Raw genomic sequence first — 115,343 nt, forward strand, 5'->3', positions numbered from 1 at the left:
TCACTGGGTGACGGATGAAAAGCCGCAGGATACCGTGCGCTATATCCTGGACTTCCTCGCCCGCTGAGGAGGAGCCCATCAGCCATAAGCGCAGTAAAATCTCACCCCTGATGGTGAATGAGCCCTGAACGACAATGCCCGGTCCTATGACCGGGCATTGTCGTATCTGGCGGAAATCGCGCACGGGAAATCGCCTAATGATGCGCGATGTTCCGCGCGGCCGGAGGGGACTGTCGCTTGCGCTTGGCGGTGATCGTCAAGGCCTCTTCCTCGGTAAGGTCATCGATGATCGTGTCGAGAGAGGCATTGCCTACCGGGGGCAGGGGCGCGTGATCACTCCGCGGGGCAAGCGTCGGCGCTGTCTGGAAGGCGAGGGGTCTTTCCAGTGCCATGATGCTGCCACTGCGCGTCGGGGTGCACTGCTCATTGACCAGGGTGAAGCCGTGGCGCTGGTAGAGCGCCAATGCCGGGCTGTCGGAGAAGACTCTCAGGCGCAGCGCGCGCGGGCAGGGCTGAGCGCCCGGGGAGAGCTCGGAGGCGCGGTCTTTCATCAGCGACTGGCCGTACTCCTGTTGCGTTGCCAGCTGGATCAACCAGTTCAGGCAGGCGGAGCCGACGCCACGGCCTTGCCAATGTGGCACCAGTTGCAGGTCGCGCAGATACAGGATGTCCGGCAGGGCCTTGAGGCTGATGAAGCCGACCCATTCGCCATTGATACGTATCGCGTAGTTCTCGTTGTCCTGCCAGCGCTCGCTGAACAACTCCTCGTCCCAGCTCATGCCATGCCGTTTGTAGGTCGCGAGCATGTTGCCGCAGCACAGTCGCCGAGCCGCGGCGCTCAGATAGCTGCTGCAAGCCGAATCGCTGATAGGGGTAATGCTGAGATCATCCATGATCCTGTCGCTTATTGTTGAGGGTAGGGGCACAGATGCGCGGACTGATGACCATTCGTCCAGAATAGCGGACCAGTCGGTTAGCGCATACTAATGTAGTTTGCCATCTATCATCGGATGTTGGGTTGCCGCTGACAAGTGAATGCCTGTCCAGTGCTTGTCCTGCACCTTTCAAGCGCCCCTCAAGTGCCCCTCAAGTGCCCGTCCAGCTTTGCCCAGTCGTAGAAGGTGAGTCGAGAGTTGCCAAAACGTAATAGTTACACTATAACATTGCGTTTTTGTTCGTCGGCGGCGGTTGCGCGTCGGCATCCATGCTCTTGCTCGGGACTCGCGATATCGATGGTCAAATTGCTCTCAAGGCTTCGGTGGCAATACCGAACCTTCCTTCACGATCGCAGGCAGCTGGCCGTCGCCAGCGTCGCGCTGAGCCTGGCCGTGGTGCAGCCCAGCCATGCGCAAGATGCCTCAGCGGCGCAAGCGTCGGCGGCTGACACACGACGTCTGGAGATTGTCGCGCCCTTCGACATTAAGGGGGCGGACCCGCTGCTCAGCGGCATTCTTTTCCAGCGCATGCAGATCGTCGAGACACTGGTCGAGGTGGATGCCACGGGAGAGCTGCAGCCGGGATTGGCGACCGATTGGGAGGTCTCGGATGACGGCCTGGAGTGGCGCTTCACGCTCCGCTCCGGCGTACAGTTCCATGATGGCAGCCAGCTGGATGCCGAGGTGGCGCGTCAGGTGCTCGAGATCGCAAGTGCCAAGCCGGGTCTGTTGAAGTCGGTGCCGGTCGAGCGGATCGTCGCCGAAGATGCCCAGACGCTGGTGATTGCCCTCAGCGAGCCCTTCGCCGCATTGCCCGCCTATCTGGCCGATTATCGCCAGCAGATACTCGCGCCGGCAGCCTTCGATGAGACGGGCACCGCCCAGCAGGTCATCGGCACCGGCCCCTATCGCATGCTGCGCATGACGCCGCCCTTGAGCCTGGAAGTCACCGCCTTCGAGGACTACTGGGGCCCGCAGCCCGAGGTGCGCCAGGCGCGCTATCAGGCGGTGAGCCGCGCCGAGGGCAGGGCATTGATCGCCGAGAGCGGAGATGCCGACTTCACCTATGGGCTGGACCCCGCCAGTCGCCAGCGTCTCTCCCAGTCGCCGCGTGTGACTCTGGCAGCGGCCGCGACGCCGCGCACGATGCTGTTGAAGGTCAACGCCAATCATCCGGCCTTTCAGGACCCCGCTGTACGGCGTGCATTGAGTCTGGCGATCGATCGCACCGCCATCGCTCAGGTCGTGCTGCGCTATCCGCGTGGCGCCAGCCAGCTGTTCCCGCCGATGGTGGAAGGCTGGCATGACCCCGCACTGCCCGAGCTGCATCAGGACGTCGCCGAGGCGCGTGCACTGCTGGACGCCGCAGGTTGGACCGTCGGCGAGGAGGGTATCCGCCACAAGGATGGCCAGCGCCTCGCGATCAGCCTGATCACCTTCTCGGACCGTCCGGAGCTGCCGCTGGTCGCCACGGTGCTGGAGCGCCAGTTCCACGCCATCGGCATCCAGACACGTCTGGATATCACCAACTTCTCGGCGATTCCGGCCGGCCATCATGACGGCAGCCTCGACATGGCGCTGTTCGCGCGCAATCTGGCCATGGTGCCGGACCCCATCGGCAACGTGCTGAGCGATTACGCGGGAACCCCCGAGGCCCCTGGTGGCGACTGGGGCGCGATGGGCTGGTTCGATGCGGACTTCACCGCCGAGCTTGAGCGCATGGCACGCGAGGGCTATGGGCCCACACCGGCAGGGCAGGACCCGCGCGCCCAGGCCAGCGGCGTGATCCAGCGGGCGCTGCCCGTGATCCCCATCGCCTGGTACTACCAGAACCTGGCGATCTCCAATCGACTGCAAAGCGCTCAGGTAGATCCCTGGGAGCGTAGTTTCGGCCTTTCAGAATTGCGGTGGGCACAATGAATCTCCCTTCACGTCTGTTGCAGCTATTGATGGTGGTGCTGATGGTCGGCGGCGCCAGCTATCTGATGATGCAGAGTCTGCCCGGCGATGCCGCCTGGCGTATCGCGGCCGGCCGCTATGGCTATGATGCGCTGGATGCGGCCGCTGCGGCCTCGGTACGCGCCGAACTGGGCCTCGAGGCACAGGGCGGCTTGCACTTCCTTTACTGGCTGGGCGATATCCTGCGCCTGGAGCTTGGCACCTCGCTGATTTCCGGTGAATCGGTGTGGGTGGAGATTCGTCATCAGCTGGGCAACTCCCTGTCGCTCGCCGGCGCGGCGCTGGGCATCTCGCTGCTGATCGGCCCGCCGCTGGGGCTGCTGGCCGGTCTGCGTGCCGGTGGCTGGCTGGACCGTAGCCTGCTGGCCGTCTGCAGTCTGCTGCGTGCCACGCCGCAGTTCCTGCTGGCGCTGGTGCTGATCCTGCTGATCTCGGTGGAGATGGGCCTGCTGCCGGCCGCCGGTCACGGTGAGCCGCAGCACTTCATTCTGCCGGCGATGACGCTGGCGCTCGGGCTGGCAGCGGTATCGGCACGCCTGGCACGTGATGCCATGGCCGCCGTCACCCAGACGGCCTTTCATGATTTCGCGCGCTGGAAGGGCCTCAGCAACGCCCAGACCTTCTGGCGTCACGGCCTGCGCCATGTGGCCTTGCCGCTGGTGACCTATCTGGGACTGCAGTTCGTGACCCTGGTGGAGGGTGTGGTGGTGATCGAGAGCATCTTCGGCTGGCCGGGCATCGGCCATGCGCTGGTGCACGCCATCTTCTCGCGCGATGTGCCGATGGTGCAGGGCACCGCCCTGGTGCTGGGCGTCGGCTTTGTCTTGATCAATCTGCTGGTCGATCTGCTGGGTCGCCAACTGGACCCACGGGGTGTGAAATGAATCAGGTGGTGGAAGGGCTTGCGCCGCAGCGCGTGGAAGCCGTGCGTCGTCCACGTCTTGACTGGCCGTTGCGCCGGGTGATCGGGGCCGCGATGGTCGCCAGTCTGGTGCTGCTGGCCTTGCTGGGCAATCTGGTGATACCGGGAGACCCGCTGGAGCAGCATCTCTATCGTGCACTGCAGGGCGCGGATGCCGTCGGTGTCTCTGACGCCGGCGAGGTGATCACCAGCGCCCCGCTGGGCTATGACCACCTTGGGCGCTCCCTTTATCACCGCCTGGTGGCGGCGCTCGGGCTGTCGCTTTCCATTGCCGCGGGGGCGGTGATTCTGGCGGCTTTTTCGGGCATTTCGCTGGGCCTGCTGGCCGCGGGACGCGGTGGTTGGGCCGAGCGCCTGTTGAGCCTGGTGGCAGACAGCCTGCTGGCATTGCCGGGGCTGCTGCTGGTGCTGATGGTCAGCGTCATCCTGCCGTCGACGCCGCTGGCATTGTGGTTGGGTCTGTCGCTGGTGCTGTGGGTGGAATTCTTCCGCCTGGCTCGCGCCACCGGTCGCAGCGTGCTGGCGAGTCCCGGTGTGGAGGCCAGCCGTCTGCTGGGCTTCGGGGCCTGGTACCGGTTTCGTCATCACCTGTGGCCGGAAATGGCACCCGTGATGATGACGGCGATGGCCTTCGGCATGGCCAACGCCCTGATGGCGATTGCCGCGCTGGGCTTCGTGCATGTCGGCATTCCGGAGCCCACGCCGGAGCTGGGCACCATGATGGTCGAGCTGTTGCCGTACTGGCGTGAAGCGCCATTCGCGCTGCTGACGCCGGTGCTGGTTACCTTCCTGCTGTTGCTGGGGCTGTTGCTGATGTCCGGCAGCAAGGCCAGAACGTCAACCGCCGCGGACACCCTCGAAGGAGCGCGCCCATGAATGTCGCGACAATGACCACGCCAGCCTCTCACACGCGGGATGGGGCAACGGCGGATGATGTGGTGCTAAGTGCCGAGGATGTGAGCGTGCGGGTCCAGGGCGCGCAGACGGCGCTGCTGGAGCCTGTCTCGCTTGCGCTCAAGGCGGGAGAGCCGCTGGTGGTGATCGGTGAGACGGGGTCCGGCAAGAGTCTGCTGGCTCAGGCACTGCTGGGCACGCTGCCCCCGGAGCTTGTGGCCTCCGGCAGCCTGTGGCTCGACGGCGAGCCATATCCTCTGCATACGCCAGAGAATCGTCGCCCGCTCTGGGGTCGCCGCCTGGCGGTATTGCCCCAGGAGCCCTGGCTGGCGCTGGACCCGTTGATGAAGGTGATTCGTCAGGTCGGTGAGGCATATCGACTGGTCGCGGGGCGTTCGGCACAGGCCTCCCACGCGGCCGCGCGCAGTGATCTGGAGCAGTTGGGTGTCGCCGCGGCCAGCGAGCAGCTGCCGGGCAAGCTGTCCGGTGGCATGGCGCAACGTGTGGCCTTTGCGGCCGCCCGCGCCGGCGGCGCACCGCTGTTGATCGCCGACGAGCCGACCAAGGGGCTGGACGCCGCCCGCGTCAGCGAGATCGGCGAGCTGCTGCTCAAGTCATTGGCCGAGACACCGCGTGCTGGTTTGATGGTCATCACCCATGACATGGCGCTGGCGCACCAGATCGGTGGCCGGCTGATGGTGGTACGCAGGGGGCAGGTGATCGAGCAGGGCGCTACGCGTGACGTGCTGGCCGCGCCGACACATGCCTATACCCGACGCCTGGTGAATGCCGCGCCGCAGGCCTGGCCGGAGGCCGCCTTCAAGCCGGCAGCCGACAGTGCAAGCCGTGATGGCAAGGCGGCAGGCGAGACCATCATCCGCGCCGAGAATCTGACCATCGCGCGCGGGGACACCACATTGCTGCGTGACGTGGAACTCAGCGTGAAGGGCGGTGAGATCATCGGCGTCCAGGGCGCTTCAGGCTGTGGCAAGTCATCGCTGGGCGATGCACTGCTCGGCCTGTTGCCACCGCATTCAGGACGCGTGGTCCAGCATGCCGAACGCCTGGAATATCAGAAGCTCTACCAGGACCCCGTGGCGACCTTCCCGCCACGCCGGACACTGGGGCGGCTGTTGAAGGATCTCAGCGCACGCCATGGTCTCGACGACAGCCAGCTGCCGCAGCTGATGGAGCAACTGAGCCTGGCGCCGGAATTGCTCTCGCGTCTGCCGGGACAGGTCTCGGGTGGCGAGCTGCAGCGTTTCGCGCTGTTGCGTCTGATGCTGATCAAGCCGCGCTTCGTGTTCGCCGATGAGCCGACCTCACGCCTCGACCCGCTGGTCCAGCAGGAGGTGATCGCCTGCATGGTGAAGATGGTGCGCGAGCAGGGCACGGCGCTGGTGCTGGTCAGTCATGATGCGGCACTGCTGCGCAAGGTCGCGGATCGCGTGCTGGTAGTAGAGGAAGGTCGCTTGAAGGCGCGTCAGGAGATCTGATCGCTCACCTGCCCGCACGGCGGCACCAGAGGACCGCAAGGCATCATCGCAACAGCAAGAATTGCACTAGAAAGACGACGCTTGATACGCCAACGCCCGGCCGAGACTCTGCAGGAGTCTCGGCCGGGCGTTGGCGTTTGGTATCTGCGGGGGATGTTCTGGCGTCTGCTGGCCGCTCATCTGCCGTCAGGACGGTCGCTTAGGGTTCAGCCGCCCAGCAGGGCCGGATTGGCTTGCCAGACGGACCAGGTCAGCGCACTGGCCAGCGTCACCCACGCCAGATAGGGCAGCATCAACAGCCCGGCCAGGCGACTGATACGCCAGAAGGCGATCAGGGTGACGGCGATCAGCGTCCACAGCACCAGCACGTCGATGAACGCCGCCTGACCGAGATGCCAGGCGAAGAACAGCCAGCTCCACAGGCCGTTGACGACCAGCTGCACCACGAACAGCCCGAGCGCCAGACGATGGCGCCAACGGAAGCCATTGCTGGCATGCAAGCCATCGCGCGCGACACGCCAGGCGGCGAGCGCCATCATCACGAACAGCGCCGTCCACACCGGCCCGAAGGCCCCCGCCGGCGGGGCCCAGGCCGGTTGGGTAAGGCTTGCATAGAAGGTCTTCGCGTCAACCGAGGCCAGCGCGCCGATGGCGGCAGTGAGGAAGCTCAACCCGAACCACACCACCATCTGGGCGGTGGAGCGTGCAGCGGAGGGTGAGGAAGACGCGGAACGTGGCGATGTCATCTGGCGGTCTCCTGTCTCGAAAAGCGTGATAGAGAAAGACACGATATCCCACGCTGCGTCTTGGTTCACCGTCCCGTTCTTCCTGAAAGGTGTACATGAACGGTTTAGCTGAGAGGTACGTCTGCACGGTTCAGCTGAACGGAACATCTGAACGGCTCAGCTGCGGGCGGCAGCGCCATCCTCAATCCGGCACCGGTCCATCGAAGACTTCCTTGCTGCGACCGGTCAGCGTCGTGCCCACCGAGGCGGCGATGACCAGACCGATGGCGAGCCACTGGAAGATGCCCAGCGTCTGACCGAGGAACAGCAGGCCGGAGAGCGCCCCGATGGCGGGTTCCAGACTCATCAGGGTGCCGAAGGTGTGGGTCGGCAGGCGCGGCAAGGCCACCATCTCGAGGGTGTAGGGCAGCGCGGTCGAGAGCACCGCGACGGCCAGTGCCAACGGCAGGATATCGACCGAAAACATGGCGCTGCCGGCCTCCATCAGGCCGACGGGCGCGACGACCACCGCCGCGATCGTGATGCCCAGCGCCGCGCTCTGGGTGCCATTGCCTGCGCCGGCCTTCTGGCCGAACAGGATATACAGCGCCCAGCAGAGGCCAGCGCCGAGGGCGAAGGCGGCACCGACGGGGTCGATCGGCGCGGCGGTGTCCTCACCCAGCAACAGCAGCAGTACCAGCCCGGTGATCGCCAGTGCCACCCAGCCAAGGTCGATCCAGCGGCGCGAGCTCAGCAGCGCCACGGCCAGCGGGCCGGTGAATTCCAGTGCCACGGCGATGCCCAGCGGTACCGTCTTGAGGGCCTGGTAGAACAGCAGGTTCATCACGCCCAGCGCCACGCCGTAGATGGTGATGGACTTCCAGGCCTTGCGCGTCACCGGCTTGCGCCACGGGCGCAGAATGGCCAGCAGCAGAATCGAGGCGATGATCAGACGAATCGCCGTCGCGCCCGCCGCGCCGATCATCGGGAACAGGGAAGTGGCCAGCGAAGCACCGCTCTGGATCGAGCACATGGCAACCAGCAGCATGGCGACGGGCCACAGACGAGAAGAGGAGGCGGCGACGGCAATGGACATTGAAGTCTCCTTGAGCGATCCAGTGGATGACGGGCATGGTCAGTCAAGAACACATGCGGCATGATTCAGGGACATTGAGGTAGCAAGGGAAGGGAGCTTGAGGCCAGTGGGATGCCGGCTTCCCTCATCGTCAGCGGGATTGTACGGATGCGCACTATATTGCACAACAGTAAAGATCGACCCGATGTTCTGGTCCATGTCGCGGCCAATGTTCGCCGTCTGCGTCTGGCCGCCGAGCTGAGCCAGCAGGCACTCGCGGATCAGGCCGAGATCAGCCGCCGCATGCTGGTGAACATCGAGAAGGGCGACGTCAATGTCAGCCTCGGCACGCTCGACAAGCTCGCCGAGGCACTTGGGGTGCTCTTCTACGCGCTGGTGCAGCCCCCGGAAAGCGAAGACTCGGCACGCATCAATGAGGTGGCGTGGGTCGGGCAGGCGCCCGAAAGTCGCGCGGTGCTGCTGGCCAGCAAGCCGGCGACCCAGGAAGTCGAGTTATGGGACTGGACCCTCGCCCCCGGCGAGCACTATGACTCCGCGCCCGATGATGCCGGTTGGCATGAGATGCTGGTGGTCACGCAAGGCGAGCTGACCCTTACGCTGGAACGTGAGGAAATCGTCATTCACGCCGGGGATTTCCATGTCTATCCCAGTGATCAGGCCTACCGCTACCAAAACACGGGCACCGGGATGCTGCGCTTCATCCGCAACGTGCTGCACTGATCACCCGGCATGAAGTGAACTGCCATGTGTCCGGGCTCCTGCGCTGACTCTTCGATTCATGAAGATGGTGCAGGGGGTCGGTGTAGAGGATCGGTGCAAAAGATCAATGCGTGCCCCTTTATCGCGCATCTGCCGATCACAAGCTGCGCTCCCGCGCGGCGCTGGCGTCAGTCCTGCCTTCACCCACGATCATCATTCCGGCGTTTCACTTGTCCGCATGCGCCCCTGCAAGCCTTTGCAGGGGCGAGTGTTGAACCGCGTTCTGCCTCAAGGCCCCAGCTCAGCGAGCTTTCGCAGCTGATACCTCTCGCCAGGATGGTCTCTCTCCAAGACTTTCTCCCGCCAATATTGTCTCTCACCAATACTGCCTTGCGGCAACGCTGATTGATGCGGCAGCACCCTGACAGATCACTGGCTTGTTAGCGCTTTAGTATGTGAAATTCCTGATTTTCTAATGTTTGGCAGAGAGATTGCTTGGTCATGTGAAAAAGTAATCGCTTGCCACTGATTTTGGCATTGGTCGTCACGCAAGTGGCTCGCATAGCCTGTGGCTGTCTGGCTGGGGCCTGGGCCGTCATGTGCAGGCCCGCCAGGCAAGGATGACTCCAATAACAAGACTCGCGTGTGAGGGACAGGAATATGCAGCAACAGGACACGAAGGAACTGGTGTTTCGGGGTGGTGTGGTGGGCGCCCTGGTGCCGCTGATGGTGCTGGTGGCGGGGCTGATCTACCTCTCGGTATTCGAGCGTGCAGGCACCCAGCCTTTCTGGGCCTGCGCCTGGCTGGCGATGGGGGTCGGGCTCTTTCTGTGTCGTGACCGCTCGGCCTACTGCGAGAGCCTGCTGCGTGGCATGGGCAACCACACCGCGACCGCCATCATTGCCCTATGGCTGCTCGCCGGGGTCTTCGGCAAGCTGATGATGGCTGGTGGGCTCATCGATGGCCTGCAATGGATTGGTGCCTCGATGGGCGCCACCGGAGGTGTCTTCGTGGTGCTCGCCTTCGCCATCTGCATGGTGTTCTCGCTGGGTACGGGTACCAGCGTGGGCACTGTCATCGGCCTTGGCCCCGTGCTGTATCCGGCTGGGGTGATGCTGGGCGCGGACCCGACGATGTTGGCGGTGGCGCTGCTCTCGGGCGCTGCCTTCGGTGACAATCTGTCGCCAGTCTCGGATACCACCATCGTGTCGTCCTTCACCCAGGGGGCGCAGGTCGCGGATGTCATTCGCACGCGTCTGCCGCTGGCACTGTCCGCGGCGGCCATCTGCGTGGTGATCTTCCTGGTGGCCGGTGGTAGCGAGACGGCGCTGACCGAGGTGCCTGCGCTGGCATCAGGCAATGCGCTCGGCCTGGTCATGCTGTTGCCTCTGGCCGTGGTGGTCGGCTTGGCCCTCAAGCGTCGCCATATCATCGAAGCGATGTTCTTCGGCAATCTGGTCGCCATGCTCTGCGCTCTCGTGATCGGCGCCATCAGTCTGGACGATATCTTTGCGCTGCCGGCACAGCGCGGTGAAAGCACCGGCTTGATCGAGAATGGCATCGCCTCGGTGACCGGCGCCGTGCTGTTCGCCCTGATGGTGCTGGCGCTGACACAGGTGATTCTGGATGCCGGCCTGATGCGTCGTCTGCTCGACAAGGCCAATGACAGCTTGATCACGTCGCGTACGGGGGCCGAGACAGGCATCGTGGCGGTGACGGTCGCGGCGTCCATCCCGCTGTCCGCCAATGCGCCGGCACTGTTGCTGGTCGGCCCCGGGCTGGTGCGCAAGCTGGCCGAGAAGTTCGGGATCGCGCCGGAGCGCAGTGCCAACCTGATGGACTGCGCCGTCTGCACGGTCTTCTTCCTGCTGCCCTGGCATATCGCGGTGGCCGTCTGGCAGCAGGTGATCGCTGCCAGTGCCGCCGAGGCGGGCGTCGCGGCGCCGAGTGCCATGGCGTCCTTCTTCACGCCTTACCCCTGGGCGATGCTGGTGGTGCTGGCCATCTCCATCACCTGGCGTGCGCGCAGCTCTCGCAAGCAGAGCACTCACACACAGCAGGCCGCAGCCGCTGGAGGTGGCAATCACGAGACGGTGCTGGCGGCGCCGGCCAGGGAAGTGTGAGCCGCACACCGCTAGCCTGTACGCAAGCCAGTGCCCTGACGTTTGAGGCTTGATGCACACAGCGCCCTGCGACACTCCTGACTGATGGAGTCTCGCGGGGCGTTGTGGTGTCTGGCAGACGCTTTTCTGCTTCTGTCTCAGTTTCTGGGTATGTCCCTGTCACTGGCCCAGCTATCGCAAGGCGGCGTGCATTGCCTCGAACTCAATCCCGCATGGCCTGTCCCAATATCATGACGTTTCATTTCAAGGAGCCATGCATGGCGAAGGTACGTATCACGCAACAGGGCACGATCCATTGTTTTCCGGCCGGCTTGAAGGATGAGGAGGGCAAGCTGGTGAACGCCGAGATTTCCGCCGTGGCCTATGACGGCGAGCGTCTGTTGATGGCGAGTGACAAGCCGATTCCGGGCGAGGGACGCTCGGCGGTCTTCTCCTTGCCTCTGGATTCGCAAGGGCCCGATGACAGTCAGCTCGAGTATCTGACCACGCCGTTGATCCGTCAGGCGGTCAAGTATGAAGACTTCGCGCTGACCACCGATGGCCGTCACATGTTGGCAACCACCGGGTTTGATCGTATCGACAGCGAGAGCCATGCCCTGAATGCCTACAACCACCTGTTGATCTGGCCGCTGGGTGAGCCGGGCAAGGTGCAGGTGGTCGACCCGGACCCGCGTGACGGGGTCGAGGGCTCACTGGAATTTCGTCAGAAGTTGGAGGCGGCCATTGGCCAGCCGTACTACAAGATCGAAGGTCTGGCGGTCGTTCCGAGTGACAAGGGTGATGGGCTGATCCTGTTCGGGGTGCGCGAACAAGGCAACTCGCATGATGACTTCGCGTACGTGCGACGCGTCATCGGGGCGCGCTATGCCATGACCGACAGCGACAATATCGAGTTCATCGAGGACCTTCACGACGTCTATGCGTTTGATCCCGCCGAGTATGAGGGCGTGAATCACGAGTGTGGTCTTTCGAGCCTGGAATATGACCCCTATCACGCACGCCTCTATCTGGTAACCAGCTTCGAGACCGAGCAGGGCAGTGAAGAGGTGATCGGGGGCTATCTGTGGGTGCTGTCGCTGGCCGACTTCCATGCAGGCAAATCCCCGACGCTGGTGACGCATGAGGATGGTCGCGTGCTGGAGTTCGAGCACAAGGCGGAGGGGCTTGCGGTACTGGATCGCGAACGGCTGTTCGTGGTCTATGACAATGATCGCAACCATGAGCTGGGTAGCGTGGATGAACGCGATGAGCGCCACTCCTGTGAAGCGCCCTATACAATGCTGGCGCTGGTCTGACGGCAGCTCGCTGGATTAGAGATCGGTTCACAGGCCGGGGAAACAAACTCACGGCTTTTGCACCGAAATGGGGGGCTGACTGTCTTCGTGATGGCCTCCCTGATCTTCTCTGTTAGCACTTCTGTTATCGCCTGCGCGTTGCTGGTTGAGCTCCACGCTGAATCATTATTTCCCCGCCGGGATTGATGACGACAAAGCCCCGACATGCCTGTGCATGCCGGGGCTTTTCATGATCTCACCTTCCCTGTGTCAATGCGCTTTGTTACACGACATCGAGTGGTGAATCCATTCTATTCAAGGCTTGAGATTACATGGCCTTGTAGAACAGATAATCGGCCTGGTACATCACGATTTCGACCTTGTCCTTGTGAGCTTCATCGCAGGCCATGTCAGGTGCGGCACCGCCCTGGGTATTGAGGCGCTGAACATAGGTGACGCCTTGCATATGCCCTTCACCTTCGGCCGGATTGGCCTCGACCAGCTGCAGCGGAATATTGCCCTTGCCGTTGGGCTCAACCGCCAGCTGTGTGCCGGTGATCTTGGAGCCATCCATGGACTCCCAGGTGGCGGGCGGACCATAGTATTTGCCGACCTGCTTGCCATCGGCATCATTCAGAGCGGCATCCGGACCCTTGAAGACCCAGCCCATGGTGCCATCGTCCTTGGCTTCGCAGGCCCATTTGATCTTGCCGACACCGACGGTTTCCATGGCGACTTCATTGCCTTTTGGCACCGTGACGCTCTCGGGAACCTCCATGGCTTGAGCCAGCGGGCTCAATGCGAGGGCAGCGAAAATACCAGAGATACAGGCGATTGTTTTCATCTTGACGACTCCGTAGACAGATAAGGTTCAGCTAGCGGTTGCAGGTGTGTCGTTGTCTCCCTTGCACTGTTCATAACGCTGGCCTTTCTCGTCTGGATGTCACGGGATCAGATTTTTTTCGTGGTTTTTTCGTGGCCTGTTTTCAGCGCCTATCAGCGGCGTCATGAAAAGAGGCCAGAAGCGCAAAGCGGGCAAGGTGAAAGCCAGGTGGCAAGCAACAGGCCCAGACACACAGACGCCCCGCAGCACGAGGCTGCGGGGCGTCTGTGTGACGGCGTGAACCCTGAAGGATTCAGTCGTAATCGCGGGTGCCGCGAATCGGGTAGTCGTTATCCGGCTTGCGGATGAACTCGATGCCACCTATGAGGGTATCCAGATCAGGGCGCACGAAGGGCGCGTTGGCGATCTCCTGAATCTGGATCTTGCCTTCGCCATTGACGATGAAGAAGGCAGGCTCCGGGAAGTCGTGATCGGTTTCCTTTTCGCTGCGCGGCGTCGAGATGAACAGTCCCAGCGATTGCATCTGTTCGAGGGTCAGCCCATACGCGAGCGGGAAGTTGACCTCCAGCGACTCGCGATGCTGCGTGAGCTGCTGCTCATCATCGGCAGACACGGCGACCAGATCGATGCCCTGGGCGCTGAAGCGCTCGCGATCGCTCTCCAGCTTGTTGAGAAACTTGGTGCAGATCGGGCAATGCTTGCCGCGATAGACCACGACCAGCTGCCAGTCATGTTCGCCCTGGGGCTTGCCGAGGGTCAGTGCCTCACCGTCGCTGCGTTTGACCTGGATGGCCGGGAATTCACTGCCTGGATGAAGCTTGCGTGTATACATGCAATCTGGCTCCCTTTGGAAGATCACGGCGTTGACTTTCATGTCACAGCTGATCAGGCGGCGGATATCACGTGTCTGGATATCAAGCGCCTTGAATGACCAGCGACAGGATACGCCATGCGTCCCCATTGAATGACGCCATTGTCAGGGTTTTCAAGGGCCCCTTGGCGCAACACGAGGGTGCGTTCATCGCCAGGGGCCGCCACGGGGCCGTTCGGGGCGCTTTTCAGCAGAGGATCAACCCAGGTAGCCGGTGTGATCCAGCAGGATGGTCGTGCCGATGCCGATCAGCACCAGGCCACCGATGATTTCCGCGCGCTTGCCGACCATCTTGCCCAGCACACCGCCCAGCATCACGCCGGTGGTGGCCATCACGAAGGTGGCGGTGCCGATCGCCAGCGCAGTGGTGACGATGTTCACGCCCGCAAAGGCAAGCCCGGCACCCACGGCCATGGCATCGATACTGGTGGAAAGGCCGGTCAACATCAGGCGGGGCAACGACTGCGGCGTGGTGCAGTCCTCGTCTTCCTCGTCCTTGGAAAGCCCCTCATGAATCATGTGCAGACCGAGCAGCAGCAGCAGGGCGAAGGCGATCCAGTGGTCCCACTGTTCGACGTAGACGGCCAGTGAGCGACCGATCAGCCAGCCGATCATGGGCGTGATGGCTTCGATGACCCCGAAGATGAGGCCGATACGCAGGGCGTCTTTCAGAGAGGGACGACGTATGGCGGCTCCCTTGCACAAGGCGGCAGCAAAGGCGTCGCAGGACATGGAGAAGGCGAGCAGAAATGTCGGTAGCAGAGGCATGAGTCAGGATGTTCCAGGCCGGTTGCGAGTCAATAACAGAAAGACACCACCGGCCGGAAGCGTCTGACTGTCATTGGTCTCGCCGAACCTCGTCCTGACTGATCACGGGCATGATCGGATAGGCGGGTCCTCGGTGCCACGGCAATGCCTGCCGACTATGTTGACATCCGAGACTCTCGTTGGGTGACGAGAGCGGGCTACTCCCCAAAAACTGGTGGCATACTAGCAACAAAATCTTGTCATTTCATCCCCTTGTGTCACGAGCGCTTGACCTTCATAACTTGTCTACCGAGTCAGAGCGGCACCAAGCCGACGTGTCTGACGTCACCGAAGTCTTGAAACTTCAGTCTTGAAGCTTCAACAGGATGCCAAGGAGTCAAGGGTATGAGCGACAGTTATCAGCCACCCAAGGTCTGGACATGGGAAAGCGAGAGTGGCGGCAAGTTCGCCAGTACCAATCGGCCGATCGCGGGCCCGACGCATGACAAGGAGCTGCCGGTCGGTGAGCATCCCTTCCAGCTTTACTCCATGGCGACACCCAACGGCGTGAAGGCCACCATCATGTTCGAGGAGCTGCTGGCGCTCGGGCATAGCGGCGCCGAATACGATGCCTGGCCGATCCGTATCGGCGAGGGCGATCAGTTCGGCAGTGATTTCGTCGCGATCAATCCCAATTCCAAGATTCCCGCGCTGATGGACAGAAGCGGCGAGACGCCGATTCGCGTGTTCGAATCCGGCTCCATCCTGCTGCATCTGGCCGAGAAGTTCGGCGCCTTGATCCCCAAAGACCCCGCCAAGCGTGTCGAAGTCATGAACTGGCTGTTCTGGCAGATGGGCTCTGCGCCGTACCTGGGCGGTGGTTTTGGCCACTTCTATGCTTACGCCCCGGAAAAGCTCGAGTACCCGATCAACCGCTTCGCGATGGAGACCAAGCGTCAACTGGACGTGCTGGATCGTCAGCTGGCCGACAATGCCTACATCGCCGGTGACGAATACAGCATCGCGGATATCGCCATCTACGCCTGGTATGGCGCACTTGTCGAAGGCAAGCTCTATGACGCTGCCGAGTTCCTCTCCGTGCAGGACTACACGCACGTGCAGCGCTGGGCCAAGTCGATTGCCGAACGCCCGGCGGTCAAGCGGGGTCGCATGGTCAATCGTTTCTGGGGAGAGCCGCAGGAGCAGTTGATCGAGCGCCACTCGGCGAGTGACTTCGAAACCAACACCGAAGACAAGCGTAGCGACTGATTATCGCGACGTGATCGTTAGACAGAGATCGTCTGGCAGTGACCGTCGAGTAATGACCTTCAAGCAATGCCCGTCGAGTAATGACTGCCGAGCAATGAGCGTTCAGTCACAGGAAGGGCTACCCATCGGGTAGCCCTTTTGCGTTCTGGCCAGTCGTCCGAGCAGGGCGCTTTCAGTCCTGACGGACCTTGAGCACGACCTTGCCCACGTGACCTTTCTGCTGGAAGACCTCCTGGGCGGTGGCTATCTCGGCCAGCGCGAAGGTGTCAGCGACCAGCGGCTTGATGTTGCCTTGCTCGATATGGCGCACGAGATTGGGGAAGACCTCCGGTTCCAGCACCGTGCAGCCGAAGAAGCTCAAGTCCTTCAGGTACAGCGTGCGCAGGTCGAGTTCCACCATCTCGCCACCGATGGCACCCGCGACGGCGTAGCGCCCCTTGTAGCCCAGGATATCCAGCAGTTGCGGCCATTGCGGGCCGCCCACCAGATCGATGACCACCTCGACACTGTGGCCCTTGAGCGCCTCGTCGAGAGGCTGATCGCGCAGCACGATGTCATCGGCTCCGAGATCGCGCAGGGCATCGGCCTTGGCCGCGCTGGTGACGGCAATCACATGGGCACCACGGGCCTTGGCGAGCTGGACGGCCGCGGAGCCGACCCCACCGGAGGCGCCGGTGATCAACACGCGCTCGCCCTTGGCAAGCTGTGCGCGAGTCAGCATGTTCTCGGCGGTGGAGTAGGAGCAGGGGAAGGAGGCGAGTTCCACATCGCTGAGTGAGCTCTCGACGCGCAGGGCATGGCGCGCCGCTACCCGGGTGTATTCGGCAAAGCCGCCATCGCATTCGGCGCCGATATACCAGGCGGACTCCAGCGTCTGGCCGTCGTGCTCCCTCAGGCAGGGCTCGATCAGTACACGCTCGCCGAGGCGCGCCTGGCTGACGTCTGAGCCGACCGCGACGATCTCGCCGCAGATATCGGCCCCCTGGATGTGCGGGAAGTGGATCGGCTGCCCGGACCAGCTGGCATCCTCTGCCTCGCCATCGCCCTTGGAGTACCAGGCCAGCCGCGTGTTGAGGTCGGTATTGTTGACGCCAGCCGCGCCGACCCGCACCAGCACGTCACGCGGGCCGGGAGTCGGGCGAGGAATGTCGTCACGCACTTCCAGCACTTCCGGGCCGCCATGCCCGGTCAGGTAGACGCCGTGCATGCTGTCTTTGCTTGTGGCAAGTGAGCTCATCGGTGGGGTGCTCCCAACAGGGTCAGTGTGGTGGAAAGTGCGGCCTCGATGGCCTTCTCGCCCAGCACCAGCCAGGCGGAGGAGGCGCCTTCATGGATCAGGAACAGCTCGGTGGCGAGGTCTGGGCGGCGGCTGCGTTGGCCGAGCCACTCGAGAATCTCGTGCTTGTGGCGGTCGACGGCCTCGCGCACCTGCGGGTTGTCGGGAAAGGCCGCCAGGGCATTGACCGACATGCAGCCGTTGGGTGCCTCGAACGCCATCCAGTGGCCCAGCCGCTGGTAAAGGTGGCTGAGCGCAGCAGCGCCATCCTCGGGCACTCCCTCGTCGAGGAAGGCCATGTAGCGCTCATGGCGATGCTGAAGCGCACCGATCACCATGCTCTCCTTGGAGGGAAAGTGGCGATAGAGGGTGCGCAGACTGACGTCTGACGCTGCCTTGAGCTCGGCAACACTCGGTTCTGCGAAGCCGCGCTGGCTGAAGAGCGTCTCCAGGCGGGCGGCGATATCGTGCTGAATCATGTCGGTGCCATGGTCGAATCAACGAGGGAGAATGTTTACTCTACATGTGCATGGTGGAGCGATCATTCTCCCTGTGTCAATGCAGCCTTTCCGTGTCTTATGTCATTGCTCCCATGGCCTGACGTCGCGCATTGCGTGTGTGACACTTCGATGTCAGTAGAATTACGCAAATAGAGGTTTTCTGATCGTTGAATAAGGCAAAGCTCAGGTCAATTCGCGGAAAAATCACGCACTTTTCGTTGCGATAGCATTTGATAAAGATTATCATTCGCGACTCATTTGCTGGCGCGGGGGGCGTCAGTCATGGCCACTTTCTGCTCACTGGGCAGAGGAAAGGTGTGGTTCAGCAGGACGCTGTCGCATCGCGTACAAAGGGTTTTCAGGTGCCAAATCATTCTCGGGATAGCGCTGCAAGCACGCACAAGGGGCATTTCTCCTGCCTGATCTTCAGTCTGATGGCATTGCCGGGCACTTCGTTGGCGGCAGAGGGCGCCATCTCAGGCGAGTCGCCAGTCGCGAATTCGGTGATCGTGGTGACCGGAGAGCGTGAAGGTGAAGTGGCGCCGGGCAGCTACCGCGCCGAGGCCTCGAGCCTGGCCAACAAGCAGTCGGTGGACTTCCTCGAGCAGGCGCGCACCATCAATGTCGTGACCCAGCAGGTCATGCAGGATTTCAATCTGGACGATCTGGAAGAGGCATTGCAGCCGGTCGCGGGTATCCAACTGGGCAACACCCTGGGGGGCACCGAAGACGGCTTCGTCAAGCGAGGTTTCGGTAGCAACAGCGATGGCTCGATGCTGATCGACGGCATCCGTCAACCGCGCCGTACCTACACCACGGCGACCGTGGACCGCGTCGAGGTGCTCAAGGGACCGTCATCGCTCTTCCAGGGCCAGCAGAACCCGGGCGGCGTGATCAACATGGTTACCAAGCGTCCCCAGTACGAGACGCACACCGAGATCAGTGGCGAAGCCAGCTCCTTCGGCGGTGGCAATACCACCCTGGACACCACCGGCCCCATCGAGGATACCGGCCTGGCCTATCGCTTCATCCTGTCGCATGAGGATGAAGACTCATGGCGCGAGTACGGCAATGACCGCCGCACCACCATCGCCCCGTCACTGCGTTGGGAAGGCGAGCACAGCAGCGCCCAGATCAGCTACGAGTATCAGGACTACGAGCTGGATATCGATCGTGGCACTGTCTTCTACAATGGCAGCGCCGCCGACGTCACACGGGGCACGCGCTTCGATGAGTCCTGGAACCGTGTCTATGGCCATGACGAGTCCGTCAATGCCTGGTGGAAGCAGGAAGTCACCGACAACTGGGACATGAAACTGACCTACGGCTGGACGCGGCGCCAGTACAGTGATGCGCGCGCCAATGTCACCAATGTCAGCGACAGCGGTGATGTGACCGTGCGCGCCGAAGAGAACCAGGGCTATGATCGCAGCGAGCACTACACTGCGCTGGACGCCATGGGCGATGTCGAGATCGCGGGGCAGCGTCACCAGCTGGTCATCGGTGCTGATTACGAGACCACACGCGACTATCTGGATGAGCGCTATTTCGGCGATTCCGTCACGGTTTCCACCGTCACCGATGTGAACCACGGCCAGCTGGCCCAGGTGACCTCCGACGACATCAATACCTCGCGCAGCAATCGTCTCGACGAGACCCAGGCCATCGGGGTCTATGTCAGCGACCGCTGGTACCTGACCGACAAGTGGATTCTGGGGCTTGGCGGGCGCTACACCTGGTTTGATCAGCAGAGCGGGCAGGGCGAGGACTTCGTGTCTGACCCCGATTACAGCGACGACCTGTTCCTGCCCTCAGCGAATCTGCTGTATCGCATTGACGATGCCAGCTCCGCCTATATCAGCTACAGCGAATCCTTCGTGCCGAACGGTAGCGACAGTGACAGCGGCGAGAGCCTCGACCCCGAGCTCGGCAAGGGCTATGAGATCGGCTACAAGCGTCAGTGGAATCCGCGTCTGGCGACCTCCGTGGCGCTCTACCAGATCCGCAAGGAAAACGTCGCAGTCACTGACAATGGTGTGACTCGCACCATCGGGGAAGCCGGCTCGCAGGGCCTGGAATTCAGCCTCGAAGGGGCCCTGACGGATCGCACTTCCTTGCTGTTCAGCTATGCCTACACCGATACCGAAGTGCTGGAGGATACCGAAGGCACCGAGGGCAATCGTCTACCGAATGCGGCGCTCAACGCGGCCAGCCTCTATCTGGCACATGACCTGGCGATCGATCCGTCCTATGGGGAGTGGCGTGTCGGCGGTGGCGTACGTTATGTCGGCGAGCGTGAAGGCGATGACGACAACAGCTTCTCGATGGATGCCTACACCGTGGCAGATGCCTTCGTCGGATGGCGTCATGACTTCTTCGGCCCGGACACCGAATTCAAGCTGAATGCCAAGAACCTGTTCGATACCGGCTACTACTACGGCAGTGGTGGCGATACCCGTGTGCTGGTGGGTGACCCGATGGAAATCACCCTGTCAGCCAGCGTCGGCTGGTAATGCGGCCGCCTCTGGCAGGCTGACTCGCCAGGGGTGGCTAGATGCCAGGATAGTTACGGCATATAGACAGTCACGACATCCAGGTAGGCGACATCCAGACCGACAAGACAGACGATATCAGTCAGTTTCGGGAGTCGGGTGATCTGGTGACCTGGTCATAGATTGGTGATCTGGTAATAGACTGATGATCTAGAAATAGACTGGTGATCTAGAAATAAAAAGGGGCGCTCATCAGCGCCCCTTTTTGCATGTGTTGTTTACCGCTCAAGATCCCACGAGCCACTCGTCGTCGGGGAAACTTCGTGATGAAAGCCTGCGCTGCTGCTGAAGACGTCGATGCGGCTGGTAGACTGCTGACATGATGCTCTGTCACTGACTGTCTTCGATGCATGTTTTCGGTCGAGTATCTTCGATTGAGTGTCCTGGCGTGCCTGCCTCTGTGTTTCCTCTCGACATCACACCTCTGGAGAGCCCCATGCTCGAGTCGCTTCCCCTGGCCGATATCCGTGCCTTCGTCATGACGGCGGATCATGGCAGCTTCACCCGCGCCGCCGAGCAGTTGGGCGTGTCGCGGTCGCAGGTCTCCAAACAGGTCACTGCGCTTGAACAGGCACTGGGCGTGTCGCTGATGCAGCGCTCGACACGCTCGCTGCGTCTCACTGAAAGCGGTCATCTGCTGCATGCCCAGTGTCGCAGTGCATTGGGCGACATCACCCAGATCGTGACGCTGGTGCGCGAAGAGCGTAATGCCATGCGCGGACGGCTGCGCATCAACAGCGTCGGTGGACCGGTGGGCGAGCAATTGCTGGCACCCGCCGTGCACGCCTTCATGCAGGCGTGGCCGGACGTGCAGGTGGAGCTGGATTTCAGCAGCCATCGCGTGGATCTGATTCGTGATGACTTCGATATCGCTCTGCGCATGGGCGCCCTCGAGGATGCCGATTTCATTGCGCGTCCGCTGATGACACTGCCCTACGTGGTAGTGGCGAGCCCCGACTATCTCGCTCGCCATGGCGCGCCGAATACGCCCGGCGAGCTGGTGGATCACCGCTGCCTGGTCGGCTCGGTCTCGCGCTGGTCCTTCACCGCGCGTGGGGCAGAGTCTCGCGAATTGCAGGTAGACGTCGGTGGCCAGCTTGAATGCCGCAACGGGCATGTGCTGGTCAGTGGTGCCATCGCCGGCAACGGCATCATTCGCGTGCCCAGGCTCTACTGTGAATCAGCCCTCGCGCGAGGGGAGCTGCAGGAGTTGCTGAGCGACTGGCAGCCGGCGGATGTGCCGTTATCATTGATCTATCATCGTGAGCGCCATCGCCCGCTGCGCACGGTGCGCTTGATCGAGCATCTGCTGGAATGGTTCGCGAGATGATATGCGCGCGTCTCTGAGCGCGGTATGCGTCATGCTTCAATACGAATAAGGTAAAGACTTGATGAAGGAAACATTGAGATACGTCATTGATATCGCCTAATATTCACGAGGTACTTTTTTATCACGTGCTGTCTATCAGATCCTTTTTAGCAAATGCAGGGGCTTGGAAGAGCTGGTCTTCAAAATGGATGTGAAGGCTTGAGCTTGCCAGATGAATGTGAAACACAAATCTAAAAAAACGAACAAGAAATAGTCTTTCGTCATTCCGGGCTGATGCGACCCCGGTGGCGCATCGATCATGAGCCCCCTGATGACTCACGCCCCTTGACAGGCAGATTGCACAAGGAGCCCCCATGGAAGATATCCTGTTCGCGACACGGGTCGTGCTTGACGGTGATGACCCCTTGCCGGGCTATCTCGCCTTGCCGCCCCCCGGGGAAAAGCCCCTCGAGCCGGCAGTCATCTGCCTGCTTCGCGTGTTGTACCAGCATGACAGCGATACCTTGGCACATTCCTGGCGAGTGGCGGGACTTGCGGTCTTTCTCTATTCGAAATTGCTGCCGCCTGCAAAGCGCAATGTGCCATTGTCCGACCTGCACAGTGCCGCTCTGCTGCACGATATCGGCAAGATCGACATCTCGAACGAGCTCCTGACGGCACCGCGTGCGCTCAGTCAAGAAGAGCGTATCACCATGCGCGGCCATGCCAGTCATGGCGGGCGCCTGCTGCTTTCATTGCGTGGCCCTCTGCGAGCGCTTGCCTGCCAGGTGGCGATCACCCATCACGAAGCCTGGAATGGCACGGGCTATCCCACCGGAACAGGCGGCAAATCCCTGCCGCTGTATTGTCAGGTCGTCGCGATGATGGATGTCTTCGATGCGTTGGCTTCGCCGCGTGCCTACAAGCCGGGCTGGTCATTGGTGCGGTTGGTCAGACTGTTCCGCGAGGAATCCGGCAAGCAGTTCGACCCGCGCCTGGTTGCCCGTATGGCGCCACTGTGGAGGCCACTGCATGCCGAGCATCGCCGCCTGTTTGCCTTGACCAGTCAAGGATGAGGCGCTGGTGTCAGCTCACGTGGTGCAGTCCTGCAAACACAAGGCCCCCTGTCGAGAGTCTCGGCAGGGGGCCTTGCTAATCAGTACCCGCCAAAGGCGATCAGCGAGCCATGAGCCGCCTCAGCAGCAGCGCTCACGCTTGATGGCGGCCCAATCGGTGGTGGGGTGCTGGCGGCCGTGGTTGCCAGCATAAGCCGCGACCTTGGGCGACTCCCAGCCTGCGAGAACATCGCCTTCCAGTCGGTAAATCTCGACACCCAGCGGGTTGCAGGTCTCGAGCGGGTCACGCGCATCAGGGCCCCACAGGTCGACTGACAGGTCACCGCCCGGGCAACAGGACATCGCGCATAGCAGGTCCGTCTCGGCAAAGAACTCCAGGTAATCGCCCTTGCGTGCCGGGCAGGCTTTCATGAAGTACTTGTCTTCACTGTTGAGACCGGTGCACTGGAAGATATTGAGCACATCGTGGATATCGAATTCGGTCAGCCCCCAGGGCGCCACTGCGCGAACCAGATTGGAGTGACAGTGGTGATCGAAGTCCTCGCCGGTCAACAGGCGATTCACGTAGGGGTCGCAGCGCGTGCCTAGCAGGTCATGCACGCGGCCGCCTTCGGCATCGACGCCATAGTCGGCGAGGGTGTCATCGATGATGGTCGCCATCGGGCGCAGGTAGGGCAGTGTCGACCACAGGCGATCATAGGTGCTGACATGCGCGCGCTGCAGCTGGCGGGTGCGAGACGCCCACATGCGCTCACGCGGGTTGTGCAGATTCCACATGTTGAAATCGCCGACCTGTGAGCCTTCGGTGATCTTGATGCGCAGTACGTGGCCCGCCGGCACTTCCCATGCCAGGCCATCACGCAGCGGCACGCTATGGGTCGCGATCAGCGTGCGCTCAGCCTTGCCTTCGGTGAGGCTGTCGTAGAAGTCGCGATCGACGTCCAGAATCGATCCCTTGCTGGCTTGATAGGCGGCAGGTACATCACTCATGGCAGGACTCCTCGTGAGTCGAAATTGGATCTGATGACCAGGCCGGACTGCCTGGAATTCGCTGCCCGGCCGGGGCTTGCGAGCACTGCCGGCAAGTGTGATGGCCGGCAGTGGCGGTTTCTGTGGGGGCCAGAGAGAAATTCTTGGTTCTCTCGCGCGGGATCATGCCTGTTCGCGGTGCCAGTGCTTCATCAGACGGTCGAAGCAGACGCTAGCGGCAGGTTCTGTGCTCATGCGGCTGACGATGACGACGGCGATCAGGGCGAACAGGAAGCCGGGGACGACCTCGAACATGTCGAAGATTCCCAGCGGCCCGCCGCTCAGCGGCTTCCAGATCGCGACGCTGAGCGCGCCGACCATCAAGCCGGCAATGGCGCCGTTGCGGGTCATGCCGCGCCAGAACAGTGACAGCAGGATGACGGGGCCGAAGGCGGCGCCGAATCCACCCCAGGCGTAGGACACCAGGCCGAGGATGCTGCTGTCACGCTCGCTGCCCATTACGGTGGCAAGCAGCGCGATGCCGATCACGCTGGCACGGCTCAACCAGACCAGCTCCTGCTGTGACGCCTTGGGACGAATCAGGCCGCGGTAGATGTCTTCGGCGATGGCGCTGGAGCACACCAGCAGCTGGGAGTCGACGGTGCTCATGATCGCGGCCAGCACACCCGCAAGAATGAAGCCTGCCACCCAGGGATTGAGCATGATCTGACTCAAGGTGATGAAGACGCGCTCGCTGTCCGTGAGACCGTCACCCAGCTCACCTCCGAACCAGTAATACCCCAGCACACCCACCGCGACCGCCGCCGCCATCGTGATGGCGGACCACAGCAGGGCGATACGTCGGGAGACCTTGATATCTTTCCGCTTGCGTACGGCCATGAAGCGCACCACTACGTGGGGCTGGCCACAGTAGCCAATGGCCCAGCCGGCCAGTGACAGCATGCCCAGGAAGGTCACGCCTTCCAGCATGCCACCGATGGGAGCGACATCCTGCGCCGCTGCCGGAGCGGCTGCCCCATCGCCGAACAGCGCCATAGCCGTCATGGCAGCCACGGCACACAGGGAAGCCGCCATCATCAGGCCCTGGACGAGGTCGGTCCAGGAGGCCGCGAGAAATCCGCCGAGAAAGGTATAGCCGACGATGACCAGTGCACCCAGCCACAGGGCAACCCGATAATCGATCTCGAACAGGCCTTCGAACAGCACGGCACCACCGACCAGACCCGCCGAGACATAGAAGGTGAAGAACACCAGCATGACCACGGATGATAGGGTGCGTAGCACGCGTGAGCGGTCCTCGAAACGCGCTTCCAGGTAGTCCGGCACCGTTAATGCATTGCCAGCGGCTTCGGTGAATACACGCAGGCGCTCGGCGACCAGCGTCCAGTTCAGGTAGACACCGACCAGCGTCCATACCGCGATCCAGGCCTGGGAGAGGCCACCGCTGAAGATGGCGCCGGGCAGGCCCATCAGCGCCCAGCCGCTCAGGTCAGAGGCCCCGGCACTGAGGGCAGCGACGCTGGGCGGCAGGCCGCGTCCCCCGAGGATGTAATCCGATAGATCGTGGGTGATGCGATAGAAGTAGATGCCGATGCCCAGCATCAGCAGCAAATAGAGTCCGAATGACAGCAGGACAGGTAAGTTCATCCCGGGAGACCTCATGGTGACGCCAAGGCGTCTTGTTATTGTTCAACAGTGGTGTCGTGCTGCAGCAGGTGGCTGCCTGACAGCGAGTGTGCCGGCACTGACATCCTCACCTTATCCATGAGCCGGGTTGCAAAAAAGTGACCATTTATCGTTTGATACATGACTGAATGTCATGAGTCAGATGTGATGACGCCATCGTCATGACAGGACGTTGTATCTGCAGAGCATAGCCTGTCGTCATGCGTCACTTTGAGCGTCGATCGCTGGCGGCTCGCTTGGCTTGATCACAGGAAAACCTCGATGCGCCCCAGTCTTTCATCGCTCAATGCCTTTGAAGTCGTGTCGCGCCTGGGTAGCCTCAGTGCGGCGGCCCACGAATTGAATATCACCCAGTCGGCGGTCAGCCATCAGATACGTCGACTCGAAGCTGCTCTGGAGGTGAGCCTGCTGGAAAGGGCGGGACGCGGTGTCGTGCTGACCCATGCCGGACGCCGACTCGCGGATGGCCTGCAGGCGGGCTTTGCCCGAATCGAGCAGTCGGTGGCCGAGTTCGAGGTGGGAGCACTCGGCAGGCAGCACCGACGCCAGCTACGTGTCAGTTGCCTGCCCTCGGTGGCGGTGCGCTGGTTGATACCGCGACTCAACAGTTTCCGTGAGCAGTGCCCCGACATCGCGGTCAGCCTGCAATATGCGGGGATCAGTGCACGAGGGCTGTTGCCGGAAGTCGATGTGATGATCACCTGGCAGGATGAGCTTCCCGCCAGGACCGTACAGGGAGTCCGGCTGTTCTCCGGGGCCACCCAGCCAGTGGCCAGCCCCCTGTATCTGGAGCACCACCGCCGCCCGAGTCAGCCAGCGGATCTTCTCAAGCTTGAATTGCTGCATGATCAGTCGCGCCAGCCTTGGCATGACTGGTTCAACAACTGTGGCCTGTATCCCCCTCAGCTCGACAAGGGCGATCTCTATCAGGACTTCAGCCTGCTGAGTGCGGCGGTGGTTGCGGGGCAGGGGGTCGCGCTGTGTCCGCCACGTCTGATCCGCAATGAGCTTGGGGACGGAACCCTCGAATGCCTGTTCGAGATGGCTGCCAACCGTCAGCGTGCCTACTGGCTGTTTCATCATCCGCAGCCCGCGACGCACGTGAAACAGTTCCGAGACTGGATGTGCGAGCAGATCGCCGCTGAGGGCGAGGTGGCGGATAGTGGATATATTGCTGATGCCTGATATCTGACGCCTGAGTGGGTGGATTGCATGAACTGCCTGGCATGAACTGGCTGGCACGAAAAAGCCCCCACCGAAAGGCTCGGCAGGGGCTGAGGCGTGCCCGGGTTCATCTCGGGAACACGTGAAGCGCGATCCGGAAATGCGCGTTAGGGCTGCTGGCCTGTCGGTGCCAACACGATTTCTCGGATACAGACGGATTGAGGCTGCTGGTAGGCAAAGTGGACGCTGGCAGCGACATCCTCCGGTGCCAGCACGCCGCCCATCTCTTCTTTCCACGCCTTGTAGCCGTCCTTGATCTCGTCGCTGGTGGTGTGATCGATCAGTCCCGTCTCGACAGCACCGGGCGCGAGGGTGATCACGCGGACGTTGTCGGCGGCGACTTCCTCGCGCACGTTCTCGCTCATGGCGTGTACCGCGAACTTGGTGCCACAGTAAGCCGCGTGTCCCGGGAAGGTCTTGCGTCCTGCCACCGAGCTGATGTTGATGATGGTGCCACCCTTGCGTGCCTGCATCTTGCCAAGGACGGCCTGCATGCCATTGAGGACGCCCATCACATTGACATCCAGCATGCGCTGGAACTCGCCGGGGTCCTGGTCGGCAATCTGGCCCAGCAGCATGGTGCCGGCATTGTTGACCAGACAATCTACTTCACCGTAGTGGGCCTCAGCTTCGGCGATGGCCGATTCGATGGCGGCCTTGTCGCAGACATCGACGCTGGCGCACAGCGTGTTCGGGAGCGCCAGTGCCTCGAGTGCGTCCACACGGCGTGCCAGCAACAGTAGCGGATGCCCGGCAGCACTGAGTGTCTGAGCAATGGCAGTACCGATGCCGGCGCTGGCACCGGTGATGACGATCAATTTTTTCATGAGTGACTCCAGAAAAGGACTAATCAGACAACGGCATGCAGTATGGCATGCACCGCAGAAGAGATAATCGCGGTTCAATTCACGTTATTGTTGCCTGAGGATTACTAATCCTCCCTTGGCGCTCATTGCCATCATCGTCGATGACCCCGGCGGGTCGCGATCAGCCGTTGAGCACGCCCAGCCAGGCCCACAGCCCCAGCAGGGTGGCGATCAGCACCGGCGGCGTCAGCATCAGGCCGACCTTCATGTATTGCCCCCAGCTGATGTGATGGCCCTTCTGATCGAGCACGTGCAGCCACAGCAGTGTGGCGAGACTGCCGATCGGGGTGAACTTGGGCCCCAGGTCGTTGCCGATCACGTTGGCATAGACCATCAGCTCGCGCGTCGCGTCATTGACCTGTTGCGCACTGAGGTGGTCGATGGCCAGCGCACCGATCAGCGTGGCCGGCATGTTGTTCATCACCGAGGCGGTGACGGCGGCCAGCACGCCGGTGCCGAGGGTGGCGGCCAGCTCGCCCTGACTGGCAAGCCAGGCGAGGATGTCGCTGGCGTGATCGGTCAGGCCGGCATTGCCCAGCCCGTAGACCACCAGATACATGCCCACCGAGAACAGCACGATCTGCCACGGTGCACCGCGCAGCACCGGGCCGAGTTCGATCACGGCATCGCCGCTGCCCAACCAGCGCCCGGCGATGGCCAGCAGAATCAGCGCAGCGCTGCCGGTAACGATAGCGAGCGGGATGCCCAGCGGCGCGGTCACGAAGTAGGCCACCAGCAGTACCCCCAGCAGCGGGAAGGCGGCGCGAAATACCTGCGGGTCCTTGATGGCGCCCGACGGTGCCTCGAGCTTCTCCAGCGCATAGTGTGGCGGCAGCTCGTTGCGGAACATCAGCCACAGCACGATCAGGGTGGCGGCCAGCGCGATCAGATCGACCGGCACCATCACGGCGGCGTAATGCGTAAAGGAGATGTCGAAGTAGTTGGCGCTGACGATGTTGACCAGATTCGAGATCACCAGTGGCAGGCTGGTGGAGTCGGCCACGAAGCCGGTGGCGATGATGAAGGCCAGCGAGGTCGCCGCCGAGAACTCCAGACGCACCAGAATCGCGATCACGATCGGCGTCAGCAGCAGGGCGGCGCCATCATTGGCGAAGAAGGCCGCGATCACCGCGCCCAGCAGCACGATGAGCGGAAACAGCTTGCGTCCGTTGCCGCCGCCCCAGCGCGCGACATGCAGCGCCGCCCAGCTGAAGAAACCCGCCTCATCGAGGATCAGCGAGATGATGATCAGCGCCACGAAGGTGAAGGTGGCGTCCCAGACGATATCCCAGACCACCAGCACATCCGGCAGATTGACCACGCCGCAGGCCAGCGCGACCACGGCGCCGCCGAGGGCGCTGGTGCCGATCCCCAGCCCACGTGGCTGCCAGATCACCAGTGCCAGCGTGATGGCGAAGATTGCCAAGGCAAGCATGAGGTCTCCTTGTCGAGGGTGAAGAGTCAGTGAGAAGCCGCGTTTGCGGCCACGAATGGCGTCAGATCGTGCTCTGATTGACGCGACGGGAGACCTCTTCGGCGCTCTCGACACGCTCCGAGTAGCGCTCGGTCAGATATGCGCTGCGGTCGCGGTTCATCCAGGTGAACTTCATCAGCTCTTCACAGACATCGACGATTCGCAGATATAGTGGCGATAGGCGCATGCGGCCATGCTCGTCGAATTCATTGAAGGCCTTGGGCACGGATGACTGGTTGGGGATGGTCAACATGCGCATCCAGCGGCCCAGAATGCGCATCTGGTTGACACTGTTGAAGCTCTGGCTACCGCCACTGACCTGCAGGACGGCCAGCGTCTTGCCCTGAGTGGGGCGCACGCCGCCCAGTGACAGGGGGATCCAGTCGATCTGCGCCTTCATGATCGAGGTCATCGCTCCGTGACGTTCCGGGCTCGCCCACAGCATGCCTTCGGACCACTGAGCCAGCTCGCGCAGCTCCTGCACCTTGGGGTGATCGGCCTCGCAGTCATCCGGCAATGGCAGGCCGGCCGGCGAGTAAAGGCGCACCTCGGCACCGAAGGCGCGCAGCAGGCGCGCCGCTTCCTCGGCGGCGAAGCGCGAGAAGGAACGCTCACGCAGGGAGCCGTACAGCACCAGAATGCGCGGCGCGTGACGCGGGGCATCCGGCCCGACCAGGCGATCGATCTCCAGCGGTCGCCAGTGTTCGGCATCGATATTGGGCAGGTCGGCGAGTGCCGCTTTCATCTCATCGGTCATGAGTTCATTGGTCATGGTGTCGCCTGTCGGCAGGTGCGACGTGTCGGGAGTGTGTGCGTTCATGATTCAGGTCCTGGGGGCGTGGACGACGCCGCCGTCTTCCTTGGTGTAGTGCGCGACCGGATTGTCCAGCAGCTCCAGTACCGCCTCCGACGGGCGGCACAGACGCGTGGCCTGCGGCGTGACCACGATGGGGCGATTGATCAGGATCGGGTGGGCCATCATGGCGTCGATCAACGCCGCATCGCTCAAGGCCGGGTCATCCAGATTGAGCTCGTCATAGGGCGTGCCCTTGCGGCGCAGCAGCGGGCGCGGGCCACCTCCCATGGCGGCAATCAGGGATTCCAGCGTCTCGCGCGTCGGCGGGGTGACCAGATACTCGATCACCTTCGGTGTCTCGCCGGAGGCCTTGAGCATGGCCAGCACATTGCGTGACGTACCGCAGGCCGGGTTGTGATACATCGTGATCTTGCCGGAAGTACGGACGGAATCAGTCATCGTCGTGAGACTCCTGTGGAGGGCAGGAGGAGGCGCTGCAGTCGGGCACGATGAGCGAGGCCAGCAGTGGGTCGCAGACCACCGAGGAGCCCGCGCAGCAGTCACGTACCAGAAACTGCACGGTGGCAAGCATGTGCTCGAGGTTGGCGCGGTAGATCAGCGAACGGCCTTCGCGCTGGGAGTGGATCAGCCCCGCGCGGCTCAATACGCCCAGATGGGTCGAGAGCGTGTTGTGCGGCACCTCGAGACGACGGGCGATCTCGCCGGCGGGCAGGCCTTGTGGCTCATGGCGGACCAGCAGGCGAAACGTGTCCAGACGCGTGGCCTGGGAGAGCGCCGCGAAGGTGTCCAGCGTGGCCTGCGGGTCGGGCAGGCTGTCGGAGTCATTCATTTGATCTGTCCATATGTCGAGACTTGTCGAAATGACGATGGTGCGATGATAGATCAGCGTGCTGCGGATGGGAAGTCTGCTCTCTGCTCTCGGTCATCAGCGCTCGATCTTCAGCGCTCGATCTTCATCCCCCTGTCTTGGGCTGACAGCCATCAGTATTCGTGATGGCCATCTTAGACCTGCTCATGCAGCCAGCTGGCCAACGCTGCCTGGCGCGGGTTCTGGCTCTCGAGACGCGCCGCGAGCCAGTAATCACAGCCGGAGGAATACTCTAGTGTCCCCAGCCGCACAAGCTGTCCCCGTGCCACCAATGCACTGACTTGCTGATGACTGCCCAGCGCGACGCCTTGCCCGGCCAATGCGGCATCCAGCACCAGATGGTAGCTGGTGAATTGACGTTGCACATTGAGCGTAAGTCCCGGCTTGCCCATGCCACTGAACCAGCGTGGCCAGTTGATCCAGTTGGGTTCGAGGCGCTCGTAGTCGAGCAGTGGCAGAGCCGCCAGCAGAGGTAGCTCCCGACAGTCGCGGGCACCTTGTGGCAGCTCGGCGATGAAGTCGGGTGACGCCACCGGATAGAGCGTCTCGGTGAACAGAGGGGTCAATTGCCAATCCGGATGCGGCGCCATGTCATAGCAGATGGCGAGATCCACATCCTCGGTGAGGATGTCGCGATGATGATCTGCAGTGATCAGGCGCAGGCCACTGGCAAGCGTCGGCTGGGTGGCGCGAAGTCGATTCAACATCGGCCCCAGCCATAGGTGTGAGATGGCGCTGTTGGCGGCCAGTGTCAGGCGGGCATTGGGAGAAGGGCGGCTGACGCTCTCCAGTGCGTCGATCATGAAGTCGAAACTGGTCGCCAGGCGCTGGCTCAACTGCTGTCCTGCTGCGGTCAGAGAGACGCGTCTGCCATGGCGATGAAACAGCTTGGTATCGATGTGATGCTCAAGGATGGCGATCTGACGGCTGACGGCAGCCTGGGTGATATGCAATTCGCTGGCGGCACGCGTGAAGTTGGCGTGACGCGCGGCTGCCTCGAAGGTCAGCAGGCTGTTGAGAGGCGGAAGGCGATGACGAAAGCTCTTCATGCAGGGCTCCGAGACGAGGAGGGTAACGTTGGCTGATAGGTCAATGCTTGATGACTTCAAGTTATCAAGGTTGATCAGGATTGAGGCTATACACAGCTAGAATCATCAGGTTCACACTGATGTCATCGTGATGCATAGGGTATTCCGTAGATGACTACGGGCTATCAGCATGACACTCCGTGACCTGACTGGGTAGCAAACATGAATGAACTTGATTGGCATGCCGACCGTAGTGACCTTCACCCGCTGGAGCTTCAGGACAATGCCCCTGAAAGTGAAGGCATCGACCTGGTGGCCGTGCGTCGTTATCGACAGAATCGCCTGCGCGAAGAGATGAACACCCAAGGTGTTGATGCCTTGATCATTTCGGACCCGGTCAACATCCGCTATGCCAGCGGCGCACGCAACATGCAGGTCTTCAGCGCTCGCAATACTCCGGCGCGTTACCTGCTGCTGACCCAGCATCGCAGTGTGCTGTTCGAATTCACGGGCTGTGAGCATCTCGCCGATGGCCTGGAAACCATCGACGAAGTGCGCCCGGCCATGACTGCCAGTTTCGTTGCGGCAGGTCACGATATCGCTGAGCGTGAACAGCAATGGGCGCGCGAGATGCTGGCGACCATTACCGAGCTGTGCGGTCTGAAAGCGGTGATCGGCATGGAGCGCATGAATGCCGGGACCGCCATCGCCTTTGATCGTCTGGGCGCGCGCGTCGTCGATGCCCAGGCACCGCTTGAACGTGCACGTGCCATCAAGTCTGACGAAGAGCTCAAGTGTGTCGTGGCCTCGCTGCGTGCTACCGAGCGCGGCGTAGGACGTCTGCGTGAAGCGATTCGCCCCGGCATCACCGAGAACGAGCTGTGGTCAGTGCTGCATCAGTCCATCATCGCTGACAATGGCGACTACTGTGAGACTCGCCTGCTCAACTCAGGCCCGCGCACCTATCCCTGGTTCCAGGAAACCGCGTCCAAGCGACTGGCCGCCAACGAGCTGGTGGCACTGGATACTGACGTCGTCGGCTGCCACGGCTATTACTCCGACTTCTCGCGCACTTTCCACGTTGGCCCTGACAAGCCGACCGAGACCCAGAAGCTGCTGTATCGCACCGCCCATGAGCAGGTACAGCACAATCTCGACATCCTGCGTCCCGGCATGAGCTTCCGTGAATATTCCGAGAAGGCCTGGAACATCCCCGAGCGTTTCCATGCCAATCGCTATTACCTCTCTGCCCATGGCTGTGGCATGACCGGCGAATATCCCTACCTGTATCACCATGCCGACTTTGCCGTCTCAGGCTACGACGGCGTGATCGAGCCGGGCATGGTGCTCTGCGTCGAGAGCTATATCGGCGACCCCGAAGCCGGGGAAGGCGTCAAGTTGGAGGAGCAGTGCGTGATGCGCGAAGACGGCCTCGAGATCCTGAGCAAGTTCCCGTTCGAGGAAGCCTTGTTGAACTGATGATTTCAGGATGGCGCTGCTGGTCAAGCAGCGCCATGGCACTCCTTGGCCCGCAGTCTGCCGTCTGCAATGACGTTGTTTTCATACTCCGGGGTGTTCGGTCGGGCAGCTGCCTGATCGCAATCTCCTGACGCGTTTCGTAGTGACACAGATGTAGAGACACAGATCACCATAATTCCAATAAATGATCGTGCCGCCATTGTCTGCTTCCTTCATGTACCAGTGCCTATGGCGCGTGAGGGACGGCTGGCTGCGCGCCTACTGACGTGAGGTAAAGACATGTCGTCCGATGTGAATGACAGCAGTATCACAATCACTTGCCAGAAAACGGGGTTATATCGAGGACTCAACATTCCAGTGACGCTGATCAGCAAACTGATCATCACTCTTCTCGTGGCATTTGCCGTGGCCCTCCCTGATCGGGCCGTAGCGCTGTTGGCCACGATCAATCAGACCATGCTTGAGCACTTCAATCTCTATTACGTCTATGCCGTCGCCTTCTACCTGGTGTTCTGCACGGTGCTGTGTGTGTCGCCGTTGGGGGGCAAGCGACTGGGACGTGATGATGAAGTGCCTGAATTTTCGCGTTTTGCCTGGTTTTCGATGATGTTCGGCGCCGGAATGGGCATCGGGCTGCTGTTCTACTCCATCGGGGAACCTGTCTCGCACTTCAATTTCAATCCGGATATCGCGGCAGGCCAGGTGCAGGCGGGGTCCGAGCAGGCCATTGAAAGTGCCGTCAGCTATACCTTCCTGCACTGGGGGCTGCATGCCTGGGCAATCTATGCCTCTGTGGCGCTGGCGCTGGGATATTTCGCCTACCGTCGTGGCTTGCCGTTGACCATTCGCAGTACCTTGATGCCCATCTTCGGCAAGCGGTTGCTGGATGGCCCCTTGGGTCACGCCGTGGATATCATCGCCGTGGTCGCAACCACTCTGGGCGTGGCCACCACCATGGGCGCCGGTGTCAGTCAGCTGGTGGCAGGGCTGGATTTCGTGATGCCGGGCACTGAATTGCTGGACTCCGCCGGTATTCCACGCCCCTTGCCGTTGATCCTGACACTCGTCGTGATAATGGGGCTATCGACACTGTCCGCAGTGACCGGAGTGAAGCGCGGCGTCAACTGGCTCAGCCAGTTCAACATGCTGCTGTCCTTTGCCCTGCTGGCCGTCTTCATCTGGTTCGGCAGTCGTCTGTTTGCCAGTGAACTGCTGGTTTCCGCGACCTGGGATTATTTGAGAACCCTGCCGGAACGCAGCTTTCAAACCTGGCCGGTGACGAGTGCGTTAGGCCAGTGGCAGGTCGACTGGACCATTCTGCAGCGTGCCTGGTTCATTGCCTTTGCGCCATTCGTCGGGCTCTTCCTTGCGCGTATTTCACGTGGTCGCACGATTCGTGAATTCGTGTTGGGGGCGGTCGTGGCTCCCAGTCTCATGTGCTTCGTATGGATCTGTTACATGGGTGGCAGCAGTCTGCACATGGAAACCAGCGGATTGGCGCAAGGCACGATTCTGGCAACCGTGCGTGATCATATCGCCACCGTGTTGTTCGTGACGCTGGATTACCTGGATACCGGCGCCTTGATCCATGTCATTGTCGGCGGCACCTTGATTCTGATCATCACGTATCTGGTGACCAGTGCGGACTCGGGCGTGCTGGTGCTCAACGCCATCATGGCCGGGGGAGAGGAAACCAACGAGCGCCGTCACCGCATCATCTGGGGTGTGTTGCTGACACTGGTGGTGGGCTCATTGCTTCTGGCGGGTGGCCTGGCGGCGATTCAGAAGGCAATGCTCATCGCTTCTCTGCCGTTTTCGTTGCTGATGATCCTGATGTGCGTTGCTACATTCATGTCGTTGTGGCGTGAGCCCAGCGACCTGCCAGCCGTGAACGAGGCTGAGCCAACCTGATGCCGGTGGCTTAAGTCAGGCATTTGCCCGACAGTATTGGTAGCATGTGCGCCATTAATTACCGGATAAGGGAAGATGGCGCGATGATGATGGTATTGCAGATTCTGGGCGGCTTCGTGCTGACAGCAGGGGTGCTGCTGGCGGCAGTGCCGGAGCTGGTCAACCGCTTCAAGGGCCCGAACGACACCCCGCTGACTGTTCCGAAGGAAACCGGCGCGGCGATCTCGCGGCGCATTCGTTGGGGCTGGGTCATCGCGGTGGGGTACCTGCTGATGTATCCGCCGATCGGCCTGGGTCTGTTGCCGGTGCTGGTGACGCTCGCGGTGGCCGGTATCGCCGGCATCATGACGGCCCGTCTGATGGGACTGATGCTGGATGGCATCGAGATGCGCCATCTGTTCCGCTTCGCCGCCGAGTCGCTGATTCTGGGCGGTCTGTGGACCTGGTTCGTCAGGCTGTCTGCCTGACGCCATTGCCGCGTACATTGTGCCGTCAGATCGCCAATGACTGCATTCTGGGAGTCCGTCCATGCCGCTCAATGCGTCTACGCAAACTTCATTGGCAGGGCTGGAGCGATCGCGACCGGTACTGGTGACCGGCGCGACCGGCTATGTGGCGGGGCAGCTGATTCGTCGCTTGCTGCAAGAGGGCCTGACGGTGCATGCCGCCGTGCGCGATCCCGGCAATAGCGAACGTCTGGCGGCGCTCATGGCACTGGGCGAGCGCTTGCCGGGGGAGCTGCGTGTCTTCGCCAGTGATCTGCTCGAACAGGGCTCCTACGCTCAGGCGATGGCAGGCTGTGGGGTGGTCTTTCACACCGCCTCACCCTTCGTGGTTAGCGTCCTGGATCCCGAACGCGATCTGGTGCGTCCGGCGGTGGACGGCACGCGCAATGTGCTGGAAGAGGCCAATCGTCAGGCCAGTGTCGAACGGGTGGTGCTGACCAGCAGCTGTGCCGCCATCTACAGCGACAATGCCGATGCTCAAGACACCCCGGGCGGCTGTTTCGACGAGAGTGTCTGGAACACCACCGCGTCCCTGACCCATCAGGCCTATTCGCTCTCCAAAACGCTGGCGGAACAGGCCGCGTGGCAGATCGCCGAGCGGCAGTCACGCTGGCGGCTGGTGGTGATCAACCCCTCGCTGGTGCTTGGCCCCGCGATCAGCGATGACACGCGCGGCGAATCCTTCAACCTGATGACGCAGCTATGTGATGGCACGCTCAGGATAGGCGCGCCGGATTACGGCATGGGCGTGGTGGATGTGCGGGATGTGGCCGAGGCGCATCTGGCGGCGGGATTTCTGCCCACGGCCAATGGGCGTCACCTGGTCGCCGGGCATTCCTCAAGCTTCATTGAGCTGGGGCGGGCCTTGCGCCGTCACGCCGGCCCGCAGTACGCGATTCCCACTCGCCAGCTGCCCAAATGGCTGGTGTGGCTGGCGGGTCCGCTGGCCAACAAGGCCGTGACCCGCAAGGTCGTCGCGCGCAACGTGGGCCATCCCTTCGTCTTCGACAATACCCGCAGTCGCGAGCAGCTGGGTCTGATCTACCGGCCCCTCGAGGCGACGCTGCACGACATGTTCGATCAACTGGAGGCCAGCGGCCGCCTGTCGTGATTTTGGTCAATACATTGTCGGGAAAAGCCCCAGTGTTCCGCTTGGGTCATACCCCATTCTATAGCGTATTGTTGTATTGGGAGTAATGGTGTCTTTCACTTCTTTTACTCCAGTCTCACAAAGCCCTTGATCCGCTGAAGCGCTGACGATATATGTACCCGGAGTAAGATCCAGCGAGACAGTTTCTGCAGGGTCAAGCTTGGCGGTTAGAACTCCATTGATTTTTACAATGATCCCGCAAGCGCTGCCTAACAGCCCACTATCACGGGTCAGAGTCAATGTCCCATGCTCCTCCTGTAAAGGTTGATTGTGTGCATAGATTCGTTCAGGAGGGACGGGGTCGGCATCTAATGATGAAATTGGCGTAGTAGAGCAACCTGTAATGGTAAGCATGAGTACAGTTGTTATTAGTGTGCGTGTCATGATTGCCTCAGAAATAGTGGGCATGAAGTTAGGAGCATGCAATGACCATCATATATTTTGGTTGCTCGCAGGTATATTTAAATCAACTTAATCGACAGCATAATTCTCTTTGGCTTTAGCGTTTTCTCAACGGCTCCAGCAGCGCATTCAACCCGTTGTGATCAATCTCGTGCATCAGCGCGAGCAGGCGACCGATCTCGCCCTGCGGGAATCCCTTGCGCGCAAACCAGCCCAGATAATCCCCGGGCAGGTCGGCAATCAGGCGTCCGGCATACTTGCCATAGGGCATCTGGCGGGTCGTCAGTTTCTGCAGGTCTTCAGGGCTCATCCTTTGACTCTCATTCGGTTTCGGTAGGGGGGATGCTCTCAGTTGGCGGTGCCATTCTGGCATAGCTGAGTTGCGGTGGTTGGGTTTTGCCACACTATCGCCATGTCTCCTATAACCCCATAGCACGGAGAGACTCATGCCTCGCGATTACCAGAACCTGGAGCAGCTACCTCTCGCCGGTGAATGGCGTGCCGGACGAGCCGGCAAGACGCTTGAGGTGTTGGACCCCTTCGATCAGAGCTCGCTGCTCTCGATTTCCATGGCCAACGCCGAGGATCTCGACGCCAGCTATCGCAAGGCGCGCGATGTCCAGCCTGACTGGGCCCAGACGCCGGCAAGCGAGCGCGCGGGCGTGATGCACAAGGCGGTGGAGCTGATGGACGAGCGACGCGAGGAGCTGCTCGGCTGGTTGATTCGTGAGTCCGGCAGTACTCGCATCAAGGCGCAGGCGGAACTGGCCGCGGCTCGCGCGATCACGCTGGAATCTGCCGCGATGGCCAACCGCGTGGCCGGAATGGCGATGGAGGCTCAGGTGCCGGGCAAGGAGAGCCGTGTCTTTCGCAAGCCGCTGGGTGTCATCGGCATCATCAGCCCGTGGAATTTCCCGCTGCATCTGACCCAGCGTTCCCTGGCACCGGCATTGGCGCTTGGCAACAGCGTCGTCATCAAGCCGGCGAGTGACACGCCGCTGACCGGTGGCCTGCTGCTGGCCAGATTGTTCGAGGAGGCGGGCCTGCCTGCCGGCGTCTTGAGCGTGGTGGTCGGTTCCGGCAGCGAGATCGGCGATGCCTTCGTGGATCACGAGGTGCCGCGGCTGATCTCCTTCACCGGTTCCACCCAGGTGGGCAAGGGCATCGGCGAGCGCGCCGTCGGTGGTGATCATCTCAAGCACGTTGCCCTGGAACTGGGTGGTAACAGTCCCTTCGTGGTGCTGGATGATGCGGATATCGAGCAGGCGGTGGACGCCACTCTGGTCGGCAAGTTCCTCCATCAGGGGCAGATCTGCATGGCCATCAACCGCATCATCGTCGATGAGTCGGTCCATGACGCCTTTGTCGATCGCTTCGTGGCGCGTGCCCGTGCACTCAAGGTCGGCGATCCCGCACAGGACGATACCGTCATCGGGCCGATCATCAATGCCAAGCAGCGTGATGGTCTACTCGAGATGATCGAGACGGCCAAGGGCGAGGGCGCCCAGGTGATGCTTGAGGGCGAGACGCAGGGTCAGCTGGTGCCGCCGCATGTGTTCACCGAGGTCACCAATGACATGAGTCTGGCCCGCAACGAGATCTTCGGTCCGCTGGTCGGCATCCAGAAGGCCCGTGATGAAGCTCACGCGCTGGAGCTTGCCAATGGCACCGAATATGGCCTTTCGGCGTCCGTCTTCACCGCGGATATCGCACGTGGCGAGCGCTTCGCGCGCCAGGTCGAGGCTGGCATGGTGCACGTCAATGACATGCCAGTGAACGATGACCCGCGCGCGCCCTTCGGTGGCGAGAAGAACTCCGGCCTTGGGCGCTTCAATGGCGACTGGGTGCTTGAGGAATTCACCACCGACCAGTGGGTCAGCCTGCAGGTCGAGCCCCGCCAATATCCGTTCTGATGTCTCTGACCTGTAGTTGACGCATGACAAGCAGCGCCCCGCTCAGCCTGATGCCTGAGCGGGGCGCTTTTGATGGTAGGTAATGCTGACGTGTCATGATGGACGAGGTAGGCAAAGAGCCAGCTCAGTGTGACACCCAAGGCATCCCTGTCGAGAGGACAGGGACACATGCTGTGATCATCAGCGCGACCGCCAGATGAGCCGTGCGTGAGAAGCGGATCAGGGCGCGCCTGACGGCGGATCAATGACTGATCAGAGAAGCGCTACCCAGCCAGGCAAGCCTGAGCGCCAGCAATGACAGCGCCCATTTGAACAGGCCATCGAAATGCCGGTTGGAGACGCGATCCAGAAAGCGCAGTCCGAGGCGGGTACCGATCAGGCCCGCGCCGATCATCAGCACGATCAGGGGCAACCACTCCTGGAAGAGAAACCCTGCCATGCCGAAGATGAAGGCTTTGGTGAGGTGCTGCGCGACCATGCAGGCCGCGAAGGTCGCCACCTTGGCGTGACGCTCGCCGCCGCCTTGCTTGATGAAGCTCGCGACCAGTGGGCCGCTGGCACCGATCAGACTCGAAAGGAAAGTCGTGATGGCTCCGGCGATCAAGGTGCCCGTGCGGCTCAAAGCTCGCTTAGGCAGTGCCGGCCCCCAGCAGGTGAACAGCACGAACAGCGCGATGGAAAGCTCCAGTACCCCTTCAGGCAAGCGGATCAACACCCAGGCCGCGACCAGCGCACCCAGCGCCACGCCGGGCAGAAAGGCCAACAGGCGGCGCATGTCGATATGGCGCCACGTCATCGCCATGCGCCCGCCGTTGGAGCCCAGCTGCACCATGCCATGCACCGGAATCAGGGCAGCGGCAGGCATCAACTGCGCCATGAACATGATCAGCAGGGTGCCGCCGCCGACCCCGACAGCTGCGGACATGGCTGACGTCAGCAGGGCAAGCAGCAGCAACGTGCAGACGATAGATAGCGAGAGCGGGAAATACTGCGCGAGGCCCTCAAGCAGGCTTGCGAGGTAGGGAATATCGGCGGGACTTGCGAGCATTGCGGGCATCCTGTGCAATTAGCCAATAGAGAGAGAATAGGGGCTCAGGCAGCCGACATGATGCATGTCCTGCCTGACAGGCGTGCAAGGCTACCGTGACCAAGAGGCGCTATCCAGCCAAGCGTGCGTGGCTGGATAGCGCCTAGGAGATTCGAGCGGCTTCGCGTGTTGGTGAAATTGCATGTTGCTGTCTTTTCAGCTAGAGATCAGCTTTCCCCTATAGGATGGTGAGGCTTACCATGGCATGTTGGTTTAGCCATATGCCGCAGTGTTCAGTGGGTGTTTTGTGGATCAGGAGAAAGCTGGCATGAAGCTGTTGTTGCTTGAAGATGATGACCTGCTGGCGGAAAGCCTGGCCGAGCTGCTTGAGGACAATGGTTATCGACTGGATGTCTCCTCCAATTTGAATGATGCGCAAGCCTTCATGGCAACCGAGCAGTACGCGCTGGCCATTCTGGATCTGGGACTACCGGACGGCTCCGGGTTGGATTTGCTCAAGCGCTGGCGTCAAGGTCAGGTGGATATTCCGATACTGATTCTCACGGCCCGTGACACGTGGGAAGACAAGGTCGTCGGTTTGCGCAGCGGGGCAGATGATTACCTGACCAAGCCATTTCATGAAGCAGAGTTGCTGGCACGTCTTCATGCGCTGCTTCGGCGTCGTCAAGGGGCAAGTCATGGGTATCTTCAGGTGAGCGGAATTCAGCTGGATGAAGAGGCGCAGCGTGTGTGCTGTGATGGAGAGCAGTGGGCGAGCTTGACGGCCACCGAATTTCGCCTGTTACGGTACCTCATGCATCATCCAGACAGAGTGCACTCCAAGACACAGTTGCTGGATCAGCTATATGCCCTGGAGCAGGACGCCGCGGCGCCCAATCTGGTAGAAGTCTATATCGCTCGCCTTCGCCGCCGCCTGGGCAAGGACTTGATACAGACCCGCCGCGGACAGGGGTATCTGCTTGTTTCACATCGATCGTCGTAGCCTTCGTTTTCGCCTGCTGACCCGCCTGGGAGGTGCATCCCTCGCGGTGGTGTTGTTTGCCTGGTATCTGCATGGCTTCTTTCTCCACGAGCTGGCGAAGGACTTTCTTGGGGAGCGTCTCAAGGATGAGGCATCGCATATCGTCACCTTGCTCAAGAAGGATGAGCGGCCTGTTGCCCAGCTCATGGCAGCGGCCCGTGAGGAATCTCTGAGCTTTCATCATTTCTATGTGTTGCGAGTCGGGGAGAAGGTCAGTACCTCGTTGCCTGCCTTGCCGACGCAGATGCTCCCTTTGCTTGAGGGCAAGGGGGATGCGTTATTCATGCATCAGTTTCAGCAACAGCCACTGTTGGTCTATCGGCACGTCTTCGATATCCGCGGGGACGCGGTGCAATTGTTGATTGCCGAGAATTTCTCGCCAGTGGAGCAGGGCTTGACCCGAGTTCATTGGTGGATCGCCGCCAGCGCCATCCTGTTGTGGGGGATTCTGATATCACTCAATCTGCTGGCGGTAAGGCGGGGGCTCAAGCCGTTGAGTGTCCTGCGCCATCAATTGAGTGAACTTCAGTCCGGGTATCGAAAGCGGATTGTGCTTGAGGCCCCTTCCGAGCTTGATGCGCTGGTATCACAGCTCAACACCTTGCTGGATGAGTTTGATCTTAGGTTGACTCGTTCACGAGAGTCTGTGGCGAATCTGTCCCATGCGCTCAAGACACCTCTGGCGGCACTGACACAGGTGCTGCGTGGCAAGCGACCGATCAATGAGGTACGTCGTGGCAAGATGCTGCAACGTGTAGAGACGATTCATTCCCAGCTGGAGACAGAACTCAGGCGAGCCCGCATTGCTGGCCCGCGCGCCGGTCAGACAACACGCCCGGTTGAAGAGGCCCAGCGCTTGATCGAGATGTTCCAGGGGATCTATCCGCAGCGTACCTTCTTGCTGGAGTGTCTGGGCGTATCTAATGAGCATGCGGATAGCTGGGTGAATGTCGAGACACAGGATTTCACCGAAATGCTCGGCATATTGCTGGATAATGCGGGCAAGTGGTCTGTCAATCAGGTGCAATGCCGATTGACGATAGAGAGTGACCAGATCGTGCTCTGCGTCGAGGATGATGGTCCGGGGGTGCCGGAGGCACAGTTGGCCCATCTTGGCGAGCGTGGGTGGCGTCAGGACGAAACTCACCCGGGTTATGGGTTGGGGCTCTCCATTCTTGCCCATCTCGTCAAGCATTACGCTGGTTGCGTGAGCTACTCAACAGCCGGCGCAGGGGGATTGAGAGCCGAGGTGCATCTGTCCACACGCAAATAGGCACTCCATTCAGGTTCGTTTCAGCTTGCCGTGGCTTCATCCATGTCATGACTCTTCATTCATGACTCGGGAGCAGCAACGGCCATGGCACCAAAACCGTCTGAATTTTCTGTATCACGTCGTCAGTTGCTCAAGGGAGGTTCTGCCCTGGGGCTGGGCGCAATGGTGTCAGGCGTGGCACCCGCCTGGGCCAACCCCTGGGGGCGCACATCAGGTTACTCCCAAGGGGTTGAGCATGGGCCCGAGATCTCTCTTGTCATTCGACGTGAAGACATCGACATTGCCGGGCAATTCGCTCGTCCTATCAGCATCAATGGCAGTAGTCCCGGGCCCATGGTGCGCTTGAAGGAGGGGCAGGATGCTGTCATCAAGGTGACAAACCTGCTCGATGAGCCAACCTCCATTCACTGGCATGGCATCATACTTCCTCCGGAAATGGACGGCGTGCCGGGTATCAGCTTCGCAGGGATAGCACCGGGCGAAACCTTTACCTACCGGTTTCCTGTCACTCAGAGCGGTACCTACTGGTATCACAGTCATTCAGGCCTCCAGGAGCAGGAAGGCCACGCAGGTCCATTGATCATCGACTCCGCAACACCCGAAGCCTTCACCTATGATCGTGAGCATGTCCTGCTGCTGACTGACTGGACATTCGAAGACCCCAAGTCCGTATTTCGCAATCTCAAGACCATGGAAGGCTACTATAACTACCAGGAGCGCACCGTCGCTGATTTCTTTGCGGATGTACGACGGGGTGGTTGGGTGGACACGATCGAGTCGCGCAGCATGTGGGCAGAGATGCGCATGAGCTCACGGGATATTGCCGATGTCACCGGCAGTACCTATACATATCTTCTCAATGGTCATTCACCAGAAGAAAACTGGAGCGCGCTATTCAAGCGTGGGGAAACAGTGCGTCTGCGTGTCGTCAATGGCTCGGCAATGAGCTACTTCGATTTACGCATTCCCGGCTTGAAGATGACCGTGGTGGCGGCAGATGGTCAGCCAGTGCAACCGGTTGAAGTGGATGAGTTCCGTATTGCCGTGGCGGAAGCCTACGATGTGCTGGTGACACCGGAAGATGACAAGGCGTACACCATCTTCGCCGAAGCCATGGACCGCAGTGGCTACGCGCGAGCCACGTTGGCACCCCGCCCCGGAATGGAGGCGCCCGTACCTGAACGACGGCAGATCGCTGATCGCGGGATGGAGGCCATGGGCGCTCATGCTGGAATGGACCATTCGCAGATGGCAGGCATGGATCATTCGCAGATGGCGGGCATGGATCATTCGCAGATGGCGGGCATGGACCATTCGCAGATGGCGGGCATGGACCATTCGAAGATGGCAGGTATGGACCATTCGAAGATGGCAGGCATGGACCATTCGCAGATGGCGGGCATGGACCATTCGAAGATGGCAGGCATGGACCATTCGCAGATGGCAGGTATGGACCATTCGCAGATGGCGGGCATGGACCATTCGCAGATGGCAGGTATGGACCATTCGAAGATGACTGGCCTGCAAGCCGATGCAGCCCAGGGCGGCATGCTGATGGCGGGTGCTGCTCAGCAAGGGGCTCGTTATGACCAGGCAGGAATCGGTCTGGACCAGTCGCTGCGTCGTGTACTGGTCTATCAGGATCTCAAGGCCTATTCACCATGGCCGGACAGACGTGGGCCCATGCGCGAGATGGAGTTGCATCTGACCGGCAATATGGAACGTTATATGTGGTCCTTCGATGGCAAGAAGTTCAGTGAAGTCAATGGCCCTATTCATTTTCATAAAGATGAGCGCCTCCGTCTCATCTTGATCAATGACACCATGATGGAGCATCCCATTCATTTACATGGGATGTGGATGGAGCTCGAGAATGGCCACGGTGACCTGATCCCTCGCAAGCACACCTTGAATGTCAAACCCGGTGAGCGCGTCTCAGCGTTGATCACTGCCGATGCAGAAGGTAGCTGGGCTTTCCATTGTCATCTTCTGTACCACATGGATGCAGGTATGTTCCGTGTCGTAAAGGTTTCCTGAGGAGTCATCATGTCAATCAGTCAGCATTCATTTCGTCTTGCCTGCGTGACGGTATGTCTATTCTCCAGTGCTGGTGCCTCCCAGGCATTTGCCCAGGATGGATATGATGCCCCGGCGTCATGGCCATCGCCCATGGCCGAACATCTCCAGTGGAGCGCAGTTTTCGATCGCCTGGAATATAGCCTTCCGGACAAGGGAGAGGACTCCCTGGTGTGGGATTTTCAGGCCTGGTATGGCGGAGATACCCACCGCGTCTATCTCAAGTCAGAAGGGGAGAATGTCCAAGGCGATGGTGAAGAAGCCGAGTTTGAATCCCTTGAGCTTCTCTACAGTCGCCTGGTTGCCGATTTCTGGGAGTTCCAGGTTGGAGCTGGCTATCAGGGTGGTGTGTTCAACGATGATCATGATGAAGGCGTATATGGGGTCTTCGGCTTTCAGGGGACCGCCCCCTACCGGATCGAGACGGATGCCGCAGTGCAGTACCGAGAGGAAGGTATCGTGACTGCCAGCCTGGAGCTTGAACATGATGTGCGCCTGACCCAGCGCTGGTATCTACAGCCACGTAGTGAAATGGTGTTCGCTGCCAATGAGTCCAGGCAGCAGGGGATTGGGACGGGCCTCAACTCAGTACGAATCGGCTTGCGTGCACGCTATGAGATAACTCGGCGGGTAGCGCCTTACGTCGGCATGTACTGGCAGAGAGAGTATGGCGAAACCGCCGATATGCAGCGTGAAGAAGGTGAGGATGTGGAGGATACGGCTGTCGTGGTCGGTGTGCGCATGATGTTCTAGAGGAGTCAGGATGGCAGTGACATTTTTCAATTGAATAGCGGTGGTGTAGTTGCGTGATCATGTTTTACATGAATATGCAGAATGGCCTTTTGATTGGGAGACTATGTCTTATGGTTTTGTACAATGTGATGATAATCTATTCTATTTTCAGGATGTTTTCAGGTTGTGTTGCCATGATGATAAGTGAACCCATAAAGAGATGATTTTCATGAAAACATCAACGCTGTTACTTGCTGCTACCATGACTTTTTTTACCGCTGTGACGCAGGCCAATGATGAGCATAGCCGTCTTCCGACTCTTTCGGCTGGAGTTTCAGAAACATATGGACTTGTGGCTGGAAAGCCATTGCGTTTCCAAATAGCCGTTGAACATGATGCAGTTCTAAAGATCAGCAGTCGACATTTTGCAGCTGATTCGAGTAAGAACAACCTGATGACTGCTGTGCTACGAGACCCACAAGGAAATGTCGTCGCGACAGCCTCTGATGATAATGGGCATTTTTCACTGGAGCAGGATGTCCAAGAAGGCTATTACCAATTGGAGGTCGCAGGAAATTCAATAAGTGGTTCGGCTGACGAAAATGGGCGTAGCTATTCTCTAAATGTTGCTTTTGAATAAGAGGTGGTTATGGCGAAAGATGATCAATGATAGGTTTAATGTAAATTGCTGAGCGATATTTGAAAATTATTCATTGATGTTGTGTTGTAAATAAGGCGTCACTCTGGATCGTGTTGATGGCCGGCATTCGTCGGCCTTTTTTTTCGCTTTGGTTGACAGCCTTGTCATTGACTATTCTTGCCGTCTAAAAGGGGGGCGACATGAAGAAATTATTGTTGGGGATGTGTCTGGCATTCATGGTGCTGCTGGCAGCAGGGGCCGGAGTCATTTACTCCGGCGTCGTCAGTGTCGCGGCAGATGATCCGCATGGGTCATGGGTCCATGGAATTCTTGAAACGGCGCGTGAACGTTCGATCGAAAGCCACGCGAGTGATATCGCCGCGCCACCCCTCGATGATGAAGCCATGAAAGTGGCGGGGGCCGGCAATTATGCATCGATGTGTGCCTCCTGCCATCTCGCGCCAGGCATGCAAGAGACAGAGCTCAGCAAGGGGCTTTACCCCAGTCCACCGAATTTTGTATCTTCGGATATGCATGGTGAGCCTGAAGAGCGCTTCTGGGTCATCAAGCATGGGATAAAAGCCAGCGGAATGCCGGCATGGGGCAAGAGCATGCAGGATGAATATATCTGGCAGATGGTCGCTTTCATGCAAGAGCTACCGGACATGAGTGCTGCTCGTTATACGGCTCTTGTGGCAGCAAGTGATGGTCATCAACATGGCGGAGGCGAGACTGCACAATCACCGTCATCGCATCATGACGATGACACCCGCCAACCACATCACGCTAGGGAAGCTGATGGGCCTGCTGATTTACAAGACAGCCATGAGCCGGAGGGCAGTCATGAGCCGAAAGAGAATCATGAGCCGAAGGACAGTGGCCGGGCTGAGGATCATCCTCACTCATCACATGATGCAGAGCATCAACATTGAGGCCAGGGCCAGCATCAGGCATCGGAAGTGACGTACACGGCCAGCCGCAAACAACATGACCTGCCTGACAGGCGTACGATGCCAGAGCCGGCCTCAGCTTGAAGAGGTGGTGCACGGCGACATTCTCGATGTGCTGGCAGAGACGCCGGCATCCTGCGTGGCGATCAGCTGTCGCATCAGTGCCAACTGGCAGCAGGGCGAGCAACTCGCGAGACTCGTCGAGGTGATTCTTCGTCATCCACGCCTGCGAATCGTGATCGATGCCTGTGATGTCGAACGTCTGCCGTTGTCCACGCGCATCGTGTCGGGCAGCGGTCGCCATCAACTGGCCTGGCAGACCCTGTCACGTCACATGCTGGAGCCGGAATGGGGCATGCATGCCGTCCACTGGCGGGGCGAGAAGCCTGATAGGCCGGCATGGGTCAGCGCCTGTGAACCTGCGACGCTGACCCGATGTCTTGCCCGCCAGTTGCCTGGTCATGAGGTGCGTTGTCTGCCGCCCCTGATCCCGCAGGACCCCGGCTTCACGCTCGTCATCACGCCACGCACGCCCTGATTCCCCCGCACGTTCTCATTCTCATGCCGGCCATCGGCGTGAGCTGATGTGTGAGCCAATTCGCGAGCAGAGGCATGCCGTGCCGAATCACGCCGTCTGGGTAGCTTCCTCGACCCGCTCGGCGCGTTCGGCACGCTTGAGCATGCGATAGCGAGAGCGCACCTCGTCACGTTCTAGGTAGCAGCCTTGCAACCAGCGGCTGCCGCTGTCGCCCTCGAAGGCATCGCGGGCGTGCAGCAGGCGGCGATTGTCGAAGATGACCATGTCGCCGGGGGCATAGGTGAAGCGCATGGCGAAGCGCGGCTCACGCAACATGCGCTGTAGCGTCATCAGTGCCTCATAGGCGGTCTCGGTCTGCTCGAACGGCGCCATCATCGGCCCGCGCAGGAAGTCGGCGATTCGCACCTCCAGCAGTTCTCCTGCCTGACCCAGCACGATCATCGGCGAATACCAGACATGATCGGTATTGCGCGAGGTATTGGCGTAGCGCCAGTGCACCGTGGTGAGTGTCGCGTAGGCCTCGGGGTGTTCTTCCTTCAGCGCCGCCGCGATGGCGAAGCCATCCATCATCACCGCCATGCCGCCTTCCACGGTGTTCTCGAGACAGTAGAGGCATTGCAGGCCCGGCTGATATTCCCGGGTCGGCAGGTCCACATGCGGCGGCAAGGCGATGGAGGTATAGGCGTTCGAATCCGGGTTCTGGATTGCGCGGACATTGAAGAGGTGGCCGAAGTTGGTGGTGCGGATCGAGCCGATGCGCTCGGCGACCTTTTCGATGGCGCCTTTTTCCGTCGGCAGGTTGCGCAGGCGCACCAGTCCCTTGCCGAGCAGTTCGTGCAGGGTCGGATACAGAATCTCCGCCTCCTGCGCGCTGCCATGATCGGCCTCGGCCAGGCGGGCGGCATCGATGGTCGGCGGCTGTTCCAGCTGCTCACCGTGCCAGAGCGTCAGCGGCGGCAGTTCCGGCGGCAGCGCGTCCTGGTTGTCATAGTCATTGGCGCGCAGGAAGCCCGGGTGGAAGCGCAGGCGGCGGTCTTCTGGCGTGAACAGTACGCTGAGTGCGCCGTCCTCATCGATGCTGGCCTCGGCGATTTCCGGCCAGGCGGGAATCTGGGAGAGGTCCAGAATGCGTTCGCGCGTCGCCGGATTGACGGTGGTATCGTCCGCGGCGTTCTCGCGCAACCAGACACTATGAAAACGGCTGACGCGGCCATCGCTCCAGGTCACGCTCAGATAGCGTGCTTCGTGAACGACCTTCACGAGAGTCTCGTCAATTGGCCAGCTGTCGTAATCGGGTGTGATCGGGAGCGCCATGGAGAGTCCTTCCTTCTGTCAGGTGAGCGATTCCCCGACAGAATGGCAGCCCACGGCGCTCGCTACTGTGCCCAATTCGACACCGACTGTGCCCAATTCGACATCGCGTTGCGGGTATCGAGCGTGGATCACATCAGAGGACGTGGTGGCTGACGGCGTGCCTGGGTCGGGGTAATGCCGAAGCGACGGCGAAAGGCACGGGTGAAACTCGAATGCGAGGTGAAACCGCAGGCCAGGGCGATATCGGTCACGCCATGGCGGGTATCGTGAAGCAGGCTGCGTGCATGCAGCAGGCGACGCTCCCCATGATAGGCGCGAGGCGTGCAGCCGAGCCCTTGCTGGAAGCGGCGCTCCAGCTGGCGCCATGAGAGGCCGAGTTCCTCGGCGAGTGCCTCGATGCTGAGCGGGGCCTCCAGGGTGTTCTCCATGCGCGTGATCGCACGCCTGAGCAGCGGGTCAGCCAGATCGGCCGTCTGCTGACTGATGCCGCGCTGGCGGCTGGCCGGCAGTCGGCCCTGATCGAGAATCAGCTGTTCGCGTACCGCTTGATAGAGTGTCTGGCCATGCTGGCGGCGGATCAGCTCCAGGCTCATGTCCAGCGGGGCGCTGCCGCCGGCGCAGAAGAAGCCATCGTCACTGATTTCATACAGTGACTCCACGGCGTCCACCTCATCGAAGCGCTGGCTGAATTCCGGCAGGCTTTCCCAATGCAGCGTGACCGTCTTGCCGGCGAGCAGGCCGGCGCGCGCCAGCACGAAGCAGCCGGTATCCACGCCTCCCAGCTGGCAGCCGCTGTGTGCCCGCTTCTGCAACCAGTGCAAGGTGCGGTCTTCCAGATAGGCTTCCGGGGCAAAGCTGGTGCACACCACCAGTTTGTCCACTGCGGTGAGCTCATCACGTGCAGTATCCACCGGCAGCAGCATGCCGTTGGAAGCCTTGACCGGCGCGCCATCCTGGCTTGCGAGTGTCCATTGATAAAGGCGCGCACCACGCAGTCGATTCGCGATGCGCAGCGGCTCGATCATCGAGAAAAGCGCGACCATCGCAAAGCCCGGCAGCAGGAAGATGCCGAGTTGGTGACGGTCAGCGGGGGCAGGCGAGGCAAGGGTGGCGGTCAGGGGCGCAATGCTGGTGGGCTGGTCAGACAACACGCCGTCTTCCGGAAGGCCGAAGGCGTAGGACGCACCGGGTGGGACAGCGCTGGAATCGTGTGAAGGCATGAGGATAGGCAACGACGACGTCGGGTGGCTCGGCAGAAGGGGATGGGCCTGACCTTAGCGTGTTCGCTACCTGACTGCGAGAGAGACGATGGCGTGACCCAAGGGCTCTGTTGAAAGGAGTTCAGTAAGCAGGCTCCGCCTTGCATGTGGCTCCTGATCAGGACAGACAGGGCGGAGTATTTCACGAATCATTGCGTTATAGCATCCTGAGGCAGTTGCGCCCTGCTTCCTTGGCCGCGTACATGGCCTCATCGGCGCGTGCGATCAACTGCTCACGCGTGGCGCTGTCATCGGGCTCCAGACAGGTCACCCCGATGCTCAATGACAGTGGAAGTTGTTGGCCATTGTACTTCAGGACACTGTCCATCATGCGTTGTCGGAGCAGGTTGAGACGCGTGGCCGAGTCACTGAGCAGCGAGTCAGGTAGAATTGCCAGGAATTCTTCTCCACCCCATCTGGCAAGGGTGTCGCCGGGCAACAGAACCTCTCCGGCGAGGACGCTCAAGTGTTGTAGAGCAAGATCCCCGGCGTCATGGCCATGATTGTCGTTGATCTTCTTGAAGTGATCGAAGTCCAGCAGCGCTACGCACAGGGGGTGATCCACCTCGGCACTGGCAAGTGCCGCGATGCTGTCGTCGAGCACCTGCTGGGCATGGCGGCGATTGTAGAGGCCGGTCAATGGATCGGTGATCGCGATCTTCTCGAGTGCCTGATGCGCTTCTTGCAGGGCAGTGAAGTCATTGGCGCGTGCGACCTCGTGGCCGGCCCAGAGCGCTATCAGACGCACCAGCTCGATATCCTGTGGGGTGAAGGGGGGGACCGGGTCCGGGCTTGAGAAATTGAAGGTGCCATAACGCTCGCCATCCACGATCACTGGCGCCCCGATATAAGCTTCCAGGTTGAAGCTGGCGTAGCAGGGGTGATTGCGTATCTCACTGTTGGCCACATGGTGGAAGGCCTGCACACTGTCAGCCCTGTAAACGTGATCGCAGTAAGTCTCGCTTAGCGAAAAGCTCAGCCCTGGCTCCAGCAGGTCTTCCGGGTGACAGGCACGCTGGACGATATAATCGTCGCCCGAGATGCGGCTGAAGATACCGATCGGCAGACCGAAATGAGCGCAGCCCAGTTTCAGCAGCTCGTCAATACGCGCATTGAAGTTGAGATCGCGTGATGAAGTGATGGCATGCAGGCTGTGCAGGGTATGTTCTGCTGTCACGCGCCGTGAGACATCGCGGATCAGCCCGAACATGAAGATGTTGTCGCTGGTGGGGTCCTTGATGGGGCCACCGAGCGTTTCTCCATAGAAGTAGGTGCCATCCTGGCGTCGGTAGCGGATGACCCGGCCTTCCTTGGCGGGTTTGGCATCGACACGAAAGCGTCTCTGCCCCTGGCGTTCGAACTCATCACTGGAGGCATACAGCACACGTGTCTGCTGGCCGATCAATGCTTCACGCGGGTAGCCGAATGCCTCCACCGCACTGTCGTTCATATAGGTGATATGGCGCTGATCATCTGCAAGCAAGATGATGTCGTCGATCTGGCCCAGCATCTGGCCCAGCAGGGTTTGAATCGTCTCAAAGCGTTGCATGATGCAGACTCCTTGTGAGTGCCGCTATCTCGGGGAGAGGCTTCCCTTGTCTCAGACATCCATATTGTCATGTCGACGGGAAGGCACGGCATTTCTGGCATCAAGCTCAGGCTTCACGCCAAATGTTGTACGATGCAGAATTCATATTATCGTATGAGGAGGCAGGTACGCCTTGCTATCATCCCGTCCGGCATTCGTGTATTCAACGCAAGGGTAATTCAGTGCCAGAGGCCGTATCTGAAGATATCCCCCACGCTCCTGTCGAACTTCATGGCTTCGTGCTGACACGCCATTGGCGGGACACGTCAGAGGGAGTGGTGATCAGCTTCTGGATCCGCACCGAAGAGGGCGCCGTACGTGTTGAATGTGCGCCCCAGAATGTCGTCGCTTTCCTGCCCGCCGAACAGCAGGTGCTGGCAGAGACACTGGTGAGGTTTGAGGTCGGCGCCGAGTTGCGTCCGCTGGCATTGGAAGACTTCCACCATCGCCCGATAGTGGGGCTCTACTGCCGTGAATATCGCACCCTGGACCAGCTGGCGCGTCGTTTGAAGGCGATTGGGGTCGATGTCTACGAAGCGGATGTTCGTCCGACGGACCGCTATCTGATGGAGCGTTTCATCACGGCAGGCGTCACGGCACGCGGCGAGCGCCAGCCTGATGGCAGCGTGAGGAATGCACGGCTGGCTCCGCTGAAGGGCTATCGGCCACCACTGCGATGGGCATCGCTGGATATCGAGACCGATGCGCGGGGCAATCTGTATTCCATCGCGCTCGAGGGTTGCGGTCAGCATCAGGTGTACATGCTGGGCCCCCCTAATGGCGAGGAGAGCGCCAGCCGCGATTTCTCGCTGGAGTACCGCGTCAGCCGGCGTGACTTGCTGCAATGCCTGCTGGACTGGGTCGCAAGGCATGATCCTGATGTCATCATCGGCTGGAACGTCATCCAGTTCGATCTGCGCATGCTGGTGCGGCTGTCAGAGGCCGAAGGCCTGCCGCTGCGACTGGGGCGTGACGCCAGCGTGATGCAGTGGCGCCCTCATCCTCGCCAGGCCGAGCACTTCTTTGCCGGGATCGCCGGGCGCTGGGTGGTGGATGGCATCGAGGCGCTCAAGTCAGCCTTCTGGCATTTCGAGTCGTTCAGCCTCGAGAATGTCTCGCGTGAGCTGTTGCACGAAGGCAAGGCCATCGATGACCCTTACGGCCGGCTGGACGAGATTCTGCGCATGTTCGCCGAGGACAAGCCTTCCCTGGCGCGCTACAACCTCAAGGATTGCGAGCTGGTCACCCGTATCTTTTCGAAGACGCGACTGATGGAGTTTCTGCTCGCGCGGGCAGCAGCCACGGGGCTTGAGGCAGATCGCAGCGGTGGTTCAGTGGCGGCCTTCACGCATCTGTATCTGCCGAGATTGCACCGGCTGGGCAAGGTCGCGCCCAATCTGGGAGACGTGGTGGGGGAGGACAGCCCCGGCGGCTTCGTGATGGATTCCCAGCCAGGGCTTTATGACTCGGTGCTGGTGCTGGATTTCAAGAGTCTGTATCCCTCCATCATCCGCACTTTCCTGATCGACCCGCTGGGCCTGGTCGAAGGGCTGCGTGGGTCGGAGAACGGCACGGATGATGCCCCTGAGGCCGGTGTGCCCGGTTTTCTCGGCGCGCGCTTCTCACGTGATCGACACTGCCTGCCGGGCATCGTCGCCGAGATCTGGCAAGCACGTGACGCCGCCCGCGCGGCGGGTGATGCCCCGCTGACCCAAGCGCTCAAGATCATCATGAATGCCTTCTACGGCGTGCTGGGGTCACGCGGCTGTCGTTTCTTCGATCCACGGCTGGCGTCCTCGATCACGCGGCGTGGCCATCAGATCATCCAGCAGACGGTGGAATTGATCGAGGCGCAGGGCTATCGCGTCATCTATGGCGATACCGACTCCACCTTCGTGTGGCTGGGCGCTGCGCATGAGGAAGCCGAGGCGAGCCGGATCGGCCGTGAGCTGGCGGCCCATGTCACCGACTGGTGGCGACGGCATCTCAAGGACAGTCTGGATCTCGACAGCGCGTTGGAACTGCAGTTCGAGACCCACTATCAGCGCTTCGTGATGCCGACCATTCGCGGGGCCGAAGAGGGCAGCAAGAAACGCTACGCTGGGCTGCAACAGACAGGCAGCGGCAGCCAGACGGAACTGGTGTTCAAGGGACTGGAGTCTGTGCGCTCTGACTGGACGCCGCTGGCAAAGACCTTCCAGCAGGGACTCTATCGCCGCATCTTCGAAGGCAGCCCCTATCAGGAGTACCTGAAAGGCTTCGTGCAGGATTACCTGCAACGCCATGCCCATGGAGCGGCGGACACTACGGATGTCGAGGCCTTGATCTACCGCAAGCGACTGAGGCGCAAGCTCGACGATTATCAGCGCAACGTGCCGCCCCATGTCCGTGCGGCGCGTCTGGCGGATGAAGAGAACCGCCGGCGGGGCCTGCCGTTACGCTATCAGCGCGGCGGCTGGATTCGCTATGTGATGACCACCTCCGGCCCGGAACCTCTCGAATATCTGCGCTCGCCCATTGATGTCGAGCATTACCTGAGTCGCCAGCTCAAGCCCGTCGCCGATGGCATCCTGCCATTCGTGGGGGATGATTTCGATCGCCTGCTGGATCGTCAGATGACGCTGTGGTGACGCTTTTTGCGTAGTGATAATCTTTCTCATTATTTCTTGCATTAATGTATGTTCGACGTAAGATCCTCTCTCGGTGCAGCCATCAGGCCTGCACAGTTTTCATGTGATGGCGGTCTGATCGCCATGGTGCCCGGGAGCAGGTGTGACGTTACTGAAAGTGGTTCTTGCCCATTATCGCTGGTCCTTTGTTGGCGTGATGCTTCTCAGTCTTGCCAGCGCGGGATTGGGTATCGGTGTCATTGCCTATATCAACCAGCGACTCATCACACATGCTGATTCCGCCCCCCTGGATCAAGGGCTTGCGGCCCATGTCGGGGTGCTTCCGGAGTTTCTCGGACTGATTCTGCTGTTGCTGGCGATCACCTTGGGGGCACAGCTGGCGTTGACGACGCTGGGGCATCATTTCGTGCACGGACTTCGCGGGCGTCTGGTCAAGCAGATTCTCGATACCGATATCGAGCGGCTCGAGCAGCTGGGCAGTGCCAATCTGCTGGCGAGTCTGTCCAGCGACATCCGCAACATCACCCTGGCGTTCGTGCGTCTGCCGGAACTGGTGCAGGGCATCGTGCTGACCCTGGGGGCCGTGTTCTATCTTGGCTGGCTATCCCCCGGCATGATGCTGGTCACTGCCATCTGGGTGACCTTGACCATCATGGGGGGCAGCTGGCTGGTCACGCGAGTCTATCGCCACCTGGCCGAGGTGCGAGAAGCGGAGAGTCGCCTTTACGCCGACTATGAGGCTGTCATCGATGGACGCAAGGAACTGGCGCTCAATCGACCCCGTGCGCGTGACTATTTCGACACTCGCTACAGCGTCAATGCCCGCGAGTATCGTCACCACGTCGTACGTGCCGATACCTACCACCTGAGTGCCGTCAACTTCTCCAATATCATGATGCTGGGGGCCATCGGCATCGTCTTCTATCTGGCCAATGGCCTGGGGTGGGCCAGTGGTGAGGTCGCCGCGACCTTTTCCCTGACGCTTCTCTTCCTGCGTACCCCGCTGATTCAGGCAGTAGGCGCATTGCCGACTCTGCTGGGGGCGGATGTGGCCTTCGCCAAGCTGCGCAAGCTGGCATTGGCTCAGGTCAACGCCGATTTCTCATCACCTCAAGGTGTGCAGCCTCAGGCACAGGCATCAGCCGCAGACACGTCGGCCGAATCTGGCTGGCAGACCCTGAGCCTGCAGAGTGTCTGCTTTCGCTATGGCAGTCACGTGAATAGTGAGCACAGCGCACAGCAGGACGATCAACAGGCCTTCTCGGTCGGCCCGCTGGATCTCACCCTCAGACGCGGTGAGCTGGTGTTTCTGATCGGCGGCAACGGCAGTGGCAAGTCGACTCTGGCCAAGCTCTTGACCGGTCTCTATCAGCCGACGTCAGGCTCACTTCTGCGCGATGGGCGCCCGATTAAGGCGCATGAGCGGGAAGGTTGGCGTCAGCAGTTCTCGGCAGTCTTCACCGATTTCCATCAGTTTGATCGTCTGCTGGGGCCGACCGGCGAGCCGGCGGACCCGGCACTCATCGCACAGTGGATGGAATATCTGCAGATGCGAGAGAAGCTGATGCTGGACGGAAATCGCATCGTCAATACGGAGCTGTCGCAGGGACAGCGCAAGCGACTGGCGCTGTTGATGGCCGTGGCCGAGTGTCGTGACATCCTGCTGCTGGATGAATGGGCGGCAGATCAGGACCCGCAGTTCCGTCGTATCTTCTATCGTGATCTCTTGCCGCATCTGCGCGAGATGGGCAAGACGGTGTTTGCCATCAGTCACGATGATCATTATTTCGAGCAGGCGGACCGATTGTTCGAGATGCGTGCCGGCAAGCTGCAGGAGTTGTCGGGCGCCCAGCGTGATCGCATCAGTCAGGATGCCGTCGCGCGTCTGGATGAAGCCTGAAACACCCCGATCGGGCTGGCGGAGAGGACGGCCGCGGGATGCCGCGGCCGCTCATTTCCACCGAAATCACCTGACAGGCAGTGGCAGGACGTGAGCCCAGGAGCCGGGCTCATGTGATGGGCCAGGGAGGATACCCACGGCAGCAGACTCCACGACTTGCGTTGCTGCAGTGTGGTGACACGCGCGATTCTCGAGATTGCAGGCAGGATCTCCGTGAAATGGCGGGCCATCATGATCGATGAAAGATAAATACGAATCATCCTGATTCCATTCCGTATTCGATATCAGCGTGCCAGTGAGAGATGCGTCGAGACGGAAGGGGAGATTGACCACATAACGATCGTTGCAAGGGAACACGACATGTCCAGATATCCAACATCACGGCAGGCACCTGTCCGGCCGGCACTCGCCCCTCTTTCGCATGCCATACGGCTCTGCATCGCGGCAGGGCTCCTGTCACAGTCGGCCAGCGTGCTGGCTGACGAGACCGATGACACCATGGTCGTGGTCGGCACGGCACTGAAAGTCGATGCGCCGCTGGTGGAGACGCCGCGTCCGGTCTCGACGGTCAATCGCGAAGAGCTCGACACGCGCAACGTCCAGCAGCTCGATGAAACCTTCCGCTACCGTGCCGGCGTCCTGTCTGGCCACTATGGGTCGGACAACAATACCGATTGGTTCAAGGTGCGAGGCTTTGATCAATCCACCTATCAGGATGGCCTGCGCATCTACCGTGAAGGCTTCTATCAGTGGTTGCCGGAGACCTGGGGGCTGGAGCGCGTCGATCTGTTCAAGGGGCCTTCTTCCATCCTTTACGGGGAGGCGCCTCCCGGCGGATTGATCAACGCCATAAGCAAGCGCCCCACCGATGAGCCACAGAGCGAGATTCAGATTCAGGTCGGCAATCGCGGTCTGCGCCAGACGGGGCTCGATACCAGTGGCTATCTGAGCGATGACGGTGACGTACGCTATCGGCTGGTCGGGTTGTATCGCGAACGTGATGGGGATCTCGACCACACTGAGAACGAGCGCTACTACTTCGCGCCGAGCCTGACCTGGGACATCTCGGATGCAACCCAGCTGACGCTGCTCGCCAGCCTCCAGAAGGATGATGGCGTGCCCACCAATGCCTTCAAGCTGGCCTATGGCACCGTGGACGATACACCGTTCGGCAAGGTGGACCCGCAGACCAACTACAGCGAGCCGGGGTATGACAAGGATGAGCGTACCCAGACCTCCCTGGGCTATGAGCTGCGCCACCAGCTGAACGACACTTGGGCGCTGGAGCAGGACTTCCGCTATAGCCAGCTGGATCTCGACCTGATCAGCAGCTACATCCTCTTTCAGTCCTCGGCGCGCGAAGGGCAGCGGGGGCTGCTGTACCGCGAGGGCACCATCGACAGCTATACCGTCGACAATCGCGCCATCGGCAAGTGGTATGGCGAGCGCACCGAGAACACCTTGCTGCTGGGCGTGGATTATCAGAATCTGAGCCTGTCGGGCAAGGAAGCTGATGATTATGCCTTTGGCGATCCGATCGATCTATTTGACCCGCAATACGGTAATTACACCGCCTTGAGCGATGACCAGATTACGCGGCGCGATATCGACAAGGAGCAGATCGGCCTCTATGTGCAGGATCAGCTGCGCATCGACGACGAGTGGGTATTGCTGGCCGGGGTTCGCTACGACCAGGCCGAGACCGAGAACGTCAATCGGACTACAGGGGTTCGTGAGCGCTCCGATGATGACGAGATCAGCTGGTCGGGCGGGGTGATGTACCTGACGGACTTCGGTCTCAATCCCTATCTGAGCTATACCGAATCCTTCGAGCCGATCAGTGCGACCGATGATGGTGGCTCTCTGTACGAGCCTCGAGAAGGACGCCAGTGGGAGCTGGGTGCCAAGTATCAGCCCGCCGGCTGGGATGGTTACGTGACGGCGGCTGTCTTTGACCTCACCGAAGACAATACGCTGGTCACCACCGGCGGTGTTCAGGTGCAGGAGGGCGAGCGTCAGTCGCGTGGCTTCGAGCTGGAAATGGTCGGTTACCTGACGGACCACCTCAAGCTGACCTCGGCGTATACCTATACGGATGCACGCCTGGAAGACGATGTCCGCGCGCCGCTGATACCGCGCCACCAAGCTTCCAGCTGGCTGGATTACGCCTTCGAGAGTGGTTCCCTGGAGGGCCTGCGTCTGGGGGCGGGTGCCCGCTATGTCGGTGAATCGGTGGATGGCGACACCACCGTGTCGGACTATCTGCTGTTCGATGCGATGGTGGGGTATGACTTCACGCGCGAGCTGAGCGCTCAGATCAATGTCAGCAACCTCACCGACAAGGAATATGTCGCCAGCTGCAGCTACTGGTGCTACTACGGGGAATCCCGCAGCATCATCGGCAGTCTGAGCTATCGCTTCTGATCCCTTGCGCCTTTGCATCATGTCCTGTTGAACGACAACGCCCCGCAGGCAGCAGCCTGCGGGGCGTTGTCGTGTCTGGCCGGGTGTCACCTTCCTTCCCGTCATGGGGTGCTGTTGTCCCCGGTAACGTCCTACATCAACGCCAGATGATTGTCCCAGTGGGTATTGGCCAAGCGCACCGGCCCCAGTGCCGGCAGGCCCTCCTCATCGATCAGCAGCCATTCCCCGCGTCCATTGCTGACCACGAAACCTGCGGGGGTCTCCTGCGTCACCGGTACCGCCAACACCCCGGCGCAATCGGCAAAGTCCAGCGTGGTCTCAAGTTCACCTGCTGCAAGATTCCACAGCGTGATCAGATTGCCGCGCGGTGCGGTCGCCACGGCCAGGTGACCCTGGGGGGCGATGGCGATGCTCGCGATGTATTGCTTGAACTGCGGGACGTATTCCTGTGGTAGCGGCAATTCCTGCAAGGTCTCGCTGGCGGGGCGCTTCATCACCACCAGGGGGTGATGGTCCGAGGCCGGCCCCTGATACTGATACCCCGCGACGATGGTGCCATCACGGCTGACATCCAGGTGTCGCAATGACAACTGGTGATGTGATGGCTCGCCTTGCCAGCGAATCTCGCCCGAGACGCGATCCAGCAGCGTCAAGTTGGGCTGCATCGTATCAAGATTGAGCTTCACGCGACCGGTCTCCGGGCGCGTGAGAATTCCGCCATTGGCGATGATCAGCTGCTGGCCATCCGGATGCAGGCGAGTTTCATGCGGGCCGATCCCGCCACTGGCGAACTCGCCGATCCGCGCGAAGTCGCGATTCACGTCGTAGATGCCGATGCGGCCTTCTCCGGGCGCGATGGCATTCTCGGTGGTGTAGAGCAGACCGCCATCCGGGCTGAACACGCCATGCCCATAGAAGTGGCGGTCCGGTGCGGCCTCGATGCGTGCGATCCGCTCACCGCTATCGAGGTCGAAGACATTGATTTCCGTCCCCGGACGCCGTGAGAAGGTCAGCGCCCACGGCTTGTGAGGGTGCCGAGTGGCACCGTGGGCGCGCTGGCGTATCGGCTGGCGCCAGCGCTCCATTCCCTGATAGCTGGTGCAGCTGGCAAAGTGCTGCCCCGTGTCATCATCACATGCCGAGATGGCCACCCCGAGCGGCTCGCGCCCCTGGGCGCTGGCGGCGTTGTTGCCGCCTGCCACGGCCATGCCGCAGGGCAATCCCATCAGTGGCGTGCAGGCCAACGCCTTGAGCAGCCGACGTCGCTGGCGGGCGTCGGCTGCGTGTGTGTCTGTCATGCCGTGAGGCATCTCGCCTGGCCCCTTGTCAGTTGTCATTCGCCGCTCTCAATTCCTCAGTCGCCATCGGTGCTGTTGAAGCCCAGTGACAGGCCCAGCGCCGGGTTGAGCGTGTCGGCAAAACTGGCCTGCAGGCTCTCGACATGGATCAAGGCCTGCTGCAGCTCACCATTGCGCGGGTCATCGCGCAGTATGGCGGCGAGATCATCCGGCAGGGCGACGAAGGCCTGGCGCGCATCGACGAAATCGCTTGTGGTGGAGGCCACCATGCGCGGATCGACCTGCTGATTCAGATAGCCTTGAATGCCAGCGGCCTCGTCATTGCCGAGCCAGAGCGTTTCCATCATCGCAAGCGTCGCCCCGATGTTGGCGAGCCCCATGCCGCCACGCCAGGACTCAGCCGCATAGGGGTTGGCCGTGCCGCCGTTGTCGAGGCCGATCGGGCGACGCAGTTTGCGGTCCTTGATGGCTTCCAGCTGGACGGTCATCGCGCGTACCAGGGAAAGCACGGCGTCACGCGAATCGCTGAAGGCGCCAGTGCCTTCGGCCAGTTGCGGCGCAAACTGCTGCCACTCATCACGCAGCGTCTTGCCAGTATTGGCGGCATAGGAGGTGTTGGCCGTCATCAACTCGCAGCGGCGCGAGTCGGCGGTGAGGGGAGAGTCGGCATAGCGGGCATCGAACAGCTGATACTCCACGCTGCCCAGTCCCTGCATGACGATGGATTGCTCCGCCAGACTCTCGACCGTGATCGGGGCATCACCGGCGAGCAGGGCGCGGGTCTTGCGCGCGACCAGATCCTTCTTGTCAGGCCAGAAATATAGCTGCCATTGACGCGAGTTCTGCAGGATCGGGCCCATTTCCACCCAGTTGACCTGATTCAGCCCCAGCATGGCGCTGCGCCAGTCCTGCTTGAGGGTGTCGAGGGTCACGTCACCCTCGGCGGAGCAGAAGTCTTGAGTATGCTGCTCTAGCTGTTGCAGGCGGCTGGCAAGTTGCTGGTGCGCCTCGCTCAGCGTGTCAGCGGCAAACCGGCTGACCGCCGCTGCGCTGTTGGTGTCTGTGGCGGCGTCTGTGTTGGCACCAGAAGAGTCCGTCGCCGCCAGTGTGCTCGTAGGCAATAGCGCGGCGCCCAGCAGCGTCATGCCACAGGCCATCAGGGACAGGGGCGAGGTCTTCCGCAGGGCAGGTTTCATCGGGGTTGCAGCTAGGGTGAAGGTGTCGCGGGGCATGAACGGGTATTCCTTGTCAGAGAGTCTCGAGGAAGCGCAACAGGGCTTCACGCTGGTCAGTCGGTAGGGCCACGACGGCATCGCGGCTGGGCTGTGCTTCGCCGCCATGCCATAGCACGGCCTCGAGCAGGGTGCGTGCACGGCCATCATGCAAGAAGCCCGTGGCAGGGTTGACCGTCTGGGCCAGGCCGATGCCCCACAGGGGCGGCGTGCGCCATTCCTGGCCGCTGGCCTCGAATTCGCGGCGATCATCCGCCAGTCCTTCGCCCATGTCATGCAGCAGCATGTCGCTGTAGGGCCAGATCGTCTGCTCGGCCAGTTGTTTCGCCACGCCGCCGGACTGGGTGGTCAGGCGAGGGCGGTGGCAGCTGGCGCATTCAAGCTCGCGGAACAGTCGCTCGCCCTGGCGCACCGTCGGGTCATCGATATCACGTCGGGTGGGCACGGCCAGATTGCGCGAGTAGAAGGCCACGTTGTCCATCACGTTGTCGTCGACCTCGATCTCCCCGCCATCGGGCAATGCCTCGCACTTCTGACGCGGGGTGCAGTCGGTGGAGCTGACCAGATGGGAAGTCAGCCCCATGTCACCGGCGAAGGCCTTGGCGCTCTGCTGTCGCACATCGGGCTGACCGGCTTTCCAGCCGAAACGCCCCATGACCTCGCGTTGCTCGGCAAGTGACCAGACTGTGTTGGCGCGCCCGCTGATGCCGTCGCCATCCGCATCCTGCGGGTCGGCCCACTCGAGCAAGGTCTCGTCGCTAACCGCCTCGAGCAGCCCCAGACCCACCATGCCGGGGGCGAGACGCGGGGAGAGCGCGATGGCGCCCGGGTCACCGAAGCCGGGTTCGACGATGGAATAGCGCGGCTTGCGCAACGCGATCACTTCTCCGTCCGCCAGGGTCACCGTCACTGGCTCGTAATCCACCTGCATGCGGCCTTCGCGCGCGATGCCCGGTGCGGCAGCATTCTGCAGCTGGGTGCCATAGACAGGATGTGGCATTACCCCAGCGATACGCCGGAATTCACGCTCCTCATCGCTCCAGCTGTCCTCGTGGCTGTCCGGCAGGCCCAGGCGCAGGAAAAGGCCCACCGAGGGGTCGCCCTCGGCCGGCAGGCTGCCGCGGCCATCCTTGACGTGGCAGTTCTGGCAGGCGTTGGTGTTGAACAGCGGGCCGAGACCATCGCGTGCGGTGGTGCTGGCGGGCGCGATCACCCAGGGGCTCTTGAAGAAGCTGTTGCCGACACTGAAGGACAGACGCTGATCGAAGCTCAGGTTCTTGGCCGGCAGGGAGTAGGCATTGGTGTCATGCTTGCGTACGCTGCCTTCGCCACCGCTTCTGTCGGTATCCTGCAAGGGCAGGGAAGACAGATAGCTCATCACTGTCATCGCGGAATCTGCCGTGGGCTTGGGATGATCTGCCGATGCCGACTGAGCAGGTAGGCACGCCAGGGCGATGGCAAGTGGCAGGGAGCGGGTCAGGGAGGGACGCAGCTTCATGTCGTGGTGCAATATTGGCATACAGGGTTTTCTCGGCTTGCGCGGTCAGGCTGCTCGAAGAGCTTTCTCTCAGGACTCTATCGGCAGACGCGCATGAAAAGCTGGCGCAAGAACCATCAACGCCCGAACCTGTCGTGAGAGAGGTTCGGGCGAGGATATCAGCACGAGGCGAGGCAGCTTGGGGTCTTCAGCCAACTCACGCTTGGCAATGTGGAGCAGTTGATCAGAATTCGTGATCTGCCGTATCGGCTTCCAGGCCATCGATACCGACGGTACCGGCAATCTCTTCGATCAGACGGGTCTGGGCGACCAGATCCTGAATGCTGGCATTGATGATCTCGGCGCCTTCGGCATTGCCCGGGGCGATCAACTGGTCAAACTTCATGCCACCCTCGGTTTCTGCCGTGTCGACCATCACCTGCAGCTGGCCCATGGTGGTGTCCAGCGCCGCGTGCATCTTCTCAGCCAGTTCCGGGTCATTCTGGGCGACGAGCGCATGGAGTGACGGGCCTTCGAAGGTGCGACCATCCAGGGTCACGTACTTGCCTTCGTAGACGTTCTGGATGCCCTTGGCATTGTAGAAGTGCGAGTAGTGGGTGTTGTCGGAGAAACAGTCGTGCTCGTCTTCATAGGAGTTGGCTTCCAGCGCGACCTTCATGCGCTCACCGGCCAGCTCACCCAATGACAGGGAGCCCATGCCGAACAGCATCTTTTCGAGACCTTCACCGGCCGGCAGCGAGGTCAGTTCCGCGCGATAGTTGGCCTTGTCGCCCTGTGCCCATTGGCCGACCATGTATTCCAGGTCGCTGATCAACAGGTCGTTGGCGGCCAGCAGGTAGGCGCCACGACGTTCACAGTGGCCGCCGGTGCAGTCCTCGCCCTTGGCATAGTCCGATGCCGGACGCTCGCCTGCGCCAGACTCGAAGCCGTGCATGTCCTGGCCCCAGAGCAGGAATTCGATGGCATGGTAGCCGCTGGCCACATTGGCCTCGAAACCGCCCAGCTCGTTGAGGGATGCCAGCAGCTCCGGGGTGATCTCGGTGGTGTCGATCTTGTCGGCACCGATCTGCACGCTGTCGCTGGCGATGATGTTGGCGCTGGCACCCGGGTTGCCCAGCTCGGCCTGATAGCCGTCGCCTTCGACGTAATCGATCAGCCCTTCATCCAGCGGCCAGGCGTTCAGCTGACCTTCCCAGTCGTCGACGATGGCATTGCCGAAGCGGAAGACTTCACTCTGCTGGTAGGCGACGCGCGCCTGCTTCCAGGCGGCACGTGCCGCGGCCAGCGTCGCCTCGGACGGCGACTCGATCAGCGCGGCATTGGCGGCGCGCAGGGCATTGGCACTGGCCAGGGCATCGCTGTAGGTAGCGTGCGCGACGTTGGCGTACTGAGCGACGACAGCGGCTGCCGTCACCGCATTGTCATGTGCGTCGCCATGATGCTCTGCCAAGGCGGCACCGGTGAACATGGAGGCTGACAATGCGATGGCAGCTGCCAGCGGCTTGCGTAAGGCAAAACGGAAAGAGGCAGTCATATGGTTCCCTTGATCGGTCTGTTGTTATGCAGTGCGCGCAGAACGGCAGTGCGTGGGGCCGCTCGGGAGAGGGCGGGAAGTCATTACACGGTCTCTCGATGGTCGGCCCGCACATCACTGGATCATATTGAGAACCTTTATTATTTGCAATCGACAAAACGTGCGTCTTGCAACGCAAGGGTGCACTGACTGCAATGCGTCAATGCGCTGCACATTACCTGTGGCTGCCTGAGTAGGGCGATCGGCATGCTATGGCAGAGCAGAGCAGAGCAGAGCAGAGCAGCCCAGGTCAGCCAGGCCAATTGGCTCTGGTCAGGCCATGGCAGAGCGTGTCAGGCCAGACCCGCGGCCTGTATCAGGGCACGCGTATAGTCCTCGCGAGGGTTGCCGAGCACCTCTGCCGTCGTGCCCGTCTCCACCAGGCGTCCCTCACGCAACACCATCACTCGGTGGGACAGCGCGCGTACCACTGCCAGGTCATGGCTGATGAACAGATAGCTCAGGCCTCGGCGTGTCTGGAGTTCACGCAGCAGGGCAATCAGCTGTTTCTGCACGCTACGATCCAGTGCCGAGGTGGGCTCATCGAGCACCAGCAGGCGGGGTTCGAGGATCAGCGCACGCGCCAGCGCAATCCGCTGACGCTGGCCGCCGGAGAACTCATGAGGATAACGGTCGGCACACGCCGAGGGCAGTTCGACTTCCTCGAGTACCTGTGCCACTCGCAGACGTATCTCGTCCACTGAAAGCTCGGGCTGATGAAAGCGCAGGCCTTCGCTGATGATGTCCGCCACGGGCATGCGCGGGGACAGCGAGCCGTAAGGGTCCTGGAAGACGATCTGCATCTGGCGGCGACGCAGACGCAGCGCGTTGCGATCCAGGGTATCGATTCGCTCGCGTTCGAGATGGATCTCGCCTCTGGCCGCCTGCAGCTTCAGAAGTGCCAGGGCGAGTGTCGTCTTGCCGGAGCCCGATTCCCCGACAACACCGAGTGTCTCGCCGCGTGCCAGTGTCAGATCCAGCGGATGCACGGCAATGAAGTCCGCCGGGCGCTTCTGGAAAAGCTTCTTGCTGCGCGAGAAACGCACCTCCAGCTGGCGCGCGGTGAGCACGGGAGACGCGGCGTCCTCGGCGCTCAGGTCGCCGGCGAGCCCCTCGGGCTCGGCACCCAGCAACTCGCGGGTGTACTCCGCCTTGGGCGAATCGAAGACCTCGCTGACGCGGCCCTGCTCGATGCATTCGCCCTCGCGCATCACGATCACGCGGTCGGCGTGGCGGCGCACCAGATTGAGGTCGTGGCTGATCAGGATCATGGCCATGCCCTGGTCACGACGCAGGCGATCCAGCAGCTTGAGGATTTCCTGCTGCACGGTGACATCGAGTGCCGTGGTGGGTTCATCGGCGATCAACAGCGGCGGCTGATTGGCCATCGCCATGGCGATCATCACGCGCTGACGCTGTCCACCGGAAAGCTGGTGTGGCCAGGCATCGATCAATTCCTCGGGGCGCGGCAGCTGCACCTGCTTGAGCAATTCGATGACTCGCTGGCGTGCCGCATTGCCGCGCAACCCCTGCTGGAGGCGCAGGCTTTCGCTGATCTGTTCGCCGATACGCGTCAGCGGGTTGAGCGAGGTCATCGGCTCCTGGAACACGAAACCTATCTGGCCGCCACGGACTCGCTGCCACTGGCGCGGCGTCAATGTGGCGAGATCCAGCGACTTGCCGTCCAGCGGCGTGAATTCGCGCTGCCCGGTGACATGGGCGTGGCCCGGCAGCAGGCCGAGACTTGCCAGCAGGCTGACGGACTTGCCCGACCCGGACTCGCCGACGATGGCCAGGCATTCACCGCGCCTCACCTCGAGGGAGAGGTGCCTGACCACGGGAGTCTGACCGAAGCGGATGCAGAGGTCGTCTAGTCTCAGCACGCTGGCAGTGGCGCCAGCGTTGTCGGTAGAGAAAGAGGGATGACTCATGCGTTCTGCTCCCGGGCACTGATATGACGTGGGTCGAAGGCATCACGCAACCCTTCGCCGATGAAGACCAACAGCGTCAGCATGATGCCGAGGCTCAGGAAGGCGGTCATGCCCAGCCACGGTGCCTGCAGGTTGTTCTTGCCCTGGGCGACCAGCTCGCCCAATGACGGTGAGCCGGCCGGCAGGCCGAAGCCCAGGAAGTCCAGTGCCGTCAGCGTGGTGATGGCGCCGGTGAACAGGAAGGGAATGAAGGTCAGGGTGGCGACCATGGCATTGGGCAGCACATGACGCCACATGATTAGTCGCGAGGGCAGGCCCATGGCTCGCGCGGCGCGCACGTATTCCAGATTGCGCGCGCGCAGGAATTCGGCGCGCACGATATCGACGATGCCCAGCCACGAGAACAGCAACATGATGCCGGTCAGCCACCACAGGTTCGGTTCGACGATGCTGGCGAGAATGATCAGCAGGAACAGCACCGGCAGACCGGACCACACCTCGATCAGACGCTGTCCGATGAGGTCGACCTTGCCGCCGAAGTAGCCCTGTACACCACCAATCAGCACCCCCAGCACCAGTGAGCCGGCCGTCAGTACCAGCGCGAAGATCACCGACAGTCGGAAGCCATAGATCACCCGCGCCAGCACGTCCCGACCCTGATCATCGGTGCCCAGCCAATGGCGGCCATTGGGAGCGGACGGGGCCGGAGACCCCAGATTCAGATCCAGGGTGTCGTAGGAGTAGGGGATCAAGGTGTTGAGCATGAAGCCCTGCGCCTCGATGGCCTCGATCACATAGGGGTCGCGATAGTCGGTCGCGGTGGGCAAAAAGCCGCCGAAGGTGGTCTCCGGATACTCATGCAGCATCGGCAGGTAGGTCTCGCCCTGATACTTGACCAGCAGCGGCCGGTCATTGGCGATCAGTTCCGCTCCCAGCGACAGCACGAACAGTACGCCGAAGATCACCAGCGACCACCAGGCGCGCCGGTTGTCACGAAAGGCCGCCATGCGCCGTCGGGTGATGGGCGACAGGCGTGAGGCGCGCGGGCGTTCCAGTGGCTGCTGGCTTTCGTCGCTCGCGTCGTGAGCGGGTGTTTCGTGATTTGATGTTCTGTGAACCGTTGTCTCGTGGCGCATGTCAGGCCTCCCGTGTCGCGAAGTCGATGCGCGGGTCGATCCACACATACATCAGATCAGAGACCAGCTTCAGGATCAGACCGATCAGGGTATAGAGATACAGGGTGCCGAAGATCAGCGGGTAGTCGCGCTGCAGGACAGCCTCGAAGCCGAGCAGCCCCAGCCCGTCGAGGGAGAAGATCACCTCGATCAGCAGCGAGCCGGTGAAGAAGATGCCGACCAGCGCCGCGGGCAGCCCGGCGATGATGATCAGCATGGCGTTGCGGAAGACATGCCCGTAGAGGATGCGGTGCTCGCTGGCTCCCTTGGCGCGTGCCGTCAGGACGTATTGCTTGTGGATCTCGTCCAGGAAGCTGTTCTTGGTCAGCATCGTCAGGGTCGCGAAGCTGCCGATGGCGGAGGCCAGCACGGGCAGGGCGATGTGATGGAAGTAATCCAGAATCTTGCTGGCGGTGGACAGCTCCTCGAAGTCCGGCGAGGTCAGCCCCCTGAGCGGGAACCAGTCCAGATAACTGCCGCCGGCGAATACCACGATCAACAGAATCGCGAACAAAAAGCCCGGAATGGCATAGCCGACGATGACGACGCCGGAGGTCCAGATGTCGAAGCGCGAGCCATGCACCAGCGCCTTGCGGATACCCAGTGGGATCGAGACCAGATAGACCAGCAGCGTGGTCCATAGCCCCAGCGAGATGGAGACCGGCAGGCGCTCCAGCATCAGGTCGATCACCGGGCGATCACGGAAGAAGCTGTCGCCGAAATCGAACTGCGCGTAATCGACGACCATGTCGGTGAAGCGTTCCCAGACCGGCTTGTCGAAGCCGAACTGCTGCTCCAGCTCCTCGATCAAGGCCGGGTCGACCCCTGAGGCGCCGCGATAGGTCGAGGAGCCCCCGCCACCGCTGGCGACGCCATCACCGCCCCCACTGTTGAGACGAGTGCTGGCACCGGCACTCATGCCGTCCAGGCGTGACATCAGTTGTTCGATCGGGCCACCGGGGGCGGCCTGAACGATCAGAAAATTCAGCAACAGGATTCCGAGCAGCGTCGGAATCATCAACAGAATCCGGCGCAGAATATAGGCACCCAATGGCAATCTCCCTGCGTGCCCCTCATCGCCCGCCTCTGATATGCGGTGCCTGGGGCATCGGTTATTGGTGTCGTGAACGCGTAAGCCAGTTGTCTTTCATGCCCGATGCATTCATCCCAAATATACGTCAGGCGTGCTCTTTCGGTTCATTCACCCGGCTCAGGCGAGACATCCTTGTCGGTCTCGATCCACCAGCTGTCCAGGCTCAGCTGGTATTCCGGGAAGGGCTGCGGATAGCCGAACTTGTTCCAGAGCGCGATGCGCGTCGCCGCCAGGTGCCACTGGGGCACGACATGGAAGCCCCAGCGCAGTACGCGGTCGAGTGCCCGTGTCGCGCTGAGCAGGTCTTCGCGGGTCTGTGCCTGAATCAGAGCATCGGTGAGCGCGTCCACCACCGGGCTCTTCAGCCCGATCAGGTTGCGTGAGCCGGCCACGTCGGCATAGTCGCTGGTCCAGTATTCACGCTGCTCGCTGCCGGGACTATTGGACTGCGGATAACTGCCGACCACCACGTCGAAGTCGAAGCTGCGACGGCGGTTGATGTACTGATTGACGTCGACGGTGCGAATCCGCGCCTTGATGCCGATGCGCGCCAGATTGCGAATCCACGGCTGGATGATGCGCTCGAACTGGGTATCGTAATTGAGCACCTCTAGCGTCAGCGGCTTGCCGCTGCTGCGGCTGACCAGTTGGCCCTTGATCACTTCATAGCCCGCTTCGCGCAGCAGTCCCAACGCCTTGCGCAGGCGAGGGCGCAATTCCTGTGGCTCATCGATCGGCAGAGGCTTGTCGAAGACCGCCTTGGGCAGCTCATCCTTGAAGGGCTCAAGCAGCGCGAGCTCCTTGCCGGTGGGCATGCCATCCGCGGCCATGTCCGAATTCTCGAAATAGCTGTGGGTCTGCTGGTAGGCGCCGTAGAAGAGGTTGCGGTTGATCCAGTCGAAGTCGAAGACCAGCGCCAGTGCCTCACGGACCCTCGGGTCCTGGAAGCGCTCGCGGCGCTCGTTGAGCACGAAGCCCTGCATGCCTGCCGGGTTGCTGTCCGGGACTTCCAGCTTCTTCAGTCGCCCCTCGTGGAGCGCGGGAGTGTCGTAGGCGGTCGCCCAGTTCTTGGCACTGCTTTCGACGTGCAGATCGATGCTGCCGGCCTTGAAGGCTTCCAGCGAGACGGTCTGGTCCCGGTAGTAGTCGTAGACCAGTGTCTGGATATTGTGGCGGCCCTTGTTGACCGGCAGGTCCTTGCCCCAGTAGTCGTCGACACGCTCGTAGCGAACCTGGCGGCCGGCGACCAGAGATGCCATGCGATAGGGGCCGGAACCCAGCGGGATTTCCAGGGTGGCGCGCGTGAAGTCGCGGCTCTTCCAGTAGTGCTCCGGCAACACCGGTAGCTGTCCGATGATCAGCGGCAATTCGCGCGCCGCGCCTGGCGCCATCTCGAAACGTACGGTGTCGGCATCGATCACGCTGACGCCGGTGACATCGTGGTAGTAGCTCTTGAAGAACGGCAGGCCTTCATCCTTGAGCAGGCGATAGGTGAAGACGACATCTTCGGCAGTCACCGCCACGCCATCATGGAAACGCGCCCGATGATCGATATCGAATTCGATGGCGCTGCGGTCCTCGGCCAGGCGGACGCCGCTGGCCAGCAATCCGTATTCGGTGAAAGGTTCATCGGCGGAGGGGATCATCAGGGTGTCGTAGATCAGTCCCCCGAAGTAGTTGAGTCCCGCCACCGAATTTCCCTTGAGAATGAAGGGATTGGTGGAGTCGAAGCTGCCGATGGCGGCGCGCGTCATGCGACCGCCGACCGGCGCCTCTGGATTGACATAAGGGAAGTGCGTGAAGCCGGGCTTGTGGGCCGGCTCGCCGTAGATGGCCAGGCCATGCACAGTCGGGACGTCCAGCGGTGCCTGCACGTTCGAGGTTGGAATACTGGTTGCCTGAGTGCTGGTTGCCTGAGTGCCCGACGCCGTCTCGGCGCTGGGACGTGAATCGGCAGATTGCTCACTATTCGTATTGGACTTGGTCGTATTGGACTTGGTCGTATTGGGCTCCGCCGCGTTGGCCGTGGCAGTGAACGAGCCGCTCACCATCAGTGCCCCCAGGCATAGCGCGCGTAGCGCGGCCCAGCGACGGTGGGTGAGTGAAGAAACACGCTGCATCGAAGACTTCCTTGACTGAATGACCCGGGCCTTGCGGCCGTGATGAATTGACCGGCATCTGGGAAGCGGCTGTCTGCACAGCTGTCGACCCTGGGCTGCGATGAGCTGATGGAGAACTGCAGAAGCGGTGCAGCAGGCGCACGCCACGCGCTGGGCTGGGGCTGGTCTCCTTGCATCGACCTCGCCAAGAGTAACGAAGTTCCCTGTCAGCGGCCATGCTGCGACGTTTGAATCGCAAACGCCCCCACCATCGAAGATGGCAGGGGCGTTGAGGAATCGCGTATCACTTGTCGCTTCAGGACGCGTGAATCGACTGGCTTGGTCTGGCTGAAGGCTCAGTCGGGCTGAAGGCTCAGTTGGCGCTGTAAAGGGTCAGCATCTGACCGGGGCGCAGGTAGTCCTTGGATGACAGCTTGTTCCAGCGCGCGAGCTGGTGGGTGCTGACATTGTGACGCGCGGCTATCAGCGACAGGGAGTCGCCACTCTTCACGCGCACCTTCTTCTCGCCGTTGGCCGAAGCCAGCTGAGTGGCGACCGAGTTGCCGCGGTCCGGTACCAACAGTGCCTGACCGATGCGAATGGTGTTGCCCGAGAGACGGTTCCTCTGTTTCAACTCAGACAATGTCAGCCCATTGCGACGTGCGATGACGGACAGGGTGTCGCCGCGTTTCACGCGATAGCTGGCCCAGCTCTGGCGCGCTTCTTCGGGCAGCGTAGCCAGCTGACTGAGGAAGGTGTCGCGGGCGGTGACCGGAATGACCAGCGAGCTGTCGCCCGGCTTGGTGGCCCAGCGCTTGTAGGCCGGATTCAGGGCGCGCAGCTTGTCTTCACTGATACCGGCCAGCTCTGCGGCAGTGGAAAGATCCAGCTGTCCGCCCGTCTCGACGGCCGCGATCTGCGGCTTGTCGGCAATCTTGGGCAACGACAGGCCATATTCCTGCGGATCGCGAATCACCGCGGCCAGGGCCAGCAGCTTCGGCACGTATTCCATGGTCTCGTTGGGCAGCTTGATGTTCCAGTAATCCTCATCGCCACCGGCGCGGCGGCGTGCACGATTCACGGTGCCGGCACCGGCATTGTAGGCGGCCAGTGCCAGCTCCCAGTCACCGTCATACCAGCGCTCGCCCTGAGTCTCCAGGTAATCCAGCGCGGCGTCCGTGGACAGCAACACGTCCTTGCGACCGTCATACCAGCGGTTGCGTGTCAGCCCCATGGCGTCACCGGTGCGCGGCATGAACTGCCACATGCCGGTCGCACCGCCCGGATGCGCGGCATCCGGATCGTAGGCGCTCTCGATGAAGGGCAGCAGTGCCAGTTCTGCCGGCAGGCCGCGTGCTTCGGTGCGCAGTGTCACGTAGCGAATCCAGGGGCGGGCCTGTTCGGCGATGCGCTCCACGTGGTGGGGGTGCTCCTGATACCAGCTGATCCATTTGCGCACGCGTGGGCGACCGGTGTCCTGCTGCAGCTGATAGCCGGCGCGCAGGCGCTCCCAGACGTCGTCGTAGTGCGCGGGAATGGCATCGACGGCCTGCATGAAGTTCAGCGGGGCGCGCTGATATTCACTGGTGGGCGAGACCCTGGACACCATCGCTGAATTGGCACTGGCGGTCAGCGGCATCAGGCACAGGGTGGCACCCAGAGAGGCGAGGCGAATCAGGTGACGCAGTTGAGCCGGACGGAAGGGGGCCTGGGTCGGAGTGACACGACACGGCGTGTCGGCGGCCATCTGGCCGTCGGTACGGTGGTCTTGCTGATGCATTGACGAAATACTCTCTGGCGAGCCGCGGCTGGATGGGTCAGCAGGGGCTCGGCTGGCCGGTCATGCCGGCACGAATCAGTGACTGCGGGGGCTGATCGAGATCAGGAATGTTCTCGACCCGCTGTCACGCGAAATGCCATTCACGCCGCGCTCCAACCGCTCACCTGAGTGGCGTCAGAACGGGGGCAATGGCACGCGGGCAGCAGGGCTAGAAGTTGTCCTTCCACTGACGCAGTGCCGTGAAGGCCGCCAGTGGGGAAGCTTCCTGACCCGAGGGTGCCGAGAGGCGCCCTTCCTGCTCGAGGTGGCGTTGCAGCGCCACCTCATCACTGCGCAGGAACGGATTGATCTGCTTTTCTCGGCCGATGAGGGTGGGCAGCGTGGGGCGGCCCAGTGAGCGCAGCTGTTCACATTCTGCGTTGAGGGTGTCTCGCGTGGGATTGTTCGGCTCGGCGGCTCTGGCGAAGGCCAGATTGGCCAACGTGTACTCGTGTGCCGGGAAGACGAGCGTCTCTTCCGGCAGGGCGGCCAAGCGCGACAAGGAGTGATGCATCTGCTCCGGCGTGCCTTCAAACAGGCGACCGCAACCGCCACTGAACAGGGTGTCGCCGCAGAACAGCAACCCCGGCATGCCGGAGCTGACAAAGGCGATGTGATCCAGGGTATGGCCCGGCACTTCCATCACCTCGAAGAGGCGTCCCTGCAGGCGGAAGCTGTCGCCATCGCCGACACGCTCGTCGATACCGTGGATGGCTGGATTGTGCGGGCCAACCACGCGAGGCTGATAGCGTTCGATCAGCTCCGGCAGGCCGCCGGTGTGATCCTGGTGATGATGGGTGATGAGGATGGTGTCGAGGGTCAGGCCTCTGGACTCCAGGGTCTCCATCACCGGGCGTGCATCACCGGGGTCGACGACCGCCACGCGAGGGTTGTCGTCGCTCTGTATCAACCAGATGTAGTTGTCCTGAAAGGCCGCTATGGGCGTTACGCTCATCATGGTGGTCAGGTGCTCTTGATGTCTTGCAGTCGTCGATCGAAGCAATGACAGGCCAGTGACGCGAAAAGTGGCTTCATACGTCCTCGCCGAGGCTTCGGCCAGGCTGAAGCAGATGAACATGGCATGTCATCATCGCCTGCAATGCTGATGGGCAGGCGGTTCCATCGACTCCTTACTGAGAGTTAGTTGTCGAAATCGGCATAAGATCATGCTTGGAGACGGCTGGGCACGGTCGTGCTCCTGGCTGTTCCCCTGGCCGCATATGTGGGCGGGAGGGGCATTCCGTATGCTCTATGATCGACAACGCATAGTTATGGGACAGTCGCAGGATGTGGGGTAACACCCTGCTTCACCCTATCCTGAGTGTCGGGCCGCGCGTGTCGAGATGCTCGTTGCCCGCAGTTCCTGTTCAAGACTCGCTTGTCGGGATTTCGTTCCCGATCAGACTCGCCGTCTGCGATCAGGCACCGGATAACTGATGCAGAGCCCGTCAAGCTGAGCCCCTCAAGAAGAGTCCAGCTGGAAAAGTCACGACTGGCCGCCGGTGCCAACGTCCATGAGCGCCATCAGTCGCAGGGCCAATAGCCAGCACGATGATGCCCAGTGGATTGATTCGTGGCGGGAATCTGAATTTTCCTGATAACAAGCCTGACGAGCCAGCAGGTAAGTGTCAAACCTCTTATGGTGTGAGAATGTAGACAAGTGTCAAAGCCTGTCTATGCCGTGGGGAGTGTCTCCCCGCCTGAAGCCCAGGAGATGCAAGATGTGGAAAGGCCCCTTTGGTGTGAATGACTCCGGTGCGGACGAGGCCAGCGCGTCCCTGACCGCCGAGGAACGCCAGCGCCAGCATGCGCGCCAATTGAGTGCCCATGTGCGCGCCATGCGCGCCTTTTTCGAGGGCTCGGATGGTCAGGACATCCTGACGGCGGAGCGCGAGATGCTGTCCCCGCTGTTCGAGCGCTGCTTCGGTTTTCACAGCCTGAACCTGGGCCCGGGCGGCAATGACCTCCTGTCACTCTCCGCCATCCGCCATGCCATCCAATGGAGTCCCGAGGCAGCGCTTGCCGAGTCGCCTTCCACCTTGATCTGCCCGCTGACGCAGCTGGCATTGCCGGACGAGAGCATGGATCTGGTCATGCTCCACCATCTGTTGGAAGTCGCGCCGGAGCCGCACCGACTGCTGCGCGAGGCGGCCCGCGTCCTGCGCTCCAGTGGCTGTCTGGTTATCGTCGCCTGGCAGCCGTTATCTGGCGAGGGGCTGCTGCGTCTGGACCCGCGCCGTCGCCACATCACTCCCTGGGAGGGTAGCTGGCGTACGCCGGCGGCCCTGCGCGATTGGCTGGCCTTTGTGGATTTCGAGATCGAGCGCATCGACTATGCCGGCTTCCACCTGCCGGGATTACGCCTGCGACACGGTTGGCTTGAACGTATGGGGCGCCGCTACAACCTGCCGCTGGGCAGCCTGATGTTGATACGGGCGCGGCGCAATGTCGGGTACGTGCAACCCTTGAATGCCAAGCGATCGCGAGTCGCCATTCCCGGTGTCTCCATCGGCCAGGCCACGCGGGTGCATTCCCGGGAGGAGCATGTGAAGCGTGAGTCACGCAGAGACCTGTCCGAGCGCGGCTAGCTCGGCGGCTCGCTGCAGGGCTCCCTTTTCTTCAAGGCTTCAGTCTGGCGGAAGCTGTAAAAAAACACAGGGACTTTGGCCATGCTGCATGCGAGTGGGTAGAATGACGCTCATTGTGGCGAGGCCTGCTGTTGCCGCGGGAGGGCTACCGGAGAGTGATTGTCAGGGGGCGGTTTCCAAGCCCCGCCTCAGCGAGCCAGGCTTGCCCCTGTCGTGACAGCCAGCGCCGTCGCACTTGCCCGTCTTCGTTTCCTTTGTTGAGAGTGCCGTTTGTGAGCCAGAGTTCATCCACGTCCGAACCCCAGAATCCCTCCGCTGTTGCGACGTCCGAATCCAAGGCGGCGCCGACGCGCGTGGTCATCCACACCGATGGTGCCTGTCGTGGCAACCCGGGGCCGGGTGGCTGGGGCGCGATTCTGGTCAGTGGCAAGCATCGCAAGGAACTCAATGGCAGCGAGGCCCAGACGACCAACAATCGGATGGAGATGATGGCGGCGGTCGAGGCGCTCACGGCGCTCACCAAGCGCTGTCAGGTGGTGCTGTGGACCGACTCCGAATACGTCAAGAACGGCATCACCAAGTGGGTGCACGGCTGGGTCAAGCGCGGCTGGAAGACGGCAGCCAAGCAGCCGGTCAAGAATGAAGATCTGTGGAAGGCACTGCTGGCCCAGAGCGAGCGTCATGATATCGAGTGGCGCTGGGTCAAGGGTCATAGCGGCGATGAGGGCAACGAGCGCGCCGATGCGCTGGCCAACGAGGCCATCGACGAGATGCAGCACCGCCGCTGAGTGCCTCGGCTGGCAGGCACGCCGAGCGCGATGGCCAGCCGTGTTTGAGCACGGATATGCAGGATCCGATATTGAGGCACCCTAATGCGCGGCCCGAAGGTGAGGGCAGATGTCGGTCAGGGAGCTGTCACTGTTTACCAAGAGGTCTGAGATGCGTCAGATTATTCTCGATACCGAAACGACAGGTATCGATCCGAAGGAAGGTCATCGTCTGATCGAGATCGGCGCGGTGGAGATGATCAACCGCCGCCTGACCGGACGCACCTACCATCAGTACGTCAATCCTGAGCGCTTGATCGATGCAGAAGCGATCGGGGTTCACGGCATCACCGATGAGCGAGTCGCCAACGAGCCGGTCTTCGCCGAGATTGCCGATGCCTTCTGGGAATTCATCAAGGGTGCCCAGCTGGTCATCCACAATGCGCCCTTCGATGTGGGCTTCATCGATCACGAATTCGGGCTGATCAACCCCGGGCGTGCCAACCCGCTGGGCCCGGTCGCCGATCACTGCGCCATACTCGATACCCTGAAGCTGGCCCGAGAGAAGCACCCCGGACAGCGCAACAATCTGGATGCGCTGTGCAAGCGCTACGATATCGACAACGGGCATCGCGTGCTGCACGGCGCCTTGCTGGATGCCGAGATTCTCGGCGACGTCTATCTGGCGATGACCGGTGGCCAGACGGCGCTGGGCCTGGACGTGATAGAGGAAGGCGATGGCGAGGAGGGCGGTATCGTCGGGGTTCGTCGCCTGCGTGCCGATCGCCCACGTCTGGTCACGCCCGGCTTGTCCGCGCTGGAACTTGAGCGTCACTCGGCCTGGTGTGAAGAGATTCGAGGCAAGGCGGATGAGTGCCTGTTCGATCGCCTCTCGATCGATGCCTTGGGCAGTCTTGAAGGCGCCAGTCTGGACAACCGAGGTGCCCGCGGAGACGACGCCTGATGTTGATTCGTGATCTCTCGCGTGTGACTCAGCGCCATGGTTATCTGATTCGCGTGGGACGTGATGGCGTGGCGCCTGCGCCGGATGGCGGCATCATCCAGCCTATCGCGGATTGGCCCAGCGGCGCCGTGGCCCTTGGGGAATGGCTGGGCGCACCGATTGCGGTGTTCGGTGAGAATGGCAGTGCGGATTGGCCCACCGCGCGTCAGTGGCTGCATACGCTACCACGTGATCAGTTTCCGCTGCTTTCCAGCGCGCTGCAGGTACTCAAATGGCTGCGTGACCATCGATTCTGTGGCCGTTGTGGCAAGCGCATGAAGCGTCTGGAACATGAGTTCGCCATGCACTGCACCGGTTGCCAGCATCGCAGCTACCCGCGTATCTCGCCCTGTATCATCACGCTGATCACCCGGGGTCGCGAGATGTTGCTGGCACGCAGTCCGCGCTTCGGGCCGGGCATGTATTCGACCCTGGCGGGCTTCATCGAAGCCGGTGAAAGTGCCGAGGAAGCCGTGCGGCGTGAGGTGCATGAGGAAGTCGGTGTCGAGGTCGGGCGAGTCAGCTATTTCCAGAGTCAGTCGTGGCCGTTCCCGCACTCGTTCATGCTGGGCTACTACGCGGAATATGCCGGTGGCGACATCACCATCGATGGTGTCGAGATAGAGGATGCCCAGTGGTTCACGCCGGAAGACTTGCCGGGGCTGCCCCCGAAGTTCTCTATCTCGCATGCCTTGATCGACAACTTCCTGCGCTCGGTCGCGACGGGCCGCTGAAATTGTGAGCCTCTCCCCAAAGAAAACGCCCCGACCATTGGCCGGGGCGTTTTCTTTGGCAGGTGCATCAAGCGAACCTTTCCATCGGGCATGTTCGCAGCGTTGCAGCTGCTCAGCAGACGCTTACTTGTTCGGGAACAGAGACGTCAGCTTGGTGGCCAGCATGATGTTGCCGGTGGCTTTCAGGCGGCCAGTCATGAAGGCCTGCATGCCGTCGACTTCGCCCTTCATCACACCCTTGAGGGTGTCGCTGTCGGTGCTCAGGGTCACTGACGGATCATCGTGCTCACCCTCGCCGACGTCCAGAGTACCGTCCTTGACGACCATGTAGTAGTCATCGCTGTCGGTGATGTTGAATTGAAAGACTTCATCCATGCCCTTGGCGGCTTCGGGGTTGAAACGACTCTTGAGCATGTCGATGACGGCGTTGGCGTCGGCCATGGTGATATTCCTTGTCAGTGCTAGCGGTGGAGAAAGGCCAATGATCACGGGGAAAGATGACGTGCATGATGAGGGGTGGGGTGTCGTTCATCACCTTGCTCACCATGAAGTGATCACGCTGCTGACCTTCAAGACTGACATCAGACTATTTCAAACGAGCGTTCCAATCAAGTCGTGTGATCGATCTGGCGTGTTCCGCGCTTCAGCGCTCAGCTCTGAACCCTTTAGAGATAGCGTGGAGAGATAATGTGCAGAAGTAACGTACAGGGATAATGTACGGAGAGCATCCAGGTCACCTGGAGAACCCGCACAGGCGGCTAGCCAGTCTCATGACAATACGAACAGTGTGAAATCTGACCAGGCGCCTGCCAGCCTTGCAGGCGGGCAAGCTTGCCCCCATATCGAGTACCATCCCACACCGGCCCTTTAGCCGGTGATTTCGTTATGGGGTCCTGGTCGTGTGGCAGATGCCTAGATCTTCTGCCCGGTAGCCATGTACTCGAGAGCGAGCGATCGTCGCTCACGTGCAGGCGAGAGATCAGACACCTTATTCAATGTTCAGGAGCAAGTGCATGCAATGGATTTCACAGTACGGCCTCTTTCTGGCCCAGGCGATCACCGTAGTGGTCGCGATCGCGGCCATCGTGCTCATCATTGCACGTGCACGACAGGGGGAAGCGGGGGAGCGCCAAGCCAAGCTGAAGATTCGCCCCTGGCATGAGCGCATCAAGGGCTATCAGCGCGAATTGAGCCACGCCGGTCTGGAAGAGGCCGAGTACGCCGCCAAGGAGAAGGCGCGGGCCAAGAAGTACAAGCAGGAAGCCAAGGCGCTCAAGAAATCGCTCAAGGCCAAGGCGAAAGCCAACAAGGGCGGCAATGCGGACAAGGACGATGCGCCGGCCAGTACGCGTGGGCGTCGGGTCTTCGTGCTCGACTTCGTCGGCGACATCAAGGCCAGCGGTGTGGAAAGCCTGGCGGAGCAGATCACGGCACTGGAAGGCGTGCTGGGTGAGCAGGATGAGGTCGTGCTGCGACTGGAGTCCGGTGGCGGCCTTGTGCATGCCTATGGCCTGGCCGCGGCACAGCTGGACCGTCTGCGTGCCAGTGGCGCGCGCCTGACAATCACGGTCGACAAGGTCGCGGCCAGTGGCGGCTACATGATGGCCTGTGCGGCAGACCACGTGGTGGCAGCGCCCTTTGCGGTCATCGGCTCGATCGGGGTCGTGGCTCAAGTGCCCAATGTGCACCGTCTGCTCAAGAAGCATGATGTGGATGTCGAGATTCTGACGGCGGGGCGTTACAAGCGCACCTTGACCATGCTCGGCGAGAACAGTGAAGAAGGGCGTGAGAAGTTTCTGTCGGACTTGGCGCGCACCCATGAACTGTTCAAGCAGCATGTCGGCAGCCGTCGTCCGCAATTGGATGTCGAGGCAGTGTCCCAAGGCGATATCTGGTATGGCAGTGAAGCCATCGATATCGGTCTGATCGACGAGGTCGGTACCAGTCAGGCGTTGCTAGCACGCTATCTGAAGGAAGAGGTCAAGATCTTCGAGGTGAGTCTCGAGAAGCCGCGCCGCGTGATGGACCGTTTCGGCAAGGGCGTGACATCGAGTCTGGATCGTGTACTGGATCGCGTGCTGGAGCGCAATGCGGAGTCGCGCTGGCATCAGCAATAAGCGGCAGATTGCCGTCGTGGGCGAAGAGAAGAGGCTTGGAAGGCCATTCCGTGGCCTGCCCGATCTTGTTGGAGTCGGCGAGTGATACAGATGTCCAGCGGGTCACGATCAGCGTGACTCAACGATATTCCCCTCAAAGGGCGTCAGTCACCGGCTGGCGCCCTTTTTCATTTATAGAGATCCTGCAGGGCACGAATGACTCCTGCGGCGTTGGGGCCTTGCAGCGAATAATAGATGGTCTGAGAAGCGCGGCGCGTCCGCACCATGCCTTCACGACGCAGAATCGCCAGATGCTGCGACAGCGCGGATTGCGACAGTTCCAGGCGCGAGTTGAGCTCGCTCACCGACATTTCGCTGTCGCTGAGCAGGCACAGGATGCGCAGGCGGTTCTCGTTGCCCATCGCCTTGAGCAGGGCAGTGGCTTCTTCGATGACGCGGTCACCGGCCTGGTGCAGGGTGATGGCATCGCTGGACACTGGCATGGGGTTATTCCTTGCAGCTGTAGAAAGTGTTGCGTTCATGCGGTCTCTCCCGGTCGGTCTATCTTGGTGCATCCCGAGGGACGCAATGGGCCATTGGCATGTTGTTATGACCTAACCTTGTTTTAGTGAATGATCAATAACTCCGCGTGCTACGTCCAAGAGAATCTTAAACGATAAATCATCGACTTTGTCGTTCTCAGGCTTTGACTTTTTGTCGCATCTGCTGTGAGACCGCGTTCAAGCGTATGTTTTATTGCCCGAATGACGCCTTTCACGCTGTCAGCTCGTCTGCGACCAAGGATTGAGTCTAAGACCATCAGACGCTGAAAACGGTGAGCTGAGCAGGTTTGAAGGGCAATTTTTGGCCTAAGGTTTCAACGTAACTATCGGTTCAGGCATCTCTGTCCTGCCTGTCCTTCCTCCATCGTCGTCTGTCGCATCGTCGTTGGCGAGCGACATCAATGACGACATGAAAAGAGGTCCGGTCAACGGGCCCCGGAGACAAGGCCTTGCGTCAGGACAGGCAAGAGATGCCCACAAAGCCATTCGTGGATCACGAGGTACGCCATGCCCGACGCCAATCACTCCTGTGCACGCGAGCGTTATCTAGCTCTGACGGCAAGAGCCAACGAGACGCCAGAAGACTTCTGGGCTGAGCAGGCGCAACGCATCGCCTGGTTTCGCCCGCCACAGACCATTCTGGCCTGGGATGAGCAACAGCATGCTCGCTGGTTCATCGATGGCGAGATGAACATCTGCCATGCCGCGCTGGATCATCACGTCGCCAATGGGCGCGCGGATCAGGTCGCGTTGTACTGGGATTCGCCGGTCACCCAGAGCAAGCGGCAGTACACGTTTCGTGAGCTGCGTGATGAGGTGGCTCTGCTGGCGGGGGCGCTGCGCAATCTCGGGGTGGAGAAGGGCGACCGTGTCGTGCTCTACATGCCGATGGTCGCCGAGGCCATGATGGCGATGCTGGCCTGTGCACGTCTCGGGGCGGTGCACTCAGTGGTCTTCGGCGGCTTTTCCCCCAAGGAGCTGGCGGTACGCATCGATGACGCCGCGCCCAAGGTGATCATGGCGGCGTCCTGCGGGGTGGAAGTCGATCGCATCATTCCCTACAAGCCCTGGCTGGATGAGGCCATCGAGCTTGCCGAGCACACCCCGCAAGCCTGTCTGATCCTGCAGCGTGAACAGCAGCGGGCGACACTTGGGCCGCGCGATCATGATTGGCATGAATGTCTGGCCAGCGCCCAAGCCACTGAAGCGGTCAGCATGCTGGGCAGCGAACCTCTCTATGTCCTCTATACCTCCGGCACCACCGGCAAGCCCAAGGGGGTGGTGCGTGATCACGCCGGCTACGCCGTGGCGTTGCATTATTCAATGGAGCTTCTCTATGCGACCCGCCCCGGCGATACCTTCATGGCGGCCTCGGACATCGGCTGGGTCGTCGGCCACTCCTATATCGTCTATGGCCCGTTGCTGATGGGGGCCAGTACCGTCATGTATGAGGGCAAGCCGGTCAAGACCCCTGATGCCGGAGCCTTCTGGCGCTTGATCGAGGAATACCGCATCAACTGCTTCTTCACTGCGCCGACGGCATTTCGCGCCATGAAGAAGGAAGACCCGGAAGCCAGTCACATGGCCAATTACGACCTTTCCAGCCTGCGCAGTCTGTTCCTGGCCGGAGAGCGACTGGACCCGCCGACCTATCACTGGCTCGCCGATCTCCTGCCGGTGCCGGTCGTCGATCACTGGTGGCAGACCGAAACCGGCTGGCCCATCGCCGGCAACCTGCTGGGCCTCGACATGTTCACCGAAGGCAGCCGCGAGGTGAAGGCGCCGGTCGAGGCGCGTGCCGGAAGCGCCACCTGGCCGTTGCCGGGCTTCAATGTGCAGATTCTCGATGGCATGGGAGATGAGGTGCCCACGGGAGAGCAGGGCAATGTCGTGTTACGCCAACCGCTGCCGCCGGGCTGCCTGACCGGACTCTATCAGGATCCCGGACGTTTCCATTCTGCCTATCTTGCCGCCTACCCCGGCTATTACCTGTCCGGTGATGGCGGCTACTTCGATGAGCAGGGCTATCTGTTCGTGATGGGACGCATTGATGATGTCATCAACGTGGCGGGGCACCGTCTGTCGACGGGCGAGATGGAGCAGGTGCTTGGTGCACACGCCGCGATCGCGGAATGCGCGGTGATCGGCATCGAGGATTCGCTCAAGGGCGAGATGCCGTTGGGACTGGTGATTCTCAAGGATGGCTGGCAAGGGGATGAAGCCAGCCTGTGCGCCGAGCTTGCCCAGCGGATACGCGAGGAAATCGGGGCCTTTGCCTCGCTCAAGGAGGTGCTGGTCGTCGAGCGCCTGCCCAAGACGCGCTCAGGCAAGATACTGCGCAAGATGATCCGCCAGATCGCCGCGGGCGAGCAATACCAGGTGCCCTCGACGATAGATGATCCCTCAAGCCTGGAGGATGTGCGTGAAGCCCTGAGCGATGCTGGCGTCGGTCAGGCGCGGGAGGCACGTAGCGCATGAATCGAGGCGCATGAGCCGATACAGTGATATCGCGGACGCATGACGCGGTCCGTGCTGCTCCAACAAGGCAAAAGCCCCCGCCATGAGACATGGCGGGGGCTTTTTTCAGCAAGGCAGCATTTATTGCATCACGTGCGTGCCACGACTGGATCGGCCATCTCGCGGCGTGCAAGCCATGCGATGCTGATGACCAGCAGGCTCGCCAGGCTCAACCAGCCGAACAGGGTGCTGTCGGTCACGCCCATCACCAGGTAGGCGATCAGCGAGATCGCGGCACCCAGCAGGGCGTAGGGCAACTGGGTGATCACGTGATCGATGTGATGGCAGCTGGCACCCGTCGAGGACAGGATGGTGGTGTCGGAAATCGGCGAGCAGTGATCCCCGAACACGGAGCCGGCCAGCACCGCCCCCATCATCGGCAGCATCATGGCGAGCTCGGTGGCGGCCGCCATGTCACCGGCGATGGGCAGCATGATGCCGAAGGTGCCCCAGCTGGTGCCGGTGGCAAAGGCCATCAGGCCGGAGAGCACGAACAGCAGCATCGGCAGCCAGGTCGGAGACACGACGCCCTCGACCAGCGTGGCGAGGTACTGACCGGTCCCCAGAGAGCCGATGATGCCGGTCAGCAACCAGGCGAAGACGAGGATATAGACGGCAGGCAGCATGGAGCTGGCGCCTTGGGCGATGGCGCTGAGACTGCGACCAGCGCCCATGCGATGCCGCAGCAGCATCGCTACCGCAGCCAGCAGACCGATGGCGCCGCCGATGATCAGCGATTTGGCGACATCCGTCAGTTCAAAGGCGCGAATCAGGCCGAAGGCCTCACCCTCGGCGGCCAGTGCGCTGGCGCCGGTCTGCACGATCATGAAGAAGGTCGCGATGACCAGCACGATGATCGGGATCAGCAGGTCCATCGGGCGGCCACGCTCGGACTCTTCCACGTGGGTGTTGCCCGGCGGATTGCCGCGCTTGGCATCGAAAAGCTCACCGTCGCGCGCCGCGATGGCATGACGGCGCATGGCACCGAAGTTGATGTCGAACCAGGCGGAGGCGATCACCAGCACCAGCGCCGCAATCGCGTAGTAGTTGAAGGCGGATAGCTCGAGGAAGGCACCGAACGGGCTGACATCCGTGATGTGGTGGGTCGCCAGAATACCGGCGATCAGGCTGATGATGTAGGCACCCCAGCTGGAGATCGGCGTCAGCACGCAGACGGGCGCGGCGGTGGAGTCGATCAGATAGGCCAGGCGCGCGCGCGACAGCCCCTGACGATCGGTCAGTGGACGACAGATGTTGCCCACAGCCAGGCTATTGAAATAATCATCGATGAAGATGAATACCCCCAGCAGCACGGTCATCAGCTGCGAGCCACGGCGGGTAGTGACTCGCGCCCGCGCCCAGTTGCCGAAGGCACGGGTGCCGCCTGCCAGCGTGATCACGCCGACCATGGCACCCAGTGCCAGCAGGAACAGCAGGATATAGACATTCCAGCTGTTGAGGCTGGCATCGGCAAGCTGACCGCTGTCCGGTATCTCGATGAAGACGGCAACCAGCTGCTGCCAGAGATAGTGCAGCGTGACGAGCGGCGAGAAATCATTCAGCAGCAGGGCGCCTGACACGATACCCAGCCCGAGGGAGAGCATGACACGACGTGTCAGTATTGCGAGACCGATGGCTATGATCGGGGCGAGCAGCGAAAGCGGGGACGCCGCGTAGCTGGTCAGTTCCATGTATCACCTGTAATCAAAGGCAGGCGCCGGGACAAAGCGCGCTACCGGGTGCCGTGATGGCGGTTATGGTGCGTGGGTGTCAGGGAGTTGCACCGCCTGATCGCAGCGCACACTCACGGGATCGCCGTTGCGCAACGGCAATCGATGAGTCGCGAGCCTGCGCTCGACAAGTCCTGGGCCGCCACTGGCAGGCGGCGACTTCCGGAAGGGGGCGCATTATGCCCGAGCCAAACAAGACGTGAAACATTACCGTGTTCACCTAAAGTCTAGATCGCAGTGAAAAACACCGTCATTGCGCTATTTCTCCCCTAGAATTCGGCCGCAGAAGACCGCTATACAGTGGGCTCTTCTTGCTTATCCCCGTGGGATATGAAGAATGGCGCTCACCAAAGCATGTCGAGCAGCCCTATCGTAGTGGTTGCTCGCTGTCAGTCGCAGGAAAGTCATGGGCTTTCCGTTGCCCTGGCAGCGTCGACAAGACCAAAAACCCGCCAAAGCGAGACCGACATGTCGGAAACAACGTCCATCATTCCAGCGCCGATTCTGGCGTTGATCGATGCAGGCAATGGCCTGCTGTGGGGCAGTGTATTGATTTACCTGCTCATCGGAGCGGGTCTCTTCTTCACGGTCATGACCAAGGGTATCCAGTTCCGTTATTTCAGGCACATGTGGAAGCTGCTGGCCACATCTCGTCAGGGCAGTGAAGGGGGTATCTCTTCCTTCCAGGCGCTGGCCACTTCTCTGGCGGCGCGCGTCGGTACCGGTAACCTCGCCGGTGTCGCCGTGGCGATTTCCCTGGGTGGCCCGGGCGCCATCTTCTGGATGTGGATGACGGCGCTGGTCGGCATGTCCACCAGTTTCATCGAGTCCACCCTGGCGCAGGCCTACAAGGTCTCCCACGATGACAATACTTTCCGTGGTGGTCCGGCCTATTACATCGAGAAGGGCCTCGGTCAGCGCTGGATGGCCATCCTGTTCTCCGTCTGTCTGATCATCGCCTTCGGTCTGGCCTTCAACTCCGTGCAGTCCAACTCCATTGCGTTGGCCATGGAGCAGGCCTTCAGCGTGCCGCCGTGGATCATGGGCGTGGTGCTGGTCGTGGTCATGGTGCCGATCATCTTCGGTGGCATGAAGCGCATCACGCGCACCGCTGAGCTGATCGTGCCGATCATGGCACTGCTCTATCTGCTGCTGGCCATCTTCGTCGTGGCCATCAACATCACCGAGCTGCCGGCGGCGCTGGGCACCATCTTCCGCAGTGCCTTCGGTCTTGAGCAGGCCGCAGGTGGCGCGCTGGGCTACACCATCGCCCAGGCGATGATGAATGGCATCAAGCGGGGTCTGTTCTCCAACGAAGCGGGTATGGGTTCCGCCCCGAACGCCGCCGCAATGGCGACCACCAAGCATCCGGCGTCCCAGGGCTTCGTCCAGATGCTGGGCGTGTTCATCGACACCCTGGTCATCTGCACTGCGACCGCGGCCATCATCATCATGAGTGGCACCCTGGGCAACGATGGCGGCAATGACGGCATCCAGATCACCCAAGTGGCGCTGTCTTCTCAGGTCGGTAGCTGGGGGGGCGGCTTCGTGGCGATCGCCATTCTGCTGTTCGCCTTCACCTCGCTGGTGGCGAACTACTCCTATGGCGAGTCCAATATCGAGTACATCGCCGGCAAGAAGAACGCCAAGGCCGTCGTCATGGTCTACCGCTTCGCCGTGCTCGGCATGGTCATGCTCGGCGCTGTCGCCAGCCTGAAGAACATCTGGAACTTCGCTGATCTGTCGATGGGCGCGATGGCCTTGATCAACCTGATCGCCATCCTGCTGCTGTCGCCGCTGGCCTTCCGTATCTTCAAGGATTACGACCGTCAGCATAAGGCCGGCAAGGAGCCGACCTTTGATCCAGAGCAGTTCCCGGAGCTCAAGGGCAAGGTCGATGCCAGCATCTGGAAGAAGTGACTCTGAGACTCGCTTTCTTTGCAACGTAAGGGGCACCGGGGGAGACTGACGGCCTGATCATCTGGCCAGATTTTCCCCGCAGGCACCTGTCAATGGCCGCGCATCGTGATACGATGCGCGGCCATTTTGCGTTCTGACGATGTGCAAGCCTCCCTGCGGTTGTCAGTGGAGCATGTCGGCTGACGCATGCCTGCGGCGCTCAATCGCTGCGACAAGGCGTCAAGGCCGACGACAGGCCATGGCAGCTGATGTCAGCATCGGCGACGCAAACCTCAACACGCTCGTGACAGGGTTCCCTCACCCCTGGACGACGGCTTTGATCCAAAAAGGACCTGCAATGCTACTTCTCTCGTCTGCCCAGACGCAGCGCGCACTCGTCGCCCTGGCCCTGTTTCACATCCTCATCATCACCGCCAGCAATTACCTGGTGCAGTTGCCGATGACCTTGTTCGGTTTCCATACCACCTGGGGCGCCTTCAGTTTCCCGTTCATCTTCCTGGCAACGGATCTGACCGTGCGTCTGTTCGGCAAGTATCAGGCGCGGCGCATCATTGCACTGGTCATGCTGCCGGCGCTGTTGGTCAGCTACATGGTGTCGGTGATGTTTCAGGCGGGCAGCTTTGCCGGAGTAGAGGCGCTGGCTGACTTCAATCTGTTCGTGGCCCGTATCGCGCTGGCAAGCTTCATTGCCTACGTGATCGGTCAGTTGCTCGATATTCAGGTGTTTGATCGTCTGCGTCGCAATGCCCACTGGTGGATCGCGCCGCTGGCGTCGACATTGTTCGGCAATCTCGCTGACACTTTTGCCTTCTTCTCGGTGGCGTTCCGCAACGGGCCCGATGCCTTCATGGCGGCTTACTGGATCGAGATCGCCTGGGTGGATTACGCGATCAAGCTGGCCATCTCGATATTGCTGTTCCTGCCGATGTACGGTTTGTTGCTCAATCGCCTCACGAATCAGTTGCTCAAGCGCGGCCTGGTCGATGAGCGAGAGCCTGTCTGACATAAAACTGTCATATCATTTTCTCTCGTTTCGCCGTTGTCAGTCAGGGATATGGCGCCGGATTGTGCTAACGTTGCACAAACTGGAATGACGGGAGGGAGCCATGAAAATCGCTGCGGTGTACAGCATCAAAGGGGGCGTGGGCAAGACTGCTTCTGCCATCAATCTGGCGCATTGTGCCGCCAACAGTGGCCTGCGTGTGTTGCTGTGGGATCTTGATCCGCAGGCCGCTGCGACCTTCTACGTGCGTACCAAGCCCAAGCTGAAGGGCGGGGTCGAGAAGCTGATCAGCGGCAAGCAGGACATGTCCCGCGTGATCCGTTCCACGGATTATCAGAACCTGGATGTCCTGCCGGCGGAATTCTCCTACCGCAATCTTGACCACATACTCGAGGAAGAGAAGCGAACCCGACTGCGCAAGGTCCTCAAGCCGGTACGCGATGACTACGACCTCGTCATTCTCGATTGTCCGCCGAGCATTTCCAGTCTTTCCGAGCAGGTCTTCGCCGCTGCCGATACCCTGCTGGTGCCGATCATTCCCACGGTTCTGTCGCTGCGTACCCTGGAGCAATTGAACGCCTATCTGGCCGAGATCGATCTCGATGTGCCCGTCTGGCCGTTCTTCACTCTGGTGGATCGCCGCAAGACATTGCACAAGGATGTGATGGAATCGCTCAAGCAGGATTATCCGTTGCAACTCAGTGGCTATATCCCGTATTCCAGCGTGGTCGAGCGTATGGGAATCGAGCGCAAGCCCATCGGGACTTTCTCGCGCAACAGCTCACCGGCCGTCAGCTATCGCAGCCTGTGGCAGGAAATCGGCCAACGCCTGAGCCTGCTCAAGGAGCCGACGGTGTCGCCAGCCGCCGCCAAGGCTGCTGAGGCTGAATCAACCGCCACCGCGCCTCAAGGTGCTGCCACCGGCAAGGCTAGCGCCAAAGGGGAGGCGGCCAGCAATCCAGCCGCCAAGCCTGCCAGCAAGACAGCTTCAAGCAAGAAAGCACCCAGCGCTGACAAGAAGCCGGCGAGCAAGGGCTCTGCCAATAAAGATGCCAGTAAAGACAGCAGCAAGGCGACCAGCAAGCCGGCCGCCAAGGGCAAGAAGAAGGGCGGTAACCTGGGCGATTGATGCCGAGTGTCAGCCAGTCAGAAACACAGAGCCCCGCCAATTGGCGGGGCTCTTGCGTATCGCAGCGGCACTCTGTCATTTAGTCATGTCATGAAATTCAGGTCATGAAATCCAGATCATGAAATTCATGCCATCACAGCCGCATCACTGCAGTCTTTACCCAGCACTTCACCAAGAGTCTTCCCTATAGTCCCGGCAGGCCTGAACTGGCATCGGCCTCTTCCAGCAGACGCTTGAGCGGAGCATGCAAGGCCGGTGAGGCCACCACGATATTCTCGCCATAAAGCTCATCGGGAATGCCGTCCGGACAGCGATACAGGTGCCCCGTGCGTGCGCCGGCTTCTCGCGCGATCAGAAGGCCCGCCGCAAAGTCCCAGGGGGAGACGCTTTCGTAATAGGCATCCAGGCGTCCGCACGCCACATCACAGAGATCCAGCGCGGCACTGCCGTTGCGGCGCACATCCTGGCAGACCAGCAGCATGGCCGAGAGGCGTTTGAGCAGCGGCGGACGGCTGTCACGGTTGTAGGGGAAGCCGGTCGCGACCAGCGCACGGCTCATCTCATCGGTCTCGCTGACCGAGATGCTCTCGCCGTTGAGCCAGGCCCCCTTGCCGCGGATGGCGGTGAAGGTCTCGCCGAGGAAGGGCGCATGCACGACCCCCATCTGGATCTTGCCACGCTCGCACCAGGCGATGGACACGGCGACATGGCGCAGGCCATGGGCAAAATTGACGGTACCGTCGATGGGGTCGATCACCCACAGGCCACCCTTGGTACCGATCACGTCCCGCTCGGGCGACAGCTCTTCGGTAAGGCGCGCATCCTCGGGAAATTCGGCTTCGAGCGCTTCCGCCAGGAAGGTATCGATCGCCACGTCGATGTCGGTGACCAGCTCATCGCCTTTCTTGTAATGGTGCGCGAAACCCTGTTCCTCGCGCGCTTGCACCATACGTTCACCAGCCTGTCTGGCCAGTTGTGTTGCTCGTTCCAGGCGTTGTTCCAGCGTCATGTAGCTCTCCGGCAGCGATGATCAGGTCGGATGAGGCAACCCTCACTCATCCGATGCCTCCTTGTATAACAGACTCATGTGGCGAGTTCAGCCTCGGGCAGTGGGCGCCGGCGCATGAAACAGGTAATGAAAGCGTCGATTCCGCTCATTCATGCCCTGCCATGGTGCCTGCCAGGCAAGGCATGCACCGTCAGAGCGACACCGGTCAGTGTGGTCAGCAAGATTATAGCGTTATCCTAGAGCCATGCCGTCTTTTGCCGAGGTGCCTTTCTGTCATTCGGTTATCAGGTTGCCTGATTGCCTTTTGCCCCTCGATGCCCACGCCATGACAGGGAGGTGGCGCCCGTCAAATACACCGGCAATTCAACATTTGTTTCATTTCTGAAATTCTGGCGCACTTGTTGCAGTTGTCTGGGCATGAGGCTCGGCGAGTTGGCGAGTCTTCCCGCATTCCATGCCCTGCTGCACGAGGAGCGACCGTGAGCCCGACCTTTGACCAGATTCATCCTCCCCAGCGCCTGCTGATGGGCCCCGGTCCGATCAATGCGGACCCGCGTGTATTGCGAGCGCTTTCCGCTCCCTTGATCGGCCAGTACGACCCAGCGATGACGCACTACATGAACGAGACGATGCAGCTTTATCGCGGCGTCTTCGAGACCACCAATGATGCCACCCTGTTGATCGATGGCACCTCGCGTGCCGGTATCGAGGCGGTGCTGGTCTCGCTGATCCAGCCGGGGGAGCGTGTGCTGGTGCCGATATTCGGCCGTTTCGGTCATCTGCTGCGCGAGATCGCCGAGCGCTGCGGTGCCGAGGTTCATACGCTGGAATGCGAGTGGGGCCAGGTGTTCCGCCCGGAGCAGATCGAAGCCGCCATTCGCGAGGTCAAGCCCAGTGTGCTGGCGCTGGTGCAGGGCGATACCTCGACCACCATGTGCCAGCCGCTGGAAGACATCGGCGCCATCTGTCGCCGCGAAGGCGTGCTGTTCTACAGCGATGCCACGGCCTCGCTGGCGGGCAATCCTCTCAAGACCGATGAGTGGGGACTGGACGCCGTCACCGCAGGCTTGCAGAAGTGTCTGGCGGGACCGTCAGGCAGCTCGCCGTTGACGCTGTCGCCGCGTGCGGTGGAGGTGGTGCATTCGCGTCGTCATGTCGAGGCAGGTATCAGTAGCGGGTCGGATCGACTGGCGGAGCCGGGCGCACGCATCCGCTCCAACTATTTCGATCTCTCCATGGTGCTCGATTACTGGGGTGAGCTGCGCCTCAATCACCACACCGAAGCTACCAGCATGCTGTATGGCGCACGTGAGTGTGCGCGCCTGCTGGTCAATGAGGGCATGGACAACGCCATCGCGCGCCATGCGCTGCATGGTCAGGCTATGGTCGAGGGCTTGAAGGGGTTGGGACTTGCGCTGTTCGGCGACCAGGCCCACCGCATGAACAACGTCAGCGCGGTGATGATTCCCGACGGTCTGGATGGCAATGGCCTGCGCCGCAGCATGCTGGAGGACTTCGGTATCGAGATCGGCACCAGCTTCGGCCCGCTGCATGGCAAGGTCTGGCGTCTCGGCGTGATGGGCTACAACGCGCGTCGCGATACCGTGCTGACCACGCTGGCGGCGCTGGAACAGACTCTGCGCCGGGGTGGCGTGAATACTGTGGCCGGTGGTGGCGTCGGCGCCGCGCTGGACTTCTATCAGGAGCATCAGGGTCAGGCGGCCAATGGTCGTGCCAATCCCAGCACGGGAGGTCAGTCATGAGCGATGCCGGATCCATACCCCCTGACGCCACCGCGCCGCTGGAAACGGCCGCCGATGTGCTGGCCGCCTGCGACACCCTGGCGGCGATCTCGCGCAGCGACAGCGGGATCGACCGCCGCTATCTGACGCCGGAACACGCCGCCGCCAATGCCACCACGGCTGGCTGGCTCAAGGCTGCCGGTCTGCGCAGCTGGCAGGATGGCGCCGGCAATCTCTGGGGCCGCTGGTGTCCACCCGCTCTCACCGCTGCCGCTGACAGCGAAGCCGGTGTGCCGCGACTGGTGATTGGCTCGCATCTGGACAGCGTGCCGGACGCCGGCCGTTATGACGGCATTCTTGGTGTCCTGCTCGGGGTGGCCGCCTTGACGCATTTCAGGCAGTGCGCCGATGCCGGCGAGCAGAGCTTGCCCTTCGCGCTGGAAGTGGTCGGTTTCGGTGATGAAGAGGGCACCCGCTTCGGTGCGACCCTGCTCGGCAGCCATGCCATCGCCGGACGCTGGCAGTCGGACTGGGAGCGGGTGGAGGATGAGGACGGCATCCCGCTTGGCGACGCGCTCGAACGCTTCGGGCTTTCCGGACAGACGGCTGCTGGGGCCAGCCTGCAGGCGAATCCGCCGCTGGGCTATCTGGAAGTCCACATCGAGCAGGGCCCGGTGCTGGAAGCCGAGAATCTGGCACTGGGCACCGTGACGGGCATCGCCGGCGCGCGACGCTTCGCGGTCAACTTCGTTGGTCAGGCGGGGCATGCCGGCACCACGCCGATGGCGCTGCGTCAGGATGCGCTGTGTGCGGCGGCGGAGTGGACACTGGCGGTGGAAGCCCTGGCGCGTGATGTCCAGGCGGGCAAGCGCGCTGACATGGCGGACCACTCACTGGTCGCGACCGTGGGCTGTTGCGAGCTGCGTCCCGGGGCGGTGAATGTCATCCCCGGGGGGGCGGCGTTGAGTCTGGATATCCGCGCGCTGGACGATGCGCAGCGTGATCGTGCGCTGGATGAACTCTTGAATGTGGCGCACAGAATCGCGGCGCGACGGGGCCTCACCTTTCACTGTGAACAGACGCATGTGGCCGATGCCGTGGCCTGTGACGAGGGATTGATGCAGGCCGTCGATGCCGGTATCGCGGCCATCGGTCAGGCGCCATTCCAGCTGCCGAGTGGTGCCGGGCATGACGCCATGGCGGTCAGTCATCTGTGTCCGGTGGGCATGCTGTTCCTGCGCTGCGAGCGCGGTATCAGTCACCATCCGCTGGAGGCGGTGACCGAAGACGATGTCGCCAAGGCTCTGGCGGCGCTGATCGCCAGCATCGAGGCAGTGGCTGACAAGTACGTGTAGTACAGCACGCGTAAGACAGAACCTATTAGCTTCCACAGGGGCGCTGGTCACTAACTGGCCTCAAGCAGCCCCGGCAGGCGCACTGCGGCGATCGCATTTATCTGGGCCAGAGCCTCCTGGTATTCCGCCTCGGTGGATTGCGGCAGGCGGCGCTCCAGTTCCTCGAGAATGCTGGTGGCGCTGTGGCCCTTGACGCAGATGATGAACGGAATGCCGTGGCGCGCCTGGTAGTTGGCATTGGCCGCCAGGAAACGTTCACGGGTGGCGTCATCGAGCTGATCGAGGCCTGCGCCACGCTGCTCGCCTTGCGAGGCGGGCGTCAGGGTCTCCAGCTTGCCGGCAGCCAGCTCAGGATGGGCCAGAATCAATTGGTGGCGTTCGTCATCACTGGCCTGGCGTACCGCATTGGCACACGCCGTCAGCAGGACTTCCATGCTCGCGAACGGGCGCTCTGCCGCGGCGCGCTCCACCACCCAGTCCGAGTGCTCATAGAGACCACTCAAGCGTCGTGCCAGCGCCTCGGGTGGCAGGGCGTTGAGCGTGTCCAGCATCACCAGATAGTGCATCGGGGTCTCGATTGGCATGCGCCTTGCTCCAGAGAGGGGGGTGAAAAGCTCACTGAATCATCAGCTTGCAAGGCGCATGCCGTCGCTGGCAACGCGTCTGACCAACGCTGTGTCACACGTTGCATCGCCATGCCAGTGGTTGACGACAAGGCTGTATCGCCACCGGCTTGCCTGACGGCGCCGAGCGGCGTCTGTCATCGGGTGATACGGCCTGCACCTTGACCGATCGGTCAGAATGCAGCAATGCACTCATCGGGTGCAATACCACCAACCGCTGACGGCAGGCCAGAACAGAGCAAGCCAGAAAACCGAAACACGGCCGTCTTTCGCAGGGCTTCATTTGTACAGGCCCCCGTCTTACAGGGCCCAGCCGTACCCGCCACATCCACACAAGAACAGGAAATCGCCATGCCTAGACTGACGACGCATGTGCTCAATCAGGCCGAAGGCATCGCTGCCAGCGGTGTGCATATCAGCCTGGAGCGCCAGGATGCGCAGGGTCACTTTCACGAGATCGCGCAGGTCACGACCAATGCCGATGGGCGTCTCGATGCGCCGCTGCTTGAGGAAGCCGACGCTCCCGCTGATCTCTCCGGCGTCTATCGTCTGACGTTTCAGGTCGGGGATTACTTTGCCAGCCGCGCGGTGGGCCAGGGCATGCTCGGCCGCGTGCCGGTCGAGTTCACCCTCGAGGCCAGTGGCCATTATCACATTCCGCTGCTGGTCACTCCGTGGGCCTACAGTGTCTACCGCGGCAGCTAAGGAGCCGGCATGAGCGCATATCTTCTCGATTGGGCGATGCTGCTGACACGCTGGCTGCATGTCATGGCGGGGATCGCCTGGATCGGCGCATCGTTCTTCTTCATCTGGCTCGACAACCGGCGACAGCCTGCCACTCATGCAGTCGATGGCCGCCCCGGCGGCGAGCTATGGGCGGTGCATGGTGGCGGTCTCTATCATCTTTTTCGTCATGATGGGGTCAGCGAACGGCTACCCAGCGAGATCCACTGGTTCAAGTGGGAGGCCTATGTCACCTGGCTGTCCGGGATGGGACTTTTCACGCTGATCTACCTGCTGCAGCCGCACGCTTACCTGATCGACCCGCGCGTCTTCGAGATGAGCGGCACGCTCGCCGTGTGCAGCGCTCTGGGTGTGCTCGTCGGCGGCTGGCTGGGCTACGAGGCGCTGTGTCGCAGTCCCTTCAAGCGCCATGCCGGGGCGCTGTTCGTCGCGGTCGGTGTTTGGCTGACGCTGGCGGCCTGGGTCGCGACCGAACTGTTCTCGGGGCGTGCCGCCTTCCTGCTGATGGGCGCGCTGATGGGCAGCATCATGGCGGGCAACGTCTTCAATGTGATCATCCCGGGTCAGAAGGCCCTGCTGGCTGCTGCCAAGCGTGGGGAAACGCCGGACCCGATCCACGGGCAGCGCGCCAAGCAGCGCTCGGTGCACAACACCTTCATCACGCTGCCTGCGGTGCTGATGATGATCAGCAACCACTATCCGCTGCTGTATGCCAATGACTATCGCCTGGGCGTCATTCTGCTGCTGCTGGTGACGGGCGGTCTGATCCGCATCGCCACGGTGGATCACCACAAGGGCGTCAAGCGCCTGTGGGTTCCCGCGGGGGCAGTGTTGGCGTTGATCGGCGTGATTCTGCTCTGCGCACCGCGCTCACAGACGGCGCCTGCGACCGCCCAGACTACAGCGTCTTCAGCATCTGTCACGGCCAGCAGCGCTGCGGTCAACCAGGGCCTGGGGGAGAATCAGGCCTTGCGAGACAGGGTCAGCCATATCGTCGAGCAGCGCTGCGCCGGCTGTCACAGTGATACGCCGAACCTGATCGGCCTGACGGCCCCGGCCGCTGGCGTGGCCTTCAATGGCTGGGAGGACATCCAGCGTCAGGCCATGCGTATCCATCAGCGCACGGTGGTCGACAAGAGTATGCCGCTGGCCAACATGACCCAGATGACCGATGCCGAACGCCAGCTTCTGGATGACTGGTGGCGGGCGAGTCAATAGTCAGCCTTCTGTCTTTCATCTTGTGTCTTGCCTTCGCAGAGTGACGCACTCATGAAGCCCCCGCCAATCTCCCTGGCGGGGCTTTGTCCTTTCAGGCCGGGTGTCGCGCCGCAAAGCGTGCCAGCTCCTGAGGCTCGCAGCGCTCGCCGACGAAGACCTCGACATACTCGGCGACACGGCTGATGCGCTCGCTGACGCTTTCCTGAGTGCGCATCGACAGATAGCCGATCTGGGTCAGGTAAGTGGTGCGCGCCCGCACGTTGGCGAGTTGCTCGGGCTGGCCGTAGCGCACCAGCATGCTGGTCAGCGCTTGAATGCGTGCCTGATCAGCGAGGGCGACGGCAGCGGCGACCTCCGCGTTCTGAGAAGCCCAGTTGCGGATCGCCAGCTCGAAGCGGGAATCGAACAGCGATTCATCCAGCCAGCAGTCGAAGACATTGAGCATGGCTTCCACCACCGTGGCGGCGTATTGCTCGCAGCGCCCGATCAAGCCAGCAGTATTGTGAGTATCCCATCGGGCGAGCAAGGCCGCGAGCAGGGCATCGCGGTCCTTGAAGCTCCAGTAGAAGCTGGTGCGAGACAGTCCCAATGTCTTGGCCAGCGTCAGAACGCGTACCGAGTCTACGCCACCGAGCAACAGCTGCTGATAGGCGGCCTCCAGCCAGTCTTCGGCCTTGCCGCGCCCGGCAGCCTGGGCGCCGTCACTGGCCCGGGGGACGCTTTGGGACTCTGGCATGGGCGGTCTCCTGAAAGGCGGGGGATGGTGGGGCTGGTGTGAGGTAAATCGTGTGATGACGCCAAGAGCATGCTGTTTGCGACAGCGACGAGTCTGGCTGCGTCAGGCGGGCGAGAACGGCGTGTCCGGCGACGCATGGTCTGAAGCCTAGGACTATAGTCAGCGTATGTACACAGGTGTACGCAATAAAGACACCCCTGTTCTCGCTCTGCTCATCAGGAGGCCACATGGCTCAGGACCCGCTGCTCACGCCGTTCACGCTCAAGCATCTGACCCTCAAGAATCGCTTGATGATGACCTCCCACGAGCCTGCCTATCCGGAAGATGGCATGCCGAAGGCGCGTTACCGTGCCTATCACGAGGAGCGGGCGCGCGCCGGCATTGCCCTGACCATGACGGCGGGTTCTGCCTCGGTGGCAAAGGACAGCCCGCCGGTGTTCAACAACCTCCTGGCGTATCGCGATGAGGTGGTGCCCTGGCTCAGCGAGCTGACCGATGCCTGTCACGAGCACGGTACCGCGGTGATGATCCAGCTCACGCATCTGGGACGCCGCACGCGCTGGGACAAGGCCGACTGGTTGCCAGCGGTCTCGGCGTCCCATCGTCGCGAGGCGGCGCACCGCGCCTTTCCCAAGCGGGTCGAGGACTGGGATATCGCACGGCTGATCCAGGACTACGCCGACGCCGCTGAGCGCATGCAGGCAGCCGGCCTCGACGGTATCGAGCTGCAGGCCTATGGCCATCTGATGGACCAGTTCTGGTCACCGCTCACCAACACCCTGGAGGGGCCCTACGGCGGCAGTCTCGAAAATCGTCTGCGCTTCACCATGGAAGTGTTGAGCGCCATTCGCGCTCGAGTGGGCAGCGAATTCATCGTCGGCGTTCGCTACACCGGCGATGAGTGTCTGAGTGGCGGGCTGGATGCCAGCGAGGGCCTGGAGATCTCGCGTCTGCTGCGCGATAGCGGTCAGGTCGATTTTCTCAATGTGGTACGCGGCCATATCGACACTGATGCGGGCCTCACCGATGTCATTCCGATCCAGGGCATGGCCAGTGCGCCGCATCTCGACTTCGCGGGGCAGATTCGCGAGGCGATGGATTTCCCGACCTTCCACGGCGCCAAGATCCAGGACATCGCCACCGCCCGTCACGCCATCGCCACCGGCAAGGTCGACATGGTCGGCATGACGCGCGCCCACATGGCGGACCCGCACATCGTGCGCAAGCTGATGGCCGGGCAGGAGGAGACCATCCGCCCCTGTGTCGGGGCCAACTATTGTCTGGATCGCATCTATCAGGGCGGCTCCGCCTACTGCATCCATAACGCTGCGACCGGGCGAGAGCTGGAGCAACCGCATGACATCGCGCCTGCCGAGGTCACCCGCAAGGTCGTGATCATTGGCGCGGGCCCGGCAGGGCTCGAGGCCGCGCGCGTCGCCGGTGAGCGTGGGCATCAGGTGGTGGTGCTGGAAGCGGCCGACCAGCCGGGTGGCCAGATTCGCCTCACCGCCCAGAGCGAGCGGCGACGCGAGATGATCGGCATCATCGATTGGCGCATCAGTCGCTGTGAGGCGCTCGGCGTCGAGATGCGCTACAACGTCTTCGCCGAGGCCGAGGATGTCCTGGCGGAGGAACCTGATGTCGTCATCGTCGCCACCGGTGGCTATCCCGAGGAAGACATGCCTCAGGTCGGCAGTGAGCTGGTTGTCTCCAGCTGGGACATTCTTGCGGGCCACGTCACGCCTGGCCGCAACGTGCTGCTGTTCGATGATGCGGGAGATCACGCCGCACTTCAGGCCGCCGAGATGATCGCCAACTCCGGTGCCAGACTCGAGATGATGACGCCAGACCGCACCTTCGCGCCGGAAATCATGGCCATGAACCTGGTGCCCTACATGCGCAGTCTGCAGCGTCTTGCCGTCACCTTCACGCCGACCTATCGCCTTGGCAGTGTCACGCGCAGTGAGGATGGCCAGCTGATCGCCCATATCGGCAGTGATTATCTGGATGACGCCGTGGCGCAGGGCAAGGGCACCGGTGCCTACGCGGATCAGCGCCTCGTCGATCAGGTAGTGGTCAACTTCGGTGCCCGCCCGATGGAAGATCTCTACTTCGAACTCAAGCCTCACTCACGCAACGGCGGTGCAGTGGACTACGACGCCCTGATCGAAGGCCTCGCCCAACCGGTGGACGGCCCAAGTCCGCAGCACACCGAGCGCGCAGCAGAGGGCAGCTTCCAGCTCTATCGCATCGGCGACGCCGTCGCGACCCGCAATACCCATGCGGCGATCTACGACGCGCTGAGGCTGATGAAGGTGGTGTGAGTAGTCAAAAATTCACTAATTAAAATATAAGCTTACGAATCTACAGGATGAGATTTTCCACAAGCGGGTAATCAATCAGGCGAGACCCGACAGTCAGGCACAGCATGAAGATTGATGCAGTGCCCTGCAGCGTAGAGCATCGGTGTGCAGAGTTCGGGATATGATGCAATGGAGAGCGAATATCGAGCACAGGAATCCACGTCATGTGGCTCGCCACAAGGAGAGAACAATGGCACTGAAGATTCTGGTCTTTCTGGGGTCGGTGCGGACCAGCACACCCCCCGCACCTGCACGTCTTGGGGAGAGGGTTGCCAGGTGCTGCGTCGCACAGCTCGAGGAAAGTGGCCATGAGGCGGTGCTGATCGATCCTCTCGATTACGATCTGGCAGACCCCTTCAAACCGCTGTTCTCCTATGCGCAGCGCAATGCCCCTCAGGACTTGCTCAATCTCGCCCAGCAAATCGAAGCGGCGGATGGTTACGTGATGGTCAGCCCCGAGTACAACCATTCCATGAGTCCGGCGTTGGCCAATCTGCTGAATCACTTCGGCAGCTCGCTTTACTCCTACAAGCCCTCGGTCATCGCGACTTACTCCGCAGGACAGTGGGGCGGGGTACGCGCAGCGGTCAACATGCGCACCTTCCTCTCGGAGCTGGGCTGCCTGCCGGTCTCGGCGATGATTCACGTGCCTCGAGCGCAGGAAGTACTCAATGAAGACGGCGGCTACGCCGAGAATCAGGATGCCCGGGAATGGGGCGGCTATCTCCAGCGCGCCTTCGAACAACTTGCCTGGTGGGCGAATGCCGCCAGGCGTTATCACGAGAGCGAAGACGGTGAGAAGCGCCCCGGCGCCTTCACGCGCAGTCCCTCGCAGCGCAACGCGCCTTGAAGGAGTGATAGCGTTCCTTGCCCTGATAAATGGGGGACGCAGCAAAAAGGGACTGCCTGAGCAGTCCCTTTTTGCATTGATAGTCAGTCACGTTTCGTCATGAGACTGCCAACTCACTCGAAGTAGCCCCGCAGCTTGTCTATGTCATCGGTCTCCGTCAGCGCCAGCGAGAGCAGAATGCGCGCCTTCTGAGGATTGAGGGCGCCACTGCCAATGCCGTCTTCCTTGGCACTGACGATACCATTGCCGGTACGGGTGCTGCGCACGACCGGGATGCCATCCGCCATGGCCTGCTTGACCAGCGGCTTGACGGTCTCCGGAATCGAGCCATTGCCGCTGCCGGCGATCACGATGCCCTCGGCACCGTTGTCGAGGGCGGCAGTGAACAGTGCCGGGTCCATGTCCTGGTGGGCGTAGATGATATCGACCTTCGGCAGGCCATCGAGGGATGTCACATCAAAGTGAGGCTTGTCGGTCGGTGTCGCCGGTGTGTAATAGAAGTGCGGCTTGCCGCTGACGAAGGCACCGAGGTAACCCTGCTCAGTCGCCTTGAAGGTGTCCATCATGATGGCATTGGTCTTGGTGGTGTAATACGCCGAGCCGATGCGGTCATTGAGCACGATCATCGCCCCACGTCCCTCCGCGCCTTCATCGGCTGCCAAGGTGACCGCCTTCATCGGCTGCCAAGGTGACCGCCTCCAGCAGGTTGAACGGGCCATCGGCACTGATGGCAGTCGCCGGACGCATGGCGCCCACCATGACCACCGGCTTGTCACTGTCGACGGTGAGATCCAGGAAGAAGCCGGTCTCCTCCAGAGTGTCGGTACCGTGGGTGATGACCACGCCGTGGGTGGCGTCCGTCGCAAGTTCTTCATTGATCGCCTTCGACAGCTTGAGCAGGATTTCCTGATCGATATTGCTGCTGCCGGTATTGGCGATCTGTTCACCGGTCACTTCGGCGACATCGGCCAGCTCTGGTACGGCGTCCAGCAGCGCTTGCACCCCCAGGCTGCCGGATTTGTAGTTGGTGGTGTCCGTGGATGAGGCAGAGCTACCCGCAATCGTGCCGCCGGTGGCATAGATCTTCACCCCCGGGTGTTCCGCGGCGTTGGCCTGAATGCCATAGGCCAGAGAACAGGCGGCGATCGAGATGGCAGCTACAAGGCGGCGGGGAGTCATGAAGTCAGCTGTTGTCATTGTGGTGAGTCGCTCTTTCGTTGTTATGAGTGCAAATGAAGGTCGTGTCTCAATCTTTCATTATTCATGAATAAGGAATATCTAAAATCAAGAGGTAAGTTCTCCTTGTCGTTTTGTGTGGCGACTGATGCTCAGCATGGGGTGGAGGTGGTAGTCAGGCGAAAGGCTTCATCCCCCCATCGAGTAAAGCAAGAATCCGGCCAGTTCGTGACATGACACTGGCCGGTTTCATCACGTCAGCGCCGCGCCACCATCACTGCGCGGGTCATGGGCCGCCTCGACCTGCCCATCCGGGTGGCGCATCACGGCACCGGCGTGACCCAGGGTGTCGCTGAAGGCCTCATCGAGGACTTCCACTTCATGGCCCATGGCCGCGAGTGTCTGAGCCATCTCACCCGCGAGGCGCGATTCCAGCTTGAGGCTGGTACTGACATCGCCCCAGGTGCGACCGAGCAGCCAGCGAGGCGCGCTGATCGCGGCCTGTAATGACATGCCGTGACGGGCGATGCGCGTGAAGATAGCCGCCTGGGTCTGCGGCTGGCCTTCGCCGCCCATGGTGCCGAAGGCCATCACGCGACCATCATCGAAGCAGGCCAGTGATGGATTGAGAGTGTGGAAGGGCTTGCGGCCCGGCGCCAGGCTGCGCAGCCCGTCCGGCGCCAGATCGAACGCCAGCCCACGGTTCTGCCACATCACGCCACTGCTCGGCAGCACCACGCCACTGCCGAATTCCCAATAGACGCTCTGGATGAAGCTGACGGTGGTGCCGTCACTGTCCGTGGCGCCCATCCAGATGGTGTCGCCTTCGGCGGGCTCGTGCGGCCAGCCCAGCGCGGACTGCATGTCGATCATCTCGGCCTGGCGGGCGAGGGTCTCCGGGGAAAGCTGTGCCTGTTGCGTGGCGATGCTGCCTTCGAGGCTGTCCTCGAGCGCCCCCTTGATGCATTCCGGCGAGGTAATCAGGCTGTCGCGTACCAGGAAGGCGCGCTTGGTGGCTTCGATCAGTGCATGCAGGTGACGCGGTGTGTTGCCGTCTGCCTCGCTGATACCGTGTCTGGCGCTCAATTCATCGTAGAGCCCCAGAATCATCAATGTGGCCAGACCCTGGGTCGGGGCGGGCAGGTTGTATACCTCACTGTCACGCAGGCAAACCTTGAGCGGCGTGACGCGCTGGGCGCGATAACCGTTGAGATCAGCCAGGCGCAGCGGGCTGCCGGCGGCTTCCAGCTCCTGTGCCATGCGCGTGGCAAGTTCACCACGATAGAAGTCATCGAGTCCGGCATCTGCCAGACGTGAGAGCGTCGCGGCCAGCGCCGGCTGACGCAGCCGCGCGCCTTCTTCCAGCGCGATCGGCTCACCTGACTCACTCTGACCCAGATAGCGCTCAGCGAAGCCGGGCTGCTGCGAGAGCACGGCCAGGTGTTTTTCGCTGAGTGCCTTCTGGCTGGCGCTGACGGCCACGCCATCATTGGCATGGCGGATGGCATGGCTCAACAGTGTCGAAAGCGCCAGGGGCGAGCGCTCATCCGCCGAGGTTTCGGCAGAGAAGGCCAGCGCCTCCTGCCAGCCGCCGATGGTGCCGGCCACGGTCAAGGCCGACAGCGGCCCGCGGGTCGGGATGCTGCTGCCGTTGGCGAGGGGAGCAGTCCCCTCACTGTCAGCCGCATAGCCATGGCCGTGTTCGGCATAGAATTCGCGGCTGGCAAGCCCTGCCGCCGGGCCACAGGCATCGATCGCTAGCGGCGCCAGCCCCGGGCGCTTGATCAGCCAGAAGCCGTCACCCCCGATGCCGTTCATGTGGGGGTAGACCACCGCGATGGTCGCTGCCATCGCGACCATCGCCTCGATGGCGTTGCCACCATCGCGCAGGATATCGCGGCCCGCTTGCGCCGCCAGATGATGGGGCGCGGCGCAGGCGCCGCCAAAACCACGTCGGGTATGAATCATGGCGTCTTGCTCCTGAGGATTCCGTTGTTGTTATTGAGCGTCCAGTGCGGCTCAGCTACCGGTGAACAGGTCGTAGAACATGCGCAGTGCCGTAAACATCAGGAAGATGGCGAAGACCTTCTTGAGCTTGGCGGCGTCCATCGCGTGAGCCAGCTTCGCGCCGATCGGGGCGCACAGCATGGTGGCCGGGACAATGGCGGCGAAGCCGAGCAGATTGACGTAGCCGATGGAGCCCGGCAGCAGGTTCGGTTCGCCGATGCCATTGAGCAGGAAGCTGGCGGTGCCCGGCAGACTGATGACCAGGCCCAGCGCCGCGCCCGTGCCGACGGCCAGGTGCATAGGGGTGCCCAGGGTGCTCAGGGTCGGTACGCTCAGGGTGCCGCCGCCGATGCCCATCAGCGTCGAGACACTCCCGATGAAGGTACCCAGTGCGCTGCTGCCCAGCGGGCCCGGCAGGCCATTGCCCAGCACGGTGGACTGACGGCGGAACATGTTGAGCGCGACCAGGAAGGCCACGGTGGCAAACAGCCCCATCAGTACCGCACCACTGAACAGGTTGGAGAGCAGGCCGCCGATGATGACGCCGATGATCACGCCCGGCAGCAGGCGCTTGAGAATCGCCGGGTCCAGATTGCCCTTGGCGTAGTGGGCCCTGGCCGACATGATCGAGGTAGGAATGATGGTCGCAAGCGAGGTGCCGACCGCCTGGTGCATGCGCACAGCTTCATCGACGCCCAGCAGGCTGAAGAGGTGAAAGAGCACGGGCACGATGACGATGCCGCCGCCGACCCCCAGCAGGCCGGCCATCACGCCGGCGATCATGCCGGTGACGATCAGTGCGGCGATCAGGCCGAGAATCCAGTGCAGTGGATAGGCTGAGAACAGTTCCATGGTGTTTCCTTGTCGTCCCCTATGGCGCGGGGTCATTTATTGCTTTTTAAAATTGCCGACGAATACCATCGACAGACGTTGCATGCCCCCTGAAGCACTGCATGGAGCACTGCCGGGTGTGCTGTCTTGAGGGGCGGCGAGCCGCAGGGCAGGCCACAAGACATTACGCGTTGCTGAATTACCTTTCCAATGGCCTTTGCGCTGAATCACCACTCGAGTGTCTCGAGTCGGGCCGGTACATGGCTGGCCGGCTTACCAACCGATCGCCTCCGGCAGCCAGGTCGCGAGCCCCGGGAAGCAGAACAGCAGCACGACTGCCGTAGCCTGCAGGCCCACGAAGGGCAGCACACCGAGATACAGATGGCGGGTGGTGACCTCTGGCGGGGCGACGCCCTTGAGGAAGAACAACGCCCAGCCAAAGGGCGGCGTCAGGAAGGACATCTGCAGATTCATTGCCACCAGCACGCCCAGCCACACCATGTCGGTGCCATAGCCGATGAAGACCGGCAGGAACATCGGCAGCGCGATGTAGCTGATCTCGATCCACTCCAGGAAAAAGCCGAGCACGAAGAGTATCACCATCAGGAAGATCAGCGCGCCCAGCTCGCCACCCGGCAGCAGGTTGAACAGATCATGCACCATGTTCTCGCCGCCAAGGCCGCGGAAGGCCAGTGAGAAGGGCTGCGCGCACAGCAGAATGAAATAGACCATGGCGGTGATGGTCAGGGTCGAGTGCAGACAGGCCTTGAGCATGGTGAAGTTGAGACGCCGAGCCAGCAGCGCGATCAGCATGCTGCCCAACGCGCCCATCGAGGCCGCTTCGGTGGGAGCGGCCACGCCGCCCAAGATCGAGCCGAGCACCGCGAACACCAGCATCAGCGGCGGAATCACGCTACGGGCCAGGTCACGCAGCAATTCCTTCATGCCACCGGCGGCGGCGCGCTCCTCTTCCGGGATGGCCGGAACGAGAGCCGGCTTCCACCAGCCCAGTACGAGCAGATAGACGATATAGATGACGGCGATGGCCAGCCCCGGTACGAAGGCGGCCGCAAACAGGGTACCGACGGATTCACCGAGAATTTCCGACAGCAGGATCAACACCAGACTCGGCGGGATGATCTGCCCAAGGGTGCCGGAGGCGCAGATGGTGGCCGAGGCCACGCCGGGGTGGTAGCCACGCCGCAACAGGGTCGGCAGCGTCAGCATGCCGACGGTGACCACGGTCGCGCCGACGATGCCGGTAGAGGCCCCCATCAGCACGCCGACCAGGATGATCGCGATGCCCATGCCGCCATTGACGCCGCCCATGGCACGCCCGATGGTCTCGAGCATGTCCTCGGCGACCCGCGATTTCTCGAGCATGACCCCCATGAAGACGAACAAGGGGATCGCCAGCAGGGTGTAGTTGGTGACCACGCCATACAGACGGGCCGGCATCAGGCTGAACAACAGCGGGCCAAAGCCTGCCAGCCCCGCCACGAAACCGGCCACGGCCAGGGAAATCGCGACCGGAATGCCGATCAGCATCAGGACCAGAAAACCGCCGATCATGGCCAGCGCGATCCACTCGTTCGGGCTCATGGCGTCACCTCGCGTTCCAGGTCACCGTCGACGGGCTTGCCCGACAGCACCAGCAGCGCGTGCAGGCAATCTGCCACGCCCTGCAGCGCAAGCGCGACGAACCCGAGGGGAATGAAGGCCTTGAGCAGATAGCGATAGGGCAGGCCGCCGGGGTCGGGCGAGCCTTCCATCAGCTGCCAGGACTGCTCGGTGTAGCTCATGCCCAGCCAGGCGATGGCGGCGCCGATGGCGATGGTCATCAGCGCACCGATCAGGTCCACCAGCGCGCGGCCCTTGAGGGAGAAACGGTCATAGAAGACATCGACGCGAACGTCGGCGCGATGCTTGAGGGCGTAGGAGATGCCCAGCAGCGCGATGGGAGAAATCAGGTGCCACTCGAATTCCTGGAGTGGCACGGGGCTGATGCTGAAGAAGTAACGCAGCAGCACGTTACTGGCGACCAGCAATACGAGCGCCAACAGCGAGTAACGGGCGATGACGCCCAGTCGCTCGATGATGCCCTCGAGAAAATGGATGATGTACAGCATGGCATGGCCTCATGAACGCCACGACGGGACAGGTCGTGGCGTTGGACAGGGAAGCAGGAAGACGGAAAAAGGCGTTTGCGCTCGGGGCTTGTACCTTGAGTTCGCCCCCGCAACGCAGCGAAGGGCGAATTCATAGGGCGATGAGTCTGAACGCGGGGCGTGAGCCGACAGAGACGAGACCCGAGACATCAGGCGTCAGAGCGCCAGGAAGGTCTTCTCGCTGACGGCAGCCCATTCCTTGTGCTGGTCGCGGAAGGCCATGAAGGACTCGTGGACGCGCGCGGTATCCGGATCGGCAGCCGCCATGTCGGTGAGCGTCTTATCGGTGACTTCCTTCAAGCGTGCGACCACGGCGTCCGGTAGCGGCTGGGCGATCACGCCTTCGTTGTCGACAAGATCATTGAGCGCCTCGGCATTCACCGATTCGCACCAGGCTTGGCTCTCGACATTGCACGCCTGAGCGGCAGCCTTGACGATGGCTTGCAGGTCTTCCGGCAGGCTCTCCCAGGCGGCCTTGTTGATCATCAGCTCGGTGACGTTGGTCGGCTCATGCCAGCCGGTGGTGTAGTAGTACTTGGCGGCTTTCTGCAGTCCCAGACGACGATCCTGATAGGGGCCGACGAACTCGGCGGCATCGATGACGCCACGTTCCAGCGCCGGGAAGATCTCTCCGCCGGGCAATAGACGCACGGCCACGCCCAGTTCGGCGTAGACTTTGCCGGCCAGCCCCGGGATGCGCATCTTCAAACCCTTCAAGTCCTCGACCGTATTGATCGGCTTGCGGAACCAGCCGGTCATCTGCACGCCGGTATTGCCCATCGGGAAGGCGATCAGCCCCTTGGGCGCGTAGAGTTCGTGCCACAGCTCCAGGCCGCCACCGTGATACAGCCAGGCATTCATGCCCTGGGTATTCATGCCGAACGGCACGGTAGTGAAGTACTGGGCGGCAGGAATCTTGCCGGCCCAGAAGTAGGCGTTGCCGGCATTCATCTCCACCACGCCGCTGGCGACGGCATTGAAGCCCTCCAGGGCCGGAATCAGCTCACCGGCTGCGAAGTGCTGGATCTTCATGCGCCCGCCGGACATGGCCTCCACCTTGCGACAGAAGTCGGTCGGACTGCCCGGGCCCTCGACATAGAAGGGCGAGCCCGGACCATAGGCATTGGTCATCTTCCATTGATAGGTCTTGTTGGATTCCGCGCGCACGATGGCGGGCGCACCCATCACGAGTCCAGCGGTTGAGGTTGCCAGTGCGGCACCCAGGAACTTGCGACGATCGAATGTCATGGGAAGATCTCCTGCGGACGGATGACCAGTAATGCCCTTGCGACAGACTGCTTTGAATGCTCTGTGTGAAAGAGTCTTCTGTCTCAAGGGGCGCCTGTACGGCATGCCGACATCGAGGCCGGCGATCTTGTTGTGTAGGTGTTTCTACATGTTCTTGAGTAGCGTTGCCTGTCATTTGTCAGCCAGGAGGCTGCCATTTGTCAGTGGGCTACGTGGAAGACATTGCAAGGCATGTGCCATTTGGCGCGTAGAGAGATTTATTCTGTATTTTCAATTGATTGCATGGGGATTCTGGACGCTGTGTTCCGCGGATGGAGCGTGAGCGCGCCCCTGGCGTTGCCCAAGTGAGGCCGTGGCAGCGCTGATTGGAAGAGTTCAGGGCCTGACAAATGTCAGAAGATCACGCCTGTCGCGGCATTTGTTCACCGATTGCGACGGGGAGGGTGACATCTGGCTCACGAATGTGGGGTGGGGATGATCAATTGTCATGCTCGCGACCTGATGGTGCGTGCGATCGATCATGGTGCACCTGGATAGGGGCGCTCAGCGTCGGTCAATCAGAGCCGGTTCGCCCACATCGAGTCTTCATGCGAGGCGCCATAGACGACAGTCTGACGGGTCGGTGGCATCATGCGGCTTTGTCCTGATGGAGCGTTAGATGTCACCTCATGAGCCTGAAGAGCCTACCGCCCGCTCGGAGTCTTCGCCTGCCACCGCATCCACCTGCGTGACGAAGACTGCCGGGCCGCGCCTGCCCGCCACGCTCGGGACGCCGGAAGGGGCACAGGTGCCGCGCATCCTGCTGGTCGCCATCCTGGTGGTGATGGCGGTGCTTGCCTGGTGGGAAGTGCCGCAGCAGTGGGCGCTGGATTTCCTCGACGCCACTCTGGGTCAGGCCTTCAGTGCCTTCGCCATCGCCAAGGGGTTGAATGCGACCATCTCGGTGCTGCAGTCCTCGACCATCGACCTGCAGGTCTTTCAGGTCTCGCCCGGGGAAGCGCTGGACCCCGCCAATGACATGATCGAGCGCTTCTCGTGGGTGATGTTCGCGGCGACCGGCTCGCTGGCGCTGCAGAAGCTGCTGCTGGGCATCTCCGGCTCGCTGATCATCAAGGCATTCGCCAGTGGTGCCTGCCTGCTGGCAGCGCTGGGACTGCTTACGGGGAGTCGCCAATCGGACGAGGGGATGTATCCCCGCCAGCGTTGGTGGCAGGTGGCCATTCTGCGCGTGGCCCTGTGGGGCATCGCACTGCGCTTCGCGGTGCTGAGTGTCGCGCTGGCCAGCGGCGCCGCGGGGCAGGCCTTTCTCGATGACAGCCGCGATACCCAGATGGCGCAGTTGAGCGTGACGCAGCAGCAGCTGGCGGAAGTCGCCGACAAGCAGGTAGGTGGCGCACACGAGGAGCGCAGCTGGTGGCAGCAGTTCAAGGGCAGCATGGAAGGCTGGGTCGGTGGGCCGATCACCAGTGTTACCCAGGGCTTTGATGCGATGACCGACAAGGTGATCGACCTCACCATGCTGTTCATCACCCAGACGGTGCTGTTCCCGCTGGGCTTTCTGTGGATCGCGCTACGGCTGCTGCGCGGGCTGGGAAGATTGCAGTGACGCTTGAGGTGATACTGGAGATGACGATTGAGCTGACAGCCCTGGCGCCGGCCGGGGCTGCGGCGTCAGAGATAGAGGCGGAGGCAGAAACAGAGACGTTATAGCCGCGCACCGCCACGCCGGTGCTTCACGCGAGTCATCAGCGACTTGCAGTCGACGGAGAGGATCTCGTCGCGGTTGAAGATATGCGCGCGCACGAAGGCATCGAAGGCCTCGTAGCTGTCGGTTAGGGTGTGGATGTGCAGGCTTTTCAGGTCGCTCATGATATAGAGGCTGACCACCTCGACGCAGGCGGAAAGCTCCTCGGCGATGCGTTCGATGGCACTGGGGGCGACGTTCAGATCCACGAAGGTGGAGATGCCCTTGCCGAGCTTGTCGGGGTTGATGACGGCGGTGAACTGCTCGATCACGCCGCTCTCGACCAGCGCCTGGACGCGACTGCGGGCATGGGCACGTGAAATGCCGAGCTTGCGGGCGATATCGGCATAGGACATGCGACCGTCCTTGATCAGCAGGTTGAGCAGCTCACTGTCGGTGCGGTTGAGGTTCATGGGCCGGGGTCTCGACGGTCTTTGTTGTGGTGGTGTGCCTGTCTTGTCTTATCAAACCTGTGCGATCCGCACTTGTATAGTCCGGCTGAGCCTCTGGCGAGAATATTCCCGCTCTGAAAACGACAACGGGACGCCAAGGCGCCCCGTTGTCATGTGCATGTTTAGAGCAGAAGCCTCAAGCGTCACTGATAGACGATCTCGCCCGCCACCTGCCCTGATAGAGGGCAGGAATTCGCGCAGTTCGCTGTCCTCGGGATTTCCTTTGCGACCAGCACCTTCCTGCGCTTGCCATTCTTCTCTACGTTCTTCTTTGGATTCACCGGAATCAGCTGATAGTTGACCATTGTCAGCTCGCCATTGCGGAACTCGTAATCGGCGGGCTTCTTCCTTGGGGTCGCGGAAGTCGAGGTTGATGAAGTATCGGGGTTGCCGATGCGCACGGTGTCTTCGGTGGTCAGGCGTGTTCCTGATCCGCGCTGATGCTGTCGATGGACTCACGCTCACTCGCTCTGGGATTGAATACCTCGGCGTCTTCCATCTTCGGCAGCAGCAGCTCGGCGATGATGGCGGTCAGGCCGCCCATGGTGATCGGCGAGCGCAGGGCATCGGCGAAGGCGCCCGGAATGGCGTTCAGCACATCCGGCACCATGCCGACGCCAAGCCCCAGACCCAGGGCCAGCGCGATGATCATCATCTCGCGGCGCCCGATGGGCTGCGCCATCAGGATGCGGATACCGGACACCGCGATCAGCGCGAACATCAGCGTGGTGGTGGCACCGAGCACCGGACGCGGCATCTGGGTCAGCAGGGTGGCGATGAAAGGCGACAGGCCCAGCAGCAGCAGGAAGCCGGCCACGTAGCGGCCCACATGGCGGCTGGCGATGCCGGTCAGCTGGATCACGCCGGTGTTCTGGCTGAAGGTGGTGTTGGGGAAGGTGCCGGCCAGCGCGCCGAGCGCGGAATTCAGGCCGTCGCCCAGCACGCCGCCGCGCAGGCGCTTCTGGTGCAGCTCATCATCCACGGCGAGCCCCGAGGCACGTGCGCTGCCGGTGAGGTCACCGACCGTCTCGATGGCGGTGATCATGAAGATGAAGGCCACCGGCAGGAAGGCGGCCAGCGAGAAATCGAAGCCGGTATTCAGGGTCGCCGGATGCGGCAGGGCCAGCAGGGCGGCATCGGCCAGCTGCGGTGCATCATAGAGGCCACCGATGGCGGCGATGATGCAGCCGACGGCCATGCCGATGAAGATGGAGGCGATTCTCAGCCACGGATGACGCGAGACCTGACAGGCCAGCACTGTGATCAGCACACAACCGGCCAGTGCCAGATTGGCGGGCGCACCGAAGTCCTCGGCGCCGAAGCCGCCGCCGATGTCCGTCATGCCCACCTGGATCAGGCTCAGGCCGATCAGCATCACCACCACGCCGGTGACCACGGGCGTGATGACCCGCTTGAGCCACGGCAACACCGTACCCAGCGCCATCTCGATCAGGCTGCCCGCCAGGCAGGTGCCGAACAGCACCGCCAGTACCTGCTCGTCACTGGCATTCTGCGAGCGTGCGATCAACCCGGCGGTGATCAGCGCGGACACGAAGCTGAAACTGGTGCCCTGGATGCTCAATAGCCCCGAGCCGAACGGGCCGATGCGCTGGGACTGGATCCAGGTGGCGACCCCGGAGACCACCAATGCCATCGACAGCAGGCTGGCGGTGTAGGCATCGAGGCCCAGCGCGCTGGTGATGATCAGGGTCGGGGCGATGATGCCCGCCAGGCTGGCGAGCAGATGCTGGGCGCCGGCGAGGGCCGAGATGGGGACCGACGGGCAGCTTTCGAGGCCGAGCAGTGGTTCGTCGATCCCCTTGGAATCGGAAGAGGATTGGCTCATGTGACGCTCCTTGTTCTGCTCGCGGTGCAATGGCGGAAATGGTGTCGGGCACTGGAGGGTTCAGCGCGGGCAGCCAATTATAAGCAAGATGTGAACCAAGTTCAGTGATCGTATCGATTTTTCCATCACTTGTTGCGTGTCCCGCGGCCTGGCCAGCGGATGAGCAGGCCAAGTCCGTGTGCCACAAACGCAAGATCCCCGCCGGGCGTGATGCCCGGCGGGGATCTGTCTTTGCTCTCGCGGCGCCTTGTCTGAGCGAACGTACGCCCAGCGGCTCAGGGTGTCAGCAGGCGCTGGATATTGAGGCTGATCTCGCCTTCGCCGAAGGCGCTCAAAAAACCCTGGAAGTGTTCGGTGGCCACGTGGGCTTCGATGGCGTCTTCATCCCACCATTCTTCCAGTACCACGAAGTCGCCTTCCGGTACTGGCTCACCTTCCGCGACGTTCTTGTCGATCGCGAAGAATTCGTACTGCAGGCAGCCCTTGTCGGACCGGCTCTTCTCGACCAGTTCGGCGAGAGCATCGCGTGCCTTGTCCTGCTGGTCGGCGGGGAAGGTCAGTGTCGCGATAAGCTTGATGGACATGGCATGGATCCTGTCGTGGGCGTAAGAAGTGGACGTAACGGATGGGCGAAATAAATCAGGCACGCAAGCCGGCCATCGCCGCCGGGAATGCAGTGCGCTGGCCTGCCTCGAAAAGGTGGCATGTCCGCCATCGGGATGCAATGCGGCGGGCACGGGCGGCGACTTGCCCCCCGTGCCCGCCGTTGGCCGGCAAGGCGGTCACGTCGATGTCTTGCGAACAGCTGCTGTGAACAGATCTTCAGAATCCGCTCTTGAGAGCGAGCTGCTGAGAGCCTGACCTTGAGAGCCCGGCCTTGAAAGCGAACCTTACAGGCGAGTGAAGATCTCGTCTGCCGGCAGACGGGACTTGGGCAGCTCGGCATTGAAGTCGTCAGCGGCGCGGTAACCCAGGCTCACGGCGACCAGGGCATTGAAGCCTTTCTCGCGCAGGCCGAATTCCGCATCCAGCGCTACCGGGTCGATGCCTTCCAGCGGCACCGCATCGATGTTCAGGCTGGAGGCTGCATACAGCAGGCTGCCGTAGTTGAGGTAAACCTGCTTGTCCATCCAGTGCTGCAGGTCCTTGAGGTCATGACGGTGCAGGTCGATGAACAGACGACGCGCGCCGTCCATCATCGCGCTGAACTCGTCATCCTTCTTGAAGCGGCCATCAGACGCTTCGGTGTCCAGCAGGTGGTTCAGGTAGTCGTCGTCCAGGGTGGAGCGAGTGCAGAACAGCACGACGTGAGACGCATTGGTGATCTTCGGCGAGTTGAAGGCGTACTTGTCATCGGTACCGGCACGCGCGAAGCGCTGCTTGGCATCGTCGGATTCCAGCACCAGGAAGTGCCACGGCTGGGAATTGACGCTGGAGGCGCTCAGGCGCATCACGTTTTCCAGTTCCTGCCAGTCGGCGGCGCTGATCTTGCGTGCCGGATCGAAGGCCTTGGTGGAATAACGACGTTGCATGATGGCGGTGGGAGTCATGATGATGGTCCTCGTAGTGGCAGGCCAGTCGCTGAGCGTCCATGACCTTGTGAGAAGCCTTGTGGAAAGACTTGTAGAAGGAGATGTCGCCATCATAGCGAGTGGATTCAGCGTTGAGTATCCGCGTTGCGCGCATCTTTAAGATGAAAAAATGGCACCAATCCCAAGAGTTGGTGCCATATGTCAATTACTTGTCATCGCTGTGATGCTTTCATGGCATTAATGCTGCGGCGGGCTCTCTGGATGGCGTATCAGAAGAAGCACTCAGCATCAGGCCGTTCAGCTTGCGACACTGGCCCGCCACATGGACTTCGCGTATCACGCGGTCGTCGCCCAGCATCATCAATGCGAACAGCACCTCCTGCAGCGATATCTGGTTGGACTGACCCCATCGAGTGCGCCGTGCCAGCAAGGGCGTGGCGGCGGGGTCGAGCACGATGACATCGGCTTCCATGCCCGGACGCAGGTTGCCGACCTTGTCTTGCAGACGCATGGCGCGTGCATTACCCAGCGTCAGTTGATAGAAGCCCTGCCAGGGCGTCAGCGGTTGATTGGCGCGTGACTCAAGCCCCGCCACATCATGAGCGACGGCGCCGTGAAGCTGGCCGACCTGATAGGCGGCCTTGAGGCTCTCCAGCTGACACAGGCTGGAGCCACCGCCGACATCGGTGGCGATGCTGATGTTCATGCCCATGGCGCGGGCACTGGCGCGATCGAAGAGTCCGCTGCCGAGAAACAGATTGGAGGTCGGACAGAAGGCGATGCTGGCGCCACGATCCGCGATGCGCTGGCGCATGCCATCGTCCAGGTGGATGCCATGGGCGAAGGTGGTGCGCTCATGACTCAGGCCGACATCCTCATAGACTGCCAGATAGTCGCGAGCGTCGGGGAACAGCTCGGCGACCCACTTCACCTCATCGAGGTTCTCGGCCAGATGGGTCTGCAGGTGCAGGTCCGGCTGGCTCTTGAGCATTTGGCCGGCAGCCTCGAGTTGCTCGGGCGTGGAGGTCGGCGCGAAGCGCGGCGTCAGCACATAGCCGAGGCGATCACGCCCGTGCCAGTCGGCGATCAGGCGCTCATCGTCCTTGAGCGCGGCGACTCCGGAGTCCAGCAGCTCGGGCGGGGCGTTGCGGTCCATCATCACGCGCCCGGCGTGTACGCGCATGTTGCGCGATTGGGCGGCCCGGAACAGGGCATTGGCACTGGTAGCATGTGAGGTGGCGAACACCTGGGCGCTGGTCGAACCATGACACAGCAGCGCATCGAGGAAGGCTCCGGCGACCTCGGCGGCATGTGCGGGGTCAGCGAAGCGCTGCTCGGCGGGGAAGGTGTAGGTGTTCAGCCAATCGATCAGGCAGTGGCCGTAGCTTGCGATGATATCCAGCTGCGGGAAGTGCACATGGGTATCGATGAAGCCCGGCATCATCAGGCCTTGGACCTTGCGCGGCGGAGACAGGCGCATCAGCTCGCCCACGGTCTCATGCCGGGCAAGCGAGCGATGATCCCCCACGGCGACTACATGGCCTGCGTGCATCACCAGCAAAGCATCGGCGTAGTGTTCGACGGCGCGTGCCAGGGTCGCCGCCATGTCAGAGGCTCGGTTGTCTCTATCATCGTTGCCATCGCTCGAGGCCGCGTCACTCAGCATGGCGTCTTCAGGGTTGGCGACGAAATGCAGCAGTGCGCCGCGCAGCAGGCTGACGCAGGAAGCGTCCCTGGCGGCCGCGCGCAGGGCTACTGTCAGGCGCTGCTCATCCAGGTGGCAGGCCGCAGTGTGCGACGTGTCTTGGTCAGTCATCATTCGGCCTTCTGTATCGTTTCTGTCTGGTGCATCGCGTCACGGGCAAAATGGGCGCGTAGCTGGCGGGCACCCTGACGCGTCAGCCCATGGCTGTCCAGTGACGCGCCCTGGGTTGACGTGCCATGGGCGGTGGCCTTGTCGGACGAGTTCACGGCCGCTTCGTCACTGCGCCGCGCCTCGATCTGCAGCAGCTCGGCGACGACGCCAATCGCGATCTCCTCAGGGCGTTTGCCGGGGATGCCGGGCACGCCAATCGGGCAGCGAACGCGGGCGATCTGATGCTCCGCGAGATCGCCACGCAGGCGCTGGCGAAAACGCGCCCACTTGCTGCTGGAACCGATCAGCCCCAGCGAGGCCAGGTCATCACGCGCTGCGAGCGCGGCGATCAACGCCTGGTCCTCGACATGGTCATGGGTCAATACCAGCACATGGCTGCCCGCTATTACGGGCAGTGACTCACTGGCGGGCGCGACTTTCGCGGTCGGCAGGTAAGTCAGGATATTGAATGCCTGACGCGCTACACGGCCCTCGCAACCCGCGGGGGGCGTGGCAGCGGTGAGCTGCTCGGCGCGTGAATCCCGCCAGTCGATCTGCCAGCCCAGTGGTGCCAGCAGCGTGACGATCGCTTGCCCAACATGGCCGGCGCCGAACAGGGCGAGGCGTGGCGCAAGCGCCGGGTACAGCTCGATCAGCACCTGCACATGGCCGCCGCAGCATTGCTGGGCATGCTGGCCGAGCGCGATCTCCTCGAGCAGGCAGCCAGACTGTCCTCGGGCCAACCTCTCACGAGCGCGCTCCACCACCAGCTGCTCCAGCCGACCGCCGCCGAGGCTGTCGTGCAGCGTATCGGGGGTGATCAGCATCTTGCTGCCGGCACCACGCGGGGCAGAGCCCGCCACCGTCACCACGGTGGCCAGGGCATGCGCCGTCAGCGCTGCCTGAGCCTCGGCGAGCGCCTGATACCAGCGGCCGGTCGCGGCACTCTTTGCATTCATGACGGCACTCTTGTCGACATTCATGACGGCTCCTGCGTTGGCTCTGCGCCAGCAGTGTCGTGCTGCGCCTGCCAGTCACGCTGCTCGCGCGCCGCCAGCATCACACGCTCCGGCGTGGCCGGGGTATCCAGGCGTACTGCGCGGCGGTAGTCGGTCAGCGAGGCCAGCGCATCGCGCAACGCCGCCCACACGCTGATGGCGAGCATGAAGGGCGGCTCGCCGACCGCCTTGGAGCGGTAGATGCTGGCGGCCGAGTTGGGGTGGCCCTCCAGCAGGCGCACCTTGAGCGCGCCGGCCGGCACGTCACTGATCGCCGGAATCTTGTAGGTCGCCGGGCCATCGGTGAGCAGCCGGCCATCCTCGTTCCACTTGAGCTCCTCCGTCGTCAGCCAGCCCATGCCCTGCACGAAGCCGCCCTCGATCTGGCCGATGTCGATGGCCGGATTGAGCGAATCACCGACATCATGCAGGATCTCGGCGCTTTCCAGACGGTATTCACCACTCAGCGTATCGACGACCACTTCGCATAGCGCCGCGCCGAAGGCGTAGTAGTAGAAGGGGTGACCGGTGCCGCTGGCGCGATCGTAATGGATATCCGGGGTGGCATAGAAGCCTTTCTCGGACAGTGAGATGCGTTCCAGATACGCCGCCTGGATCAGCTCGCCCCAGGTCATCAGCACACCGCTTGGGCCATGCAGTTTGCCGTCCGTGAGGCTCAGACTCACGCGTGGCTGGGCGAGATGCTCGGCGGCGAAGTCGAGCAGGCGCGTCTTGAGACGCAGACAGGCATCGCGTGTCGCCATGCCGTTGAGGTCCGCCCCGGAGCTTGCCGCCGTTGGCGA

General features: G+C 61.6%; 95 protein-coding genes and 1 pseudogene (2 of these 96 cut by a window edge). 44 read left to right on the forward strand and 52 right to left on the reverse strand.

The features are described from left to right. On the forward strand, positions 1–67 hold the 3' end of the coding sequence (locus tag FLM52_08015; GenBank protein ID NVN55728.1) for an alpha/beta hydrolase. Its footprint begins 755 nt before the window's first position; the window shows 67 of its 822 coding nt (coding positions 756–822); its start codon lies beyond the left edge, outside the window; the stop codon is at positions 65–67. Positions 68–194: 127 nt separating this feature from the next. Here FLM52_08015 and FLM52_08020 read toward each other — a convergent pair whose 3' ends face one another. Next, the gene (locus FLM52_08020) at positions 195–893 is read right to left on the reverse strand and encodes a GNAT family N-acetyltransferase (protein NVN55729.1); all 699 of its coding nucleotides are present in this window, start codon (positions 891–893) and stop codon (positions 195–197) included. Between the two features lie 339 nt (positions 894–1,232). Between FLM52_08020 and FLM52_08025 the strand changes: the two genes are divergently transcribed. The 4 genes from FLM52_08025 (at position 1,233) to FLM52_08040 (ending at position 6,206) form a co-directional block, all read left to right on the forward strand. Then, positions 1,233–2,855: an ABC transporter substrate-binding protein gene (locus FLM52_08025; GenBank protein ID NVN55730.1), complete on the forward strand. Its 1,623-nt coding sequence runs from the start codon at positions 1,233–1,235 to the stop codon at positions 2,853–2,855. Continuing rightward, positions 2,852–3,778: an ABC transporter permease gene (locus FLM52_08030; protein ID NVN55731.1), complete on the forward strand. Its 927-nt coding sequence runs from the start codon at positions 2,852–2,854 to the stop codon at positions 3,776–3,778. The genes FLM52_08025 and FLM52_08030 overlap by 4 nt, the downstream gene beginning before the upstream one ends. 92 nt (positions 3,779–3,870) lie before the next feature. Further along, positions 3,871–4,692, forward strand: coding sequence for an ABC transporter permease (locus tag FLM52_08035; protein ID NVN55732.1), 822 nt, complete (start codon positions 3,871–3,873; stop codon positions 4,690–4,692). A gap of 11 nt (positions 4,693–4,703) precedes the next feature. Further along, the gene (locus FLM52_08040; protein NVN55733.1) at positions 4,704–6,206 is read left to right on the forward strand and encodes an ABC transporter ATP-binding protein; all 1,503 of its coding nucleotides are present in this window, start codon (positions 4,704–4,706) and stop codon (positions 6,204–6,206) included. 206 nt (positions 6,207–6,412) lie between these two features. Here FLM52_08040 and FLM52_08045 read toward each other — a convergent pair whose 3' ends face one another. Continuing rightward, on the reverse strand, positions 6,413–6,895 hold the full coding sequence (locus tag FLM52_08045) for a tryptophan-rich sensory protein (GenBank protein NVN55734.1): 483 nt from the start codon (positions 6,893–6,895) through the stop codon (positions 6,413–6,415). 238 nt (positions 6,896–7,133) lie between these two features. Then, on the reverse strand, positions 7,134–8,027 hold the full coding sequence (gene rhtA, locus FLM52_08050) for a threonine/homoserine exporter RhtA (GenBank protein ID NVN55735.1): 894 nt from the start codon (positions 8,025–8,027) through the stop codon (positions 7,134–7,136). 147 nt (positions 8,028–8,174) lie between these two features. Between rhtA and FLM52_08055 the strand changes: the two genes are divergently transcribed. The 3 genes from FLM52_08055 to FLM52_08065 all read left to right on the forward strand — a co-directional run bounded on the left by FLM52_08055 (position 8,175) and on the right by FLM52_08065 (position 12,145). Next, complete coding sequence (locus tag FLM52_08055) at positions 8,175–8,747, forward strand: helix-turn-helix domain-containing protein (GenBank protein ID NVN55736.1); 573 nt, start codon at positions 8,175–8,177, stop codon at positions 8,745–8,747. 639 nt (positions 8,748–9,386) lie between these two features. Then, positions 9,387–10,850, forward strand: coding sequence for a sodium:proton antiporter (locus tag FLM52_08060; protein ID NVN55737.1), 1,464 nt, complete (start codon positions 9,387–9,389; stop codon positions 10,848–10,850). Between the two features lie 257 nt (positions 10,851–11,107). After that, on the forward strand, positions 11,108–12,145 hold the full coding sequence (locus FLM52_08065; protein ID NVN55738.1) for a hypothetical protein: 1,038 nt from the start codon (positions 11,108–11,110) through the stop codon (positions 12,143–12,145). A gap of 307 nt (positions 12,146–12,452) precedes the next feature. On the opposite strand, the gene FLM52_08070 is transcribed toward FLM52_08065, so the two are convergent. From FLM52_08070 to FLM52_08080, 3 genes are all read right to left on the reverse strand, one after another. Beyond that, positions 12,453–12,968 carry a DUF3455 domain-containing protein gene (locus FLM52_08070; protein ID NVN55739.1) on the reverse strand — a complete coding sequence of 172 codons (516 nt, stop codon included), beginning with the start codon at positions 12,966–12,968 and terminating at the stop codon, positions 12,453–12,455. A gap of 292 nt (positions 12,969–13,260) precedes the next feature. Further along, the gene (locus tag FLM52_08075) at positions 13,261–13,800 is read right to left on the reverse strand and encodes a redoxin domain-containing protein (GenBank protein ID NVN55740.1); all 540 of its coding nucleotides are present in this window, start codon (positions 13,798–13,800) and stop codon (positions 13,261–13,263) included. Between the two features lie 237 nt (positions 13,801–14,037). Further along, positions 14,038–14,607, reverse strand: a complete 570-nt coding sequence (locus FLM52_08080; GenBank protein NVN55741.1) for a manganese efflux pump — start codon at positions 14,605–14,607, stop codon at positions 14,038–14,040. 384 nt (positions 14,608–14,991) lie between these two features. On the opposite strand from FLM52_08080, the gene yghU reads away from it, so the two are divergent. Then, positions 14,992–15,855 (forward strand): glutathione-dependent disulfide-bond oxidoreductase, encoded by an 864-nt coding sequence (gene yghU, locus FLM52_08085; protein NVN55742.1) that lies wholly within the window; start codon positions 14,992–14,994, stop codon positions 15,853–15,855. Between the two features lie 172 nt (positions 15,856–16,027). Here yghU and FLM52_08090 read toward each other — a convergent pair whose 3' ends face one another. Continuing rightward, entirely contained in the window at positions 16,028–17,092 is a 1,065-nt protein-coding gene (locus tag FLM52_08090) for a zinc-binding dehydrogenase (protein NVN55743.1), read from the reverse strand. After that, complete coding sequence (locus FLM52_08095) at positions 17,089–17,610, reverse strand: TetR/AcrR family transcriptional regulator (protein NVN55744.1); 522 nt, start codon at positions 17,608–17,610, stop codon at positions 17,089–17,091. The genes FLM52_08090 and FLM52_08095 overlap by 4 nt, the downstream gene beginning before the upstream one ends. A 455-nt stretch (positions 17,611–18,065) precedes the next feature. Here FLM52_08095 and FLM52_08100 point away from each other — a divergent pair, with 455 nt between their 5' ends. From FLM52_08100 to FLM52_08110, 3 genes are all read left to right on the forward strand, one after another. Further along, complete coding sequence (locus tag FLM52_08100; GenBank protein NVN55745.1) at positions 18,066–20,144, forward strand: TonB-dependent siderophore receptor; 2,079 nt, start codon at positions 18,066–18,068, stop codon at positions 20,142–20,144. A 475-nt stretch (positions 20,145–20,619) separates the two neighbouring features. Continuing rightward, positions 20,620–21,513 carry a LysR family transcriptional regulator gene (locus FLM52_08105; protein ID NVN55746.1) on the forward strand — a complete coding sequence of 298 codons (894 nt, stop codon included), beginning with the start codon at positions 20,620–20,622 and terminating at the stop codon, positions 21,511–21,513. Between the two features lie 353 nt (positions 21,514–21,866). Then, entirely contained in the window at positions 21,867–22,568 is a 702-nt protein-coding gene (locus tag FLM52_08110) for an HD domain-containing protein (protein NVN55747.1), read from the forward strand. A 120-nt stretch (positions 22,569–22,688) separates the two neighbouring features. Here FLM52_08110 and FLM52_08115 read toward each other — a convergent pair whose 3' ends face one another. Together FLM52_08115 and putP are read right to left on the reverse strand one after the other, a co-directional pair. Further along, entirely contained in the window at positions 22,689–23,558 is an 870-nt protein-coding gene (locus tag FLM52_08115) for a DUF1989 domain-containing protein (protein NVN55748.1), read from the reverse strand. A gap of 162 nt (positions 23,559–23,720) precedes the next feature. Next, positions 23,721–25,205 (reverse strand): sodium/proline symporter PutP, encoded by a 1,485-nt coding sequence (gene putP, locus FLM52_08120; GenBank protein ID NVN55749.1) that lies wholly within the window; start codon positions 25,203–25,205, stop codon positions 23,721–23,723. Positions 25,206–25,505: 300 nt separating this feature from the next. On the opposite strand from putP, the gene FLM52_08125 reads away from it, so the two are divergent. Further along, entirely contained in the window at positions 25,506–26,429 is a 924-nt protein-coding gene (locus FLM52_08125) for a LysR family transcriptional regulator (GenBank protein NVN55750.1), read from the forward strand. A 146-nt stretch (positions 26,430–26,575) separates the two neighbouring features. On the opposite strand, the gene FLM52_08130 is transcribed toward FLM52_08125, so the two are convergent. The 6 genes from FLM52_08130 to FLM52_08155 form a co-directional block, all read right to left on the reverse strand. Further along, on the reverse strand, positions 26,576–27,295 hold the full coding sequence (locus FLM52_08130; GenBank protein ID NVN55751.1) for an SDR family oxidoreductase: 720 nt from the start codon (positions 27,293–27,295) through the stop codon (positions 26,576–26,578). 160 nt (positions 27,296–27,455) lie between these two features. Continuing rightward, on the reverse strand, positions 27,456–28,769 hold the full coding sequence (locus FLM52_08135) for an arsenic transporter (GenBank protein NVN55752.1): 1,314 nt from the start codon (positions 28,767–28,769) through the stop codon (positions 27,456–27,458). Positions 28,770–28,830: 61 nt separating this feature from the next. After that, positions 28,831–29,565 carry an arsenical resistance protein ArsH gene (gene arsH, locus FLM52_08140; GenBank protein NVN55753.1) on the reverse strand — a complete coding sequence of 245 codons (735 nt, stop codon included), beginning with the start codon at positions 29,563–29,565 and terminating at the stop codon, positions 28,831–28,833. 66 nt (positions 29,566–29,631) lie between these two features. Beyond that, a complete protein-coding gene (gene arsC, locus FLM52_08145; GenBank protein NVN55754.1) occupies positions 29,632–30,063 on the reverse strand; it encodes an arsenate reductase (glutaredoxin) in 432 nt (143 codons plus the stop codon). Next, entirely contained in the window at positions 30,056–30,454 is a 399-nt protein-coding gene (locus FLM52_08150; protein ID NVN55755.1) for a helix-turn-helix transcriptional regulator, read from the reverse strand. Before FLM52_08150 ends, arsC begins: the two co-directional genes overlap by 8 nt. A 173-nt stretch (positions 30,455–30,627) precedes the next feature. Next, entirely contained in the window at positions 30,628–31,542 is a 915-nt protein-coding gene (locus tag FLM52_08155; protein NVN55756.1) for a LysR family transcriptional regulator, read from the reverse strand. Positions 31,543–31,743: 201 nt separating this feature from the next. Between FLM52_08155 and FLM52_08160 the strand changes: the two genes are divergently transcribed. From FLM52_08160 to FLM52_08175, 4 genes are all read left to right on the forward strand, one after another. Further along, positions 31,744–33,000, forward strand: a complete 1,257-nt coding sequence (locus FLM52_08160) for an aminopeptidase P family protein (protein NVN55757.1) — start codon at positions 31,744–31,746, stop codon at positions 32,998–33,000. Between the two features lie 279 nt (positions 33,001–33,279). Further along, positions 33,280–34,911 carry a BCCT family transporter gene (locus tag FLM52_08165; protein ID NVN55758.1) on the forward strand — a complete coding sequence of 544 codons (1,632 nt, stop codon included), beginning with the start codon at positions 33,280–33,282 and terminating at the stop codon, positions 34,909–34,911. A gap of 83 nt (positions 34,912–34,994) precedes the next feature. Further along, positions 34,995–35,378 carry a hypothetical protein gene (locus FLM52_08170; protein ID NVN55759.1) on the forward strand — a complete coding sequence of 128 codons (384 nt, stop codon included), beginning with the start codon at positions 34,995–34,997 and terminating at the stop codon, positions 35,376–35,378. A gap of 61 nt (positions 35,379–35,439) precedes the next feature. Further along, positions 35,440–36,528, forward strand: coding sequence for an NAD-dependent epimerase/dehydratase family protein (locus FLM52_08175; GenBank protein NVN55760.1), 1,089 nt, complete (start codon positions 35,440–35,442; stop codon positions 36,526–36,528). Positions 36,529–36,534: 6 nt separating this feature from the next. Here FLM52_08175 and FLM52_08180 read toward each other — a convergent pair whose 3' ends face one another. Continuing rightward, positions 36,535–36,951 (reverse strand): hypothetical protein, encoded by a 417-nt coding sequence (locus FLM52_08180; GenBank protein ID NVN55761.1) that lies wholly within the window; start codon positions 36,949–36,951, stop codon positions 36,535–36,537. Between the two features lie 115 nt (positions 36,952–37,066). Beyond that, positions 37,067–37,279 carry a DUF3820 family protein gene (locus tag FLM52_08185; protein ID NVN55762.1) on the reverse strand — a complete coding sequence of 71 codons (213 nt, stop codon included), beginning with the start codon at positions 37,277–37,279 and terminating at the stop codon, positions 37,067–37,069. Between the two features lie 136 nt (positions 37,280–37,415). Here FLM52_08185 and FLM52_08190 point away from each other — a divergent pair, with 136 nt between their 5' ends. Further along, the gene (locus FLM52_08190) at positions 37,416–38,882 is read left to right on the forward strand and encodes an aldehyde dehydrogenase family protein (protein NVN55763.1); all 1,467 of its coding nucleotides are present in this window, start codon (positions 37,416–37,418) and stop codon (positions 38,880–38,882) included. 241 nt (positions 38,883–39,123) lie between these two features. Here FLM52_08190 and FLM52_08195 read toward each other — a convergent pair whose 3' ends face one another. Continuing rightward, positions 39,124–39,930, reverse strand: a complete 807-nt coding sequence (locus tag FLM52_08195) for a sulfite exporter TauE/SafE family protein (protein ID NVN55764.1) — start codon at positions 39,928–39,930, stop codon at positions 39,124–39,126. Positions 39,931–40,237: 307 nt separating this feature from the next. Here FLM52_08195 and FLM52_08200 point away from each other — a divergent pair, with 307 nt between their 5' ends. From FLM52_08200 to FLM52_08230, 7 genes are all read left to right on the forward strand, one after another. After that, positions 40,238–40,912: a response regulator transcription factor gene (locus tag FLM52_08200; protein NVN55765.1), complete on the forward strand. Its 675-nt coding sequence runs from the start codon at positions 40,238–40,240 to the stop codon at positions 40,910–40,912. Continuing rightward, entirely contained in the window at positions 40,884–42,224 is a 1,341-nt protein-coding gene (locus tag FLM52_08205) for an ATP-binding protein (protein ID NVN55766.1), read from the forward strand. The genes FLM52_08200 and FLM52_08205 overlap by 29 nt, the downstream gene beginning before the upstream one ends. Positions 42,225–42,308: 84 nt before the next feature. Then, on the forward strand, positions 42,309–44,261 hold the full coding sequence (locus FLM52_08210) for a copper resistance system multicopper oxidase (GenBank protein ID NVN55767.1): 1,953 nt from the start codon (positions 42,309–42,311) through the stop codon (positions 44,259–44,261). 9 nt (positions 44,262–44,270) lie between these two features. Then, on the forward strand, positions 44,271–45,053 hold the full coding sequence (locus FLM52_08215) for a copper resistance protein B (GenBank protein NVN55768.1): 783 nt from the start codon (positions 44,271–44,273) through the stop codon (positions 45,051–45,053). 208 nt (positions 45,054–45,261) lie between these two features. Continuing rightward, on the forward strand, positions 45,262–45,672 hold the full coding sequence (locus FLM52_08220; GenBank protein NVN55769.1) for a hypothetical protein: 411 nt from the start codon (positions 45,262–45,264) through the stop codon (positions 45,670–45,672). Positions 45,673–45,872: 200 nt separating this feature from the next. Further along, entirely contained in the window at positions 45,873–46,604 is a 732-nt protein-coding gene (locus tag FLM52_08225; GenBank protein NVN55770.1) for a cytochrome c, read from the forward strand. 109 nt (positions 46,605–46,713) lie between these two features. Beyond that, positions 46,714–47,160 carry a hypothetical protein gene (locus tag FLM52_08230; protein ID NVN55771.1) on the forward strand — a complete coding sequence of 149 codons (447 nt, stop codon included), beginning with the start codon at positions 46,714–46,716 and terminating at the stop codon, positions 47,158–47,160. 87 nt (positions 47,161–47,247) lie between these two features. On the opposite strand, the gene FLM52_08235 is transcribed toward FLM52_08230, so the two are convergent. The 3 genes from FLM52_08235 to FLM52_08245 all read right to left on the reverse strand — a co-directional run bounded on the left by FLM52_08235 (position 47,248) and on the right by FLM52_08245 (position 51,282). Next, the gene (locus FLM52_08235) at positions 47,248–48,474 is read right to left on the reverse strand and encodes a DUF971 domain-containing protein (protein ID NVN55772.1); all 1,227 of its coding nucleotides are present in this window, start codon (positions 48,472–48,474) and stop codon (positions 47,248–47,250) included. A gap of 128 nt (positions 48,475–48,602) precedes the next feature. Then, complete coding sequence (locus FLM52_08240; GenBank protein NVN55773.1) at positions 48,603–49,517, reverse strand: GlxA family transcriptional regulator; 915 nt, start codon at positions 49,515–49,517, stop codon at positions 48,603–48,605. A 373-nt stretch (positions 49,518–49,890) separates the two neighbouring features. After that, positions 49,891–51,282 carry a diguanylate cyclase gene (locus FLM52_08245; protein NVN55774.1) on the reverse strand — a complete coding sequence of 464 codons (1,392 nt, stop codon included), beginning with the start codon at positions 51,280–51,282 and terminating at the stop codon, positions 49,891–49,893. A gap of 122 nt (positions 51,283–51,404) precedes the next feature. On the opposite strand from FLM52_08245, the gene FLM52_08250 reads away from it, so the two are divergent. The 3 genes from FLM52_08250 to FLM52_08260 all read left to right on the forward strand — a co-directional run bounded on the left by FLM52_08250 (position 51,405) and on the right by FLM52_08260 (position 58,275). Continuing rightward, positions 51,405–53,951: a DNA polymerase II gene (locus tag FLM52_08250; protein ID NVN55775.1), complete on the forward strand. Its 2,547-nt coding sequence runs from the start codon at positions 51,405–51,407 to the stop codon at positions 53,949–53,951. A gap of 142 nt (positions 53,952–54,093) precedes the next feature. Next, on the forward strand, positions 54,094–55,851 hold the full coding sequence (locus FLM52_08255) for a multidrug ABC transporter permease/ATP-binding protein (GenBank protein NVN55776.1): 1,758 nt from the start codon (positions 54,094–54,096) through the stop codon (positions 55,849–55,851). 360 nt (positions 55,852–56,211) lie between these two features. Beyond that, positions 56,212–58,275, forward strand: coding sequence for a TonB-dependent siderophore receptor (locus tag FLM52_08260; GenBank protein NVN55777.1), 2,064 nt, complete (start codon positions 56,212–56,214; stop codon positions 58,273–58,275). Positions 58,276–58,406: 131 nt separating this feature from the next. On the opposite strand, the gene FLM52_08265 is transcribed toward FLM52_08260, so the two are convergent. The 10 genes from FLM52_08265 to gloB all read right to left on the reverse strand — a co-directional run bounded on the left by FLM52_08265 (position 58,407) and on the right by gloB (position 72,951). Further along, positions 58,407–59,612, reverse strand: coding sequence for a DUF1513 domain-containing protein (locus tag FLM52_08265; protein NVN55778.1), 1,206 nt, complete (start codon positions 59,610–59,612; stop codon positions 58,407–58,409). A 17-nt stretch (positions 59,613–59,629) separates the two neighbouring features. Then, positions 59,630–60,913, reverse strand: coding sequence for an imelysin family protein (locus FLM52_08270; protein ID NVN55779.1), 1,284 nt, complete (start codon positions 60,911–60,913; stop codon positions 59,630–59,632). Continuing rightward, the gene (locus FLM52_08275) at positions 60,822–62,192 is read right to left on the reverse strand and encodes a c-type cytochrome (GenBank protein NVN55780.1); all 1,371 of its coding nucleotides are present in this window, start codon (positions 62,190–62,192) and stop codon (positions 60,822–60,824) included. The genes FLM52_08270 and FLM52_08275 overlap by 92 nt, the downstream gene beginning before the upstream one ends. A gap of 334 nt (positions 62,193–62,526) precedes the next feature. Further along, entirely contained in the window at positions 62,527–63,771 is a 1,245-nt protein-coding gene (locus FLM52_08280; protein ID NVN55781.1) for a peptidase, read from the reverse strand. Positions 63,772–64,169: 398 nt separating this feature from the next. Continuing rightward, the gene (locus FLM52_08285; protein ID NVN55782.1) at positions 64,170–65,807 is read right to left on the reverse strand and encodes an ABC transporter ATP-binding protein; all 1,638 of its coding nucleotides are present in this window, start codon (positions 65,805–65,807) and stop codon (positions 64,170–64,172) included. Then, on the reverse strand, positions 65,804–66,943 hold the full coding sequence (locus FLM52_08290; protein NVN55783.1) for an ABC transporter permease: 1,140 nt from the start codon (positions 66,941–66,943) through the stop codon (positions 65,804–65,806). The genes FLM52_08285 and FLM52_08290 overlap by 4 nt, the downstream gene beginning before the upstream one ends. Before the next feature lies 1 nt (position 66,944). Further along, a complete protein-coding gene (gene yejB / locus FLM52_08295; GenBank protein NVN55784.1) occupies positions 66,945–68,033 on the reverse strand; it encodes a microcin C ABC transporter permease YejB in 1,089 nt (362 codons plus the stop codon). Between the two features lie 146 nt (positions 68,034–68,179). Next, positions 68,180–70,126 (reverse strand): ABC transporter substrate-binding protein, encoded by a 1,947-nt coding sequence (locus FLM52_08300; GenBank protein ID NVN55785.1) that lies wholly within the window; start codon positions 70,124–70,126, stop codon positions 68,180–68,182. 421 nt (positions 70,127–70,547) lie between these two features. After that, positions 70,548–71,921: a LysM peptidoglycan-binding domain-containing protein gene (locus FLM52_08305; protein ID NVN55786.1), complete on the reverse strand. Its 1,374-nt coding sequence runs from the start codon at positions 71,919–71,921 to the stop codon at positions 70,548–70,550. A 241-nt stretch (positions 71,922–72,162) separates the two neighbouring features. Next, complete coding sequence (gloB, locus tag FLM52_08310; GenBank protein ID NVN55787.1) at positions 72,163–72,951, reverse strand: hydroxyacylglutathione hydrolase; 789 nt, start codon at positions 72,949–72,951, stop codon at positions 72,163–72,165. 718 nt (positions 72,952–73,669) lie between these two features. On the opposite strand from gloB, the gene FLM52_08315 reads away from it, so the two are divergent. The 4 genes from FLM52_08315 to nudC all read left to right on the forward strand — a co-directional run bounded on the left by FLM52_08315 (position 73,670) and on the right by nudC (position 77,085). Continuing rightward, the gene (locus FLM52_08315) at positions 73,670–74,581 is read left to right on the forward strand and encodes a class I SAM-dependent methyltransferase (protein NVN55788.1); all 912 of its coding nucleotides are present in this window, start codon (positions 73,670–73,672) and stop codon (positions 74,579–74,581) included. A gap of 272 nt (positions 74,582–74,853) precedes the next feature. Continuing rightward, a complete protein-coding gene (gene rnhA, locus FLM52_08320; GenBank protein ID NVN55789.1) occupies positions 74,854–75,369 on the forward strand; it encodes a ribonuclease HI in 516 nt (171 codons plus the stop codon). A 151-nt stretch (positions 75,370–75,520) separates the two neighbouring features. Further along, the gene (gene dnaQ / locus FLM52_08325) at positions 75,521–76,312 is read left to right on the forward strand and encodes a DNA polymerase III subunit epsilon (GenBank protein NVN55790.1); all 792 of its coding nucleotides are present in this window, start codon (positions 75,521–75,523) and stop codon (positions 76,310–76,312) included. Beyond that, positions 76,312–77,085 (forward strand): NAD(+) diphosphatase, encoded by a 774-nt coding sequence (nudC, locus tag FLM52_08330; GenBank protein ID NVN55791.1) that lies wholly within the window; start codon positions 76,312–76,314, stop codon positions 77,083–77,085. Before dnaQ ends, nudC begins: the two co-directional genes overlap by 1 nt. A 123-nt stretch (positions 77,086–77,208) precedes the next feature. Here the strand turns inward: nudC and FLM52_08335 are convergent, their stop codons facing one another. Further along, a complete protein-coding gene (locus FLM52_08335) occupies positions 77,209–77,526 on the reverse strand; it encodes an SCP2 sterol-binding domain-containing protein (GenBank protein ID NVN55792.1) in 318 nt (105 codons plus the stop codon). 572 nt (positions 77,527–78,098) lie between these two features. On the opposite strand from FLM52_08335, the gene sohB reads away from it, so the two are divergent. Beyond that, positions 78,099–79,202, forward strand: coding sequence for a protease SohB (gene sohB / locus FLM52_08340; protein ID NVN55793.1), 1,104 nt, complete (start codon positions 78,099–78,101; stop codon positions 79,200–79,202). Positions 79,203–79,369: 167 nt separating this feature from the next. Here sohB and FLM52_08345 read toward each other — a convergent pair whose 3' ends face one another. Then, on the reverse strand, positions 79,370–79,684 hold the full coding sequence (locus FLM52_08345; protein NVN55794.1) for a winged helix-turn-helix transcriptional regulator: 315 nt from the start codon (positions 79,682–79,684) through the stop codon (positions 79,370–79,372). Positions 79,685–80,251: 567 nt separating this feature from the next. On the opposite strand from FLM52_08345, the gene FLM52_08350 reads away from it, so the two are divergent. Continuing rightward, positions 80,252–82,222 carry a propionyl-CoA synthetase gene (locus tag FLM52_08350; GenBank protein NVN55795.1) on the forward strand — a complete coding sequence of 657 codons (1,971 nt, stop codon included), beginning with the start codon at positions 80,252–80,254 and terminating at the stop codon, positions 82,220–82,222. A 128-nt stretch (positions 82,223–82,350) separates the two neighbouring features. Here the strand turns inward: FLM52_08350 and FLM52_08355 are convergent, their stop codons facing one another. Next, positions 82,351–83,952, reverse strand: coding sequence for a Na+/H+ antiporter NhaC family protein (locus FLM52_08355; protein ID NVN55796.1), 1,602 nt, complete (start codon positions 83,950–83,952; stop codon positions 82,351–82,353). Between the two features lie 507 nt (positions 83,953–84,459). Between FLM52_08355 and FLM52_08360 the strand changes: the two genes are divergently transcribed. The 3 genes from FLM52_08360 to FLM52_08370 all read left to right on the forward strand — a co-directional run bounded on the left by FLM52_08360 (position 84,460) and on the right by FLM52_08370 (position 88,043). After that, positions 84,460–85,911 (forward strand): sodium:alanine symporter family protein, encoded by a 1,452-nt coding sequence (locus tag FLM52_08360; GenBank protein NVN55797.1) that lies wholly within the window; start codon positions 84,460–84,462, stop codon positions 85,909–85,911. Positions 85,912–86,248: 337 nt separating this feature from the next. Continuing rightward, on the forward strand, positions 86,249–86,914 hold the full coding sequence (locus FLM52_08365) for a 7-cyano-7-deazaguanine/7-aminomethyl-7-deazaguanine transporter (protein ID NVN55798.1): 666 nt from the start codon (positions 86,249–86,251) through the stop codon (positions 86,912–86,914). Positions 86,915–87,017: 103 nt separating this feature from the next. Continuing rightward, positions 87,018–88,043, forward strand: coding sequence for an AAA family ATPase (locus FLM52_08370; protein NVN55799.1), 1,026 nt, complete (start codon positions 87,018–87,020; stop codon positions 88,041–88,043). Positions 88,044–88,227: 184 nt separating this feature from the next. Here FLM52_08370 and FLM52_08375 read toward each other — a convergent pair whose 3' ends face one another. Beyond that, complete coding sequence (locus tag FLM52_08375) at positions 88,228–89,052, reverse strand: inositol monophosphatase (protein NVN55800.1); 825 nt, start codon at positions 89,050–89,052, stop codon at positions 88,228–88,230. Positions 89,053–89,576: 524 nt separating this feature from the next. Between FLM52_08375 and FLM52_08380 the strand changes: the two genes are divergently transcribed. Together FLM52_08380 and FLM52_08385 are read left to right on the forward strand one after the other, a co-directional pair. Continuing rightward, positions 89,577–90,815: an alanine--glyoxylate aminotransferase family protein gene (locus tag FLM52_08380; protein NVN55801.1), complete on the forward strand. Its 1,239-nt coding sequence runs from the start codon at positions 89,577–89,579 to the stop codon at positions 90,813–90,815. Continuing rightward, on the forward strand, positions 90,812–92,149 hold the full coding sequence (locus FLM52_08385; GenBank protein ID NVN55802.1) for an allantoate amidohydrolase: 1,338 nt from the start codon (positions 90,812–90,814) through the stop codon (positions 92,147–92,149). Before FLM52_08380 ends, FLM52_08385 begins: the two co-directional genes overlap by 4 nt. A 50-nt stretch (positions 92,150–92,199) precedes the next feature. On the opposite strand, the gene uraD is transcribed toward FLM52_08385, so the two are convergent. Further along, a complete protein-coding gene (gene uraD / locus FLM52_08390; GenBank protein NVN55803.1) occupies positions 92,200–92,733 on the reverse strand; it encodes a 2-oxo-4-hydroxy-4-carboxy-5-ureidoimidazoline decarboxylase in 534 nt (177 codons plus the stop codon). Positions 92,734–93,123: 390 nt separating this feature from the next. On the opposite strand from uraD, the gene uraH reads away from it, so the two are divergent. After that, positions 93,124–93,477 (forward strand): hydroxyisourate hydrolase, encoded by a 354-nt coding sequence (uraH, locus tag FLM52_08395; protein ID NVN55804.1) that lies wholly within the window; start codon positions 93,124–93,126, stop codon positions 93,475–93,477. Positions 93,478–93,486: 9 nt separating this feature from the next. Further along, positions 93,487–94,734, forward strand: a complete 1,248-nt coding sequence (locus FLM52_08400) for a urate hydroxylase PuuD (protein ID NVN55805.1) — start codon at positions 93,487–93,489, stop codon at positions 94,732–94,734. 91 nt (positions 94,735–94,825) lie between these two features. On the opposite strand, the gene FLM52_08405 is transcribed toward FLM52_08400, so the two are convergent. Continuing rightward, positions 94,826–95,470, reverse strand: coding sequence for a TetR/AcrR family transcriptional regulator (locus FLM52_08405; GenBank protein ID NVN55806.1), 645 nt, complete (start codon positions 95,468–95,470; stop codon positions 94,826–94,828). A 227-nt stretch (positions 95,471–95,697) separates the two neighbouring features. Between FLM52_08405 and FLM52_08410 the strand changes: the two genes are divergently transcribed. Both FLM52_08410 and FLM52_08415 read left to right on the forward strand, forming a co-directional pair. Continuing rightward, a complete protein-coding gene (locus FLM52_08410; GenBank protein NVN55807.1) occupies positions 95,698–97,794 on the forward strand; it encodes an NADH:flavin oxidoreductase in 2,097 nt (698 codons plus the stop codon). A gap of 235 nt (positions 97,795–98,029) precedes the next feature. Next, on the forward strand, positions 98,030–98,683 hold the full coding sequence (locus FLM52_08415; protein ID NVN55808.1) for an NAD(P)H-dependent oxidoreductase: 654 nt from the start codon (positions 98,030–98,032) through the stop codon (positions 98,681–98,683). A 113-nt stretch (positions 98,684–98,796) separates the two neighbouring features. Here FLM52_08415 and FLM52_08420 read toward each other — a convergent pair. The 6 genes and pseudogenes from FLM52_08420 to FLM52_08445 form a co-directional block, all read right to left on the reverse strand. Then, a pseudogene (locus tag FLM52_08420) lies at positions 98,797–99,862 on the reverse strand (type II asparaginase). A 249-nt stretch (positions 99,863–100,111) separates the two neighbouring features. After that, a complete protein-coding gene (locus FLM52_08425; GenBank protein NVN55809.1) occupies positions 100,112–101,827 on the reverse strand; it encodes a gamma-glutamyltransferase family protein in 1,716 nt (571 codons plus the stop codon). A gap of 51 nt (positions 101,828–101,878) precedes the next feature. Beyond that, complete coding sequence (locus FLM52_08430) at positions 101,879–102,718, reverse strand: sulfite exporter TauE/SafE family protein (protein NVN55810.1); 840 nt, start codon at positions 102,716–102,718, stop codon at positions 101,879–101,881. A 252-nt stretch (positions 102,719–102,970) separates the two neighbouring features. Beyond that, positions 102,971–104,299 (reverse strand): TRAP transporter large permease subunit, encoded by a 1,329-nt coding sequence (locus tag FLM52_08435; GenBank protein NVN55811.1) that lies wholly within the window; start codon positions 104,297–104,299, stop codon positions 102,971–102,973. Next, positions 104,296–104,826: a TRAP transporter small permease subunit gene (locus FLM52_08440; protein NVN55812.1), complete on the reverse strand. Its 531-nt coding sequence runs from the start codon at positions 104,824–104,826 to the stop codon at positions 104,296–104,298. Before FLM52_08440 ends, FLM52_08435 begins: the two co-directional genes overlap by 4 nt. 195 nt (positions 104,827–105,021) lie before the next feature. Further along, a complete protein-coding gene (locus tag FLM52_08445) occupies positions 105,022–106,113 on the reverse strand; it encodes an ABC transporter substrate-binding protein (protein ID NVN55813.1) in 1,092 nt (363 codons plus the stop codon). A gap of 658 nt (positions 106,114–106,771) precedes the next feature. On the opposite strand from FLM52_08445, the gene FLM52_08450 reads away from it, so the two are divergent. After that, on the forward strand, positions 106,772–107,719 hold the full coding sequence (locus tag FLM52_08450) for a hypothetical protein (protein NVN55814.1): 948 nt from the start codon (positions 106,772–106,774) through the stop codon (positions 107,717–107,719). Positions 107,720–107,817: 98 nt separating this feature from the next. Here FLM52_08450 and FLM52_08455 read toward each other — a convergent pair whose 3' ends face one another. The 8 genes from FLM52_08455 to xdhB form a co-directional block, all read right to left on the reverse strand. Next, a complete protein-coding gene (locus FLM52_08455; protein NVN55815.1) occupies positions 107,818–108,270 on the reverse strand; it encodes an Lrp/AsnC family transcriptional regulator in 453 nt (150 codons plus the stop codon). A 182-nt stretch (positions 108,271–108,452) separates the two neighbouring features. Beyond that, the gene (locus tag FLM52_08460; protein ID NVN55816.1) at positions 108,453–108,710 is read right to left on the reverse strand and encodes a hypothetical protein; all 258 of its coding nucleotides are present in this window, start codon (positions 108,708–108,710) and stop codon (positions 108,453–108,455) included. A gap of 14 nt (positions 108,711–108,724) precedes the next feature. Next, positions 108,725–110,155 carry a xanthine permease XanP gene (locus tag FLM52_08465; GenBank protein ID NVN55817.1) on the reverse strand — a complete coding sequence of 477 codons (1,431 nt, stop codon included), beginning with the start codon at positions 110,153–110,155 and terminating at the stop codon, positions 108,725–108,727. Positions 110,156–110,430: 275 nt separating this feature from the next. After that, the gene (locus tag FLM52_08470) at positions 110,431–110,739 is read right to left on the reverse strand and encodes an antibiotic biosynthesis monooxygenase (GenBank protein ID NVN55818.1); all 309 of its coding nucleotides are present in this window, start codon (positions 110,737–110,739) and stop codon (positions 110,431–110,433) included. A gap of 306 nt (positions 110,740–111,045) precedes the next feature. Then, entirely contained in the window at positions 111,046–111,705 is a 660-nt protein-coding gene (locus tag FLM52_08475) for an oxygen-insensitive NAD(P)H-dependent nitroreductase NfsB (protein NVN55819.1), read from the reverse strand. A gap of 211 nt (positions 111,706–111,916) precedes the next feature. Next, a complete protein-coding gene (gene guaD, locus FLM52_08480; protein ID NVN55820.1) occupies positions 111,917–113,353 on the reverse strand; it encodes a guanine deaminase in 1,437 nt (478 codons plus the stop codon). Between the two features lie 149 nt (positions 113,354–113,502). Continuing rightward, positions 113,503–114,501, reverse strand: a complete 999-nt coding sequence (xdhC, locus tag FLM52_08485) for a xanthine dehydrogenase accessory protein XdhC (protein ID NVN55821.1) — start codon at positions 114,499–114,501, stop codon at positions 113,503–113,505. 20 nt (positions 114,502–114,521) lie between these two features. Continuing rightward, positions 114,522–115,343, reverse strand: partial view of a xanthine dehydrogenase molybdopterin binding subunit gene (gene xdhB, locus FLM52_08490; GenBank protein NVN55822.1) — the 3' end only. Its footprint extends 1,593 nt past the window's final position; the window shows 822 of its 2,415 coding nt (coding positions 1,594–2,415); its start codon lies beyond the right edge, outside the window — the gene reads right to left on this strand; it ends in the stop codon at positions 114,522–114,524.

Source organism: bacterium Scap17, from assembly GCA_013376735.1.
GTDB lineage: Bacteria > Pseudomonadota > Gammaproteobacteria > Pseudomonadales > Halomonadaceae > Cobetia.

Coding starts and splice junctions, on each gene's coding strand:
- FLM52_08020 (NVN55729.1), bottom strand. CDS start 893: ATGGATGATCTCAGCATTACCCCTATCAGCGATTCGGCTTGCAGCAGC.
- FLM52_08025 (NVN55730.1), top strand. CDS start 1,233: ATGGTCAAATTGCTCTCAAGGCTTCGGTGGCAATACCGAACCTTCCTT.
- FLM52_08030 (NVN55731.1), top strand. CDS start 2,852: ATGAATCTCCCTTCACGTCTGTTGCAGCTATTGATGGTGGTGCTGATG.
- FLM52_08035 (NVN55732.1), top strand. CDS start 3,871: ATGGTCGCCAGTCTGGTGCTGCTGGCCTTGCTGGGCAATCTGGTGATA.
- FLM52_08040 (NVN55733.1), top strand. CDS start 4,704: ATGACCACGCCAGCCTCTCACACGCGGGATGGGGCAACGGCGGATGAT.
- FLM52_08045 (NVN55734.1), bottom strand. CDS start 6,895: ATGGTGGTGTGGTTCGGGTTGAGCTTCCTCACTGCCGCCATCGGCGCG.
- rhtA (NVN55735.1), bottom strand. CDS start 8,027: ATGTCCATTGCCGTCGCCGCCTCCTCTTCTCGTCTGTGGCCCGTCGCC.
- FLM52_08055 (NVN55736.1), top strand. CDS start 8,175: ATGCGCACTATATTGCACAACAGTAAAGATCGACCCGATGTTCTGGTC.
- FLM52_08060 (NVN55737.1), top strand. CDS start 9,387: ATGCAGCAACAGGACACGAAGGAACTGGTGTTTCGGGGTGGTGTGGTG.
- FLM52_08065 (NVN55738.1), top strand. CDS start 11,108: ATGGCGAAGGTACGTATCACGCAACAGGGCACGATCCATTGTTTTCCG.
- FLM52_08070 (NVN55739.1), bottom strand. CDS start 12,968: ATGAAAACAATCGCCTGTATCTCTGGTATTTTCGCTGCCCTCGCATTG.
- FLM52_08075 (NVN55740.1), bottom strand. CDS start 13,800: ATGTATACACGCAAGCTTCATCCAGGCAGTGAATTCCCGGCCATCCAG.
- FLM52_08080 (NVN55741.1), bottom strand. CDS start 14,607: ATGCCTCTGCTACCGACATTTCTGCTCGCCTTCTCCATGTCCTGCGAC.
- yghU (NVN55742.1), top strand. CDS start 14,992: ATGAGCGACAGTTATCAGCCACCCAAGGTCTGGACATGGGAAAGCGAG.
- FLM52_08090 (NVN55743.1), bottom strand. CDS start 17,092: ATGAGCTCACTTGCCACAAGCAAAGACAGCATGCACGGCGTCTACCTG.
- FLM52_08095 (NVN55744.1), bottom strand. CDS start 17,610: ATGATTCAGCACGATATCGCCGCCCGCCTGGAGACGCTCTTCAGCCAG.
- FLM52_08100 (NVN55745.1), top strand. CDS start 18,066: ATGGCATTGCCGGGCACTTCGTTGGCGGCAGAGGGCGCCATCTCAGGC.
- FLM52_08105 (NVN55746.1), top strand. CDS start 20,620: ATGCTCGAGTCGCTTCCCCTGGCCGATATCCGTGCCTTCGTCATGACG.
- FLM52_08110 (NVN55747.1), top strand. CDS start 21,867: ATGGAAGATATCCTGTTCGCGACACGGGTCGTGCTTGACGGTGATGAC.
- FLM52_08115 (NVN55748.1), bottom strand. CDS start 23,558: ATGAGTGATGTACCTGCCGCCTATCAAGCCAGCAAGGGATCGATTCTG.
- putP (NVN55749.1), bottom strand. CDS start 25,205: ATGAACTTACCTGTCCTGCTGTCATTCGGACTCTATTTGCTGCTGATG.
- FLM52_08125 (NVN55750.1), top strand. CDS start 25,506: ATGCGCCCCAGTCTTTCATCGCTCAATGCCTTTGAAGTCGTGTCGCGC.
- FLM52_08130 (NVN55751.1), bottom strand. CDS start 27,295: ATGAAAAAATTGATCGTCATCACCGGTGCCAGCGCCGGCATCGGTACT.
- FLM52_08135 (NVN55752.1), bottom strand. CDS start 28,769: ATGCTTGCCTTGGCAATCTTCGCCATCACGCTGGCACTGGTGATCTGG.
- arsH (NVN55753.1), bottom strand. CDS start 29,565: ATGACCGATGAGATGAAAGCGGCACTCGCCGACCTGCCCAATATCGAT.
- arsC (NVN55754.1), bottom strand. CDS start 30,063: ATGACTGATTCCGTCCGTACTTCCGGCAAGATCACGATGTATCACAAC.
- FLM52_08150 (NVN55755.1), bottom strand. CDS start 30,454: ATGAATGACTCCGACAGCCTGCCCGACCCGCAGGCCACGCTGGACACC.
- FLM52_08155 (NVN55756.1), bottom strand. CDS start 31,542: ATGAAGAGCTTTCGTCATCGCCTTCCGCCTCTCAACAGCCTGCTGACC.
- FLM52_08160 (NVN55757.1), top strand. CDS start 31,744: ATGAATGAACTTGATTGGCATGCCGACCGTAGTGACCTTCACCCGCTG.
- FLM52_08165 (NVN55758.1), top strand. CDS start 33,280: ATGTCGTCCGATGTGAATGACAGCAGTATCACAATCACTTGCCAGAAA.
- FLM52_08170 (NVN55759.1), top strand. CDS start 34,995: ATGATGATGGTATTGCAGATTCTGGGCGGCTTCGTGCTGACAGCAGGG.
- FLM52_08175 (NVN55760.1), top strand. CDS start 35,440: ATGCCGCTCAATGCGTCTACGCAAACTTCATTGGCAGGGCTGGAGCGA.
- FLM52_08180 (NVN55761.1), bottom strand. CDS start 36,951: ATGACACGCACACTAATAACAACTGTACTCATGCTTACCATTACAGGT.
- FLM52_08185 (NVN55762.1), bottom strand. CDS start 37,279: ATGAGCCCTGAAGACCTGCAGAAACTGACGACCCGCCAGATGCCCTAT.
- FLM52_08190 (NVN55763.1), top strand. CDS start 37,416: ATGCCTCGCGATTACCAGAACCTGGAGCAGCTACCTCTCGCCGGTGAA.
- FLM52_08195 (NVN55764.1), bottom strand. CDS start 39,930: ATGCTCGCAAGTCCCGCCGATATTCCCTACCTCGCAAGCCTGCTTGAG.
- FLM52_08200 (NVN55765.1), top strand. CDS start 40,238: ATGAAGCTGTTGTTGCTTGAAGATGATGACCTGCTGGCGGAAAGCCTG.
- FLM52_08210 (NVN55767.1), top strand. CDS start 42,309: ATGGCACCAAAACCGTCTGAATTTTCTGTATCACGTCGTCAGTTGCTC.
- FLM52_08215 (NVN55768.1), top strand. CDS start 44,271: ATGTCAATCAGTCAGCATTCATTTCGTCTTGCCTGCGTGACGGTATGT.
- FLM52_08220 (NVN55769.1), top strand. CDS start 45,262: ATGAAAACATCAACGCTGTTACTTGCTGCTACCATGACTTTTTTTACC.
- FLM52_08225 (NVN55770.1), top strand. CDS start 45,873: ATGAAGAAATTATTGTTGGGGATGTGTCTGGCATTCATGGTGCTGCTG.
- FLM52_08235 (NVN55772.1), bottom strand. CDS start 48,474: ATGGCGCTCCCGATCACACCCGATTACGACAGCTGGCCAATTGACGAG.
- FLM52_08240 (NVN55773.1), bottom strand. CDS start 49,517: ATGGTCGCGCTTTTCTCGATGATCGAGCCGCTGCGCATCGCGAATCGA.
- FLM52_08245 (NVN55774.1), bottom strand. CDS start 51,282: ATGCAACGCTTTGAGACGATTCAAACCCTGCTGGGCCAGATGCTGGGC.
- FLM52_08250 (NVN55775.1), top strand. CDS start 51,405: ATGTTGTACGATGCAGAATTCATATTATCGTATGAGGAGGCAGGTACG.
- FLM52_08260 (NVN55777.1), top strand. CDS start 56,212: ATGTCCAGATATCCAACATCACGGCAGGCACCTGTCCGGCCGGCACTC.
- FLM52_08265 (NVN55778.1), bottom strand. CDS start 59,612: ATGACAACTGACAAGGGGCCAGGCGAGATGCCTCACGGCATGACAGAC.
- FLM52_08270 (NVN55779.1), bottom strand. CDS start 60,913: ATGGCGGCGAAGCACAGCCCAGCCGCGATGCCGTCGTGGCCCTACCGA.
- FLM52_08275 (NVN55780.1), bottom strand. CDS start 62,192: ATGACAGTGATGAGCTATCTGTCTTCCCTGCCCTTGCAGGATACCGAC.
- FLM52_08280 (NVN55781.1), bottom strand. CDS start 63,771: ATGTTCACCGGTGCCGCCTTGGCAGAGCATCATGGCGACGCACATGAC.
- FLM52_08285 (NVN55782.1), bottom strand. CDS start 65,807: ATGAGTCATCCCTCTTTCTCTACCGACAACGCTGGCGCCACTGCCAGC.
- FLM52_08290 (NVN55783.1), bottom strand. CDS start 66,943: ATGCGCCACGAGACAACGGTTCACAGAACATCAAATCACGAAACACCC.
- FLM52_08300 (NVN55785.1), bottom strand. CDS start 70,126: ATGGTGAGCGGCTCGTTCACTGCCACGGCCAACGCGGCGGAGCCCAAT.
- FLM52_08305 (NVN55786.1), bottom strand. CDS start 71,921: ATGGCCGCCGACACGCCGTGTCGTGTCACTCCGACCCAGGCCCCCTTC.
- gloB (NVN55787.1), bottom strand. CDS start 72,951: ATGATGAGCGTAACGCCCATAGCGGCCTTTCAGGACAACTACATCTGG.
- FLM52_08315 (NVN55788.1), top strand. CDS start 73,670: ATGCCGTGGGGAGTGTCTCCCCGCCTGAAGCCCAGGAGATGCAAGATG.
- dnaQ (NVN55790.1), top strand. CDS start 75,521: ATGCGTCAGATTATTCTCGATACCGAAACGACAGGTATCGATCCGAAG.
- nudC (NVN55791.1), top strand. CDS start 76,312: ATGTTGATTCGTGATCTCTCGCGTGTGACTCAGCGCCATGGTTATCTG.
- FLM52_08335 (NVN55792.1), bottom strand. CDS start 77,526: ATGGCCGACGCCAACGCCGTCATCGACATGCTCAAGAGTCGTTTCAAC.
- sohB (NVN55793.1), top strand. CDS start 78,099: ATGCAATGGATTTCACAGTACGGCCTCTTTCTGGCCCAGGCGATCACC.
- FLM52_08345 (NVN55794.1), bottom strand. CDS start 79,684: ATGCCAGTGTCCAGCGATGCCATCACCCTGCACCAGGCCGGTGACCGC.
- FLM52_08350 (NVN55795.1), top strand. CDS start 80,252: ATGCCCGACGCCAATCACTCCTGTGCACGCGAGCGTTATCTAGCTCTG.
- FLM52_08355 (NVN55796.1), bottom strand. CDS start 83,952: ATGGAACTGACCAGCTACGCGGCGTCCCCGCTTTCGCTGCTCGCCCCG.
- FLM52_08360 (NVN55797.1), top strand. CDS start 84,460: ATGTCGGAAACAACGTCCATCATTCCAGCGCCGATTCTGGCGTTGATC.
- FLM52_08365 (NVN55798.1), top strand. CDS start 86,249: ATGCTACTTCTCTCGTCTGCCCAGACGCAGCGCGCACTCGTCGCCCTG.
- FLM52_08370 (NVN55799.1), top strand. CDS start 87,018: ATGAAAATCGCTGCGGTGTACAGCATCAAAGGGGGCGTGGGCAAGACT.
- FLM52_08375 (NVN55800.1), bottom strand. CDS start 89,052: ATGACGCTGGAACAACGCCTGGAACGAGCAACACAACTGGCCAGACAG.
- FLM52_08380 (NVN55801.1), top strand. CDS start 89,577: ATGGGCCCCGGTCCGATCAATGCGGACCCGCGTGTATTGCGAGCGCTT.
- FLM52_08385 (NVN55802.1), top strand. CDS start 90,812: ATGAGCGATGCCGGATCCATACCCCCTGACGCCACCGCGCCGCTGGAA.
- uraD (NVN55803.1), bottom strand. CDS start 92,733: ATGCCAATCGAGACCCCGATGCACTATCTGGTGATGCTGGACACGCTC.
- uraH (NVN55804.1), top strand. CDS start 93,124: ATGCCTAGACTGACGACGCATGTGCTCAATCAGGCCGAAGGCATCGCT.
- FLM52_08400 (NVN55805.1), top strand. CDS start 93,487: ATGAGCGCATATCTTCTCGATTGGGCGATGCTGCTGACACGCTGGCTG.
- FLM52_08405 (NVN55806.1), bottom strand. CDS start 95,470: ATGCCAGAGTCCCAAAGCGTCCCCCGGGCCAGTGACGGCGCCCAGGCT.
- FLM52_08410 (NVN55807.1), top strand. CDS start 95,698: ATGGCTCAGGACCCGCTGCTCACGCCGTTCACGCTCAAGCATCTGACC.
- FLM52_08425 (NVN55809.1), bottom strand. CDS start 101,827: ATGATTCATACCCGACGTGGTTTTGGCGGCGCCTGCGCCGCGCCCCAT.
- FLM52_08430 (NVN55810.1), bottom strand. CDS start 102,718: ATGGAACTGTTCTCAGCCTATCCACTGCACTGGATTCTCGGCCTGATC.
- FLM52_08435 (NVN55811.1), bottom strand. CDS start 104,299: ATGAGCCCGAACGAGTGGATCGCGCTGGCCATGATCGGCGGTTTTCTG.
- FLM52_08440 (NVN55812.1), bottom strand. CDS start 104,826: ATGCTGTACATCATCCATTTTCTCGAGGGCATCATCGAGCGACTGGGC.
- FLM52_08445 (NVN55813.1), bottom strand. CDS start 106,113: ATGACATTCGATCGTCGCAAGTTCCTGGGTGCCGCACTGGCAACCTCA.
- FLM52_08450 (NVN55814.1), top strand. CDS start 106,772: ATGTCACCTCATGAGCCTGAAGAGCCTACCGCCCGCTCGGAGTCTTCG.
- FLM52_08455 (NVN55815.1), bottom strand. CDS start 108,270: ATGAACCTCAACCGCACCGACAGTGAGCTGCTCAACCTGCTGATCAAG.
- FLM52_08465 (NVN55817.1), bottom strand. CDS start 110,155: ATGAGCCAATCCTCTTCCGATTCCAAGGGGATCGACGAACCACTGCTC.
- FLM52_08470 (NVN55818.1), bottom strand. CDS start 110,739: ATGTCCATCAAGCTTATCGCGACACTGACCTTCCCCGCCGACCAGCAG.
- FLM52_08475 (NVN55819.1), bottom strand. CDS start 111,705: ATGACTCCCACCGCCATCATGCAACGTCGTTATTCCACCAAGGCCTTC.
- guaD (NVN55820.1), bottom strand. CDS start 113,353: ATGCTGAGTGACGCGGCCTCGAGCGATGGCAACGATGATAGAGACAAC.
- xdhC (NVN55821.1), bottom strand. CDS start 114,501: ATGAATGCAAAGAGTGCCGCGACCGGCCGCTGGTATCAGGCGCTCGCC.